The sequence below is a fragment of the Pedococcus sp. P2_F6 genome, from assembly GCF_056403675.1.
On sequence record NZ_JBFUEZ010000004.1, the window covers coordinates 400363 to 514606 of the forward strand.

At 70.8% G+C, this 114244-nt stretch carries 103 protein-coding genes and 1 pseudogene (1 of these 104 cut by a window edge); 64 read left to right on the plus strand and 40 right to left on the minus strand.

From position 1 onward, the window contains the following. Positions 1 to 122, plus strand: partial view of a glycosyltransferase family 2 protein gene (locus AC1DWP_RS13340; protein ID WP_477614957.1) — the end only. It extends 1771 nt beyond the left edge of the window; the window shows 122 of its 1893 coding nt (coding positions 1772-1893); its start codon lies off the left edge, out of view; its stop codon occupies positions 120 to 122. A 48-nt stretch (positions 123 to 170) separates the two neighbouring features. On the opposite strand, the gene AC1DWP_RS13345 is transcribed toward AC1DWP_RS13340, so the two are convergent. Further along, positions 171 to 1934: a CDP-glycerol glycerophosphotransferase family protein gene (locus AC1DWP_RS13345; RefSeq protein WP_477614958.1), complete on the minus strand. Its 1764-nt coding sequence runs from the start codon at positions 1932 to 1934 to the stop codon at positions 171 to 173. Next, positions 1931 to 3739 carry a CDP-glycerol glycerophosphotransferase family protein gene (locus AC1DWP_RS13350; RefSeq protein ID WP_477614959.1) on the minus strand — a complete coding sequence of 603 codons (1809 nt, stop codon included), beginning with the start codon at positions 3737 to 3739 and terminating at the stop codon, positions 1931 to 1933. Before AC1DWP_RS13350 ends, AC1DWP_RS13345 begins: the two co-directional genes overlap by 4 nt. A 226-nt stretch (positions 3740 to 3965) precedes the next feature. On the opposite strand from AC1DWP_RS13350, the gene AC1DWP_RS13355 reads away from it, so the two are divergent. Genes AC1DWP_RS13355 through AC1DWP_RS13375 form a run of 5 tightly spaced genes read left to right on the plus strand, consistent with a single transcriptional unit; the run spans position 3966 to position 9393 of the window. Continuing rightward, positions 3966 to 4775: an ABC transporter permease gene (locus tag AC1DWP_RS13355; RefSeq protein ID WP_477614960.1), complete on the plus strand. Its 810-nt coding sequence runs from the start codon at positions 3966 to 3968 to the stop codon at positions 4773 to 4775. Further along, on the plus strand, positions 4775 to 5524 hold the full coding sequence (locus AC1DWP_RS13360) for an ABC transporter ATP-binding protein (protein WP_477614961.1): 750 nt from the start codon (positions 4775 to 4777) through the stop codon (positions 5522 to 5524). The genes AC1DWP_RS13355 and AC1DWP_RS13360 overlap by 1 nt, the downstream gene beginning before the upstream one ends. Beyond that, the gene (locus AC1DWP_RS13365; protein WP_477614962.1) at positions 5521 to 7554 is read left to right on the plus strand and encodes a DUF5941 domain-containing protein; all 2034 of its coding nucleotides are present in this window, start codon (positions 5521 to 5523) and stop codon (positions 7552 to 7554) included. Before AC1DWP_RS13360 ends, AC1DWP_RS13365 begins: the two co-directional genes overlap by 4 nt. After that, the gene (locus AC1DWP_RS13370; protein WP_477614963.1) at positions 7551 to 8366 is read left to right on the plus strand and encodes a CDP-alcohol phosphatidyltransferase family protein; all 816 of its coding nucleotides are present in this window, start codon (positions 7551 to 7553) and stop codon (positions 8364 to 8366) included. The genes AC1DWP_RS13365 and AC1DWP_RS13370 overlap by 4 nt, the downstream gene beginning before the upstream one ends. Before the next feature lie 16 nt (positions 8367 to 8382). Then, the gene (locus tag AC1DWP_RS13375) at positions 8383 to 9393 is read left to right on the plus strand and encodes a glycosyltransferase (RefSeq protein ID WP_477614964.1); all 1011 of its coding nucleotides are present in this window, start codon (positions 8383 to 8385) and stop codon (positions 9391 to 9393) included. Here the strand turns inward: AC1DWP_RS13375 and AC1DWP_RS13380 are convergent. Continuing rightward, positions 9372 to 9764 carry a DUF2304 family protein gene (locus tag AC1DWP_RS13380; protein WP_477614965.1) on the minus strand — a complete coding sequence of 131 codons (393 nt, stop codon included), beginning with the start codon at positions 9762 to 9764 and terminating at the stop codon, positions 9372 to 9374. The two genes, AC1DWP_RS13375 and AC1DWP_RS13380, sit on opposite strands and share 22 nt — an antisense overlap. Positions 9765 to 9788: 24 nt before the next feature. Then, positions 9789 to 10460 carry a glycosyltransferase family 2 protein gene (locus tag AC1DWP_RS13385; protein WP_477614966.1) on the minus strand — a complete coding sequence of 224 codons (672 nt, stop codon included), beginning with the start codon at positions 10458 to 10460 and terminating at the stop codon, positions 9789 to 9791. A gap of 119 nt (positions 10461 to 10579) precedes the next feature. On the opposite strand from AC1DWP_RS13385, the gene AC1DWP_RS13390 reads away from it, so the two are divergent. Next, positions 10580 to 11605 carry a hypothetical protein gene (locus AC1DWP_RS13390; protein WP_477614967.1) on the plus strand — a complete coding sequence of 342 codons (1026 nt, stop codon included), beginning with the start codon at positions 10580 to 10582 and terminating at the stop codon, positions 11603 to 11605. 86 nt (positions 11606 to 11691) lie between these two features. On the opposite strand, the gene AC1DWP_RS13395 is transcribed toward AC1DWP_RS13390, so the two are convergent. Continuing rightward, positions 11692 to 13125, minus strand: coding sequence for a lipopolysaccharide biosynthesis protein (locus AC1DWP_RS13395; protein WP_477614968.1), 1434 nt, complete (start codon positions 13123 to 13125; stop codon positions 11692 to 11694). A 286-nt stretch (positions 13126 to 13411) separates the two neighbouring features. On the opposite strand from AC1DWP_RS13395, the gene AC1DWP_RS13400 reads away from it, so the two are divergent. Beyond that, positions 13412 to 16207, plus strand: a complete 2796-nt coding sequence (locus AC1DWP_RS13400; RefSeq protein ID WP_477614969.1) for an FG-GAP-like repeat-containing protein — start codon at positions 13412 to 13414, stop codon at positions 16205 to 16207. A gap of 11 nt (positions 16208 to 16218) precedes the next feature. Then, positions 16219 to 18246 (plus strand): SpoIID/LytB domain-containing protein, encoded by a 2028-nt coding sequence (locus AC1DWP_RS13405; protein ID WP_477614970.1) that lies wholly within the window; start codon positions 16219 to 16221, stop codon positions 18244 to 18246. A 61-nt stretch (positions 18247 to 18307) separates the two neighbouring features. On the opposite strand, the gene AC1DWP_RS13410 is transcribed toward AC1DWP_RS13405, so the two are convergent. The 3 genes from AC1DWP_RS13410 to AC1DWP_RS13420 form a co-directional block, all read right to left on the minus strand. Then, entirely contained in the window at positions 18308 to 20713 is a 2406-nt protein-coding gene (locus AC1DWP_RS13410) for a hypothetical protein (RefSeq protein ID WP_477614971.1), read from the minus strand. 140 nt (positions 20714 to 20853) lie between these two features. Beyond that, the gene (locus AC1DWP_RS13415; protein ID WP_477614972.1) at positions 20854 to 21492 is read right to left on the minus strand and encodes a CoA transferase subunit B; all 639 of its coding nucleotides are present in this window, start codon (positions 21490 to 21492) and stop codon (positions 20854 to 20856) included. A gap of 1 nt (position 21493) precedes the next feature. After that, positions 21494 to 22297, minus strand: coding sequence for a CoA transferase subunit A (locus tag AC1DWP_RS13420; RefSeq protein ID WP_477614973.1), 804 nt, complete (start codon positions 22295 to 22297; stop codon positions 21494 to 21496). Positions 22298 to 22622: 325 nt separating this feature from the next. On the opposite strand from AC1DWP_RS13420, the gene AC1DWP_RS13425 reads away from it, so the two are divergent. Further along, positions 22623 to 24284 (plus strand): peptidoglycan-binding domain-containing protein, encoded by a 1662-nt coding sequence (locus tag AC1DWP_RS13425; protein WP_477614974.1) that lies wholly within the window; start codon positions 22623 to 22625, stop codon positions 24282 to 24284. 6 nt (positions 24285 to 24290) lie between these two features. On the opposite strand, the gene AC1DWP_RS13430 is transcribed toward AC1DWP_RS13425, so the two are convergent. Then, on the minus strand, positions 24291 to 25025 hold the full coding sequence (locus tag AC1DWP_RS13430) for a TIGR03089 family protein (RefSeq protein WP_477614975.1): 735 nt from the start codon (positions 25023 to 25025) through the stop codon (positions 24291 to 24293). Next, complete coding sequence (locus AC1DWP_RS13435; protein WP_477614976.1) at positions 25025 to 25456, minus strand: FAD synthase family protein; 432 nt, start codon at positions 25454 to 25456, stop codon at positions 25025 to 25027. The genes AC1DWP_RS13430 and AC1DWP_RS13435 overlap by 1 nt, the downstream gene beginning before the upstream one ends. Positions 25457 to 25588: 132 nt before the next feature. Here AC1DWP_RS13435 and AC1DWP_RS13440 point away from each other — a divergent pair, with 132 nt between their 5' ends. After that, positions 25589 to 27703, plus strand: coding sequence for a hypothetical protein (locus AC1DWP_RS13440; protein WP_477614977.1), 2115 nt, complete (start codon positions 25589 to 25591; stop codon positions 27701 to 27703). A 12-nt stretch (positions 27704 to 27715) separates the two neighbouring features. Here the strand turns inward: AC1DWP_RS13440 and AC1DWP_RS13445 are convergent, their stop codons facing one another. After that, entirely contained in the window at positions 27716 to 28024 is a 309-nt protein-coding gene (locus AC1DWP_RS13445; protein WP_477614978.1) for a hypothetical protein, read from the minus strand. Positions 28025 to 28079: 55 nt separating this feature from the next. On the opposite strand from AC1DWP_RS13445, the gene AC1DWP_RS13450 reads away from it, so the two are divergent. Beyond that, positions 28080 to 29243 carry a GNAT family N-acetyltransferase gene (locus AC1DWP_RS13450; protein ID WP_477614979.1) on the plus strand — a complete coding sequence of 388 codons (1164 nt, stop codon included), beginning with the start codon at positions 28080 to 28082 and terminating at the stop codon, positions 29241 to 29243. 122 nt (positions 29244 to 29365) lie between these two features. Here the strand turns inward: AC1DWP_RS13450 and AC1DWP_RS13455 are convergent, their stop codons facing one another. After that, on the minus strand, positions 29366 to 30157 hold the full coding sequence (locus AC1DWP_RS13455; protein ID WP_477614980.1) for an inositol monophosphatase family protein: 792 nt from the start codon (positions 30155 to 30157) through the stop codon (positions 29366 to 29368). A 163-nt stretch (positions 30158 to 30320) separates the two neighbouring features. Here AC1DWP_RS13455 and AC1DWP_RS13460 point away from each other — a divergent pair, with 163 nt between their 5' ends. The 5 genes from AC1DWP_RS13460 (at position 30321) to AC1DWP_RS13480 (ending at position 36517) form a co-directional block, all read left to right on the plus strand. Beyond that, entirely contained in the window at positions 30321 to 31292 is a 972-nt protein-coding gene (locus AC1DWP_RS13460; protein ID WP_477614981.1) for a hypothetical protein, read from the plus strand. 146 nt (positions 31293 to 31438) lie between these two features. After that, positions 31439 to 32593: a glycosyltransferase family 2 protein gene (locus AC1DWP_RS13465; RefSeq protein WP_477614982.1), complete on the plus strand. Its 1155-nt coding sequence runs from the start codon at positions 31439 to 31441 to the stop codon at positions 32591 to 32593. A gap of 139 nt (positions 32594 to 32732) precedes the next feature. Continuing rightward, positions 32733 to 34661, plus strand: coding sequence for a glycosyltransferase family 4 protein (locus AC1DWP_RS13470; RefSeq protein ID WP_477614983.1), 1929 nt, complete (start codon positions 32733 to 32735; stop codon positions 34659 to 34661). An 18-nt stretch (positions 34662 to 34679) separates the two neighbouring features. Continuing rightward, a complete protein-coding gene (locus tag AC1DWP_RS13475; RefSeq protein WP_477614984.1) occupies positions 34680 to 35717 on the plus strand; it encodes a lysylphosphatidylglycerol synthase transmembrane domain-containing protein in 1038 nt (345 codons plus the stop codon). Beyond that, entirely contained in the window at positions 35714 to 36517 is an 804-nt protein-coding gene (locus AC1DWP_RS13480; RefSeq protein WP_477614985.1) for a class I SAM-dependent methyltransferase, read from the plus strand. Before AC1DWP_RS13475 ends, AC1DWP_RS13480 begins: the two co-directional genes overlap by 4 nt. A gap of 101 nt (positions 36518 to 36618) precedes the next feature. Here the strand turns inward: AC1DWP_RS13480 and AC1DWP_RS13485 are convergent, their stop codons facing one another. Continuing rightward, a complete protein-coding gene (locus tag AC1DWP_RS13485; protein WP_477614986.1) occupies positions 36619 to 37320 on the minus strand; it encodes a DUF3105 domain-containing protein in 702 nt (233 codons plus the stop codon). A gap of 89 nt (positions 37321 to 37409) precedes the next feature. On the opposite strand from AC1DWP_RS13485, the gene AC1DWP_RS13490 reads away from it, so the two are divergent. Further along, positions 37410 to 38342, plus strand: a complete 933-nt coding sequence (locus AC1DWP_RS13490; protein ID WP_477614987.1) for a DNA-3-methyladenine glycosylase family protein — start codon at positions 37410 to 37412, stop codon at positions 38340 to 38342. Between the two features lie 388 nt (positions 38343 to 38730). On the opposite strand, the gene AC1DWP_RS13495 is transcribed toward AC1DWP_RS13490, so the two are convergent. Both AC1DWP_RS13495 and cofD read right to left on the minus strand, forming a co-directional pair. Further along, entirely contained in the window at positions 38731 to 39762 is a 1032-nt protein-coding gene (locus AC1DWP_RS13495) for a coenzyme F420-0:L-glutamate ligase (RefSeq protein WP_477614988.1), read from the minus strand. A gap of 2 nt (positions 39763 to 39764) precedes the next feature. Continuing rightward, positions 39765 to 40745, minus strand: a complete 981-nt coding sequence (cofD, locus tag AC1DWP_RS13500) for a 2-phospho-L-lactate transferase (protein ID WP_477614989.1) — start codon at positions 40743 to 40745, stop codon at positions 39765 to 39767. Between the two features lie 319 nt (positions 40746 to 41064). Between cofD and AC1DWP_RS13505 the strand changes: the two genes are divergently transcribed. From AC1DWP_RS13505 to AC1DWP_RS13515, 3 genes are all read left to right on the plus strand, one after another. Further along, entirely contained in the window at positions 41065 to 41280 is a 216-nt protein-coding gene (locus tag AC1DWP_RS13505) for a WhiB family transcriptional regulator (RefSeq protein ID WP_153269213.1), read from the plus strand. A gap of 93 nt (positions 41281 to 41373) precedes the next feature. Continuing rightward, the gene (locus tag AC1DWP_RS13510) at positions 41374 to 44547 is read left to right on the plus strand and encodes a glycosyltransferase (protein ID WP_477614990.1); all 3174 of its coding nucleotides are present in this window, start codon (positions 41374 to 41376) and stop codon (positions 44545 to 44547) included. Next, positions 44544 to 46034 carry a DUF5719 family protein gene (locus AC1DWP_RS13515; RefSeq protein WP_477614991.1) on the plus strand — a complete coding sequence of 497 codons (1491 nt, stop codon included), beginning with the start codon at positions 44544 to 44546 and terminating at the stop codon, positions 46032 to 46034. Before AC1DWP_RS13510 ends, AC1DWP_RS13515 begins: the two co-directional genes overlap by 4 nt. Before the next feature lie 19 nt (positions 46035 to 46053). Here the strand turns inward: AC1DWP_RS13515 and AC1DWP_RS13520 are convergent, their stop codons facing one another. Beyond that, entirely contained in the window at positions 46054 to 46500 is a 447-nt protein-coding gene (locus AC1DWP_RS13520; protein WP_477614992.1) for a metallopeptidase family protein, read from the minus strand. Positions 46501 to 46560: 60 nt separating this feature from the next. Between AC1DWP_RS13520 and AC1DWP_RS13525 the strand changes: the two genes are divergently transcribed. The 4 genes from AC1DWP_RS13525 to AC1DWP_RS13540 are packed head-to-tail and all read left to right on the plus strand — an operon-like array spanning position 46561 to position 49849. Continuing rightward, positions 46561 to 46956, plus strand: coding sequence for a DUF3499 domain-containing protein (locus AC1DWP_RS13525; RefSeq protein ID WP_477614993.1), 396 nt, complete (start codon positions 46561 to 46563; stop codon positions 46954 to 46956). A gap of 19 nt (positions 46957 to 46975) precedes the next feature. After that, the gene (locus AC1DWP_RS13530) at positions 46976 to 48418 is read left to right on the plus strand and encodes a phosphomannomutase/phosphoglucomutase (RefSeq protein WP_477614994.1); all 1443 of its coding nucleotides are present in this window, start codon (positions 46976 to 46978) and stop codon (positions 48416 to 48418) included. Further along, positions 48418 to 48624: a Trm112 family protein gene (locus AC1DWP_RS13535; RefSeq protein WP_477614995.1), complete on the plus strand. Its 207-nt coding sequence runs from the start codon at positions 48418 to 48420 to the stop codon at positions 48622 to 48624. Before AC1DWP_RS13530 ends, AC1DWP_RS13535 begins: the two co-directional genes overlap by 1 nt. 22 nt (positions 48625 to 48646) lie before the next feature. Beyond that, on the plus strand, positions 48647 to 49849 hold the full coding sequence (locus AC1DWP_RS13540; RefSeq protein WP_477614996.1) for an SIS domain-containing protein: 1203 nt from the start codon (positions 48647 to 48649) through the stop codon (positions 49847 to 49849). Between the two features lie 28 nt (positions 49850 to 49877). Here AC1DWP_RS13540 and AC1DWP_RS13545 read toward each other — a convergent pair whose 3' ends face one another. From AC1DWP_RS13545 to AC1DWP_RS13570, 6 genes are all read right to left on the minus strand, one after another. Further along, positions 49878 to 50570 (minus strand): TetR family transcriptional regulator, encoded by a 693-nt coding sequence (locus AC1DWP_RS13545; RefSeq protein ID WP_477614997.1) that lies wholly within the window; start codon positions 50568 to 50570, stop codon positions 49878 to 49880. Beyond that, complete coding sequence (locus AC1DWP_RS13550; protein WP_477614998.1) at positions 50545 to 50961, minus strand: DCC1-like thiol-disulfide oxidoreductase family protein; 417 nt, start codon at positions 50959 to 50961, stop codon at positions 50545 to 50547. The genes AC1DWP_RS13545 and AC1DWP_RS13550 overlap by 26 nt, the downstream gene beginning before the upstream one ends. Continuing rightward, positions 50958 to 51395: a hypothetical protein gene (locus AC1DWP_RS13555; RefSeq protein WP_477614999.1), complete on the minus strand. Its 438-nt coding sequence runs from the start codon at positions 51393 to 51395 to the stop codon at positions 50958 to 50960. The genes AC1DWP_RS13550 and AC1DWP_RS13555 overlap by 4 nt, the downstream gene beginning before the upstream one ends. 5 nt (positions 51396 to 51400) lie before the next feature. Continuing rightward, positions 51401 to 51826 carry a hypothetical protein gene (locus tag AC1DWP_RS13560; RefSeq protein WP_477615000.1) on the minus strand — a complete coding sequence of 142 codons (426 nt, stop codon included), beginning with the start codon at positions 51824 to 51826 and terminating at the stop codon, positions 51401 to 51403. A 93-nt stretch (positions 51827 to 51919) separates the two neighbouring features. Continuing rightward, a complete protein-coding gene (locus tag AC1DWP_RS13565) occupies positions 51920 to 52447 on the minus strand; it encodes a YbaK/EbsC family protein (protein WP_477615001.1) in 528 nt (175 codons plus the stop codon). Positions 52448 to 52501: 54 nt separating this feature from the next. Next, on the minus strand, positions 52502 to 53437 hold the full coding sequence (locus tag AC1DWP_RS13570) for a glycosyltransferase family 2 protein (RefSeq protein ID WP_477615002.1): 936 nt from the start codon (positions 53435 to 53437) through the stop codon (positions 52502 to 52504). 138 nt (positions 53438 to 53575) lie between these two features. Here AC1DWP_RS13570 and AC1DWP_RS13575 point away from each other — a divergent pair, with 138 nt between their 5' ends. Next, complete coding sequence (locus AC1DWP_RS13575; RefSeq protein ID WP_477615003.1) at positions 53576 to 54619, plus strand: cation diffusion facilitator family transporter; 1044 nt, start codon at positions 53576 to 53578, stop codon at positions 54617 to 54619. Here the strand turns inward: AC1DWP_RS13575 and AC1DWP_RS13580 are convergent. Continuing rightward, the gene (locus AC1DWP_RS13580; protein WP_477615004.1) at positions 54616 to 54900 is read right to left on the minus strand and encodes a hypothetical protein; all 285 of its coding nucleotides are present in this window, start codon (positions 54898 to 54900) and stop codon (positions 54616 to 54618) included. The genes AC1DWP_RS13575 and AC1DWP_RS13580 overlap by 4 nt on opposite strands. Before the next feature lie 205 nt (positions 54901 to 55105). Here AC1DWP_RS13580 and ahcY point away from each other — a divergent pair, with 205 nt between their 5' ends. The 18 genes from ahcY to AC1DWP_RS13670 all read left to right on the plus strand — a co-directional run bounded on the left by ahcY (position 55106) and on the right by AC1DWP_RS13670 (position 75655). Further along, positions 55106 to 56551 carry an adenosylhomocysteinase gene (ahcY, locus tag AC1DWP_RS13585; RefSeq protein ID WP_477615005.1) on the plus strand — a complete coding sequence of 482 codons (1446 nt, stop codon included), beginning with the start codon at positions 55106 to 55108 and terminating at the stop codon, positions 56549 to 56551. 45 nt (positions 56552 to 56596) lie between these two features. Then, a complete protein-coding gene (locus tag AC1DWP_RS13590; RefSeq protein WP_477615006.1) occupies positions 56597 to 57463 on the plus strand; it encodes a class I SAM-dependent methyltransferase in 867 nt (288 codons plus the stop codon). A 137-nt stretch (positions 57464 to 57600) separates the two neighbouring features. Next, positions 57601 to 58875 (plus strand): hypothetical protein, encoded by a 1275-nt coding sequence (locus AC1DWP_RS13595; RefSeq protein WP_477615007.1) that lies wholly within the window; start codon positions 57601 to 57603, stop codon positions 58873 to 58875. Beyond that, positions 58872 to 61187 (plus strand): spermidine synthase, encoded by a 2316-nt coding sequence (locus AC1DWP_RS13600; protein ID WP_477615008.1) that lies wholly within the window; start codon positions 58872 to 58874, stop codon positions 61185 to 61187. Before AC1DWP_RS13595 ends, AC1DWP_RS13600 begins: the two co-directional genes overlap by 4 nt. Positions 61188 to 61209: 22 nt before the next feature. Next, entirely contained in the window at positions 61210 to 62628 is a 1419-nt protein-coding gene (locus tag AC1DWP_RS13605) for a hypothetical protein (RefSeq protein ID WP_477615009.1), read from the plus strand. A gap of 86 nt (positions 62629 to 62714) precedes the next feature. Beyond that, positions 62715 to 63392, plus strand: a complete 678-nt coding sequence (mtrA, locus tag AC1DWP_RS13610) for an MtrAB system response regulator MtrA (protein ID WP_477615010.1) — start codon at positions 62715 to 62717, stop codon at positions 63390 to 63392. Between the two features lie 50 nt (positions 63393 to 63442). Beyond that, complete coding sequence (gene mtrB / locus AC1DWP_RS13615) at positions 63443 to 65182, plus strand: MtrAB system histidine kinase MtrB (RefSeq protein ID WP_477615011.1); 1740 nt, start codon at positions 63443 to 63445, stop codon at positions 65180 to 65182. Next, positions 65167 to 66945, plus strand: coding sequence for an LpqB family beta-propeller domain-containing protein (locus AC1DWP_RS13620; protein WP_477615012.1), 1779 nt, complete (start codon positions 65167 to 65169; stop codon positions 66943 to 66945). The genes mtrB and AC1DWP_RS13620 overlap by 16 nt, the downstream gene beginning before the upstream one ends. Before the next feature lie 228 nt (positions 66946 to 67173). After that, positions 67174 to 67356 (plus strand): Flp family type IVb pilin, encoded by a 183-nt coding sequence (locus AC1DWP_RS13625; RefSeq protein WP_477615013.1) that lies wholly within the window; start codon positions 67174 to 67176, stop codon positions 67354 to 67356. 7 nt (positions 67357 to 67363) lie between these two features. Beyond that, a complete protein-coding gene (locus AC1DWP_RS13630) occupies positions 67364 to 67543 on the plus strand; it encodes a Flp family type IVb pilin (RefSeq protein WP_477615014.1) in 180 nt (59 codons plus the stop codon). A gap of 13 nt (positions 67544 to 67556) precedes the next feature. Further along, positions 67557 to 67712 carry a Flp family type IVb pilin gene (locus tag AC1DWP_RS13635; RefSeq protein ID WP_477615015.1) on the plus strand — a complete coding sequence of 52 codons (156 nt, stop codon included), beginning with the start codon at positions 67557 to 67559 and terminating at the stop codon, positions 67710 to 67712. Positions 67713 to 67717: 5 nt separating this feature from the next. Further along, the gene (locus AC1DWP_RS13640) at positions 67718 to 68101 is read left to right on the plus strand and encodes a TadE/TadG family type IV pilus assembly protein (RefSeq protein WP_477615307.1); all 384 of its coding nucleotides are present in this window, start codon (positions 67718 to 67720) and stop codon (positions 68099 to 68101) included. A gap of 2 nt (positions 68102 to 68103) precedes the next feature. Further along, positions 68104 to 69318 (plus strand): pilus assembly protein TadG-related protein, encoded by a 1215-nt coding sequence (locus tag AC1DWP_RS13645; protein WP_477615016.1) that lies wholly within the window; start codon positions 68104 to 68106, stop codon positions 69316 to 69318. Positions 69319 to 69400: 82 nt separating this feature from the next. Next, positions 69401 to 70201 carry a Flp pilus assembly protein CpaB gene (gene cpaB, locus AC1DWP_RS13650; RefSeq protein WP_477615017.1) on the plus strand — a complete coding sequence of 267 codons (801 nt, stop codon included), beginning with the start codon at positions 69401 to 69403 and terminating at the stop codon, positions 70199 to 70201. Continuing rightward, positions 70198 to 71394, plus strand: coding sequence for a CpaE/TadZ family protein (locus tag AC1DWP_RS13655; protein ID WP_477615018.1), 1197 nt, complete (start codon positions 70198 to 70200; stop codon positions 71392 to 71394). Before cpaB ends, AC1DWP_RS13655 begins: the two co-directional genes overlap by 4 nt. Then, positions 71391 to 72767, plus strand: coding sequence for a CpaF family protein (locus AC1DWP_RS13660; RefSeq protein ID WP_477615019.1), 1377 nt, complete (start codon positions 71391 to 71393; stop codon positions 72765 to 72767). The genes AC1DWP_RS13655 and AC1DWP_RS13660 overlap by 4 nt, the downstream gene beginning before the upstream one ends. Further along, positions 72768 to 74741, plus strand: a complete 1974-nt coding sequence (locus AC1DWP_RS13665) for a type II secretion system F family protein (protein WP_477615020.1) — start codon at positions 72768 to 72770, stop codon at positions 74739 to 74741. A 2-nt stretch (positions 74742 to 74743) separates the two neighbouring features. Continuing rightward, positions 74744 to 75655 carry a type II secretion system F family protein gene (locus tag AC1DWP_RS13670; protein WP_477615021.1) on the plus strand — a complete coding sequence of 304 codons (912 nt, stop codon included), beginning with the start codon at positions 74744 to 74746 and terminating at the stop codon, positions 75653 to 75655. 85 nt (positions 75656 to 75740) lie between these two features. Here AC1DWP_RS13670 and AC1DWP_RS13675 read toward each other — a convergent pair whose 3' ends face one another. Together AC1DWP_RS13675 and AC1DWP_RS13680 are read right to left on the minus strand one after the other, a co-directional pair. After that, complete coding sequence (locus AC1DWP_RS13675; protein WP_477615022.1) at positions 75741 to 76391, minus strand: response regulator transcription factor; 651 nt, start codon at positions 76389 to 76391, stop codon at positions 75741 to 75743. Next, positions 76388 to 78001 carry a sensor histidine kinase gene (locus tag AC1DWP_RS13680; RefSeq protein WP_477615023.1) on the minus strand — a complete coding sequence of 538 codons (1614 nt, stop codon included), beginning with the start codon at positions 77999 to 78001 and terminating at the stop codon, positions 76388 to 76390. Before AC1DWP_RS13680 ends, AC1DWP_RS13675 begins: the two co-directional genes overlap by 4 nt. 126 nt (positions 78002 to 78127) lie before the next feature. On the opposite strand from AC1DWP_RS13680, the gene AC1DWP_RS13685 reads away from it, so the two are divergent. The 8 genes from AC1DWP_RS13685 (at position 78128) to AC1DWP_RS13720 (ending at position 86128) form a co-directional block, all read left to right on the plus strand. Beyond that, positions 78128 to 78898, plus strand: a complete 771-nt coding sequence (locus AC1DWP_RS13685) for a ComF family protein (protein ID WP_477615024.1) — start codon at positions 78128 to 78130, stop codon at positions 78896 to 78898. A 280-nt stretch (positions 78899 to 79178) separates the two neighbouring features. Then, the gene (gene hpf / locus AC1DWP_RS13690) at positions 79179 to 79826 is read left to right on the plus strand and encodes a ribosome hibernation-promoting factor, HPF/YfiA family (protein WP_477615025.1); all 648 of its coding nucleotides are present in this window, start codon (positions 79179 to 79181) and stop codon (positions 79824 to 79826) included. A 100-nt stretch (positions 79827 to 79926) separates the two neighbouring features. Further along, complete coding sequence (locus tag AC1DWP_RS13695) at positions 79927 to 80607, plus strand: response regulator (RefSeq protein ID WP_477615026.1); 681 nt, start codon at positions 79927 to 79929, stop codon at positions 80605 to 80607. A 131-nt stretch (positions 80608 to 80738) separates the two neighbouring features. Then, positions 80739 to 81821, plus strand: coding sequence for a winged helix-turn-helix domain-containing protein (locus AC1DWP_RS13700; RefSeq protein WP_477615027.1), 1083 nt, complete (start codon positions 80739 to 80741; stop codon positions 81819 to 81821). Positions 81822 to 81918: 97 nt separating this feature from the next. After that, positions 81919 to 83271: an MFS transporter gene (locus AC1DWP_RS13705; protein WP_477615028.1), complete on the plus strand. Its 1353-nt coding sequence runs from the start codon at positions 81919 to 81921 to the stop codon at positions 83269 to 83271. A 179-nt stretch (positions 83272 to 83450) separates the two neighbouring features. After that, a complete protein-coding gene (locus AC1DWP_RS13710; protein WP_477615029.1) occupies positions 83451 to 84053 on the plus strand; it encodes an acyltransferase in 603 nt (200 codons plus the stop codon). Continuing rightward, complete coding sequence (locus AC1DWP_RS13715) at positions 84046 to 85134, plus strand: DegT/DnrJ/EryC1/StrS family aminotransferase (RefSeq protein ID WP_477615030.1); 1089 nt, start codon at positions 84046 to 84048, stop codon at positions 85132 to 85134. Before AC1DWP_RS13710 ends, AC1DWP_RS13715 begins: the two co-directional genes overlap by 8 nt. Position 85135: 1 nt before the next feature. Beyond that, positions 85136 to 86128 (plus strand): Gfo/Idh/MocA family protein, encoded by a 993-nt coding sequence (locus tag AC1DWP_RS13720; RefSeq protein ID WP_477615031.1) that lies wholly within the window; start codon positions 85136 to 85138, stop codon positions 86126 to 86128. Between the two features lie 85 nt (positions 86129 to 86213). On the opposite strand, the gene AC1DWP_RS13725 is transcribed toward AC1DWP_RS13720, so the two are convergent. After that, positions 86214 to 87437, minus strand: coding sequence for an endonuclease/exonuclease/phosphatase family protein (locus tag AC1DWP_RS13725; protein WP_477615032.1), 1224 nt, complete (start codon positions 87435 to 87437; stop codon positions 86214 to 86216). 166 nt (positions 87438 to 87603) lie between these two features. Between AC1DWP_RS13725 and AC1DWP_RS13730 the strand changes: the two genes are divergently transcribed. The 3 genes and pseudogenes from AC1DWP_RS13730 (at position 87604) to AC1DWP_RS13740 (ending at position 90999) form a co-directional block, all read left to right on the plus strand. Continuing rightward, the gene (locus tag AC1DWP_RS13730) at positions 87604 to 87891 is read left to right on the plus strand and encodes a GNAT family N-acetyltransferase (RefSeq protein ID WP_477615033.1); all 288 of its coding nucleotides are present in this window, start codon (positions 87604 to 87606) and stop codon (positions 87889 to 87891) included. A gap of 153 nt (positions 87892 to 88044) precedes the next feature. Further along, positions 88045 to 90532 (plus strand): annotated as a pseudogene (secA, locus tag AC1DWP_RS13735) (preprotein translocase subunit SecA); the annotation flags it as partial. A 68-nt stretch (positions 90533 to 90600) separates the two neighbouring features. Beyond that, on the plus strand, positions 90601 to 90999 hold the full coding sequence (locus AC1DWP_RS13740) for an SEC-C metal-binding domain-containing protein (RefSeq protein ID WP_477615308.1): 399 nt from the start codon (positions 90601 to 90603) through the stop codon (positions 90997 to 90999). 134 nt (positions 91000 to 91133) lie between these two features. Here the strand turns inward: AC1DWP_RS13740 and AC1DWP_RS13745 are convergent, their stop codons facing one another. Together AC1DWP_RS13745 and AC1DWP_RS13750 are read right to left on the minus strand one after the other, a co-directional pair. After that, the gene (locus AC1DWP_RS13745; protein WP_477615034.1) at positions 91134 to 91592 is read right to left on the minus strand and encodes an Rv3235 family protein; all 459 of its coding nucleotides are present in this window, start codon (positions 91590 to 91592) and stop codon (positions 91134 to 91136) included. An 89-nt stretch (positions 91593 to 91681) separates the two neighbouring features. After that, on the minus strand, positions 91682 to 92548 hold the full coding sequence (locus tag AC1DWP_RS13750) for a LysM peptidoglycan-binding domain-containing protein (protein ID WP_477615035.1): 867 nt from the start codon (positions 92546 to 92548) through the stop codon (positions 91682 to 91684). Between the two features lie 169 nt (positions 92549 to 92717). Between AC1DWP_RS13750 and AC1DWP_RS13755 the strand changes: the two genes are divergently transcribed. Beyond that, positions 92718 to 93284 (plus strand): hypothetical protein, encoded by a 567-nt coding sequence (locus AC1DWP_RS13755; protein WP_477615036.1) that lies wholly within the window; start codon positions 92718 to 92720, stop codon positions 93282 to 93284. A 57-nt stretch (positions 93285 to 93341) separates the two neighbouring features. Here the strand turns inward: AC1DWP_RS13755 and AC1DWP_RS13760 are convergent, their stop codons facing one another. Beyond that, complete coding sequence (locus AC1DWP_RS13760) at positions 93342 to 93566, minus strand: helix-turn-helix domain-containing protein (RefSeq protein ID WP_477615037.1); 225 nt, start codon at positions 93564 to 93566, stop codon at positions 93342 to 93344. A gap of 261 nt (positions 93567 to 93827) precedes the next feature. On the opposite strand from AC1DWP_RS13760, the gene AC1DWP_RS13765 reads away from it, so the two are divergent. Continuing rightward, the gene (locus AC1DWP_RS13765) at positions 93828 to 94502 is read left to right on the plus strand and encodes a hypothetical protein (RefSeq protein ID WP_477615038.1); all 675 of its coding nucleotides are present in this window, start codon (positions 93828 to 93830) and stop codon (positions 94500 to 94502) included. After that, on the plus strand, positions 94499 to 95743 hold the full coding sequence (locus AC1DWP_RS13770) for a CpaE/TadZ family protein (protein ID WP_477615039.1): 1245 nt from the start codon (positions 94499 to 94501) through the stop codon (positions 95741 to 95743). Before AC1DWP_RS13765 ends, AC1DWP_RS13770 begins: the two co-directional genes overlap by 4 nt. A 2-nt stretch (positions 95744 to 95745) precedes the next feature. Here the strand turns inward: AC1DWP_RS13770 and AC1DWP_RS13775 are convergent, their stop codons facing one another. Next, positions 95746 to 97071, minus strand: a complete 1326-nt coding sequence (locus AC1DWP_RS13775) for a hypothetical protein (RefSeq protein ID WP_477615040.1) — start codon at positions 97069 to 97071, stop codon at positions 95746 to 95748. Next, positions 97068 to 97499 carry a cupredoxin domain-containing protein gene (locus AC1DWP_RS13780; RefSeq protein ID WP_477615309.1) on the minus strand — a complete coding sequence of 144 codons (432 nt, stop codon included), beginning with the start codon at positions 97497 to 97499 and terminating at the stop codon, positions 97068 to 97070. The genes AC1DWP_RS13775 and AC1DWP_RS13780 overlap by 4 nt, the downstream gene beginning before the upstream one ends. A 49-nt stretch (positions 97500 to 97548) precedes the next feature. Between AC1DWP_RS13780 and AC1DWP_RS13785 the strand changes: the two genes are divergently transcribed. The 4 genes from AC1DWP_RS13785 to AC1DWP_RS13800 all read left to right on the plus strand — a co-directional run bounded on the left by AC1DWP_RS13785 (position 97549) and on the right by AC1DWP_RS13800 (position 101978). Then, on the plus strand, positions 97549 to 98973 hold the full coding sequence (locus AC1DWP_RS13785; protein WP_477615041.1) for a WS/DGAT/MGAT family O-acyltransferase: 1425 nt from the start codon (positions 97549 to 97551) through the stop codon (positions 98971 to 98973). Next, positions 98970 to 99989, plus strand: a complete 1020-nt coding sequence (locus AC1DWP_RS13790) for a patatin-like phospholipase family protein (protein ID WP_477615042.1) — start codon at positions 98970 to 98972, stop codon at positions 99987 to 99989. The genes AC1DWP_RS13785 and AC1DWP_RS13790 overlap by 4 nt, the downstream gene beginning before the upstream one ends. Positions 99990 to 99996: 7 nt before the next feature. After that, positions 99997 to 100419: a DUF6912 family protein gene (locus tag AC1DWP_RS13795; protein ID WP_477615043.1), complete on the plus strand. Its 423-nt coding sequence runs from the start codon at positions 99997 to 99999 to the stop codon at positions 100417 to 100419. Between the two features lie 134 nt (positions 100420 to 100553). Next, positions 100554 to 101978 (plus strand): peptide ligase PGM1-related protein, encoded by a 1425-nt coding sequence (locus AC1DWP_RS13800; protein ID WP_477615044.1) that lies wholly within the window; start codon positions 100554 to 100556, stop codon positions 101976 to 101978. 35 nt (positions 101979 to 102013) lie between these two features. On the opposite strand, the gene AC1DWP_RS13805 is transcribed toward AC1DWP_RS13800, so the two are convergent. Beyond that, complete coding sequence (locus tag AC1DWP_RS13805; protein WP_477615045.1) at positions 102014 to 102829, minus strand: alpha/beta fold hydrolase; 816 nt, start codon at positions 102827 to 102829, stop codon at positions 102014 to 102016. Between the two features lie 96 nt (positions 102830 to 102925). Here AC1DWP_RS13805 and pruA point away from each other — a divergent pair, with 96 nt between their 5' ends. Then, positions 102926 to 104554, plus strand: a complete 1629-nt coding sequence (gene pruA, locus AC1DWP_RS13810; RefSeq protein WP_477615046.1) for an L-glutamate gamma-semialdehyde dehydrogenase — start codon at positions 102926 to 102928, stop codon at positions 104552 to 104554. An 88-nt stretch (positions 104555 to 104642) separates the two neighbouring features. Here pruA and AC1DWP_RS13815 read toward each other — a convergent pair whose 3' ends face one another. From AC1DWP_RS13815 to AC1DWP_RS13845, 7 genes are all read right to left on the minus strand, one after another. After that, a complete protein-coding gene (locus AC1DWP_RS13815; RefSeq protein WP_477615047.1) occupies positions 104643 to 105134 on the minus strand; it encodes a DUF2505 domain-containing protein in 492 nt (163 codons plus the stop codon). Between the two features lie 66 nt (positions 105135 to 105200). Continuing rightward, positions 105201 to 106100, minus strand: a complete 900-nt coding sequence (locus AC1DWP_RS13820; protein WP_477615048.1) for a 5-oxoprolinase subunit C family protein — start codon at positions 106098 to 106100, stop codon at positions 105201 to 105203. Beyond that, a complete protein-coding gene (locus tag AC1DWP_RS13825) occupies positions 106097 to 106777 on the minus strand; it encodes a 5-oxoprolinase subunit B family protein (protein WP_477615049.1) in 681 nt (226 codons plus the stop codon). Before AC1DWP_RS13825 ends, AC1DWP_RS13820 begins: the two co-directional genes overlap by 4 nt. Positions 106778 to 106783: 6 nt before the next feature. Continuing rightward, positions 106784 to 107554 (minus strand): LamB/YcsF family protein, encoded by a 771-nt coding sequence (locus AC1DWP_RS13830; protein WP_477615050.1) that lies wholly within the window; start codon positions 107552 to 107554, stop codon positions 106784 to 106786. Continuing rightward, entirely contained in the window at positions 107551 to 108087 is a 537-nt protein-coding gene (locus AC1DWP_RS13835; protein ID WP_477615051.1) for a hypothetical protein, read from the minus strand. The genes AC1DWP_RS13830 and AC1DWP_RS13835 overlap by 4 nt, the downstream gene beginning before the upstream one ends. Continuing rightward, positions 108084 to 108392 (minus strand): hypothetical protein, encoded by a 309-nt coding sequence (locus tag AC1DWP_RS13840; RefSeq protein ID WP_477615052.1) that lies wholly within the window; start codon positions 108390 to 108392, stop codon positions 108084 to 108086. The genes AC1DWP_RS13835 and AC1DWP_RS13840 overlap by 4 nt, the downstream gene beginning before the upstream one ends. A gap of 98 nt (positions 108393 to 108490) precedes the next feature. Beyond that, a complete protein-coding gene (locus AC1DWP_RS13845; protein WP_170212756.1) occupies positions 108491 to 108649 on the minus strand; it encodes a DUF6131 family protein in 159 nt (52 codons plus the stop codon). Between the two features lie 209 nt (positions 108650 to 108858). Between AC1DWP_RS13845 and AC1DWP_RS13850 the strand changes: the two genes are divergently transcribed. Continuing rightward, complete coding sequence (locus tag AC1DWP_RS13850) at positions 108859 to 113793, plus strand: NAD-glutamate dehydrogenase (protein ID WP_477615053.1); 4935 nt, start codon at positions 108859 to 108861, stop codon at positions 113791 to 113793. A 33-nt stretch (positions 113794 to 113826) separates the two neighbouring features. Here AC1DWP_RS13850 and AC1DWP_RS13855 read toward each other — a convergent pair whose 3' ends face one another. Then, positions 113827 to 114243, minus strand: a complete 417-nt coding sequence (locus AC1DWP_RS13855; RefSeq protein WP_477615054.1) for a hypothetical protein — start codon at positions 114241 to 114243, stop codon at positions 113827 to 113829. Between the last annotated feature and the right edge of the window lies 1 nt (position 114244).

A 114244-nucleotide genomic window follows, 5' to 3' on the forward strand; every position in this document is an offset into this window, starting at 1 on the left:
TGCTCGAAGTGGTCGTGGTCTCGCCGCTCGGAGTCAGCACCCGCAGGGCCACCGCGGGACCGACCACGGTCGAGCGCCTGACCCGCCTGGCCGCCCGCGCCCGCCGATCTCTCAAGCGCTGACGCGGCCCTCAGCCGTTGACGCCGCCCTTCAGGCGGTGACCCGGCCCTTCAGGCGGTGACTCGGCCCCACGCGGCAACGGCGTCGTCGAAGGCTCGGTCGAAGCGCGCCACCGGGTCGCCCGTCTGGTCACCCAGCAGGTACGCCGCGGTCGTGGCGCGGACTGCGCTGAGCGAGTCGACGTCGCGGGCGTCCCGGACCTGCTCGGCGATGTCGCTGCCGTCGCCGCTGAGGATGTAGGCACCGCCGGCCGAGGGGAACTCGAGCCGGAAGCGGTCGTCCGAAGCGGTGCCGAAGCGGGTCACGACGTACGGCTTGCCCGAGGCCAGGAAGTCCGTGATGACGCTCGAGATGTCACTGACCAGCAGGTCGGCGCGGTTGAAGGCCTGGTAGAGGCCTTCCGAGCCGGTGACGACCTCGTGCGGGGCCCCGGCGGCGGTCACCAGGTCCTTGAGCGCCTCGACCTCGTCGCCGAAGGCCGGGTCGTCGGTGCCGGTGCCGGGGTGCGGCTTGAACAGCACGCGGACGCCAGGCATGGCCAGCAGCGTCTCGAGGATGACCCGGCCCTGGCTGAGGATCGAGGAGTACTCCCACTGGGCGAAGAATCCCTCACGGGTGGGCGCGTAGAGCACGGTGTACTCCCAGGTGCTGTCGCCGTCGTCGCCGTGGTGGTCCTCGGCGAGGGGCGCGGCGACTCGGCGGATCTCCGCCAGCTGCGGACGCCCGATCTCCCGCACCTGCTCGTCCCGCACGCCGACGTCGGCCACTCGATACCGGTCGCGGGCAGCGGGCCCACTCACCCACGCCTCGTCGAAGATCCTCGTGAGGACCGTGGCGCTGCCGCCCTTGTCGCTGTCGCCGTGGCCGACGAAGACGTCGACGATGCCGGGCAGACGGAGCAGGTGGTTGTTCGTGGCGACGTTCGACGGGTAGAGGGCGATGCGCACGGACGATGGCACGACTCGCTCGATGTCACCTGGGCGGCTGACCATGATGACGGGGAGCGTCTCGGTCGCCACAAGGGGCTCGTTGTAGGGCTCTCGCACGATGATCACGACCTTGCGGTCGATGCGCTCGAGGGTCGGAACCCACACGTTCGCGATGTAGCCGACGGCTTCGGGACGGCTGTAGTAGAACACCGCCTCGGGTGCGGACTCGCGCAGTGCGGCGGCGAGCAGGTCGACCGTCTTCTCGTGGGGCGTGTCCCGGCGTGCCCGCAAGGCGTCGACCAGCGCGAACGACACGAACAGCCCGCAGATCAGGACGGCCACAGATGCGGCAACCCGCGTGGCGCCGGCAGGACCCCCAGCGAGCGGGACCAGTACCCCGACCACCAGGGCCAGGGTGGCCCCTGAGATCCAGCGCTGGGCCTCCGCGAGCAGGCGCGGTGCCAGGGGTGGATGTCGGACGACACCGGGCACGTCGAAGTTGCGCCAGGTGACGGGGGACAGGCGGTGGCCGACGGCATCGGCGACCAGCACCTGCATGGCGAGCCGTGCCAGCCAGGTCACGATGAGGGTGGTCGCGACGACCACGAAGCCTCCGTCGTCGCTGCGGAGCGCTGTCACGGCAAGCCCCCCGAGGAGCAGTCCACGCAGACCGGTGCGGACGGACAGGCCGGCGCCGAACCCCTCCAGCGCCTCCGCCACGTCGTCGCGCTCGCGCACCAGCATCTCGCCCGCGAGACCGACGAGCGTGCCTGCGGCGAACAGCGCCGCGGCGACGCGGGGGAAGGCCTCGGCGACCGGCAGGGCCAGCACGAGCAGGGCGAACCCTGTCCCGAGCATGCCGATGACTGGCAGGTACTTCCTCACGCGTCCTCCTCCTGCGCCGCGGCCTGGGCAGCAGCCACCGTCCGTGCGAGGGCCTCCTCGCTGCGCTGACAGGCGCGAGTCACCTCGTCGGTGAACCGGGCAATGGGATCGCTGACGGGGTCGCCGAGGAAGTACGTGGCGAGCTCGAGACGGCGCGGGCGCAGGCTGTCCGCCCCGGCGGCGTCCTCGATCGCGGCGACCACGGAGTTCGGGTCGAGGGTGACGACCCCGCCTCCAGCAGTGCTGGGGAACTCCCGGCGGAAGTCTGCCAGCGGGATGTTCTTCGGGTTGGTGACCAGGTAGGGCTTGCGCGACGCGAGGAAGTCGGCGACGACGCTGGAGATGTCGGCGATGAGCACGTCGGCGTCGTTGAAGGCCCGGTACAGGGCATCGGGTTCGGTTCCCACGACCTCGTGCGGACCCGCGCCGGACAGTCGGCGCTCGATGTCGGCGCGGGCCGTCGCGGCGGCGTCGAGTCGGGTGCCCGTCGCGGGATGGGCCTTGAACAGCACCCGGATGTCACGGTCGGACTGCAGCAGGGCATCGACCAGGGCCACGCCCATCGGCGCGACCGACGAGTAGTTGACTCCCTCGAAGTTGCCCTCCCACGTGGGGGCGTAGAGGACGGTGAGTGGGGAGGCGCCGCGGGCACCGTCAGGGACCGCCTGGATGCTGGCCAGCTGAGGTCGCCCGACGGTGACCAGCTGCTCGGCGCGGACGCCCTCGCCGCGCTGGAGGTATCGGTCGCGCGCTGCCGCACCCGCGACCCAGATCTCGTCGAAGACCCGGTGCAGCGGGCTGTAGGTCACCGACTTGTCGCCGTCGCCGTGGTTGATGAAGACGTGCCGCAGCCCCCGCAACCGGATCATGTGGTTGTTCTTGATGACGGTCGTCGGGTAGAGCGCCACCCGCATCGACGGCAGCTGGAAGGCTTCGACGTCCTGGGCCCGGGGCAGGACGAGGACGGGTGTGCGGGTCGGCAGCAGCGCATCGAGGTGAAGGCTCTCGCGGATGAAGATGACCGTCGGTTGCTCGATGCGGTCGATGGTCTCGAGCCACACGTTGAGCTGGTAGGTCGTGTCGGGGCCGCCGCTGAAGTAGACGACCACCTCGGGCGCCAGCTCCTGCAGGGCGGCGAAGACTCCTGACCGTTCCTGGGCCGGCGTGGCGAGCCGACCGACCAGGCGACGGCGCGCCAGCGCCCGCAGCACCACGAACCCCGCTCCCCCCACCACGAGCACGAAGGCTGCCCAGACGGGCCACGCCGCCCCGAGCGTCCACGACAGCCAGAGTCCGACGACGAGCGGCACGTCCACGTGGAGCGCGAACTGGGCACCTTCCACCGGCCCCAGGCTGGGCAGCGTGGGAGGCAGGATCTCGGGGCCGCTGTCGGCGCCGCCGACGTCCAGCCCGCGCCACCACACCCGACCGCGCCGGCGCCGCCGGTTGCGCGCCCCGATGATGCGGTATGCCGTGTGGGCGCCGTGGACGACCGCCACCCCTGCCAGCGCGACGGTCACCTCGAGGGCCGAGGGGCTGCGCACCATCGCCCAGCCGAGGAGCGCTGCGCCCTCCCGGAGCAGGTGCCGGTTGACGGGTGCCATCTCGCGGTCGTTGAACCACGTCACTGCGCGTTCGTCGACGCGGTAGAACGCGGCGTCGGCCAGGTAGTTGACGACCAGCGCGACCGCGAGCACCCAGCCCCACGCGAGGACTGCCGCCAGCACCATGACGACCGCGCTCAGCACCCAGGCGAGGCTGACCTGCACGTCGGGCCTGCGCAGGGCGGAGGTCGTGCGCGTCATGGTGTCCGTTCGTCGGGGCGGCTGGGCGGCTGGGCGGCTGGGCGTAGGGGGGCGCTGGATGGTGTCCCCAGCGCTGCGCCGAGGATACCGGGGTCGCAGGCCGTCTCTTCGAGGCGGCGTGACTGAAGGGGCCGCGCGGTGTGGCGTACCCTCGGTCGTCGGATCGCACGCGAGATGATGCGAACGAATCGTGCCGGCACCCCCGCATCCACGACAGGCAGGACACATGAGGATCATCACGCGCACCCAGGCGATCCTGGCCAGGCGCAGCGTGCTGTGGACCCTTGTCATCCGCGACCTGCGTGTGCGGTACTCGCGCAGCGTCCTGGGTTACCTCTGGACCATCCTCGATCCGCTGTTGATGTCGCTGATCTACTTCCTCGTCTTCGTCTACATCTTCAAGCGCAAGGACCTCGGTCACGAGCCGTACTTCCTCTTCCTGGTCGTCGGGCTCTTGTCGTGGCAGTGGTTCTCGGGCTCGCTCACGGACACGTCGCGCTCCCTCATCCAGGAGGCGAAGCTGGTGCGGTCCACCAACCTGCCGCGCGAGATGTGGGTGCTCCGCGTGGTGCTGTCCAAGGGGATCGAGTACCTGCTGTCCTTGCCGGTGCTGCTCTTCTTCCTCGTCGTGTACATGGTCAAGGGCGACGTCCACCTCAACGGCTGGCTCGCGCTGTTCCCGGTCGGCATCGTCATCCAGGCAGTGGCGCTCATCGGCATCGGCCTGATCCTGGCTCCGGTGACCGCCCTGGTGACCGATACCCAGCGCGTCATCCGCATCGTCATCCGGATGCTCTTCTACGCCACCCCCGTGATCTATGCCAGCCGCCTGGTGCCCAAGCCGTACGACATGATCACCTGGCTCAACCCCATGACCGGAATCCTGGAGATCATGCGGGCCGGTCTGTTCGCGCACGACAAGCACCCCATCGTGTGGGAAGCCGTCGGGGTGTCCGCGGTGATGTCGGTCATCCTCCTGTTCGTCGGGGTCTCGGTCTTCGGCCGACTCGAGCGCGCCGTCCTCAAGGAGATCTGATGGTTGATCCAGTGATCTCCGTGCACGACCTCGGAATCGAGTTCTACCGGTCCCGTCGGCGGCGGATGCAGCTGCGCGAGATGCTCTTCCACGGTCGCAGCGGAGCCGCCAAGGAAACCTTCTGGGCACTGCGCAACATCAGCTTCGACATCCAGGCCGGTGAGGCAGTGGGACTCGTGGGCGGCAATGGCGGCGGCAAGAGCACGTTGCTCAAGATGATCGCCGGTGTCCTGCTCCCTGACGAGGGTTCGGTCACCGTCCGTGGTGGTGTCGCGCCCCTGATCGAGCTGACGGGTGGCTTTGTGGGCGAGCTGTCCGCCCGCGACAACATCTACCTCACCGCTGGTCTGCACGGCCTGTCCAAGTCCGACGTCGAGGCACGCTTCGACGACATCGTCGACTTCGCCGGCCCTGAGGTGCGCGATGGCCTGGACACGCCGTACCGGCACTTCTCCTCGGGCATGAAGGTGCGCCTCGGGTTCGCCGTCGTCACGACCCTGGATGAACCCATCGTGCTGGTCGACGAGGTCCTCGCGGTGGGTGACCGGGCCTTTCGCGAGAAGTGCTACCAGCGCATGGAGTCGCTGCTGGCCGACGGTCGCACGCTGTTCCTCGTCTCCCACTCGGAGGGCGACCTCAAGCGGTTCAGCACCAGGGGCCTCTACCTCAAGCGCGGCGAGCTGCTCATGGACGGGCCGATGCTCGACGTGCTCGACCGCTACAACCACGACCTGGACGCCGGGGCGTGAGCCGTACCTCGCCTCCCTCGGTCGGCGACGACGCAGCCCGCAGCGTCCACGGTTACTCGGCCGGCGCCTTGGCTGTCCTCCTCGGTCCGGGGACTGGAGAAGGTGTCGCGGAAGTCTTTGCGGCACTGGGGATCTCGGCTCTGGTTCGGGTGGCGGAGGCCACCCTGGCAGCACAGTTCGAGACGCTGGCCGATGTGCTGGGACAGGCCGACGACGGGCCCGCCGTCATCGCGGCGGCCGACCTCGAGATCTCCTGGGTCGCGTTGCTCGACCTCCTCGACAGGCCCGGAGTGCACACGGCCGCACTGGTTGCCGACCCCCTTGCGCTCGTCGAGGGCGTCGACGTCGTGACCCCCGGCCGCGTCGGCCGCGACGGCAAGCTGGTCGAGTCTGTCGGCACGTCGTCGCACATCGCGGGCAACCCCACCTCCGCGCTTCCCGGAATCGTGCGCGTCGCGGCCGCCGACCGGTCACGGGCGGCTGCGCTGCTCCGGGACGCCGCACCGTCGGCCGAGCCGAGCTGGGGCGCAGACCGGGTTGCCGCGGTCACCCTCGTGCTCGTCCGCGGCGGCCTCGCCGTGCAGGCGGGTGCGCTGGGCCCCTTCGACTGGGCGCGCACCGGCGTGCGTGCGAACGGTGCAGCGGGCGACCCGTGGCGCCAGCGGCTGCGTGGTGCGTCTCGCGGTGGCGACGGCTTCTTCTCCACGTTCGCGGTGCGGCCGCTGTCCCGGCGCCTCACCGGGGTGGGCCTCGGCATGGGCTGGACACCCAACGTCGTCACGGTCGTGTCGCTGGCCTTCGGGATCCTCGCGGCGCTCCTCGTCGCCACCGGCGCCCGGTGGGCGTGGGCCCTTGCCGCGGTCCTGCTGCTGGTGGCCCTCGTGGTCGACTGTGTGGACGGTGAGATCGCCCGGTTCACGAGGCGGTTCAGCCCGCTGGGAGCCTTCCTCGATGCCGTCGGCGACAGGGTCAAGGAGTATGCCGTGCTGGCGGCGGTCGCGTCGGTCGCGGTGCGCCAAGGGGCAGATGGCTGGCCCGTTGCCCTGGCCGCGATGGCGGTGGTCACGCTCCGACACCTCGAGGACTACGCCTACGAGGACAGGCTTCGTGGTTCGCGGCGCAGCAGCGCAGATGTCCTCCCTGTCACGTCAGCCCACGACCTTTCGCCGCAGGGGGCGCGGACGACCTTCGCCGGGCCGCCCACGGGCCGCACGCAGGCGGTGCACTGGGCGAAGAAGGTCGTGCACATGCCGATTGCCGAGCGCTACCTCCTCATCTCCCTCACGTTGCTGACCGGCCGTCCGATGCTGGTGCTGTGGACGCTGCTCATCGCGGTCGGCCTCGCCGTCGCCTGGACCCAGGGTGGACGGCTCGCCGCCGTCCTCGCGCGCCGGGACCCGACCTGGTCGCTGGCCGAGCGGGCCACGGTGAGGGGTCGCCTCGACGAGCAGCTCGACCTCGGTCCGATCGCCGTCCTCCTGGGCAGGCTGTGGCGGGCCCCTTTCGCGGTGGGAGTGCTGGGTGCCACCGTCCTGGTCGTCGCGGTGCCGCTCCTGCTCTGGGCCGACAGGGTCGGCAGTGCGGCGACTGTGGCGCTCCTGGGCGGTGCCCTCGTGGCCTGTGGCTGGCAGCCGCCGGTCCACCACCCGTTGGCCTGGCAGGCACCAGCCGCACTGTGGGCGGCCGAGGTCCTGGTCGTCGGCGTGCTCGTGCACCACACGCTGGGCGAGCAGACCGCAGCCGCCTTCGCCTACCTCGCCGCGGTGGCCTACCACCGCTACGACGTGGTCTACCGGCTGCGTGACACCGGGACCGCCCCGGCTGGCTGGCTGGCGCGGGTCGGGCTGGGTACCGATGGCCGACTGGTCGTGCTGCTCGTGGTCGCCGCGGTTGCACCCGCAGTCGTGGTTCCGATGTTGTGGGTGGCGGCCGCGGCCCTCTTCGCCACCTACGTCACCGAGTCGTTCTTCGGCTGGCGTCGCTGGATCGGTGCCCAGGAAGATCCGCTGCGTGGTGGGATCCCGACATGAGCCAGCTCGCCCACGACCCCACGGACAACCGGCCGACGATGGCCGAGCTGCGTGCCGTGGCCCAGCCTCCGGAGCACATCGCGCGCTACAACGCGGAGCACTGGTCCGGCGCCCTGTACATCCGGCACCTCTCGATCTACGCCACCAGGGCGATGCTGCCGACCGGGATCACGCCGAACGGCGTCACCTGGCTGATGATCGTGGTGGGGGTGCTGGGCGCCCTGGCCCTGCCCCTGGGCGGACTGGTCGGGCCGCTGCTCTGCGTCCTCGCGATGCAGCTGCAGATCCTGCTCGACTGCAGCGACGGCGAGGTGGCTCGATGGCGACAGCGGTTCTCCCCAGCCGGGATCTACCTGGACCGGGTCGGGCACTACCTCACGGAGGCCTCGATCCCTGTCGCCCTGGGCCTGCGCGCCGACGGCTGGTCGCTGTCCGATCCGCTCGACGTCAGTGGCTGGACCGTCCTGGGTCTGCTCGTCGCGGTCCTCGTCCTGCTGAACAAGGCCTTCACCGATCTCGTGCACGTGGCCCGTGCCAAGACCGGCCGTCCCATGCTCGAGGACGTCGCCACCACGACCCGGTCCAAGGTCTCGGGTGTGGCTGCGGTCCGTCGTGCCCTGGGATACCTGCCGATCTTCCGCGCCTTCGTCGCGGTCGAGGCCTCGCTCCTGGCCCTCGTCGCCGGCCTCGTGGACGTCACGCGGGGTGATCTGGTCGGCACTCAGGTCCTGGTGGTCGTCATGGTTCCACTGGCGATCATCACGGCCGGGGGTCATCTCCTGGGAGTCCTCACCAGCTCGCGGCTCGACTGAGGTCTGCGGTGTCGCCATGAATTCGACTGGTACGCAAGGGGTTCAGGTGCTCCAGTGGGCCCAGGAGGACGGCGAGGTCGGTGGGGTGCTCACCAGCCACCGCCAGCTCTCGCGACAGCTGACCGCTGCCGGCCATCGGGTGCGCTACGTCGACACCGGGTCGGCGGCGCGTGCCGCGGCTGCCCTCCCGCACCTGTGGCGGCGACGTGCCCTGCACCTGTTCCACATCACCAGGCTGTGGCGCGCGATCGTCCTCGGACCGCTGTTCGCCGTGCTCCCGGGACGCACCGTGCTGGTGCTCCACTCCGGTTCGGTCGGCGGTCAGCTCGATGCCATGCGCCCCTCGGAGGCGCGGCTGCTGAGGCTCGTCCTGCGCGCCTACGACGAGATCTGGGCTGTCAACGACGAGATCGGCCGACGCCTTCCGGCGTCCCTGGCCCGTCGCGTCAGGGTGGTCGCACCGTTCGCCGCGGAGCAAGTGGCCGCCGGTGAGGGCGACGCGCAGGCCCCGGCTCGCGACCCCCACCTGCTCGCCGTGGCGACCAACGCCGGGCTTGCGCACTACCGTGCCGAGCTGGCCGTCGACGCCGTGGCGCTGGTCCGTGAGGTCTGGCCCGATGCCCGCCTCCGCGTCCTGGCCTACGGTCACGACGGGCCCGAGCTGGCTGCCCTGCGCGCCCGTCTCGTCGGGCGGCCCTGGGTCGAGCTGAGCTTCGACTCCTCGCCGGACGAGGTCCACGGGGTGCTGCGCCGCACGGGGGTGTTCCTGCGCCCGACAGCCTGGGACGGAGACTCGGTCGTCGTGCGAGAGGCCCTCGCGGCCGGCGCCCGAGTCGTCGCCACGGACTCCTCGCCCCGACCAGCCGGGGTGGAGCTGAGTGGCTCGGACGTGACGGAGGTTGCCGCGGCGGTGCTGCACGGAGGTCGGGTCAGCGACGGCGCCGGGCTGGCGGCCACGACACTGCTCGACGCCGCCCAGGGGGCGATGACGCGGTTGCGCGTTCGTCAGGCTTCGTCGGTCGGCTGACCGAGCGTGCCACGACCACCCTCGGGGGGCTGCGGGAAGTCCCGTTGGGTCTCGTCCAGGGCCAGGCGTCGTGCGAGCCGGGTGTAGCGCGACTCGAACTCACGGAACCGCAGGTACGTGGTCACGGTGAAGCTGAGGAAGGCGACGACGAGCGCGTAGAGCACCATGTCCGTGCCGCGTCCGACCCCCGCCACCCGGGCGATCTTGTTCCACAGGTCGGGGAACAGGATGGAGACGACGGCGAAGGCGGCGAAGAGCAGGAGCCCCAGTCGCCGCACGGCCTGGGCGCGGGCACCGCGCGAGCGGAACAGCCGCGCGGCCACCGCCAGGACCACGAGGATCAGCACGATCTGGATCAGCACGATCTTCATGTCAGAGGCTCCTGGTCGGCAGGCTCATCGGAGAATCAGCTCGGCGAGGATGTTCACGGCGTTCCACAGGGACTGCCCCTTGGCGCGGGAGTAGTCGGTGTAGAGGATGTGCACCGGGCTCTCGGCGTACCGCACGTCGAGGGCGCCGATCTGCTGGACCAGCTCCGAGGCGTGCGCCATGCGGTTCTGGGTGATCTCGATGCGCTCGACCACGTCGCGCGACAGGACGCGCAGGCCGTTGTGGGCATCCGTGAGTCGCGTGTGCGTGGTGAGGTTGGTGTAGCCCACCGCCATGCGCAGGACGAGCTTCTTCAGGGCGCCGGCATCGGTGCGGTTGTCGAGGAACCGCGACCCGAACACGACGTCGAGCCCTTCGCCGCGGGCCTTGTCGAGCATCTCCACCACGTCGGAGGTCTGGTGCTGCCCGTCGGCGTCGAAGGTGACCACCCAGCGCATGCCCGGGACGCTGCGCGCATACTCGAAGCCCGTCTGGAGGGCCGCTCCCTGACCGAGGTTGACGGGGTGTCGCACGACGACAGCCCCGGCCGCGGCGGCCTCCTGAGCACTGTTGTCCTTGGACCCGTCGTCGACGCACACGACGTTCGGAAAGGTCTCACGGGCATGACGGACCACGTCCCCGATGACCTGCGCCTCGTTGAAGAGGGGGACCACGAGCCAGACGTCATCATTCTCCATCGCAGCACAGCGTATCGGCTCGGCTGACCACTCGATCCAACGCCACGCTGCGCTGCCGCCGGTCCGGCGCGGGTGGCTGGCTGCGTGCCCTGGGCACCGTTGCCGATAGCCTCGTCGACATGGAGTCCCAGAACCATTTCTACGGTCACAGCGCGGGCCTGGCCGCCTACCTGAACCGTGCCCGGCCGAGCCACATCAACGGGCTGGTCCAGCATGGATGGACGGCCGTGTCGCCGGTCGGATCGCACTTCAGGGACTTCCCGAACCTGCACGGTGACGGTCGCCGCAAGCTTCTGGTCTGGTCCCACTCGTCACGAGCCTGGTCGCCTTCGGACGAGACCCATGAGACGACGGCCATCGGGGCGCAGTTCGCCTACCTCGCTGCCGCTGCGGGCCCGACACCGGAGCCGCGGCAGGAGCACGACCGCGTCGTGCTCATGCCCCTGCACGGCATTCAGACCCAGCGGGTCCGCGGCGACCACGCGGGCCTGGCACGGATGTGGCGCGAGAAGGAGGGGCCCGCGACGGCCTGCCTGTATGCCGCCGACGCACAGGACCCGGAGATCGTCTCCGCCTACCGGGCTGCGGGGCACCGCATCGTGATGCTCGGGGAACGTCTCGACCCTGCCTTCCTGTGGCGGGTGTGGACCATGCTCGGCCGAGCCGATCGGGTGGTCTCGAACCGACTCTCGACCCCTGTCCTGTATGCGGCTCACCTCGGTGCCGACATCGCGATCTATGGCGACGGGCTTCGGGTCGACGGCGAGCAGACGACGACGGCCAACGAGTACCGGCGGGTCTGGCCCGAGCTCTACGGAGAGCACCTGGACCGCGCTGCCGCCAAGGCACTGTCCGAGCTCGAGCTCGGAGTCCAGCACCTGAGGTCGCCGCAGGAGCTCGAGCACATCCTGGGATGGGATGGCTCCACCGCGGTGGCCGCAGTCGAGTACTGGACCACGTCTCCGGCGCAACGAGCCATCATCAACCTGCGCAGGCGCGCGGCGCCCGCGACGCCGGTGGCCGACACCCATGAGCCCATGCGCTTCAGCGCGTGGCTGCGGGCCGCCACCAGCTACCTGCCCGGACGCATGCCGACGTCGATCCCGGCTCCGGGGGAAACGCGCGAACCGATCACCGTCGCCTGACGACCTCCGCCCGGAACGGGCGCCTTCCGCCCATGACGCCGCGTCGCGTCCTGCCACCGGCGTGGCCAGGCACGCTCGCCCGAGCGTCAGGAGGTGAACGCGCGGCGGAAGACGAGCAGGCTGAGTCCCACCGTGCCGGCGGTGAGAACGAGCCGGGCGATCATGGCCGCGCCCGTGGTCGGCAGGACGGCGCCGAGCGCGCACAGGGCGAAACCGAGCAGAGTGGGAGTCACGAGCACCCGGTAGTGCCAGCGGGTGCTCGAGACCATCCGCGCCAGCACTCCCGTGCCGAGGGCCATGAGGGAGTAAGTGACCGGCATACCCACGCCGATCCCCGACAAGCCGAAGGCCTGGGCGCCCACCCAGGCGGCCAGGGTCCCCACGACGAGGCTGAACGGCGTCACGAAGGCCAAGCCGCCGATCCGACCGGAGACGAAGACCAGGTGCACGTTGCACAGGTAGGGAACCGAGAGAACCGTTCCCGCCGCCACCACGCCCACGGCGGCCGTCAGTGCTCCGGGGTCGTAGGAGGGCGGCGCGACCATCGCGAGGAGGAACGGTGCAGCGCATGCGACGAACCCCGCGGCCAGGGCGGTCAGGAAGGCGATGTTCTGGCCGGTGTGCTCGAGGACGTCTGCCCGGTCACTCTCCTGTGCCCGGTAGACGATGGGGGCCCAGGCGTTGTTGAGCGAAGCGGAGACGATGCCGGGCGCGGAACCGATGAGCACCGCCAGCTGCAGTCGACCCGCCTGCGTACTGTCGAACACGCGTCCCGCCACCAGCACGAGTGCGCCGCTGGCCAGGAAGATCGCGACCTGGTGCGGCACCGTGGGCAGTCCGATGCGCAGGGCTCGCCGGGTGTCACCCTTCTCGTGATGCAGGTGTCCGTCGCGGACAGCGATCGCGAGCCCGACCAGGCCCGACACCACGAGGCCCAGGGCCAGCCCCGTGATGTAGGCCTCCGCCGTCCGGGCGACCAGCCGCACCAGCAGCAGGCCGAGCACGGGCCCGCCCAGGGCACTCGTGAGGGACAAGGACACGAACAGGCCAGGGCGGTCGATGACGCGCAGATAGGACTGCACGTTGACCACCGTCGCGAAGCCCGCAGAGGCGGCCAGCGCGAGCGCCAGGACGGCCGGTTCCTGCAGGGCGAAGGCGTGGTGGGCCCAGGGGGCCGCGGCGGCCCCGATCCCGCAGAGGACCGCTGAGGCGAGGGCGCCCCTGAGCAGGAGGCTTCGCGCGCCTTCGATGCCGGTGCGCTCGAGTATGCCGTGCCTCATGATTGCGGCGGCGAGGCCGAGGCCGGCGACGATCATCCCCACCTGGATGATGACCAGTGCGGTGGCGACCGCACCGTAGGCCTGAGAGCCCACGCTGCGCGTGACGGCCGGAGTGACCACGGCATTGCTCAGGATCGGGGCCGCTGCGCCGACCGTGTAGATCAGTCCCCGGCCCAGAACGCTCCGCGACGCGTCGGCGCCGGGGGAGCGGATCTCTGCCTCCCCGGCCGGCTCAGACACGGTGGGACCCCCGTGGTGAGCTGGGCGTGGAAGGGGGGTGGCTCATCAGTGCTCCGGTTCGCATGGGCGTCGAGTCGAACTGCAGCCCTGGGCAGTCCAGCGCCGGCGCCAGCAGCCTAGGCGACGTTCCACACCGCAGCCGCGTCAGGCGGACTGGGGGTTGCGGGTGGGTAACGATCTGTGGTGCCAGTGGGGAAGTTGGTGCGTTTGTGTGGCATTGCGCCTGCCTTTGGTGCACCGTGTGAGGACTGTAAATCCCCTCTGACGTCTGAGAGCCCCTGCCGTGTTGACCGCGAAGACACGCCGGACCACCGTCACGCCCGCCGCGCTCCTGGCCATCTTCTCGACCGCCGCGGCCGCGCCCCTGATGACCCCGGGCCTCACTGGCCTCGTCGACCTCGGACGCCACCCCACGCCGCACCAGGTCAGGGCCACCACGCAGGTGCACTCCCTCCGGGTGGCACCACGCAGTGCGCTGGAGCGGGCGCAGTCCGCCCCCGGTGCCCGCTCGAGCTTCGACGACCGCCGTGCCGTGCCCGGCCCTGGTGACCCTCGTGACGCCGGTAGCCCTGGAGGCGCGGGCGAGCTGGCCAGGGCCACGGCTGGCGGCCTCAGCGACCCTGCCGCAGTGCGGTCGGGTCTGGCGGTCGCCGGCGTGACCTGGCGGCCCGGCGATCTCGCGAGGGGCGACCACGTCGAGCTCCGGGTAGAGCGCGAAGGAGTGTGGGGAGCCTGGGAAGAGGTGCATGCCGAGGCGGACCACGGTCCTGACCCGGGCACGGCCGAGGCCGCACGCGGGCTCCGGGCCGGCAGCGACCCGTTCGTGGTTCAGGGCGACCAGGTGCAGGCGCGCGTGCTCAGCTCAGACGCAACCGTCCCCACGAGCCTGTCGCTGACGGTCGTCGACCCGGGCACGTCCGATGCGGACGCCGGCGTGGGAACCACGCCGGCGGGTGGGGCCGTTGCGGCGACAGCCAAGCCCACCATCTACACGCGGGCACAGTGGGGAGCCGACGAGTCGATCCGTCAGGGCAGCCCCGGGTACTCCCAGGCGCACGTCGCCTTCGTGCACCACACGGCTGGCTCCAACACCTACTCGCAGGCGCAGGTCCCGGCGATCATCCGGGGTATCTACGCCTACCACGTGAAGGGCAACGGCTGGTCCGACATCGGCTACAACTTCCTCGTCGACAAGTTCGGTCGGACGTGGGAGGGCCGCTACGGCGGGGTGGACAAGGCCGTCATCGGTGCCCACACGTTGGGGTACAACTCCTGGTCCTTCGGCACCAGCGTCATCGGGGACTACAACACCGTCGCGGTGCCCCCCGCCGTGACCACGGCACTCACGAACGTCATCGCCTGGAAGATGTCTCTCGACGGTATGCCGGCCACGGGCACCGTGTTCGCCAAGGACAAGTACTTCAACCGCATCTCCGGGCACCGCGACGCGGTCAGTACCGAGTGTCCGGGCGCCAAGCTGTATGCCCTGCTCCCCACCCTTCGCAGGAACGTTGCCGCTCGCATGGGGAGCCTTGCGACCACGAGGCTGTCGCGAGACGTCGACCGGGCGGGGCAGGCTGACCTGTTGACGCACGCGTCGGCGGTGACTGGGGCGGCACTTGGCTCGGTGACGCTGCTGACCTCGGCCACCACGAACCCGTTCACCTCCCAGCGCACCCTGGGCAGCAGCTGGAACACCGTGAGGCTCGCGACCCTGTCGCCCGACTTCACGGGAGACGGCCGGCCCGACATCGTGGCCCAGTACCCCGGGGCCGGCAACCTGCGCATCTACAGCGGCGATGGCCGTGGCGGGATCGCGAGGATGACCTCCACCGGCAGCGGCTGGAACTCCGTCCGGTCGCTCATCGCGGCAGGCGACCAGAACGGCGATGGCCACGCGGACCTCATGGCCATCAGCAGCACGGGGCAGCTGGTGCTCTACCCGGGGACCGGGAAGGGCACCTTCACTGCGCGTACGGTCGTGGCCAGTGGGTGGGGTGCCTACCGCTACGTCAGCGGCGCCGGCGACGTCACGGGTGACGGTCACCCTGACCTCCTCGCCGTGCGTGTCAGCGACGGCGCCCTCGTGCTGGCGCCGGGGGACGGTCGCGGACACCTCGGCACGCTCGAGCGGCTGGCCGCCGGGTGGGGCGGCTTGACCGCTGTCTTCGCGGCGGGCGATCTCGACGGCGACGGGCACGGCGACATCTTCGGCCGCGAGCCGAGTGGTGCGATGCGGGTGTACTACGGCGACGGGAGCAATCCCTCCGCGCGGTGGAACCGGTGGGGCAGCGGATGGAACAGCATGGCGCAGATGACCAGCGGCGTGGACTTCACCGGCGATGGCCACCCGGACCTCCTCGGTGTCGCAACCACGGTCTCCAACGGCAGCCTGCGCGTCTACCCCGGTACCGGCCTCAGGGACCTCCGCGTGGCCTCGACCTTCGAGGCCCCGACCGGAACGGACCTTGTCCAGCTGGTGGGTGACGTCAACGGCGACGGCTACGTCGACGCCGTGGTCCGGGTGGGCGACGCGCTGCAGGCGCTGCCCGGCCGAAGCGGCGGAGGGTTCGGTGCGCCGGTCATGGTCGGTGCCCGGGGGTGGGCGGCGATGCGTCAGATCGCCGCAGCGGGCGACCAGGACTACGACGGAATCCCTGACGTCCTGGTCATCACGAAAGCCGGGCTCACCCTGCGGTACTCGTTCAAGCGCGACTTCACCATGCCGCGGGTCGAGGAGCTCGAACAGGGCTGGGGGGACGTCGTGAGCCTCGCAGGAGTCGGCGCCTTCAATGCCGACGCGAACGGCGATGTCGTCGCCCTCCGCTCGGACGGCACGCTCCAGCTCTTCCGCGGTTCGGGCCCCAACCCCCTGTTCGACTTCACTGTGCTGCGGTCCGGTCAGACGGATCTGACCCAGATCCTCGGCGTGGGCGACTACAACGGGGACGGCGCAGCAGACATCATGGCGGCGGGGAGCTCCGGGCGACTGTGGCTCTATGCAGGCAGAGGCGATGGCACGCTGCATGCCGGACGGATGCCGCTCTCGGGCGGCCTTGGCGCAGGACAGGAACTGGGGTGACCATGGAAGCCATGAGGAGAGTGCTGCGCATGCCGTTGGTGGGGAGGCGTCGTGGCTGGGCGTCCGGTGCGCTCGTCGCCCTCACCGGCGCCGCGGTGCTGGCGTCCGCCGGGTCTGCCGGTGCCGAGGCCCTGCCCATCCCTCTGACGGGTCCGTCCTTGATCTCGGGCCACGGCTACGGCCACGGCCACGGCATGTCGCAGTGGGGCGCCTACGGCGCGGCCACGAAGGGTCTGACCCACCAGCAGATCCTGGCCTTCTACTACCCGGGTACCGCTCAGGTCACCACCGCTCCCGGACCGCTCCGCGCCCGCCTGAGCGGGGTGTCAACCTCCAGCCTCACCGTCGCCATGCGACCGGGTCTGAAGTTCGTCATCGGCAGCAAGGTCCTCGCCCTGGGGGGCGGTACGGCGAGCCAGCCCGTCGACCGGTGGAGACTGCTGGTCACTGCCGGTGCGCTCGACCTCCAGTGGCGCGCGGGTGGGGTGTGGAGCACGGGCAGCTCCTACAGGGGCCTGACCGGCACGCCCGGCTTCGTGAACCCGACAGCCACCACCGTTCGCGTCGAGCGGACCGACGGCACGCTGCGCGACTACCCGGACCGGGTCCAGGGGACGCTGAGCGGATCCTCGCTCGTCACGGTCAATGCGACCTCCATGGAGAGGTACCTGCGCGGCGTCGTCCCCAACGAGATGCCCGCGTCCTGGCCGGCGGCGGCGTTGCGAAGCCAGTCAGTCGCGGCCCGGACCTATGCGGCGTATGAGCAGCAGCACGCCACGAGCTCCCTCTACGACGTCTGCGACACGACGTCGTGCCAGGTCTACTTCGGCTACGCCGACTACAGCGCCAGCGGCACCCTGACCAGCACGAGGACCCATCCCAACGCGGACGCAGCCGTGAAGGCCACCACGGGAGTGATGATCGCCTACCAGCACTATGTGGCCTTCACGCAGTTCTCGGCTGCCAACGGCGGGTGGATGGCAGCGGGAAGCGTTCCCTACTTGGTTGCCAAGGCCGACCCGTACGACGGGGTGGTGGCCAACAACGCCAACTCCTGGACCGTCTCTGACACGACGCTGCGCACCGACCTGCAGAACGCCCGCCCCGCCATCGGGACCCTCCACAGCGTGGTCGTCACCCGGGACGGGCACGGGGAGTGGGGTGGCCGCATCCGCGGCGTGACCCTGGTGGGCAGCAGTGGGACGGCCACGCTGCCCTGGGACGAGCTGCGCAGCCGGCTCGGCCTCAAGTCGGAGTGGTTCACCGTGACCAATGGTGACTTCCTGCGCAGGGACACCACGGCCAACGGCAAGGCGAGCGTGTTCGGCCGCACCGCCAGCGGCACGCTCTCGCGGATGACGCTGACCGGAACCGCGCTCAGCGCGCCCACGACGATGGGGACCGGCTGGAGCACGATGAAGCTCCTCGGATTTGCTGGCGACCTCAACGGCAACGGCTCGGGCGACCTGATCGCCCGGGACGCCGCCGACCGCTTGTGGTGCTACCCGGTTCCCCAGACCGGAACCCTCGGGACCCGCACCGAGCTGACCAACGTCCCGGCGACCCTGGACCGGATCACCGGCGTCGGCGACGTGACCTCCGACGGGCGCAGCGACATCGTGGGGCTCGACCCCGCCACCGGCACGCTGTGGCTGTACGCCGGCAACGGTGCCTGCGGCGTGGCCTCGTCACGCACGAGCCTCGGGGGGAACTTCAACCCCTTCGGCATCATCGTCGGGGCGGCGGACGCGAACCGCGACGGACGGGCCGACCTCTGGGCTCGCGACGCGAGTGGTGTGCTCTGGACCTACAAGTTCGACGGTGCCGGTCGGATCACGGGTCGCACCAATGCCGGCGGCGGCTGGAACGCGATGACCGACCTCGTGGCGGTGGGCGACGTGAACGGTGGCGGCGGAGCCGACCTGCTCGCCCGCGACAACACGGGCAAGACCTGGTTGTACCCCGGCAAGGGAGACGGGACGTTCGGTGTCCGCCTGAGCGTGTCAGGCGACGTCTCCACCATGACGATCCTGCGCTGACTGTCGGCGACCGTCGGCGACAGTCGGCGGCTGTCGGCGGCGTCGGCGACAGTGCGCGGGTTCAGCCGGCGGGTTGCGCCTGCGGCGCCCGGAGGTGCACGACGGTGACTCCGCCGTGGTCGTAGACAACGGTCCCGTACTCCGCCAGGCGAGGCGAGACCGGACCCGTGGCCTCGTCGGCCAGGACCCAGCGCACCCCCCGGGACCAGGCCGCGGTGGCGAGGGCCTGACTCGGCGCCGTGATGAGGGCCTGCTCGGACCGCAGCCTTGCGGGGTCCCAGAAGGGCATCCGTGAGTACCCACCGGTTGTCTCCCAAGCGTGGGCAAGGGAGCGGTCGGCGTAGGCCCACCCGCTGACGTCGACGCGCAGACCGGTGTAGGCCGCGACCGTGAAGTCGGTGGGGTTGCAGAGCCTCGTCCTGGTGATGATCCGCCACTGCTGGGCGCACACGTGGTTGGTGGCGACCACGTCGTCAGGGTGCGCGGCAGCGTGGATGCGCTGCGCGCCCTCGATGAAGGCCGCCGTGGTCAGGCTCGCCTTTCGGGCGACGGCGCTCCTCTCCCACGTGTGCCGGCGCTCGTCCGGGGACTGGTGATGGGCGCCCGTGACCGCGAGCCAGGTCGGCACCAAGCCGCAGGCGACGAGCGCGAAGGCGAAGACCGTGGCGAGGCGCCCGAGGACCGGCTGAGGGGGGCCCGTCCGGGGAGGGCGTGCCGCGAGCACCACCACGGCGGTGATCACGGTCAGGAGGCCAGCCAGCGCCAGGATGGGGCCACCCCACGCGAGGACCTGGTCGGACACGGCTACCCCGAAGCCGAGCCGGTGTCCGCCCGGTGGCCTCGTCGAGCGCCAGACCGCGAGGGGCGAACGCAGCCCGGCCCAGTCCGTCACGGCCGCTGTCGCCGCGACGGCAGCCACGGCGGTCGCCGTCATGACGACGACCGTCTGCCGCACACCTGCCCTGGCCCAGCGGGCCAGGGCGTCGGAGAATCCTGCTGCGGACCCCGCCAGCCCCAACGGGTAGGCCCCCACGATGAAGAACACCTCGCTCTGCCCCGGGTGGCGGGTCAGGAACGTTCCCGCGAGGCCGGCGAGGACCACCCCGCTGCAGAGGATCCCGGCCGGGTCCTGAGGTCGAAGTCGGCTGAGCCACCACAGCCCGGCCAGCCGGGGCAGGAGGGGCAGCGTCGCCACGGCTGCCGCCGCCAGGGCGACGGGAAGGCTGGCCGCCACCGCGCGGTTCTGTGCGTCCCAGGTGGCGAGGTCCGGCATCATCAGGCCCACCAGGAAGGACGCGTGGACGCCGGGCTGCAGCCGCAGTCCGTAGGACCCCCCCGGGTAGACGAACACCATGGCGAAGACCCAGGTGGCTGCGGTGACGGCGGCTGCCGAGGCGCCTCGCAGCACCCACGACCTCTCGCGACGGACGAGGCCGTATGCCGCCGCTCCCGCAAGTCCGCAGATGATGACCGGAGGTACCGACGACTTCGACCCCGCGGCGACCAGGGACATCACGGTGAGGCCCCCCAGCGTTTGGACCCAGCGGCTGCCGGTCGCCCGGAAGATCTCGATCGCCAGTCCCAGACAGGCGACGCCGGCGACCCAGCTCATCGTCTGGGTCGGGCTGACCTGCCAGTAGAGCCGGAGGGGGTCCGGGGTCAGGCCCCCTCCGTCCGCGTCGTACCGGCCCGCGATGCCGGTCGGCTGGACCCAGGCGGTGGTCAGGGTGTTGCCCACCACGCCGACCAGGAGGGCGGCGATCGCTGCTGCCGAGCTGCGTCCGGCGATCTGGCGCGCGACCGAGGCCGTGATGAGGACCAGGGCGAGCATGAGGCACACGGGAAACAGCCGGGTCACCACCGTCGCCGTGTCCAAGCCCTGGCCGAGATGGGCGGACGCCGCGTGGAAGAACCAGTGGTAGCTGCTGGAAGCGCCGGCGACCATCGGGTACGACGGCGAGACGCCCCGGGTGAGCTCGCCCGTCATGGCGACCTGGAACACCGAGTCAGGTGTGTAGGCGAACCCCGGGCCGGAGGGTCGGACCGGGACCGCGGCCAGCAGCGTCGTCGCGGTCCACAGCAGCGTGACCAGCATCGACCCCACCACGACGACGCCGGCGCCAAGGCCCCAGCCCGGCGCAGGTCGCCCGAGCAGCCTCCGGCGGGTGAGGGGGAACGCGAGGACGACCGCGAGGGCTACCGCGGCCCCCCACGCCGGGTGGACCGGCCGACCGAGCGCTTGTCCTGCCAGCCATCCGAGCAGGGTGATCGCCAGACCGATGGGTGTCGACCACGCCACGTCGTCGAGGAGGGCGGCGGGTCGGTGGCGCGCCGCCCGGGCCACGGCAAGACCCGGAAGCATGACGGTCCCGACGAAGATCCCCAGCCAGCGCAGGACCGTGCCGAGGTCCACACCGGTCGCCACCTGAGCCCAGGCGAAGCCGGCGAGGGGGAGCGCCAGCCCCACTCCCAGGAGGAGACGACGAATGGGCTGCGCTCTGGCTCGGACAAACACGTCCTGAGTATCCACCGCGCCGTTGGGCGCAGCCTGAAGGACGGAGGACGACCCGCCGGACACCCCCTGGGCTGACGAGGCCGTCCCGTCGCTCACGCCAGGCCGGAGACGAAGTCGGGCTCGGTCTTCTCCCGGACCTCGTCCTCGGTGACACCGTCGGCGAGCTCGCGCAGCACGAGGCCGTCTGCCGTGACGTCGAAGACGCACAGGTCGGTGATGATCCGCTGCACGACCCCGCGACCGGTGTAGGGCAGCGAGCACTCGTCGACGATCTTGTAGGACCCGTCCTTGGCGTTGTGCTCCATCAGCACGATGACCCGCTTGGCGCCGTGGACCAGGTCCATCGCGCCGCCCATTCCCTTGACCATCTTGCCGGGGATCATCCAGTTCGCGATGTCGCCCTTGGCGGAGACCTGCATGGCGCCGAGGATGGCCGCGTCGACCTTGCCGCCGCGGATCATCCCGAAGCTCGTCGCGGAGTCGAAGAACGACGACCCGCGACGCAGGGTGACGGTCTCCTTGCCGGCGTTGATCAGGTCCGGATCCTCTTGTCCGTCAACGGGATACGCGCCGACGCCCAAGATGCCGTTCTCGGACTGGAGGACGATCTCGACGTCGTCGGGGACGTAGTTGGGGACCAAGGTCGGCAGGCCGATGCCGAGGTTGACGTAGGAGCCGTCGGACAGCTCCGCGGCCGCACGGGCGGCCATCTGCTCACGGGTCAGTGCCATCTCAGGCCTCCTGCGCGGTCGTCTGGCTGGTGTCGGTCGCGGGGCGGACGGTGCGGCGCTCGATGCGCTTGTCCCTGGCCTGGTCGGCCGTCAGCGGCAGCACCCGGTGCACGTAGATCCCGGGCAGGTGGACCTGGTCGGGGTCGAGCTCGCCCGGCTCGACCAGCTCCTCGACCTCGGCGATCGTGACCCGGCCGGCCATCGCGGCCAGCGGGTTGAAGTTGCGGGCACTCTGGTTGAAGACGAGGTTGCCGTGGCGGTCGCCCTTCCAGGCCCTGACCAGCCCGAAGTCCGCGACGATGGCACGCTCCAGGACGAACTCCTTCTCGACGCCGTCGACCTCGAACACCTTGACCTCCTTGGGAGGCGAGGCCTTCGCGACGGTGCCGTCCGCGGCATACAGCCAAGGGAGTCCGCCGTCGGCGACCTGGGTGCCGGCGCCGGTCACGGTGTAGAAGGCCGGGATGCCCGAGCCTCCCGCACGCAGCCGCTCCGCGAGCGTGCCCTGGGGCGTCAGCTCCACCTCGAGCTCGCCCGAGAGGTACTGGCGCTCGAACTCCTTGTTCTCCCCGACGTAGGAGGACACCATCCGGGCGATCCGCTTGTCCTTGAGCAGGATGCCCAGGCCCCAGTCGTCGACGCCGCAGTTGTTGGAGATGGCTTCGAGTCCGGTCACCCCCGCATCGTGGATCGCCGCGATGAGCACGCTCGGGATGCCGCACAGCCCGAACCCGCCCACCGAGAGGGAGGAGCCGTCGACGATCCCGTCGATGGCTGCGGCCGCGGTGGAGACGACTTTGTCCATGGCGTGGACTCTAGCCGGAGGGCTTCGGTCGCCCTGCGTGGTCCCTCCCCACCGTTCCGGGTATGCCGCGTGGTGCCCCCACATGGGCCGGCGCACCCGCGTGCCCGCACAGGGCGGCCCGTGCCGGCCCGTGCCGGCTGTGGCCATCAGCCGATCGGGGGAGGGGGGAACGAATTCCGTGGTTGTAGTTCTCCAGAGGCCCTTGTGACGGCTGTGCACTGGTGGGACAAATGTCCTGCCTGCTCAGGAAGTGACCCCTGGGGCTGGTGTCCAATTCGTCACCGCGGCTCGGGATCCGAGGCGCCATCCCCCTCTGGAGTGTTCCGTGTCGCGTGTCGTGCGTGCCCTTGGAGTCCTGGCCATCCCGGTGCTCACCGTGCCCGTCGGCGCGGCGACCGCGGATGCCGCGACGTCGGTGACGTCGGTGACGACGCCGAAGCCGCCGACCAAGGTGCTCCCCCCGGCGCTGGACATCGCCTCGCCGTACCAGGCGCAGCGGCTGTGCGACCCCAACGCCAAGCCCGGGGTCGTATCCTTCGCGAAGCTCATGGCGGGCCACTACAGGCTCGGCAGCGCGGACTGGGGCATCGTCCGCAACTGCAACAGCGGCCTCACCGAGCACTCCGAAGGGCGTGCCTGGGACTGGATGCTCAGCGTCAACAAGCCGAACGAGAAGGCTGTTGCCGACGCAGTGACCCAGTGGCTGTCGGCACCGGACGCCCAGGGTCGTCCGGGCGCGATGGCCCGCCGGTTCGGGATCATGTACATCATCTGGAACCACAAGATGTGGCGCGCCTACGACCCCGCCAGGGGATGGGCCACCTACACCGGACCGGTCCCGCACACCGACCACATCCATTTCTCCTTCTCCTGGGACGGCGCCTACGGCCGCACGTCGTGGTGGACGGGCAAGGCGCTGACCACGGTCGACCCCGGGCCGTCCTCGACGCCCAAGCCCACGACTCCACCCCAGCCGCCGTCGGCCGTCTACTCGGTGCTCATGCCGGGAGCGACGGGCCCCGACGTCGCCTTGGCGCAGAAGGTCATCGGGACCACACCTGACGGGGTGTTCGGGCCCAAGACGGCAGCCGCGCTGAGCGTCTGGCAGGGCAAGAACGGGGTCAAGGTGACGGGGCAGCTGGACCTGGCCACCTGGGCGAAGATGGTCGCCCTCAAGCTGATCCCGGCTCGCGGCGCAGCGACCACGCCCACCCAGCCGACCACCCCCAGCACGCCGACCACGCCGACCACCCCGACGACACCGGCGAAGCCGCCGACGTCGACGCCCGCCAGCCCGCTCGCTCCCTACGCGAAGCTCACCCTGGCGCAGGGCACCACGGGCCACGCCGTCGTGGCCCTGCAGAAGGCGCTCGGCGTCACGCCGCCCGACGGGGCGTTCGGACCGAAGACCCACGCGGCCGTCAAGGCGTTCCAGACCCGGCGCAACCTTCCGGCGACCGGCATCGTCGGCCCCACCACCTGGGCCGCGCTCATGACGACGACCGCGACGACCGCGACGGCATCGCGGAGCACCTCGTCCCCGCGCGTCGCCACCCCCTACACCGCCCTCGTCTCGACCGTCCTCAAGGCGGGCTCCCGGGGCGCGGCGGTCAAGACCCTGCAACGTGCCCTCGGCGGTCTCTCCGTCGACGGTGCCTTCGGGGCGCGCACCTCCGCTGCGGTCAAGGCCTTCCAGAAGGCCCGGCACCTGCCACAGACCGGGGTGGTGGACGTCAAGGTCTGGCAGGCACTGGAGAACCGCGACTACCCGTTGCGGGCCTACTACGGCACGGTGCTGCGGGTCGGCTCGCGTGGGGCTGCGGTCACGGCGCTGCAGAAGGCCCTGCGGATCCCCGCGGACGGAACGTTGGGCTCCAGCGACGAGGCGGCCGTCAAGGCCCTGCAGGGGCGGGCCAAGCTGGCTCGGACCGGCGTGGTGGCGACGCTGACGTGGCAGGCGCTCGAGGCGGAGCTGCGTCGCCGCTAGGGCTCCCTAGAGCTCCAGGGTGACGCCTTCCGACGCCAGCCTCCCAGCGCGACCTGACGCCGGCTCCGGGCCTCGTGAGAGCACCACCGAGCCGCCGGACGCCCAGGCCGCGAGCGCCAGCTCCAGCACTGTCCGGAGGTCGTCCGTGGAGGTGTGCACGCGGACGCCTCGGGCCCAGTCCCGTTGCGGCACAACATCTTCGTATGCCGTGTCAGTTCCCTTGTCGCTCAGCGCCACGTCGCTGGGAGCCGGCTCCTCCCACGGGCTGAACTGGTCGGCATACGTGGACAGCTCGCGTGCCTCGTCCATGGCCCCGAGAGGGACCGGTTGGCTGGCGCTCCGCGCGAGGGCGGCCAGGGTGACGAGGACGGTGGGGCCGGACCTGGCCGCGGCCACGGCGAGGTCGTCGGTCACCACCAGGTCGTTCGGGTCATCGGAGGTGTCGTCCGACGTCTCGTCGTCGAGGACGACCGTCGCGCCCACGGACCAGACGGCGAGCGCCCAGTAGAGGGAGCGCCAGTGTGGCGGCAGAGCGAGGCGCACCCGCGAGCCGGGAGCGACGTCCCACTCCTCCTGCAACGCGTTGGCGGCCTTGTTGACCCAGTTGGCGAGCACCTTGGCGCTCAGCTCGATGCGCTCACCCTGGGTGGGTCCCGGGGTGTCGTCGTAGAAGGTGACCCGCGGGCCGGCCGGGTCCGAGCCCAGCAACGCCGCGAGGACCTCCCCGGGTGTGGGCGCCATCAGGCCGTGTTGGCGATGTGCTCGATGAGCTCGGTCGTGGACACCGACGGGGTGCGCGGGAAGTAGACGACCTCGCACAGGTCCGAGACGAAGTCGAAGCGTCCCTTCCAGTCGTCTCCCATGGCGAGGACGTCGGCCCGGTGCTCGATGATGTAGTCGCGCTTCAGCTCGAGGCTCTCCTCGATGAAGACCGCGTCGACGAACTTCAGGCTGCTGATGATCTCCACCCGCTCGTCCTGGGAGAACACCGGTGCGCGACCCTTCTTGGCCTCGTTGAGCGCATCGGCAGAGACGCCCACGACCAGTCGGTCACCGAGCGAGGCGGCCCGTTTGAGGATCCGGATGTGACCGACGTGGAGGACGTCGAAGGTCCCGAAGGTGATCACGGTGCGGGGGGTGGCGTCGTCCTCGGCGCTGTCGGCAGCAGGCATGGCGGTGAGGTTATCGCGAGACCCGTGCTGGGCTCGCATCCTCGTCCACCCCTGACGACCGCAGCGGGCGCGCGCCGATGGGCCCCCACCGGTGCACAGGTTGCGGACACGGGAGCAGTAGCGTTGCCGACCGTGAGCAGCCGCGAGTCCCGCAGCTACCCGTATGCCCCAGACCCCGGCGACCTCCCGCTCCTCCGGGGCGAGGCGTGGGGCGGCTGGTTCGTCACCCGCACCGTCGTCTGGTCGGGTCTGGTGCTGGTGCTCGGATCGGTCGCTGCGGCCCTGCTCGCCCTCGGCGGGCTGTGGTCACCGGTGGTCGCCATCCCCGTTCTGCTGGTGCTGGCGGTCGCTTCGGCGCTCGCCACGTCGCTCGTGCCGGTGCGTCCGCTCCCGGTGTGGTCGGCCACCGTGCTCGTGGTGTTGTCGCTGGCCGCCATGGTCTGGGCCGGGGTCACGCACTCGGAGCAGGTGCTCCCCAGGCGCGACTCGGGCTCCTACCTCCAGTCGGCGGTCCAGCTCGCGTCCGGGCACGCGCGACCCATCGCGGTCCCGCCCGAGTCCGTCGGGGGAGCCGACGTGCTGGCCATCGACGGCATCACCCTGGCGAGTCCGGCCTTCTATGCGACCGGGACCCCCCAGGACCCCAGCATCCAGCCACAGTTCCCGATCGGGGCCTCTGCCTGGTACTCCGTCGCCTGGTGGGTCGGGGGTCCGGCCGCCCTGGCCTGGGCGCCGGCCATCCTGTTCGGCCTCACCGTGCTGGGCGTCGGCTTGCTGGCCTCGACCATCGTCGGCCCCCGGTGGGGCCCGCTCGCGGCACTGGGCACGGCGCTGCTCTTCCCGCTGGTCCATGTCGCCCGCGCGACCTACTCCGAACCGGTGGCCCTGCCCGTGCTGGCTGCCGGGCTCCTGACGATGGTGCTGGCCGCACGGAGCGCCGCTGTGCCCGACGTGGTCGTCTCGCGCCGTACGGCCCTCGTCGCCGGTGTGCTCATGGGCGGGGCGGTCCTCATCCGGGTCGACGCCCTGCGCGAGGTCGTCCTGGTCGTGCCGGTCGTGGTCCTGGCAGCCCTGCAGCGGCAGGCTCATGCCCGGGTGCTCGGCGTGGCCACAGCCGTCTCCGGGACGGTCGCCCTCGGGCTCACCTGGCTGACGTCGAGCGAGTACCTCGGCAGCATTGCCGCTTCGCTGCTTCCGCTCGTGGCACTCGGGGCTGCGGTATGCGTCCTCGGCGCTCTCCTGCTCCACGGTGCCCGACGGGGCTGGGCCATGCCCGCCCTCATCCAGGCCTGGTTGCCGCGCGTCCTGGCCGGCGGCGTCGTGGTGGTGGGACTCGTGCTGGCCAGCCGCCCGTGGTGGCAGGTCGTGCGTCAGTCCGCTGCGGACCCAGGGGCTCGCGTCGTCGCGGGGCTCCAGGCGCGTCAGGGGCTGCCCGTCGACGGAGGCCGCACCTACGCCGAGCAGACCGTCGTGTGGCTGTCATGGTGGCTCGGTCCTGCCGCGCTCGGCCTCGCGCTGGTTGCGGCAGGGGTGCTCGCGCACCGGGCCGCGTCGGCCTGGGTCGACGGCCGAGAGCTGCCGGGCTGGACAGGACCGGCCGTCGTCGGGATCGGCTCCAGCCTGCTCACCCTCTACCGGCCGGGCATCACCCCCGACCACCCGTGGGCGGACCGACGCCTCGTGATCGCCCTGCCCACGGTCGTCCTGCTCACCGTCGCCTGCGCCGCCGTGGTGTCTCGCTGGTCCACCCGCCGGCTCCCGTATGCCGTGAACGTCGCCGTGAGCATCGGCGTCGCCCTGGCCCTGCTGGTTCCCACCGGTCTCGCCACGTGGCCGCACGCGGACGAGCGGGTGGAACACGGCGAGTGGGCGGCCGTCGACCACGTGTGCGCGGCCCTGCGACCTGGCGATGTCGCCCTCATGGTCGACTCGCGGGCGGCGAACGAGTGGCCCCAGGTGCTGCGCGGCTACTGCGGCGTGGCCGCCCTGTCGACGACGTCGGCGCTGCGCAACGACCCAGCCCGCCTGGCCGCGGCCGTCGACCAGGTCCGAGGCGCCGTCGACGCCCGCGGGGGACGGCTGGTCCTCGTGGCAGCCGACTCGACCGAGGCGCTCAGCCGGCTGGGGCTGACCTCTGCCGTGGTGGCGGTCGACGCGCGGGTCGAGGAGGACGCCCGGCTGCTCGAACAACGCCCTGACTCCTTGGTGCCGCTGCCGATCCAGGTCTGGCTCGGCCGGCTCGGCTGAGCAGTATGCGCCTCAGGGGGCGAGCCGCCACGTGGTGGTCGTGCCATCCGGGCCCACCAGGCTTCCCCCTGCCAGCGCCTCCCGGATCAGCGCGCGGACCTGCTGTTCCTCAGGCTGCTCGGCATCGAACCGCACGGTGGCGACCACCACCTCGTCACCGGCCCTCGTGCTCGTCGTGTGATGGGGCCAGCGGCACGGACCATCGTGCTCCCAGTGCCCACAGAGCGCGGTGGTCACGGCCCCGCCGAGAGCGTTGACGTCGCCGCGGAGCGCGACCACACGGCATACCTCCTCGTGGTCCCAGTCGCGGTCGCTCGCCATGCGATGGAGCCTAAGACCCTGCGCCGCGCCTCGCCCGATCGCTAGCCTCGACACCGTGAGCCTCGACTTCCGCCCGCTGACCGAGTCAGACCTCGATGCGATGCAGGACGTGCGGGTCAGGGCTTTCGGACCCATGTCGGGCTCGGGCGCGCAGAGGTGGCGCGCCGTCAACGCGGAGCTGATCGCCGAAGGCCGGCAGTTCGGTGTCTTCGACGGGGGCCTGATGGCGGGCTGCGGCAAGGTGCGCGGGTTCGAACAGGTCTGGCACGGGAGGTTGGTACCCATGGCCGGGATGGCCGGGATCACCGTGCTGCCCGAGTTCCGCGGCCGCGGGGTGGGGACTCGGCTCATGCGGGGGCTGGTCGAGCAGGCGGTCACGCGGGGCGAACCCCTCTCGGCGCTGTATCCAGCCACGATCCCGGTCTACCGCCACCTCGGCTGGGAGCTGGCTGGGACGCAGAGCCGCTACGCGCTGAACGCAGCCCAGCTGCGGACCCTCGGTGGAGACACGCGGTTGCGAAAGGCAGGGACCGAGGACGTCCCTGCCCTGCGCGAGCTGTGCGCGACGGCGCTGCGACAGGGGCGTGCCAGCGGGCCGCTGCTGTGGTCCGAGAGCGAATGGCAGCGCCGGGTGACCGACCCCGAGACGTTCGTCTACCGCGCTGAGGACGGTGTGGTCGTGTACGGCTGGCACGGCACCGACCTCCTCGTCCACTTCCTGTGGGGTGCGACGCAGACCACCCTGCGCAGCCTGTGGGCCGTGGTGGGCTCCGGGTCGTCGGTGGCCAGGACGGTGCATGCCTATCTCTCGCCGGACGATCCGCTCTTCTGGCTGCTGCCCGAGGAGGCGGGTCACGAGGTGGAGCAGCACGCGTGGATGCTGCGGGTGCTCGACGTCGCACCCGCCCTGTCGGCGCGCGGCTACCCCGCCCGTGTCGAGGCGGGTCTCACGCTGGCAGTGGAGGATCCGGAAGCCGTCACGAACACGGGAGCCTGGCGCCTCACCGTCGCGGACGGCCGGGCCATGGTGGAGCACGCCCCGCAGGCCGACCGTCCGGCGCTACGAGTGACGGGCCGCGGACTGGCGGCGCTGTACGCCGGTAGGCCGCTCGCAGCCGTCACGGCTGCCGGGCTGGCCGCCGACGTCGACCCCGCGCTGGCCGAGCTGGTGGACGCCGTGTTCGCGACGTCCACGGCCTACCTGACCGACTACTTCTGAGGCCGGCTTCTGAGGCCGGCTTCTGAGGCCGGCTCCTGAGGCCGGCTCCTGAGGCCGGCCTTGAGGCCGGCTCCTGAGGCTCCCTCGCGACGGCCCGGCGAACCCGTCCTGGTCCGTTCCGGTCAGCTGCGCTTCGCGAAGGCGTCGGCGGCATGGCGTCGGACGGCGGCATACGTGCCCTTGTCCGCAGCCACGATGATTCCCGGCGTGAGAACCGTTGGTGCGTAAGGCGTTCCGTCAGTGTGACCGACGAAACCGCCGGCCTCGGTGACCATCAGCGAACCAGGTGCGTGGTCCCACGGGCTGTTGCGGGCGTAGAGGATGTAGTCGGTCGCCCCCTCCATCAGGCGGGGGTAGTCGACGCCGCAGCAGACCCACGAGCCGACCAGTGCCGGCAGCCGACCGAGCGAGTGACCGCGCAGCGGCCAGATCGAGGTGACGCCGTGCGGGGGGACGCCGTCCTCCACCGGCTCGCGGGTGACGCGTTCGCCGTTGCGGTAGACGCCGGCTCCCTTCTCGGCGACCCACGCGACCTCGTGCTCGGGCTGCAGGATCCAGGCACGCACCGTTTCGCCACGGACGACTTCGCTGACCATGACGGCGTGGTCGGGGGAGCCGTGGACGAAGTTCTTGGTGCCGTCGACCGGGTCGACCGTGAAGGCGTGCTCCGCCCCGACGTAGCGGTCGAGAGTCGTCGGGTCGGCCGAGGTGCGCTCCTCGCCGAGGACGAACGCGCCGGGGAAGGCCGCCGAGAGCTCGCGGGTGAGGATCGCCTCGGACTCGTGGTCGGCGATGGTGACGAGGTCACCGGGGTTCTTCTCCATCACCTCGCCGTCGGCCAGCGCCCGGAACCGCGGCGTGATGACCTCGGCTGCGACGGTCTTCATCAGGTCAAGCACCTGTTGGGTGTCCACGGGTCCCACCGTTCCACACCGGAGCCCCGGGTGGGCAACCGGTCCACGACTGGGATCCCGCGACTCTGAAGGATCCTCCGGACCCAGCCCCGGACGATCCTTCAGAGTCGCGGGGCTGTGGACAGCCGACCGCCCGCCACCGCCGAGCGGCCACAGTGGGCGGATGCCGATCGACTGGTCAACGCTGCGCCAGCACGCGAACCGCCAGTACGACCTGCTGACCCGTCGGCAGTGCCTGGCAGTAGGCATGACGGACGACGCGGTGCAGTGGCGCGTCACATCGGGGAGGTGGGTCCGGCTGCGCCAGGGCGTGTTCCTCACCAAGCCCGGCCGGGACGACTGGCACGTCACTGCGACTGCTGACCTGCTGCGGTGCCTGTCCGGCGCGCCAGCCGCCGATGCAGCCTTCTGTGGTCGCTCCGCCCTCTACCTCTGGGGCTTGGAGAGCAGGCCACCAACGGTCACCGAGGTGGTCGTTCCCTACGAGCGGGCCATCGCCTCGGGTCCGACTCTGCGGGTGCGCCGTTCGGTGCGTTGGGAGGATCTCGTCGACGAACGCGCATACCCGTGGCGGACAACGCTCCCTGCCACCCTCCTGGACGTGGCGGCCACAGGGACCGTCGTCGACGCGCTGTCGACCGTCGCCCGCGCGGTGCAGAAGGAGGTCGTCACGGTCGGCCAGCTCCGGGCCGAGCTGGCCATGCGTCAGGGTCATCGCCACAGCCGCGTCCTCGGTCCCGCTCTGGCTGACGTCGAGGACGGCGCCCAGAGTGGTGCCGAGGTGCTCTACGTCCGTGACGTCGAGCGCGCCCACCGTCTGCCCGTCGCTGCGCGCCAGGCACTCTCGGACGTCGGTCGTCGACGGTTCCATGACAACGCGTACGAGGACTACGGCCTGCTCGTCGAGGTCGACGGTCGGTTGGGGCACGAGCGGTGGGCGGACCGGGTGAAGGACGGACGCCGCGATCGCCAGCTGCTTTCCAGGGCGCGCGCCACCACGAGGGTCTTCTGGGCCGATGTGGCGGTCACGCCCTGTGACACCGCCGTCGACATCGGGGCGATCCTCCGGGCCCGCGGCTGGCCGGGCCGGCCGCGACCTTGCCGGCGGAACGGCTGCACGGTCCCGGTCCGCTGACCGTTGCCTGGCGGCCCGCGACTCTGAAGGACGCTCCGGACCCAGATCCGGAGAATCCTTCAGAGTCGCGGACTGGCGCACCGCCGCAGGCGGGAACAACGACGGGGAGCACGGGGGAGGTTTCCGACGGGTAGGCTCCTCGCGAGATGAGCGAGCACCCCAGCACCGGTCCAGTCGCCCCCGCCACGGAGCGCATTCCCACCGACCCCGAGCAGGCCCACAGCCCCGCCACGGAGCGCATGCCCGTCGCGCCCCAGCAGGTCAGCGCCCCCGCGACGGAGCTGGTCAGCACCGGTCAGCAGGTGGCCCCCACCACCCCGGTGGGTGACCTGCCCGTGCACCCGGCCGACGCGGCATACCTCCCGGCACGTGAGCCGGCGCCTGCCGCCCTGCCCGGCGAACCCGGCCACGGCAAGCCGTACGTCACCATCGTCCTGCCGTGCTTCAACGAGGCTGCGCACGTCCTCAAGGAGATCGACCGGATCACCGAGGCGATGAACGCCAGCGAGTTCACGTACGAAGTGCTCTGCATCGACGACGCCTCCACCGACGACACCCTCGAAGTGCTCCAGCGCGCCGGTCGCGACTACGCGAACCTCCGCGTGATGCCGTTCCGCCGCAACGGCGGCAGCGGCACCGCCCGCCGCATCGGCACCCAGCAGGCCCACGGCGAGATCGTCGTGTGGACCGACGCCGACATGACCTACGAGAACGAGCGCATCCCCGAGCTGGTCCGGATCCTGCGCGACGACGACTCCTACGACCAGGTCGTCGGCGCCCGGACCACCGAGGAGGGCACCCACAAGTGGGCCCGGATCCCGGCGAAGTGGCTGATCCGCAAGATCGCCGAGAAGCTCACCAACCAGACGATCCCCGACCTCAACAGCGGGCTGCGGGCGTTCCGGCGCGAGGTGTCCCTGCCCTACCTGCGCCTGCTGCCACCCGGATTCAGCTGCGTCACGACGATCACGCTGGCGTTCCTGAGCAACCAGCACGACATCAAGTACGTTCCGACCAGCTATGCCAAGCGCGCAGGCGTCAGCAAGTTCCACTTCGTCCGCGACGCCTACCGCTACATCCTTCAGGTGCTGCGGATGGTCATGTACTTCGACCCGCTCAAGGTGCTCATGCCGCCGGCCCTGTGGCTCATCGTCATCGGGTTGCTCAAGGGCATCGTGGACATGGTGCGGCACCCGTTCTACTTCCCGGCGAGCACCGTGCTGCTCATCGTCAGCGGCATCATGATCGGCTCGCTCGCGCTGCTGTCCGACCTCGTCGTGCGTTCCCGGACGGGCGTGTGAGCACGGCCCGGTATGCCGCGTTGCCGGCCAGCGTGACGCCACGCGAGGGCGCGCGGTCGGCCGGCGAGCCGGCACCGGGCGTCCGTCTGGCGGGACCTCTGCCGGGACGTCCGGCGGGCAGTCCTGCTGGGCGAGTCCGGTGACCCCCAGCGCCGCGCTCAGGGTCGCGGTCGTCGGGCCCACCCACCCCTACAAGGGCGGGGTCGCGTCCCACACGACGAGCCTGGCGCACGAGCTGGCCGAGGCCGGTCACGACGTCACGCTCGTGTCCTGGTCGCACCTCTACCCCTCCAAGCTGTATCCCGGTGAGCAGGCCGTCCCCGGCGGCGCCCCCGACGTCGAGCCTTTTCCCCGCACCGTCCGCGCCCTGAGCTGGGCCCGTCCCGACACGTGGGTTCGCACCGGGCGTCGGCTGCGCACCTTCGACGTCGTGGTCGTCGTGCACGTCATCCCGGCAGTCGTCCCCGCCCACCTGGCACTGCTGAGGGCGGCCGGCGTCGGTCGTCGCAACGCCCAGCGGGGCGTTGCCCATGCGGGGCCACGCACCGTCGTGATCGCCCACAACGTGCTGCCGCACGAGACGCACCTGGGCGACCGTGAGCTGATGCAACGCTTCTTCGAACGCGTGGATTCCGTTCTCGTGCACAGTGATTCGCAAGCAAGGATCGCCTACGAGCTCGGCGCGCCGCGAGTCTCGGTCACCGACCTCCCCCCGCACCTGCCCGGTGGCGCACCAGTGGAGCGAGCCTCCCACGACGGCCCGCCACGCCTGCTGGCGCTGGGGATGGTCCGCGACTACAAGGGTGTCGACCTGCTCATGGAGGCGCTCGCGGAGGTGCCCGGACCGACCCTGACCGTGGCCGGCGAGATGTGGGGCACCAGCGGCGAGCGCGTCAAGGAGCTTGCCCAGGATCCTCGGCTGCGCGACCGGGTCGAGGTCCACGGCGGCTACGTGCCGGCCGACCGGCTGGCGCCGCTGCTGGCGACCCACGACGTCCTGACGCTGACCTACCGCAGTGCCACGGCATCGCAGAACGCCCTGCTCGGCCAGCACCACGGACTGCCGATCCTGGCCTCCGACGTCGGCACGTTCGGCGGTCAGGTGCGCGACGGTGTCGACGGGTTGCTGGTGCCGCCGGGGGACAAGAAGGCGCTCGTCGAAGCCCTCCAGCGCCTCGCGGAACCCGGCTGCACGGACCGGCTGCGCGCGCAGGTCCGTCCTCCCGACCTCTCCGGGCCGTGGGCGCGGTACGTCGGGACGATCGAGGCCCTCGCCGCCGTCGAACCGGCCGCCGAGGCTGACGAGCCGGGGTCCGAGCCGGGGGCCGAGCCCACGGCCACCGGGGCGGCCGCCGTCGTCGGGCACCTGAGGCACCGGGCGGCGAGCGTCGCGCGCACCGTCATCGCCGCCTCGCGTCCCGAGGTGGAGCTCGGCCGTGGCGACCTGCCCGAATGGGTCCACGCCTCAGACATCCTCGCCGACGGCCACGATGCCGACGAGGCTAAAGCCTTCGCCCGCAGCCTCGGACTGCCCCGGTGCAGCGACGCGATCGCGGCCTGGGCAGCCCTGGGCGCTCTGGCTGCCATCGTCCGGGTCCGCGACGACGGCCGCCGCAGCGCCGTCATCGTCGACGAGTCGGGCAGCCGCTCGCCCTTGTCCAAGTGGGCCCGAGCCATCGGGTTCGTGCCCGTCGAGCTCGAGCTCACCGGTCGTCGGTCGTCGGTCGAGGTCCTCGACGTCGACACCGCGTCGCTCGACGTCATCGTGCGGTTGCACCCGGGAGGCTGCGACGCCGACGACATCGACGAAGCGATGAGCCAGGCGTCCTGGGCACTGAAGTCCGGCGGTCTGCTCTGCGTGACCCTGCCGATCGGTCACTCCGGAGCCGAGGGTGCGCTGGGCCCCGCCGACGTCCGTGCTGTCCTGGCCCGCTCCCACGACTTCGGGTTCGTGCTCGTCGGCGACCTCGACGGCGACCTCGCCGGACGCATGCGGATGGCGTCCGACACCTCCACCCGCACCGACGCGGCATACGGGTTGCTTCGTCTCACTCTGCGAAGACGCTGACATGACGGAGAGCCCACGATGACCCGATCCCGCGTGTTCACCCTGTTGCGAATCCTGTTGGCACTGCTCGTCGTCGCGGCTGTGTCGATCGCCGTGGCGCGCAACTGGCGAGCCGTGTCGGCCGACATCGACCGGATCGACGCGGGGTCCTTCGCGCTCGCAGCGCTGCTGGTCTGCCTGCCCCCGCTGCTCACTGTGCTGGGGTGGCGCATCCTGCTGGCCGACCTCGGGTCGCCGCTGCACGTCGCGCCCGCGGGCGGGGTGTTCTTCGTCGGCCAGCTCGGCAAGTACGTGCCTGGTGCCGTGTGGAGCATCGTCGCGCAGGCCGAGATCGGCGCGAGGCTGCACATCCCCCGCCGCCGCTCGGCCGTGGTGGCGTTCGTGACGGTCGCGATCGCGGCGATCTGCGGACTGATCGTCGGCGTCCCGGCCCTGCCCCTGCTCATCACCCGGGACGACTCGGCGGCGGCAACGGGCTGGATGGTGCTGCTCGCCATGCCCCTGTTGGCCGTCGTGCTGTGGCCGCGGCTGCTCAACTGGGCCATCGCGACAGTCCTGAGGATCCTGCGGCGCGAGCCCCTGGAGCGGGAGCTCTCGGGCCGCGCCGTGCTGTCGGCGACGCTGCTGTTCATCGGCGCGTGGGTGTGCTCCGGCCTGCACGTGCTCGTCCTCGCACGTGCCACGAGCACCGACTACGAGAGCGGCCAGCTGGTGCTCGCGACCTTGTCGGGCTTCGCGCTGGCATCGTCACTGGCGATGTTCAGCGTCATCCTGCCCGCCGGCGTGGGCGTCCGCGAGGGAGTGATGGTGCTCATCCTCGCGCCGGTCACCTCGACCTCAGCGGCGACGGCGGTCGTGGTGATCTCGCGGTTCCTCACGGTGGCGGCCGACGTCCTCTTCGCCCTGCTCGGCTGGGCCTACGCGCGATCGCACCACCTGTTGACCTCCGCCCAGGAACGCGAACACGACCACATCGTCGTCGACCCCGCCGTGGACGTTGCCGCCGACGGTGCACCCGAGGAGCAGGCGCCCGGCCCGAGGCAGGCCCGGTCATGAGCGGCGAGGCCACCGGACGCGAGGAGCAGCTCGCCTACTCCGAGCTCATGGACGCCATGCTCGACGAGCGGAAGCGGCGGCAGAAGGCCCAGAAGATCCTGGCTGTCGTCCGGCACGCCCTGGGCCGCGACGACCTGGCCGGGCTGCGTGCCCTCGACGTCGGCTGCTCGGCGGGTTTCATCGCCGACGAGCTCGCCCTGGCAGGCGCGCACACCACCGGCGTCGACATCGACGAGCCCGGGCTGGTGGCCGCCCGTGAGCGCTTCGGCGAGCGGGTCGAGTTCAGCCTCGCCCGTGGTGAGGCCCTGCCCTTCGAGGACGGCTCGATGGACGTCGTGGTGTTCAACCACATCTACGAGCACGTCGTCGACCCCGAGTCGGTCGTCGCCGACATCCACCGCGTGCTCAGTCCCACCGGCGTCCTCTACCTCGGCATCGGGCACCGTCACCAGGTGGTCGAGCCGCACTACAAGCTGCCGTTCCTGTCGTGGCTGCCGCAGGGCGCCGCCGACCGCTACATGCGGCTCACCCGGCGGGGCGAGCACTACTACGAGCACTACTACTCCCGAGCAGGGCTGCGCCGGCTGTTCGGCGCCTTCGACGTGTGGGACTACACCCTGCCGGTGCTGGCCGACAGCCGTGCCTTCGCGGGCACGGACCAGATACCGCAGTGGGTGTCGCGCGTTCCCGCGCCGCTGCTCGAGAGGGCAGCGCCGATGGCCCCGACCTACATCTGGGCCGCCTTCAAGGACGCCTCACCCTCGGGCCCGGCGCTGCGCGTCAGCCCCGTCCACCTCTGACGGTTCTCTCCAACCCGCGCCACCCGACGCCGGTACGCCGCCCACTGAGGCCAGTGGGCGGCATACCGAGGTGGTGGGTGGGCTTGCGGCCTGCTGGGCCGTTACTGCGCGCCCGGCTCCTGGGTGTCGTCCTTGGGGAACTTCTTGACGAAGTCGACGACGACCTGGCCGGAGATGTCCCCGCAGAGCTGGCGGTGACCGGCGTCCTTGGCCCAGTGGACGAGGGCGTACGGCTTGTCAGCGGGGAAGGCGCCACGGCTGGCGTCCCACTCGACGACCTTGAACTTGCCGCTCGAGTCGGTCAGCTTGTTGCCCTGGTCGGCGATGTCCTTGAGGAGGGTGGTGTCCTTCACCTTGGCGCCGTCGTACCAGAGGATGGTGTAGCCGTGCTCGAGGTTGTGGACCAGGGTCTCGAGGACGGGGCGGTCGGTCGCGGTGTAGAAGTCGCGGCCGCTGACGTCGGGGCTGACGAAGTGCGGGCCGTTGCTCGGCGGTATGGTGGCGTACTTCACCGAGGTCTCGTCGGGCTTCTGCGTGCCCGGACCGACGTGCTCACCCGAACCGGCGTTCGCGTCGGTCGTGACCGGGTCGCACTTGGCGGCGGCAACCGAGGCTCCCAGGTTGGGCAGCTGCTTCGCCTTGGCGTCGTTGATCGCGTAGAGGACGACCCCCGTGAGACCCGCGAGCAGGACGAGGCAGCCGACGACGATGCCGGCGACGACCTTGCGTTCCTTCGCCTTCTGCTGGTTCTGGATCTCGGCCAGTCGGGCCTTGCGGTCCTGGCTCACGCGCTTGTTTGCCACGGGTTCCTCGGGTGGTTCGGGGTCGGGACCCGCAGAGTCTACGTGGCCCGCCTGCGGACCCTGTCACCCCTACGCGCAAGACTGACGGCATGTCCCCGACGGCCGAGACGACCCGTGTCTGGCGGCCCGGGCGCCCGACGTCGGTCGGCCTGATCGTCTCGGCATTCCGTCGTGGTGGCGCCGATCCGACGTTCCAGCCCGACCGCGGTGAGGGCTGGTGGCTCGGCCTTCCCACGCCCTCGGGGACCGCGACGCTGCGGCTGGTTCAGCGCGGCGACGTCGGTGAGGTCGTCGCGACGGCGTGGGGCGACGGCGCCCAGTGGGCCCTCGACCAGGTGCCTGCGCTCCTCGGTGGGGATGACGACGACAGCGACTTCGTGGCGCACCACCCGCAGGTGGCCACTGCGTGGAAGAGGTATGCCGCGTGGCACGTGCCGCGCTCCGGGCTGGTGATGCACGCGTTGGTGCCGGCGGCGATCGAGCAGAAGGTCACCGGGCAGGAGGCCTTCGGGGGCTACCGCAGGCTCGTCCACCGGTTCGGCTCCCGCGCGCCCGGGCCGGGGGAGGAGCGGCGGCTGTGGGTGGCGCCGACGGCCCAGGAGTGGGCGGGCATCCCGTCCTGGGAGTGGCTGGGCGCTTCGGTCGACGGCGCCCGGTCCGCGACGGTGGTGCGGGCGGCGCGGGTGGCCGGCCGGTTGGAGGAGAGTGCCTCGTTGCCCCTGGCTGAGGCCCGCCGACGACTTCGCTCGGTGCCGGGCGTGGGGGTGTGGACCGCTGCCGAGGTGGCCCAGCGGGCGCTCGGCGACCCCGACGCCGTGAGCTTCGGCGACTACCACGTGGCCAAGGACCTCACCTGGGCCCTGCTCGGAGAGGTCCGCGACGACGAGGTGCTGGCCGAGCTGCTCGAGCCCTACCGCGGCCACCGCTACCGGGTGCAGCACCTCCTCGAGCTGTCCGGGGCCAGCCGGCCCCGGCGTGGCCCGCGGATGGCGCCGCGAACCCATCTGCCCACCCGTCGCTGACCCCTCCGCCCCGGGACACCTCCGCGCCGGGACACCTCCGCGCCCGGACTTGTTGCTCGCTCGTGGTCACCGGACCCCCGAATCGACCGCTCTGTGACCACCAGCCGGCAACACGTCGCAGCGGGCCGGGACTTGGTGCTCGCTTGTTGTCACCGGACCCCCGAATCGACCGCTCTGTGACCATCAGCCGGCAACACGTCGCAGCGGGCCGGGACTTGTTGCTCGCTCGTGGTCACCGGACCCCGAATCGACCGCTCTGTGACCACCGGCCGGCAACACGTCGCAGCGGGCCGGGACTTGGTGCTCGCTTGTTGTCACCGGACCCCGAATCGACCGCTCTGTGACCTCCAGCCGGCAACAGTCCCAGCGGGCCGGACTTGTGGCTCGGTCAGCGGGGATGCACCTCGAGGCGAACGTCCAGCCCGCTCACCTCGTCGGGCACGTCGGTGGCCAGCCCCTCCCCCCAGAGCGCGACCTGCAGGCGGCTCACCGCCACCCCCAGCTGGTATGCCGTCGGCGCACTGACGTGGACCACCTCACCCCCGACGTCCACGCCGGCCTCGGGCGCTCCGCGCAGGGCGACGGCCACCGCCCGCCGCAGTCGGGACGCCACGTCCTCGGGTCCGATCGCGGCGATGCCGTCCTCGATGGCCTCCGGGCTGCCCGGGGCCGTGCCGAGGGCAGCCCGGATCGACTCGGCGCGCCCGTGGTCGAACCAGTCCTCCCGGCCGACGCGGACCAGTGCGCGCGCCCCCGCCCCCCGCCCGTCGATCGCCAGGTCGGAGCCGCGGACCACCGCGGCGGGGATCGAGTCCGCCTTGCCCTTGACGAGGTCGGCTGCGGCGGCGAGCTCGTCGCCGACGGCCCTCGCCGTGACGGCCAGCGGTTTGCCGTCGGCGTCGACAGCCCCCCGGAGGTCATCGACGACGGAGACTCCGGCTGCCCCCAGGGCGAAGTCCGTCTGTCCGAACCGCCAGGGCCGCCCCGCCGTGTCGCTCAGGATCACTCCGACGCGCCGCAGCCCTGTCGCCGCGAGGAGGGCCACCCGCAGGTGCTCGGCCTCCGCATCGGGGTCGGCGGGGAGGAGCAGCACGTCGTCGCGACTCCCGGTGTTGGAGGCGTCCACCCCGGCCGCTGCCATGATCGGACCGGCCGTCGACTGCACGATGCGGGTGATCCGGTCGTCCGACATGCGCTCCGCCACCACCCTCACCGTCTGGCTGATCACGGCGGCACTCCTGTCGGCCGAATCAGCCCACAGACCAAGGGATTTGGAGACGATCTTGCTCGAGACGACGAGGACGTCGCCGTCCGCCAGCGAGATGCCCGCAGAGGCCGCTGCGTCGAGCAGGAGCGTGACCAGGACGTCGCCCGCCGCCACCTCCGGCATCCCCGTCAAGGGGATGAGTGACACCGACACGGTCAGGCGCCCTTGAGCTCGAGCTCGAGCGCGAGCTCCAGGGCGGCGCCGGCGATGTCGGCCGCGGCATCGGCATCCGACATGAGCAGCGGCCGACTGCGAACCGTCGCTCGGGGCAGGCGCACGGACGCCTCGTCCTCGGCGGACACCAGCCACCCGTCGAGGAAGTCCTCGTAGAGCCCGGCGACGGCAGCTGCTGTCGACTCCACCCCGATGGCCCGGAGGCACGCGTCCGCGTGCCCGCGCACCGGCATACCGCCGATGAGCGGTGAGACGCCGACGACGGGAGCGGCGCTGCCACGCAACGCATCTCGCACGCCGGGCACGCCCAGGATGATGCCGATCGAGACCACCGGGTTGCTCGGGGGGAGGAGCACCACATCGGCGGTCCGGATGGCGTCGAGGACACCCGGTGCTGCGGTCGCGCGGTCCATGCCCACCGCCTGGAACCGCTGCGCCGGGATCGAGGCCTGGTGACGAACCCACCACTCCTGGAAGTGGATCGCGCGCTGACCCTCCTCGTCCTCGACGACGACGTGCGTCTCCACGGGGGAGTCGCTCATCGGCAGCAGGGTGATCCGCTGGTCGGGCAGGCCCCAGCGGGCCGCCAGGCGTGCGGTCACCTCGGTGAGGGACACCCCCTGGCCGAGCCACTGCGAACGGATGACGTGGGTCCCGAAGTCGAGGTCGCCGAGGGCGAACCACTGCGGCACGGCGCCGTATGCCGCCAGCTCACCCTGGACCCGGTGGCTCTCGTCGGCCCGGCCCCAGCCCTGGCCCTCGTGGATGCCGCCGCCGAGGGTGTAGAGCAGGGTGTCGAGGTCGGGGCAGACCCGCAGCCCGAACAGGCTGATGTCGTCACCGGTGTTGCCGATGATGGTCAGCTCGGTGTCCGAGAGGCCGGGGGAGCGGTCCAGGTGGGCGCGAAGGCCACGCAGGAAGCGGGCACCTCCGACGCCGCCGGCCAGTGCCGTGATGCGCATGCTCCGCAGTCTTGCAGCCCGTCCACAGCCCCCGCAGCGGGGGCGCCGTGGGGGTGCCGTCGGGGCCGTTCGGGGGCGCCGTCGGGGCGACGCCTGTGCCGGGAGTCTTCTAGCGCACCTCTAGCGTCCTGTGAAGCGGCGTTATCAAGGTTCATCCGATCGGGCAAATATCAGACTTCCGCTTGACGAACCACGTATGACACGCGTGTAATTCCATTGTTGTGACCAAGCAAGGTCACACGCAGCGGCGAACCGGGTCGAGGAGGAAGCCGTGCAGGAACTTCAGTTGGTCACCTTCGAAGGTGGCGAAGAGGTGGAGATGTCATGGCAGGAGCGCTCGCTCTGTGCCCAGACCGATCCCGAGGCGTTCTTCCCTGAGAAGGGCGGGTCGACGCGTGAGGCCAAGAAGGTCTGCGTCGGCTGCGAGGTGCGGGCCGAGTGCCTGGAGTACGCCCTCGCCCACGACGAGCGGTTCGGCATCTGGGGTGGGCTGTCCGAGCGGGAGCGCCGCAAGCTCAAGAAGCGTGCGGTCTAGTCGCCCCAGCGGCGACTCCGTGACCAGCGCATGACGCTTGCCCCGCCCCATGGCCTGACAGACCCCGCAGGATCACCTGCGGGGGTCGCGACGGTGACGGCGGTTCTGGTGCTCCGCGGCCCGACCTCCGCGCTCGCGGAGACCCTCGACTCCCTCGCGCGCCAGACGCGCAGCCCCGAACGCCTCGTCGTCGTCGACCTCGGGAGGGACGAGCGCGACGGCAACGCCGTCGAGACCGTGCGCGCCCACCGCGGCGTGGCCGAAGCCATCGACGCGATCACCTTCGTCACCGTCCCCGGCGCAACCTCCCTCGCGTATGCCGTGCGGTCGGCCCTCGCACTGACCGACCGGGCCGCGACGGCCGACGGCGCGTCCTCGCCCGACGTGGCCCCCGACGTGACCCCCGGCGCGTCCGGCGTGACCCACGTCTGGGTGCTCACCTCAGACAGTGCCGCGGCCCCCATGACGCTGGCGCGACTGCTCGATGCCGTGCGACGCAGCCCGTCGGTCGGTGCAGCCGGCCCCAAGCTGCTCGACTGGACGCGTCCCGGCGCCCTGCGATCGGTCGGCCTGCAGCTGACCCGCAGCGGCCGGGTGATCCCCTCACCGGCCCCGGGTGAGCCCGACCAGGGCCAGTACGACCGCCGCACCGACGTCCTGGCCGTCCCGGCGACCGGCATGCTCGTGGAGCGCGGAATGCTCGACGAGCTCGGCGGGCCCGAGCGCGCCCTCGGGGACTTCGGCGCCGACGTGGACTTCTCGTGGCGTGCCCAGCAGTCCGGCCGCCGCGTCGTCGTCGTGCCCCGCGCCACCGTGCGCACCGGTGCCCGGGCGGAGCCGGACGACGCCGCCCTCGGCGACTCGACACCGCGGATGCGTCGCCAGGCCCGGCGGGTGGCGCTGGCCAGGTGCGCCTGGTGGGCCCTGCCGCTGCTGGCGGCCTGGATCGTCCTGACGAGCGCCCTTGCCGCCCTCGCGCTGCTGCTGGCCAAACGACCCCGCGCCGCATGGGCCGAGTTCTCCGACATCGGTGCGGTGCTGACCCCCGGACGAGTGCTCGGGGCCCGGTGGCGCTCGCGTGGCACCCGACAGGTCCGCCGACGCGACCTGCAGGGCCTGTTCGTCCCCTCGCGCACGGTGCTGCGGCACACGACCGACCTCATCCACGACGAGGTCGCGCTCGAGCCGGGGCCGGGCGACACCGGCCGCGCCGACGCCGTCGAGTCCGGCCCGGTCGCGGACGAGGCCCAGGACCTCAACATCCTGGGTGCGACGTGGGCGTCCCACGCCGCCCGGAACCCCGGTCTGCTGGCGACCCTGGTCATGACCGTCGTCGCCGCCCTGGCCAGCCGGCACCTCGGAGGCAGCTTCGTCGACCGGCTGGACAACGGTGTGACCGGCGGCGAGACCTTCGGGGTCAGAGCCGACGCGGGCACCCTGTGGCACGCCTGGTTCGACGGCTGGCACGGCGCGGGGCTCGGCAGTGCCGGCGAGCAGGGTCCGCACCTCGTGATCCTGTCGGGCCTGTCGTGGCTGGTGGCCCACCTCCCGCTGCTCAGTGCACCCGCGTCGCCTGTCGGCGCCGTGACAACCCTGCTGGTGACCTTCGCCCTCCCGATGGCGACCCTCACGGCATACCTCGGCGCCCGGGTCGTCACGCACTCACGCTGGCCGCGTGCCATCGCCGCCCTGGCCTGGTCCACCAGCGCGGTCCTGGCCACGGCGGTGGGCTCTGGTCGGCTGGGCGGCATCGTCGCCGCGATCCTCCTCCCGCTGGTGGCCGGGGGCATCGCGCTGGCCGGTCGCCGCACCGGCACCGCGACGGTCACTGCCGCAACCGTCCTTGCCGCCACCGCCCTCGGAGCCTTCGCGCCTGCCCTCCTCGTGCTGGTGCTCGTCGCCGGCCTGGGCGTCGCGCTCGTCGGTCACGGCTGGGCCCGGGTGCGGGGCCTGGCCATCGTCCTCGGCCCGGTCCTGCTCCTGGGGTCCTGGCTGCCTGCGCTTCTCGACCGTCCGGCGTTGCTCTTCACCGGTCCCGGCCTGTCGGTCTGGGGGACGACCCAGGCGCAGCCCTGGCAGATTGCGCTCCTGCACCCCGGTGGCCCCGGGTCCTACCCAGTGCTGCTCTCGGCGCCGCTGGTCCTCGCCGGGCTGCTCGGCCTGCTGCGTGCCGGCCGGCGTGGTCGCGCCGCGAGCGCCCTCGGGGTCGTGGCCCTTCTCGGCCTCGCCTACGCCGTCGTGGCACCCCGGATCCAGCTCGGCGTCGTGCCGCAGGGCCTGCCCGACGCCGGGGCGCCGGTGACGGCGTGGTCGGGTGTCGGCCTGCTCGTCCTCGCCCTGGCGCTGGTGGCCGCAGCCCTGCTCGGCGCCGACGGCCTTGCCGTCAGCCGGGCGCGCGGCGGGTGGCAGGCGCTGGCTCGCTGGCCCGTGGCTGGCGCGCTGATCGGAGCCGTGCTGGTCAGCTCCGGATGGCTCACCGTCCGCACCGTCGGCGACGGGCTGCGGGCCTGGCAGGACCCTCGTCCAGCCGTTGCCATCGACCAGGCCGAGAGCGGTCTCGGCAACCGGATGCTGCTGCTGCGGCCCGATGGCGACGCCCTGACCTACGAGCTGCTCGGCCGCGAGGTCGGGGAGACCTCCCGGATACTGCCCCCGCTGACGACCGACCGACCCACCGCTGAGGCACTCGCCGCCTCGGTGAGTGCGCTGTTCGAACAGGGAGCCGCGCCCGGCGCGCTCACCCCCGCAGTCGACCTGGCAGACCAGGCGGTCGGGTTCATCGGCCTGAGTGCCGAGCCCACCGACCCCCGGATCCGCGCCCTCGACGCCACGGCCGGGCTGAGTCGGCTCGGCGAGCACGATGGCGTGCTGTTCTGGCGGGTCCTGCCCGGAGGCGGAGGGGCGGCCGACGACGCCGTCGCACCCTCCCGCGCCCGTCTGCTGAGCCGCACATCGGAGCAGGCCATCCCCGTCTCGGGTCCCCACTCGCTGCTCGAGGTGAAATCCGTTGTGCCGCAAGGGACTTCGCTCGTCCTGTCCGAGCCGGGCCAGTGGGTCAGGCACGCGCGGGTCGCCGTCGACGGTCACGTGCTCGCGCCCAACGGCGACGCAGCGTCGTACTCCCTGCCGGCGGGGCCGGCCACGATCTCGGTGGACGTGCTCCCGACCAACGCCATCTGGCGCTACGCCCAGGGCGTCCTGCTCCTGGTGGTCGTCTTCCTCGCCGTGCCCTTGGGCAACCGCTCCTCGAGGCGGAGGCGCCCGTGAACCTCTCCGTCAGCGGCATCGTCCGCACCTCGCTCGTGGCTGCCGCAGGCGTCGGGATCGTCACCGCAGCCATGCACAGCCAGGGGGCCTTCGCCGTCGCGTCGACCCGTGTCGTGGACACCGCCACCACCTCGGCCACCAACCCGGTGCGCAGCTCTTCGCTGGTGTGCCCGGGTCCGGAGCTCAAGGGCGTCAAGGGAGTCGACGACGTCGACGTCGGCGTGCGGGTTGCCGCGGCTGCGGCCCCCGTCCGGGCCCTGACCGGCACCGCGCCCGCCACGGCCCCCGGTCGGCTGAGCCTCAGCCGTATGCCGCGGGGCGACCTCGGCACGCCCGTGACCGTCCGCGGTTCCAGCGTGATGGGCGACCAGGGCCGTGCGGAAGGGGTGCTGGTGTCGGGCACCGAGTCCATGGCTGCCGGTGTCGCCGCGGCACAGGGCTGGCTGGTGCCCTCGGGCGACCAGCGGTCGCTGGGCTCGGCCCCGTGCGGGCCGCCCGGTGCCGAGTTCTGGATCATGGCCGGCGGGGGGGCCCCCGGTCGGCAGGAACGACTCCTCCTGACCAACCCCGGCGGCAACGCCGTCGCCGTCGACGTCACCCTCTACGGCGCCAAGGGGGCGGTCTCGTCCCCGAACGGCAAGGGCATCGTCGTCCCGGCGCACGGACGCACGGCCTTCCTCCTCGACTCGATCAACAGCGAGCTGGCCAACCCCGTCGTGCACGTCGTCGCCGATGGTGGTGTGGTCGGGGCGGTCGTCAACGACCTGTGGCTGGACGGCACCCGCGCGGGTGGGTCCGACGACTCCGTGCCCACTGCGGCGCCGTCGCGCGACCAGGTGATCCCGGCGGTCGCGGTGGGGGGCCAGTCGGTCCTGCGCGTCGCGGTGCCAGGGACGGGCGAGGCCGTCGTCCAGGCCAGGGTGCTCACCGCCCAGGGACCGCGGGCCCTGCCCGCCGGCGGGGTGACCCGGATCGACGGTGGTGCAGTCCGTGACATCGACATCTCGGCGCTGCCGACCGGCACCGTGGGGCTCCAGGTGCGAGCCGACGTGCCCGTCGTGGCCGCGGCCGTGGTCATGCGGAGCGCCCCGGGCAAGCCGGGGGACTTTGCGTGGACGTCCTCCACGCCGCCGATCTCGGGCGTCGCCGGGATGCCTCTCGTCGACCCGGCCGGCGCGCCCGGCCCCATGCAGCGGTTCCTGTCGTTGACGTCGTCCGGTGACACCGCCGGCGTCGAGGTGGTGACCGTCGACGCCAAGGGGGTGGAGACGTCCCGTCGTCCGAACCTCGGTGTCGACGCGTCAGGGGCTCTCGACCTCACCGGTGCCACCTCCGTGTGGGTGCACCGCGTGTCGGGCAAGGGGCAGGTCCGGGCAGGCGTGGTCACCTGGGTGAACGACAGCCAGGGGACGCTCCTGACGACGACCCCTTTGCACGACGCTGCCCTGCGCACCACGACCGTGGGCCTGCGAGAGGTGACCCGGTAGCTCGGGGCTCGACGCAGGGTCAGGACCCGTCGTCGTAGCGTGGGTCGAGGTCGCCCGGCGGCAGGTTGAACAACGCAGCGACCTGCTCCACCACCACGTCCTGCACGATGGCCGTGAGCTCGCGCTGGTTGTCTGCGCGGCTCTCGATCGGGCGGCGGTAGATGACGATCCGCGCCGGGGTCCTGCCGTGCGGAGGGAAGGCCCGAGCCAGCGGCGCCCCCTCACGCTCCCACGGGGCCGGGTCGGTCGGAGGAACGTCCTCGACCGCGAACTCGACGTCCTGGAAGCGGGCGCCGAGCCGCGTCTCCAGGCGAGCAGCACTGTCGAGGACCAGGTCGTCGAACTGCTGCCGGCGGGTGGCCATGGCGGGGACGGCCGGCCAGGCCAGCGGACCCCTCACCCCTCGGCCTCGACGGTCCCGTCGCGCCGCCCGGGAGCGCCCTGCCTGCGGGCCGGTCGAAGTCACCAGACCAGCCTACGGCGTGCCGACCCGGGGGCCCGGCCTTGCTGGCATAGAGTCCGCGTCGTGAGTCTGTCCAGGAGGTGCTCCCGCACCGCGTGCTCGAAGCCTGCCATCGCGACGCTCACCTACGTCTACGGCGACCAGACCGCTGTGGTCGGCCCCCTGGCGACGTATGCCGAACCGCACACCTACGACCTGTGCGCGACCCATGCCGAGGGACTGACCGCCCCCCGGGGCTGGGAGATCGTGCGCCTCTCCGGGGAGTACGTCGAGCCGGAGCCCTCGCACGACGACCTGCTGGCGCTGGCCAACGCCGTGCGCGAGGCAGGCCGGCCCCGGCTGGGCGAGGCCCCCGGTCCGGCACAGGCGCAGACCAGGCGCCACCCAGCCGACGAGGACGCCTCCGGCGCCGTCGAGACGGGTCGCCGCGGGCACCTGCGCGTCCTGCGCGACAACTGACACCGCTAGGGTTTCGGGCGTGCCCAAGCCTGTCCTCTCCGACTTCGTCAAGGCCTACGACGTCCGGGGCCTCGTCCCCGACCAGCTCAACGTCGATGTGGCGTGGGCCCTCGGCGCCGCCTTCGCCCGGACCGTGGTCGGGCCGGAGGGAGCTCCCGGAGTCGTCATCGGCCACGACATGCGCCCTTCGTCGCCCGAGCTGTCCCGGGCCTTCGCCGCAGGCGTCACCGCCCACGGCCTCGACGCCACACTGATCGGGCTGTGCAGCACCGACGGTCTCTACTACGCCAGTGGCGCCCTGGACCTCCCCGGCGCCATGTTCACCGCGTCGCACAACCCGGCCCAGTACAACGGCATCAAGCTGTGTCGCTCGGGAGCGCGCCCCGTGGGTCAGGACTCGGGTCTCTCCGACGTCAGCGCCCTGGCCCAGCAGCTGCTCGACGCGGGGGTCAGTGCGGGGCCTCCGGCCACGAGGTCTGGACACGTCGTCGAGCGTGACGTCCTGGGTGACTACGCGGCCTTCCTGCGCGGCCTGGTCGACCTCTCCGGTGGTCGGCCACTGCGCGTGGTCGTCGACGCCGGCAACGGCATGGGCGGCCACACGGTGCCTGCCGTCCTCGGCACGGGCACCGGCTTGCCCGCGCTGCCGCTGGAGGTCATCCCCCTCTACTTCGAGCTGGACGGCACCTTCCCCAACCACGAGGCCAACCCACTCGAGCCCGAGAACCTGCGTGACCTCCAGGCTGCTGTGGTCGAGCACGGCGCCGACCTCGGCCTGGCGTTCGACGGCGATGCCGACCGCTGCTTCGTCATCGACGAGCGTGGCGAACCGGTGAGCCCCAGTGCCGTCACGGCCCTGGTGGCCACCCGTGAGATCGCCAAGCAGGTCGCAGGAGGCGTCGCCGCGGCTGACGTCGCCGTCGTCTACAACGTCATCTCCTCGGCCGCGGTCCCCGAGATCATCGCCGAGCAGGGCGCTCGCGGGGTGCGGACCAGGGTCGGCCACTCGTTCATCAAGGCCGAAATGGCCCGCGAGGACGCGGTCTTCGGCGGCGAGCACAGTGCGCACTACTACTTCCGGGAATTCTGGTTCGCCGACACCGGCATGCTCGCCGCGATGCACGTGCTCGCTGCCCTGGGCGAGCAGGGTGAGCCACTGAGCCGGCTCACCGCGGCATACAGCCGGTATGCCGCGTCCGGCGAGATCAACTCGACGGTCACGGACGCTGCGGCCGCGACCGCGACCGTGCGTCAGTGGGCTGCCGAGCGCGGCGCTGAGTTCGACGAGCTGGACGGACTGACGGCGACCCACGCAGGGACGAGCGATGCGCCGATGTGGTGGCTCAACCTGCGCGCCTCCAACACCGAACCCCTCCTCCGGCTCAACGTCGAGGCGGCTGACCAAGACACGATGACCCAGGTGCGGGACGATGTCCTCGCACTGGTGAGAGGAGAACGCTGATGTCGCAAGGACAAGGGCAGGACGTCCGGATCGAGCCGTGGCTGCGGGAGATCCTGAGGTGCCCGGCCTGCCGTTCCGAGCTCGCCGACGCCACCGTCGAGGGCAAGCCCGAGCTTCACTGCACCAGCACGGCCTGCGGCCTGCAGTACCGCATCGACGACGGTGTGCCGGTGCTGCTCGTCGACGAAGCCCGCAAGCCGGTCTGACGGACGGCGGGGAGGCGCGACGATGGCACAGTTCTTCGACGAGTCGCGCATCGACAGCGACGAGGCGCTGGCCACCCTCGACTCCCGCCAGACCCTGCGGGGGCTGGCGACGGCCGGTGCCCAGGTGCGCGAGGCGATCGAGCTGTCCGCCGAGGGCGGGATCGAGCGCGTGGCCGGTGGCGAGCGGCCGCGGTCGGTCCTCGTCGCCTCGCTCGGCGGGTCGGCCGTCGTCTGCGACGTGCTCGAGCTGCTTGCCGAGCCGGGCTCGCCGGTCCCGGTCAGCGTGCGGCGCAACCTGCCGTTGCCCGGCTGGGTGGGTCCGCTCGACCTCGTCATCGCCGTCTCGCTGTCAGGACGCGCTCCGGGCCCGCTTGCGCTCGCCGCCGAGGCGGCTCGTCGAGGCGCTGCCCTGCTCACCGTCGGGGCCATCGACTCGCCGCTCGCGGACGTCGCAGCCCAGGCACGGGGTGTCCACATCGGCATCGGCCGCGGTCGCACCACGTCCCGCACCTCCCTCTGGTCGCTGCTCGCCCCGGTGCTGCTGGGCGCAGGGCACCTGGGCATCGTTGACGTCGACGCCCGGGTGCTGACCGAGGCCGCCGACCGCCTCGACGAGATCGCGGAGTCCTGCCGTCCCTCGTCGGAGTCGTTCGTCAACCCGGCCAAGGTGCTGGCCGCCGATCTCGCCGAGGGCGTCCCGGTGGTCCTCGGCGACGGTCCCCTGAACGGCGTGGCCGCGGGGCGGGCCACCTCGATGCTCGCGCGCACCGCGCGGGTGCCGGCCACGTCCGGTGAGCTCCCCGACGACGCGGCCCAGGTCGTCGCCTGCTTCGACGGCCCGTTCACCGCCGCGTACTCCGGCGGGGCCGCGTCTCGCCCGGGCGCACAGGCCTCCGGGGTGGTCGACGACATCTTCACCGATCCGTTCCTCGACGGCCCGGCCGCACCACGGTTGTCGTTGCTGATGCTCAGGGACGTCCTGCCCGACCCGATGACGCGAGAGGCCGACGAGGCGCGGGCGCTGGCCGAAGCCCTGACCTCGGCGGCTCGTGAGGTGGGGGTCAGGGTCAGCGAGGTGACGGCGCAGCCGGGGCACGCCCTGACCCGCCTGGCGGGTCAGATCGCGACCACAGACTTCGCCGCGACCTACCTGGCCCTGGGGCTGGGCCTGGATCCTGCGGTGTCGCCGCACGTGGCGGACCTGCGAGGCCGAGCCGGCGGCTGACCCGAGTGGCCTGGCGGGCCGGGTGCCCTCAGGGCCGTACGGAGCGGATCAGCTCGACGACGTCGCCGACGACTCCCCGCATGCCGGGCAGCCGGCTGAGCCTGACCAGCTTGTCGACCAGGGGCACCACCTGACGCACCAGGGCCCGCGTGCGCTGCTGGCCGTCGCTGGAGTCGTGCACCCAGAACAGCACGACCCCCATCTGCAGCAGCCAAAGCAGCTCGGGCAGCTCGGCGCGGATGGGGGCGGGCACCTTCAGGTCGGAGCCGTCGACGACTTTCCGGAACAGGTCGATGCTGGCCTCCCGCGCCCCCTTCGACTCGCTGCTGAACGGGGAGAGGGGGCTGGTCGGCTCGGCTGCGACCTTGAAGAACTTCCCCGCGAAGCCGTGGAAGGACTCCGCCACGTCGACCCAGGTGGTGAGCACGGCGCGCAGCCGGTCTGCGAACTTCTCACTCGCAGCAAGGGCCTCGTGCGCCGCCGCGGCGTGCTCGACCTGGATGTGGTCGTAGAAGGCCTGGACCAGGTGCTCCTTGGACGCGAAGTAGTAGTAGGCGTTGCCGATGCTGACGCCGGCCCGGTCCGCGACGGCCCGCATGGTCGTCTTGTCGTAGCCCCGCTCGAGGAAGAGCTCCTGGGCGGCCGCTGCGATGGCGGTGCGGGTCTGCTCACCACGGTCGGACCGGTTGGCGGGGTCAGACCGGTTGGCAGAGTCCGTCACAGTCGTCAGCGTAGCCATTGTCCTCCACCGCCTCGGGCACGAGCGTGGTGGTGAGGGAGGCGCGGAGCCCGGCCGCGGCATACGCCATCGCCTTGGCCACGGGCAGTCCGAGCGGGGTGGACAGGCGGATGGCGAGGTCGCGGTGCTCCACCGTTGTCCAGAGGCAGGCGACCCAGGCGTGGGCGCCGGTCCAGACCTCCCCGCCGTCACCGACCACCGTGATCTCGCGGACCGTGGCTGCGTGGTCGAGGTGGGGCAGGAGCGCGCGGGCCTGTGCGGAACCGGCCGGCAGGGCGGTCACCGCCACGAGGTGGGGTTGCCCGACCAGCCACGTGCGAAACCGTGAGCACATCGGGCAGCCGGCGTCGTAGAGGACGACGAGGCGCTTCACCGCGCCGCCTCAGTGCGGTCGATGCCGTCGAGGTGGTCGGGGCGCTGGTTCGGGGCTGCGAGGGCGGCGAGGGCGGCCACCCCGAGGCCCGCCACGGCAGGGGCGAGGAACACGCCGATGCTGAGCAGGCTGAGGACGGTCAGGACACCGAGCAGGGCCACGACCACGACAGCGGCGACCGTGGCCGCCCGACCGCCCGGCCCGAGCAGCAACGTCCCGACGACCAGGCAGGCGCCCAGCGGGATGCTCGCCACCACCAGTCCCCACCACCCGTTGACTTCGACGAGGGTGGCCGTGGTGGAGGTGGCGCCCGGCACGCCGTCCGCGTCCGCTCCGGCTGTGTCACCGGAGTAGACGGGGACCGTGAGCGCCGCCACGACCAGCGCGAGGCTCCACAGGGTGGCGCCGGCGAGCGCGATCCGGACCGTCCTCACGACCCTCACCCCATCGGAGCCGGGAAGGGCTGGGTCCAGCCCTGCGGCGGGACCGGGGGAGTGGCCATTGCGTCGAGGCGACCGCGGCGGCGGATCTTGTTGAAGACGTACACGTTGGTGAGGTGCACGAAGCCGAGCATCAGCAGCACGACGCCCAGCTTGACGCTCAGTGTCTCGACGATGGCGCGGGCGTCCGCGAGGGTGTCGCCGATGCGCAGGTAGAGCGCGACGATACCGAGGTTGAGCAGGTAGAAGCCGACGACGAGCAGCTTGTTCACCGCCTCGGCCAGCTCGTCGTTGCCGTCGAAGACGTCGACCAGGAAGACCCGGCCGTTCCGCGACAGGGTCGACCCGACCCAGATGGTGAGGGGGACGGCGATGACCAGGTACAGCACATAGGCGATGACTGCGTTGTCCACTGCGTTGTCCACGAGGGCTCCTTCGTGACGGACGTTCTTTGAACGTGTTCAAGTTGATGGACCCGACAGTAGCAGGGAAGGTTGAACATGTTCAAGTGACGACTGTCAGAGCGACAGGCGGAGCACCTCGGCCGAGGGCAGCGCAGCCAGCTCAGCGGCTGGGACGAGCAGCTTGCTGCCGCGGATGCCACTGCCGATGACGACGTCCCCGGCCGCGACGACCGCCTCGTCGACCAGCACGGGCCAGGCCGCAGGCAGCCCGACCGGCGTGATCCCGCCGAACTCCATGCCCGTCAGTGCGACCGCCTGCTCCATGGGGGCGAAGCTGATCTTGCGGACGTCGAGGTGCCGGCGCACGGCGCCGTTGATGTCGGCGCGCATCGACGCGAGCACCATCACGGCGACGTACCGCACCTCGCCACCGCGCTTGCCCGCGACCACGACGCAGTTGGCCGAGCTCTCCATGGCCACGTCGTAGGCCGCGCAGAACGCCGCCGTGTCGGCGAGCTCGGCGTCGATCGGCGCGACCCGCGCCGAGGGTGTGCCGGCGATCGCCTGCGCCACCGGAGCGGCCAACAGCTCGGTATGCCGCGTGGCCGGCTCCCAGGTCAGGTTTCCTTCGGCGCTGCTCACCCGTCGAGGTTAGCGAGCCAGCGCCGGATCAGCGCCTGCACCGCGTCCCGCGGGTCATCGCGGCTGGGACTCCTGGATGTCGAGGACCATGGCGTGGATCAGCATGTGGAAGCCGCTGAGCAGGGGAGCGACCGCCAACACGACCGTGCCGGCGCTGGCCGTCGCCGGGCCGAGGGTGTGGGCGACGGTCCACGCACCGACCACCAGGCCGAACGCGGTGAGGGCGAGACCGCCGAAGAGCATGAGGGCGACCGCGGAGAAGGACTGCAGGACGTACTTCCACCAGATCCGGGTCCAGAAGCCCTTGGCGAGGTGGGACAGGGCCCGCGGCGCCTGGGTGCGCAGGTTGATCCCGGAGACCTCGTCGCCGTACCGCGCCGGGATGGCCACGTCGACAGCGGGGACCCGCAGGATGTTGAGGTGGATCAGCAGGTCGTTCTCGAACTCGTAGCGGCGCGAGATGCGGGTCAGGTCGAGCCGCTGGAGAGCCTCCCGGCTGATCGCGGTGTAGCCGTTCAGCGGGTCGAAGAGGTTCCAGTACCCCGAGGCGGCCTTGGTGAGGAAGGACAGCGTCAGGTTGCCGGCGATGCGGTGCTTGGGCATCCCGTCGAAGGAGCCCCTGCCGTAGAACCTGTTGCCCTTGGTGAACTGGGCCTGGCCGGCGGCTATCGGGTCCAGCAGGGCGGGCAGGTAGTCAGGGTCCATCTGTGAGTCTCCCGCCATGACCACGGAGACGTCGGCGTCGAGGGCCAGGGCGGTCTGGTGCCCGGTGATGATGGCACCCCCCACGCCCTGGTTCTCGAGGAGGGTGAGCACGTCGGTGCGCGAGTCGCCCACCGCCTTGGCCGCCTCGGCGGTGCCGTCGGTGCTCGCGTCGTCCACGACGATGATGTGGTCGACGAGGGCGGGCATGGTGGACACGGTGCGACCGATCAGGCGCTCCTCGTTGTGCGCGGGCACCACGACCGCAACCCTCAGTCCCTTGTACATGGCTTCCTCTCGCGCGGAGTACAGAGCAAATGTCGAGAAAGCGGTCGCCCCACCACAAGAGGTCGGGGGGCGTGCTGTCCGTTCGCGGGGCAGGGTCGTCCGAACGGGGGAGGCTGCCGCACCGATACGCTGTCGGCCATGTCGACCGAGGGTGGGACCAAAGCCGTCGTGGCCGCACTGCTGGCCAACCTGGGGATCGCGATCACGAAGTTCATCGCGTTCTTCCTGACCGGCTTCAGCTCGATGCTGGCCGAAGCGATCCACTCGTTGGCCGACTCCGGAAACCAGCTGCTGCTGTTGACCGGTGGTAAGCGGGCCAAGCGCGCCGCGACACCCGAGCACCCCTTCGGGTACGGCCGAGAGCGCTACGTCTACGCCTTCATCGTCTCGATCGTGCTGTTCAGCATCGGTGGCCTCTTCGCGCTCTACGAGGCGTACCACAAGTGGCACGAGACCCACGACCTGCACGACTTCGACCCCTTCAGCGACGAGCACGGTGGCAGCGCCCAGTGGTGGTGGGTGCCCGTGGTCGTGCTCGCGGTCGCGATCGTCCTCGAGTCGTTCTCGTTCCGCACCGCGATCCTGGAGTCCAACAAGGTCCGTGGGCGCCGCAAGTGGCTCGAGTTCGTCCGTGGCGCCAAGGCCCCCGAGCTGCCCGTCATCCTGTTGGAGGACCTCGCGGCACTGTTCGGCCTCGTCTTCGCCTTCCTCGGGGTGGGGCTCATGCTGCTCACCAGGAACCCGCTGTTCGACGTCATCGGCACGGGCCTGATCGGCCTTCTCCTCGTGGCGGTCGCGATCTTCCTCGCCATCGAGATGAAGTCCTTGCTGCTCGGCGAGTCGGCCTCGCCCGAACACATCGGACGGATCGTGCAGGCGATCGAGTCCGTCGAGGGCATCGACCGCGTCATCCACCAGCGCACCCTGCACATCGGACCCGACGAGGTCGTCGTCGCCGCCAAGGTCGCGGTCCCGGCGGGCACGACGGCACGGGACATCGCGGATGCGATCAACTCAGCGGAGGCCAGGGCCCGTGAGGCCGCTCCCGACCTCACCCTGCTGATGTACCTCGAGCCGGACATCGACACCGGCACCGAGGAGCGCCCGCAGTGGCAGCACAGCGATGCCACCCTCACCGACGCCGCCGACGACCCGCTGCCGTCGAGCGGCGACGGTCACTAGGACTGTTCGGCGTCCGCCTCGGGTGCCGGGGTGTCGTCTGCCGTCGCGTCAGCCGTCGTGTCGTCAGCCGTCGCGTCGTCGCTGTCGAGGTCGCTCCCGTCCAGGCTGTTGGCGACTGGCTGCCCGTCGGGCTCGACCTGGTAGTCGCCCTTGACCTCGTCCCAGGCCTCGATCTTCTCCTGGTCGAGCTCGAGCTCCACGGTCGTGGGCTCGTCGCTCGTGGGGGCCTCGACCTCCGCGTCGGCGATCTCGCCGGGGACCCCGCTGCTGGGCTCGCTCATGGTGCTCCGTTCGTGGTGGGTAACTCCCTTCCTAGTGCCGCAGGCGGCCGGGCGCACCCTGAGCACCGCGCTGGGGCTGGCCACGCGGCATACCTCCGGTAGAGTGGGTCCCCGCCGGCGTGGGTGATAACCCGCTCCAACGATGTGTGCCCAGATGGGCTGCGCCGGGTCCGCAAACCATCAAGTCATCTCCAGGAGTACTTCCATGCCTTTTGACTACAAGGTTGCCGACCTGAGCCTCGCCGAGGCCGGCCGTCACCAGATCCGCCTGGCCGAGCACGAGATGCCCGGTCTGATGTCCCTGCGCGAGGAGTTCGGGGCGGCCCAGCCGCTCCAGGGCGCCCGCATCGCCGGTTCGCTGCACATGACCGTGCAGACCGCCGTCCTCATCGAGACGCTGACCGCGCTCGGTGCCGAGGTCCGCTGGGCCTCGTGCAACATCTACTCCACCCAGGACGAGGCGGCCGCCGCGGTCGTCGTCGGGCCCCACGGTTCCCCCGAGGACCCCCAGGGTGTCCCCGTCTTCGCCTGGAAGGGCGAGACCCTCGAGGAGTACTGGGACTGCACCGAGCAGATCCTCACCTGGCCCGGTGACAGCACGGGCTCCACCGGCGCCAACATGATCCTCGACGACGGTGGCGACGCCACGATGCTCGTGCACAACGGCCGTGCCTGGGAGACCGCCGGTCAGGTGCCGCCCACCGACGAGTCGGACTCCGAGGAGGTCGGGGTCTTCAAGGAGCTCGTCCGCAAGACCCTCAAGGCCGACCCGACCAAGTGGACCACGGTCTCCGAGCAGATCAAGGGAGTCACCGAGGAGACCACCACCGGTGTCCACCGCCTCTACGAGCTGGCCGCCACCGGTGACCTGCTCTTCCCGGCGATCAACGTCAACGACTCGGTCACCAAGTCCAAGTTCGACAACAAGTACGGCTGCCGCCACTCGGTCCTCGACGGCCTCAACCGCGCCACTGACGTCCTCATCGGCGGCAAGGTCGCCGTCGTCGCCGGCTTCGGCGACGTGGGCAAGGGCTGCGCCGCTGCCCTGGCCGGCCAGGGCGCACGCGTCATCGTCACCGAGATCGACCCGATCTGCGCGCTGCAGGCCGCGATGGAGGGTTACCAGGTGGCCCGCCTCGACGACGTCGTGGACATCGCCGACATCTTCGTCACCACCACCGGCAACTTCAACATCATCACCGCCGAGCACATGACGAAGATGAAGAACAAGGCGATCGTGTCCAACATCGGTCACTTCGACAACGAGATCGACATGGCCGGCCTGGCCAAGGTCGCCGTCACCAAGACCGAGATCAAGCCGCAGGTCCACGAGTGGACGTTCGAGGGCGGTAACTCGATCATCGTGCTGTCCGAGGGTCGCCTGATGAACCTGGGCAACGCCACCGGCCACCCGAGCTTCGTCATGTCGAACTCCTTCGCGAACCAGACGATCGCCCAGATCGAGCTGTTCACCAAGAACGACGACTACGACAAGCAGGTCTACGTGCTGCCCAAGCACCTCGACGAGAAGGTTGCCCGCCTCCACCTCGACGCCCTCGGCGTGCAGCTCACCGAGCTGACCAAGGAGCAGGCCGCCTACATCGGTGTCGACGTGGCCGGCCCCTACAAGCCGGAGCACTACCGCTACTGAGGCTGCGCCCCACCGGCGGTTCGGCCCCGCCACGCACCATCCCGTATGCCGCCCGCTCACCTCGAGCGGGCGGCATACGTCGTGTGCGGTGCGTTGGCCCTGGTGCTCGGCACCGAACTGGTACCTTCCCAACGTTCCCGGGCGAGAGGTGTGGACGTGGCGATTGCGCGTGAGCGGGCGTTGCTGATCAGGAACTTCCTGGACAACTGGGTTCCCCCGGTCCTGCGTGACAGCCGGGTCCTGATGTGGCCGCTCCTCCGTGTCGCCTTCGGGAACCGGTACCGCACGTTCGCGGACTTCAAGCAGGACGGCTTCTCGATGTCGCCTGCCGAGTTCGTCGACGTCTACGCCCGCACGTCGGACCTGCAGCAGGTCCAGGGATGCACCGACCTCAACGGCAAGTCGGTCGAAGCCATCCTGCGCAGCGTGGTGGGTGAGTCCGTGCTCGATGCCGGATGTGGGCGCGGCTACCTGGTGGAGAGGCTGGCCAGCATTGCGCCGAAGGTGGTCGGCTGCGACATCGTGCTGGATGGCGAGCTGCCCAAGGACGCCCAGATCTCCTACCACGAGGGATCAGTCGAGCAGCTGCCCTTCGAGGACCAGGCGTTCGACACGGTGGTGTCCACCCACACGCTCGAACACGTGCAGCGGATCGACCTGGCCCTGGCTGAGCTGCGCCGGGTGACCCGCCGCAGGCTCATCGTCGTGGTCCCCCGTGAGAGGCCCTACCGGTACTCGTTCAACCTGCACCTGCACTTCTTCCCGTACCCCTGGAACTGGCAGGCCGTCGCTGGGGCTCCTGCCGGGGCGACCCTCACGGACGTGGGCGGTGACTGGTTCTACGTCGAGGACGTCCAGAACGTCCAGGACGGTCACGCCCCGGCGCTGGCGCCGTCGCAGGCGCCGGCCTAGTCGCGACAGTCCTGTGGGTCCAATGGCCAGGCGATGATGACTGAACGGATGAGCCGCCCAGCCGCGGAGCGGCGCGCCCACGTCAAAACGGACATACTGCGTCGGTCACTGTCTGCCGCTCCCGAGGACACCCCACCATGACCGCCGTCAGCGAGGCTCGCGCCACGACAGCCCCGTCGGTCAGGGCGTGGAGGGGTGCGAGCTTCTCGTGGTACTGGCCGCTGGGTGTCTTCCTCCTGACGCGCGTTGCTGCGTTCGTGTTCATCGCCGTGGCCTCGAAGTCCCAGATCGCAGTGGGCTTCGACACCTTTCCGGACATCGTCCGCAACGGGTTCCCCCCGTACTTCGTCTATCAGGAGCTCCCGGCCGACCCGGGCTACCTCGGCGTCGTGACGAACTGGGACGGACAGTGGTTCCAGGCGATCGCCACGGACGGCTACCAGGTCCCCACGGGCAGCGAGTCCGCCACCGAACGCTTCACCACGATGTGGACCTGGGCCTTCCCGCCCGGGTTCCCGATGGTCGTGCGCGCCGTCATGGCAGTCACGGGCTTGTCGTTCGCGTGGTCGATGACTGTCGTCAACGTCGTCGCGGGTGCCCTGGCGATGCTCGTGTGGTTCCGCGTGCTGGACCGCGCGGGTGGCCGCGCCCTGGCGACCGCCGGGACCCTGTTGGCCTGCACCTTCGTCACCGCCCCGTTGTTCCAGGCTGCCTACAGCGAGGCGCTGGGGATGCTGTTCCTCGGTCTGGCTCTCTGGGCGATCCAGCACCAGCGGTACCTGCTGGCGATAGCGCCGGTCTCCGCTCTGGCGATGACGCGCCTGATCACCCCCGTCCTGGCCGTGGTCGTGGCCGTCCAGATCGCCGAACGCGTCCGCCGCGAGGGGTTCGGTGCCCTCCGGGGTCGGCGTGCGGTCGCGCCTGCGCTGCTGTGTGCGGTCGCCGTCGGCAGCACCTTCCTGTGGTCAGCCATCGCCTCGGTCGTGCTCGGTCACAACGAGGGATTCCAGCGCACGTCGATGCTGGCCGGTGAGTATCGCTTCGGATGGTTCGCGTCCGCCTTCAAGGCCGCCGGCGCCACGGGGCTGGTCCTCGTGCTCCTGATAGCCGGCCTCCTCGTGTTGAGCACCCTGAGCAAGCTGGGCTCAGGCTGGAGCCTGGAGCTGCGCACCTGGGCGATCGCCTATCCGTTGTTCCTGCTCACGTTCACCCCCATGCACACCGGGATCCTGCGCTACCTCCTGCTGGCCCCCACCCTGGGCCTGCTCGTGGTCGGGAGTCCCGGACCGAATGGTCTGAGCCGCGCGCGGTGGTGCGCAGTGGGGCTGGCGGCTGCGGCCGGCCTCGTGTGTCAGTACTACTGGGTCGGCGCTTCGCTGGCCGTGACGAGCACGACGCCCTTGATGCCATGAAGGTGCCGCAACTCGACGCTGTGAAGACATCCCGACCGGTCGTGCGGCGGACCGGTCGGCGGGCCGGTCGACCTGCCGGTGGACCCGCCGGTCGACCCCGGGAGATCGTGCTCGTCTGCGTCTTCACCCTCACCGCGTTCGCAGGCGCCGCGCTCCTGTTCGTGGTCCAGCCGATGGTGGCGCGGTTGGTCCTGCCGTCCTTCGGTGGATCGGCCACCGTGTGGAGCACGAGCAGCCTGTTCTTCCAGGTGCTCCTCCTGCTCGGCTACTCCTACTCCCACGCCACGACCCGGCGCCTCGGACCGGCCTGGCAGCCCCCGGTGCACGTCCTCGTGCTGCTGGCCCCCCTCGCGGTACTGCCGATCGCCCTCCCTCCAGATGCCGCGCCGAGCGCCACCGCGTCGCCGGTGCTCTGGCTCCTGAGGGTCCTCCTGGCCACGATCGGGCTGCCCTTCCTCGTCATCTCCACCGCCGGGCCGCTCCTGCAGCGGTGGTACTCGTGGACCGGCGGGCCGCGCGCTGACGACCCGTACTTCCTGTTCGCCGCCGGCAACCTCGGCAGCTTCGGGGGGCTGCTGGCCTACCCGTTCATCGTGGAACCACACCTCTCGCTGGCTCAGCAGCGGACGTGGTGGTCGTGGGGGTTCGTGGGGTTCGTCGTGCTGACGGCAACGTGCGCCGGCCTCACCCGCCTGTCGGTCAGCCGCGGTCGCGTCGGTCCCGCAGGGTCGCCGCCCGCTGAGGCCGCTCCCCGGCCCGAAGGCCCCAGGGCTCGACTACGACGCGAGGGGCAATGGGCACTCTGGGCCTTCCTGCCCTCCGCGATGATGTTGGCCGTCACGGCCCACGTGAGCACCGACATCGCCCCCATCCCGCTGCTCTGGGTGGTACCACTCGCGATCTACCTCGCCACCTTCGTCATCGCGTTCGGCCGCACCTCACGCCACGTTCCGGCGGCTGTGGTTCGGCTGGCGGTGGCGAGCACGGTCCTCGCCGCGGCGGCCGCGATGATGCAGGCTCGCACCCCCATCCTGCTCGGTGTCGTGCTCAACATGGTGATGTTGGCGCTGGTGGCGTTCGTCGCCCACGCGCGACTTGCGGCAGACCGTCCGGCGGTGGGTGACCTCACGCACTTCTACCTGGTGGTGGCGGGAGGCGGAGCGCTGGGTGGACTGCTCAACGGCATGCTCGCGCCCCTGGTCTTCGACCGCGTCCTCGAGTACCCGATCGTCGCGGCACTGGTGCCCCTCCTGCTCATCGGCAAGGCTGTTCCCCCGTCTCGTGCCGACCAGTCGGCGTCCGTGGCGGACTCAACGCCGGCGTCAGCGTCAGCGGCGGGGTGGGCGTTGCGCAGGGCCGGTGTCGTGCTCGGCGCCCTGGTCGGTGCGGCGGCCCTCGGCCTGGTGATCAGTCGGTGGGCAGACTCCATGGCGCTCGCCCTGGTGGGACTGGCCCTGGCTGCCCTGGCGGGGTGGCTGCTGTCGACGCGGAGGATGGTCGTGGCCGTCGTCCTGCTGCTCACGTTCGTGGGGGTCGAGGTGAAGCTGGACCAGGGATCCCTGGACCATCGGCGCACCTTCTTCGGCAGCTACCGCGTGTCCGAGAGCGAGGGCCAGCACGAGTTCGCCCACGGCACCACCGTCCACGGCACGCAGTGGCTCGGCGGTCAGCGCGGCGAGCCGACCACCTACTACGCGCGCACCGGCCCGCTGGGCGACGTGTTCGCGACCCCGGGGATCGCCGACGTCGGGGCGGTGGGCCTGGGGGTGGGCACGTTGGCGGCCTATGGAGCGCAGGGGCAGCGCTTCACCTTCATCGAGATCGACCCTGCCGTCGTCGCCATCGCCCGCGACCCGCGGATGTTCACCTACCTCTCGGACTCGGCCGCACACGTCGACGTGGTGGTGGGCGACGGCCGCCTCGAAGTGGCCAAGCTGGCGCCCCGTTCGCTGGACCTCCTCGTGCTCGATGCCTTCAGCTCCGACGCCATCCCGGTGCACCTGCTGACGGAGGAGGCGATGCGCGTCTACGCGAACAGCCTGCGGCCAGGAGGACTGCTCGTCGTCCACATCAGCAACAGGGTCTTCGACCTCGCGCCCGTCCTGACCGGCAGCGCCGCGTCGCTCGGGTGGGCCGCTCGGGTGGCCACCAAGGGCGACGGCCCCGGAGCCACCCGGAGCACGTGGGTGGTCATGTCGTCCGACGAGAACCGGCTCGCTCCGTTTGCCGCGAGCCGGGGATGGGAGCCGCTCACCGGGCGGAGGGTGGACTGGACCGATGACTACTCCTCGACCCTCTCGGTCCTCAAGTGACGCCTCTGCCAGTGTTGGGCCCGTGAGCACCCTTCGACCTCTGGCCCGGGACTCGGCCAGCGCCCTGGGCTGGTCGTGGCGCACCTTCGCCGCGCTGTCGGCGGTCACGGCATTCTCCGCGTGGCAGGCCATCGTGGGGGCCGACGCGTTCTGGGTCGTCGCGCTCGGGAGGCACATCGTCGACACGGGCAGCATCCCGCACCACATCCCCTTCGCTGCGGCCCCCTCCGCGGGATGGCACAACGTGCCGGTCCTGGCCGAGCTGCTCTTCGCCGCCGCCACCGGTGCCGGCGATCGTGGACTGCTCGCCCTGCAGGGAGCCATGGGCTTTGCGGCCCTGCTCCTGCTCGCCGTGACTGCGCTGCGTCGTGGGGCGCGGGACGCGAGAGTCGCAGGCGTGATGCTCCTGGTGGCAACCATGTCCCTCCAGGCGCTGGTGGTCGTGCGGCTGCAGATGCTCTCCCTCGTGCCCTTTGCCGTGCTCATGGTGATCCTCACACGGCAGGCGCAGCGGCCGACGCGCAGCATCTGGCTGCTCCCGGTGCTGGTGGCAGTCTGGGCGAACCTGCACGGCGCGGTGCTCGTCGGCGTTGCGGTCGCGGGCTGCCACCTCCTGGTCAGCCGCCTCCACCGGCGCCCGGCAGAGACCATCGCCGTGGGCGTCACCACGCTCGGCGCCCTGTTCCTCACCCCCGCAGGGCTCGGCACGTTCCACTACTACGTCGGCGTCTTCTCCAACGAGGCCGCCAAGCGGGGCTCCGAGCTGTGGTCCGCTCCGGATCCGCGGCGCCCCTTCGATGCCCTGCTGCTCGGTGCCGGTTTGGTGGTGCTGGTCCTGTTCCTGAGGTCGCGACGGGCCGCGTGGGAGTACGTCGTCGCGGGCCTGCTCGTGATCGCGACGCTGATCGCCGCGCGCAACGGCGTCTGGCTCGCCCTGGGGCTCTTCCTCCTCGTGACGGGCACCTCCGACGCTGAGCGGTCGACCCTGGGCGACGAGTCGCCCCGGGTCGACCTGCGGCGCCCCCGCCCTGTGCCCTGGCTGATCTGGTCGCTCCTCGCGGTGGCCGTGTGGACGGCGGCTCTCGCGACCAAGGAAGCGGTGCCCGGCTACGTGCCCGGCCCGGTGGTGTCGGCCGTGCGCGACCTGGCCGGTGACGACGGTGTGGTGTTGGCCACCGAACCGGGAGTCGAGCAGCTGGCGGCCGACGGGCTCACTGTCTGGGTCAGCGACCCGATCGATGCCTTCGCCCCCGCGGACCAGGCCGTCTACCTGGACTTCCTCGCCGGCGACCCCGCCGGTCGACGGGCGTGGGACTCGGCCGATGTCGTGGCCGTCGAGAAGGGTCGCCCAGCGATGGCGCTGGTGGAGGCCGACCCGACGTGGCGCACGGCCCGGGTCATCGGTGACTGGCACCTGTTCGTCCGCGAAAGTCCGCGGTGAGGCTCGTGGCTCGGACACCTCCCGCGTTGCGTGTGTGATGATTCGGGGGAAATCATTGCTGACTGCTGGAAAGAGGGTTGACGCAGGTGAAGGGTCGCGTGCTCATCGTCGATGACGATCTGGCGCTGGCGGAGATGCTCGGCATCGTCCTGCGCAACGAGGGACTCGAGGTGTCCCACGTGGCCGACGGGGCCGGGGCCCTGGGGGCCTTCCGTGACAGCCGACCCGACCTGGTCCTGCTCGACGTGATGCTGCCCGGTCTGGACGGCATGGAGGTCTGCCGCCGGATCCGGGCCGAGTCGGGGGTCCCCATCGTCATGCTCACGGCGCGCACCGACACCGTCGACGTGGTCGTGGGGCTGGAGTCCGGCGCCGACGACTACGTCGTCAAACCGTTCAAGCCGCAGGAGCTCATCGCGCGCATCAGGGCGCGGCTGCGTCGCGGCGACGAACCGGAGCCCGAGCGGCTCGAGATCGGCGACCTCGTCATCGACGTGGCAGGCCACTCGGTCAAGCGGGACGTCACTGCGTTGTCCCTCACGCCGCTCGAGTTCGACCTCCTCGTCGCCCTGGCCCGCAAGCCGTGGCAGGTCTTCACCCGCGAGGTGCTCCTCGAGCAGGTGTGGGGCTACCGCCACGCAGGCGACACCAGGCTGGTCAACGTCCACGTGCAGCGGCTGCGCTCCAAGATCGAGCACGACCCCGAGCACCCCGAGATCGTCGTGACGGTGCGCGGCGTCGGCTACAAGGCCGGCCCGAACTAGCCATGTCCGAGTCGGCCCGTCCGAGGCCTGGTCGGACGCCGACACCGCGGTTGTCCGACCACCGCGCCCAAGGGCTGCGCGCTGTCCGCGCCATCCTGGGGCGAGCTCGACGCCGGCTGACGGTCTGGGTGCGGTTGCTGGCGCACCTGTGGCGGGCGTCCCTGCAGTTCCGGGTGGTGACCTCCACGATGCTGCTGGGCTTCGCAGTGGTCCTGCTCCTCGGCTCCTACCTCTTCTCGTCCATCTCCGACGGTCTCGAGCAGGACCGGATCGAGTCGGCCAAGCTCGAGGCCTCCCGGCTGACGACCGAGGTGCAGGGGAGCTTCGACAACAGCGACCGCACGAGCAGCGAGGGTGACCTCAACCTGCTGGCGCGGCAGGCCGTCCAGAGCGCTGCCTCTCCGGGGGGCGACAACGAGCGCTACCTCGTGATGACCCGCAGCCTCGACAACACGTCGAACACGTCGGTGCAGACGCTCTCCAGTGGACGGGTGGGGCTCCCGGTGGTCCCGATCTCGCTGCGCGAGGCGGTGCGCGCCGACCCACGTCGCCAACAGGTGATGCTGATCGGCATCACGGACCCCAAGAGCGGCGGGGACGTCCCGGCCGTCATCGTGGGCTCACAGGTCGAGGTGCCCCTCGCGGGGAAGTACGACCTCTACGCCGTGTTCCCGATGCAGCGCGAACAGGCGACCCTCGACCTCATCACCCGCACGTTCCTCATCGGTGGACTGGCCCTGGTCTTCCTCGTCGGCGTCATCGCCTGGGTCGTCACCAGGCAGGTCGTCAGCCCGGTCCGCCGTGCCGCCGTGGTCGCCGAGCGGCTGTCGTCGGGGCGGCTCAACGAACGCATGCGAGCGCGCGGTGAGGACGACCTGGCCCGCCTGGCGAAGTCCTTCAACGAGATGGCCGACAGCCTGCAGACCCAGATCCGCCAGCTGGAAGGCCTCTCCCGGGTTCAGCAGCGGTTCGTCTCGGACGTCTCGCACGAGCTGCGCACGCCCCTGACCACCATCCGGATGGCCGCCGACCTGATCCACGACTCCCGCAGGGGGTTCGACCCCGCGGTCTCCCGCTCGGCCGAGCTGCTGCACAACGAGCTCGACCGGTTCGAGGAGCTGCTGGCGGACCTGCTCGAGATCAGCCGGTTCGACGCGGGAGCGGCGGCCCTCGACTCCGAGGTCACCGACCTGCGGGCAACGGTCTCGCGGGCGGTGCAGTCGGCCCAGCCCATCGCCGACCGCTGGGGCAGCGCCGTCACCGTGACCTCGAACGGGCGGTGCGACGCCGAGGTCGACGCCCGTCGCGTCGAACGCATCCTGCGCAACCTGGTGGTCAACGCCCTCGAGCACGGGGAGGGTCGCCCCGTGGAGATCGCCATCGCCGTCAACGAGAGCGCGGCTGCCGTCACCGTGCGCGACCACGGCGTCGGCCTGCGCCCCGGTGAGGGTGCGCTGGTCTTCAACCGGTTCTGGCGTGCCGACCCGGCCCGCGCCCGCACCACCGGAGGGACCGGCCTTGGCCTGGCCATCTCGCTGGAGGACGCCCGGCTCCACGACGGCTGGCTCCAGGCATGGGGCGAACCGGGGGAGGGGTCCTGCTTCCGGCTCACCCTGCCCCGGCACGCCGACCGGCCGATCGTCGAGGCGCCACTGCCGCTGCGGCCGAGCGACGTGCCCGAGCCGCCGGCTGCGGCCGCGCGGCCGGCCGGCGTCCCCACGCAGGATGGCGCGTCGCCCCCCGTGGCGAGCACGCGGCATACCCCCACCGCGCCGTGGAGTCCCCGATGAGGCGCCGGTATGCCGCGAGCCTGGCCGTGTGTGGTGTGTTCGCCGTCGGCGCGTGCGGGGGGCTGTCCACCAGCTCGACCATCCAGCCCGGGCTCGAGGTCGGCTCGGTGCAGGAGAACGAGGTGCGGGTGGAGGTCAACCCGGTGGCGCCGGGGTCCTCGCCGCAGCAGGTGGTGCAGGGGTTCATCAGGGCCGCCGCAGCCAGTGACGACGGATACCAGGCGGCGCGGTCCTACCTCGGGTCCGGGCCCCAGGGCTCCTGGCGGCCGGACTCCTCCGTCGTCGTCTTCGGCTCCGACTCCGAGCTGACCTACACGCCGTCCTCCGACAACACCGTCACGGCTGTCGCCAACGCCATCGCGCGGATCGACGGTTCGGGTCGCTATCAGGAGCTGCCCCCGAGCTCGCGCGTGCAGGTCACCTTCGGACTGTCCCGATCGAGTGGGGAGTGGCGGATCAGCACGATGCCGGACAACTTCGGCACCTGGCTGAGCCGAGCCGACCTCGACCGGTTGTACGACCCGTTCCGCATCTACTACGTGTCCGCCGGCGACCACCGACTGGTGCCGGACGTCCGCTGGCTGCCGCTCGGCACCGGGCTGGCGACCAGGCTGGCCAGGTCGCTGCTCACCGGGGTGCCGAGCTACCTCAGGGGAGCAGTCAGGACCGACATCCCCTCAGGGACGCAGCTGGCGGTCGATGCGGTCACCATCGACTCGGGGACGGCGAAAGTCGACCTCGCGGCCACCCGGCTGGGCAACGACCCCGGCCAACGCCAGAACCTCGGCGCCCAGTTCCTCGCAACAGTCACCCAGGCGCCCGGCGTCGAACGCGTCGCGCTGAGGCTCGAGGGCGCCGACCTGCAGATGCCCAATGGCGAGAGCACGGTCGACTCGCTGTCGGCTCTGGGCTTCCCCACCCCGTCCGACCCGGTCGTCAAGCCCCTCCTACGCGTGGGGACGGCGTTGGTCCCCGTGGATCCCGATGACGTGGGCGACTCGGTCGAGCGGACCCCGCCGCCCGAGACGGCAACGCTGCCCGCGGTGCAACCGGGGTGGGCCTATCTGGCCATGTCCCGCAACGGTCAGGAGGTCGCGGCCGTCGGAGGCGACCGCGCCCAGCTGGCGCGGTGGCGTGGCAACAGCCAGGTGCAGCTCGTCTCGCCCGGCACGCGGCTGACCCGGCCGACCTACGACCGTGAGGACGTGCTCTGGGTCGCGGGTCGAAGCAACGGCACGACCAAGGTCTGGGCCATCAATGCCGCTGCCGACCCGGCGGACGCATCCAAGGCACTGCCCCGGGTCGTGGCTGTCGACTGGCTCGCAGACCGGTCGGTGGTGAGCCTGCGGCTCTCGCCCGACGGGCAGCGCCTCGCGGTCATCACCACCAAGGGGGACGGCACGGACCCACGCGTGGACGTGGCCGGAGTCGTGCGGCAACCGAACGGGCTGCCGGCCTCTCTGGCGGAGCCGCTCCGACTGGCGCCGACGCTGACCTTGGCCCGCGACCTCGTGTGGGTGGACGACGCCACGCTGGCGGTCCTGGGCCGGCTGACGCCCTCGCAGGTGGTCCGGCCATGGCTGGTCCCCCTGGGTGGAGCGATAGCCGCAGGGCCGGATATCGCTGGGGCACAGTCGATTACGACGGTCAACGGGGAGCGTGGACTGGTCGTGACAACCGACAAGCACCAGGTGCTCATCCGCGCCGGCAGCAGGTGGCAGCGGGTCGGCGAGGGCACCGACCTGGTGGTCGCCGCGAGGTGACCCAGGTTGCCGCGAGCTCGGTGACGCGCCGCGACGATCCATTCGCATAGCGCGCCACCCCCGGGGTGCCATCCACCGTTCGGACGATGCAGCCGTCGACCATCAGCCAGCGGCGTTGGACCCCAACAGCCGATGTGGCGCAGGCCCCGCAAACGGCAGTCTCTACCTCGGCGCAGTACCGCAGTGGTCTGAGCCGCGGGATACACAGCCTTTGAAAGGGATATCACAATGCTCAAGACCATCGCGAAGTTCCAGACCAGCGTCTTCCACGCCCGCACCTCTGAGCGTGGCGCGACCGCTGTTGAGTACGGCCTGCTCGTGGCCCTCATCGCCGCCGTCATCGTGGCCGTGGTTGCCACCCTCGGTGGCAAGATCAACAGCGCGTTCACGACTGTCAACACCGCAGTCTGACGTCGAAGTGGCCCGACCGCATCCGCTCCACACCACCATCTTCCACGCCCGCACGTCTGAGCGTGGTGCCACGGCCGTCGAGTACGGCCTCCTGGTCGCCTTGATCGCGGCCGTCATCGTCGCTGTCGTCGCCACCCTCGGTGGCAAGATCAACGACGCGTTCACAACCGTCAACACCGCAGTCTGAGGAAGTCGACGTGATGAGGATCAGCCGTCAGCATTTCGTGGAGCGTGGCGCAACCGCCGTCGAGTACGGCTTGCTGATGGCCCTCATTGCCGCCGTCATCGTGGCAACCGTCGCCCTGACCGGCGACAAGGTGTTGGCCCTGTTCACCTCGGTCAACTGGTGGTTGTGACAACCATGCACAACGTCAAGCGAGGTCGAGAGCGGGGAGCGGCTGCGGTGGAAATGGCCATCGTGCTCCCCGTCCTCATCGCGCTCGTTTTCGGAATCATCGACTTCTCCCGCATCTTCAGCGGCATCATCGCCGCGCAGCAGGGTGCCCGCGAGGGTGTGCGGCTCGCCGCCCTCGCCCCGAACTACACGAGTGCCCAGGCCAAGTCCCGGGCCGAGCTCGCTGGGGCCAACCCGATGGCCGGCAACATGACCGCCGTCGTCACGATGTGTCCCAATGCCAACGACTACGCGGCAGTAGCCGTGACGTTCCACTTCAGCGGCATCTTGTGGCAGGGCGGCGCAGGCAAGGACTACACCGAGACGGCCCAGATGAGATGCGGAGGCTGAGGATGCGACACACCCCACGCTGGTTGAGTGCGCGCCGCGAACGCGGCGCCGTCGCCATCATCGTCGTCGTCCTGTTCGGGACCGGTGTCCTGCTCGGCTGTGCCGCCCTGACGGTCGACCTCGGTCACATGAAGAGCGAGCGGCAACAGCTCCAGAACGGCGCAGATGCAGTGGCACTTTCGGTGGCCATCGACTGTGCCAAGCTGGCCAGCTGCCTCGCCGGTGACGCCACCAAGCGCCAGAACCTGGCCAACGGCAACGCCATGGACGGCACGACCTCGATCTCCCGTGCTGACGGCAACCCGGCCATCTGCGGCACAGCAACGGGCCTGCCCACCTGTCCCGCGCTGACGACGTCGCTCACCGACTGCGTCGCTCCCGCCACCATGCCCGCGAAGTGGGTGCGTGCCTACACCCGCACCCGTGAGGTCGGCGGTGGCACGATCCTGCCCTACTCCTTCGCCAAGGCGCTGAGTGGCCAGTCGAGCGGTGTCGAGGTGCAGGCCTGCTCCCAGGTGGGATTCACGGCAGGGTACGACCCGCTGAAGGTCATCCCCATCATCCAGTCGCTCTGTGCCTGGCAGGCCGCGACGAGCGGCGGCACGTCGTTCCCTCCGTTGCCGCCGTACACCCCGGCCGCCAGCCTGGGCGCCAACCCACTGCCCAAGATCCCGAGCGTCGTCGACTCCGCCCAGGTGGCCACGATCCAGATCATGACCGACCCCACAGCCGGCTCAGCGAACTGCGGCAAGTCCGGGCCGGGCCAGTACACCCCCGGTAACTTCGGGTGGCTCGACCAGGCGGGCGACTCGAACAGCACGTGTGTCGCGGAGGGTCTGAACGGAGTCATCGGAGGGACTGGCGGCGTGTCCTCCAGCCAGGGGTGCGCTGACATCCTGCCCCTCAAGGTGGGTTCGATCGTCTACATCCCGATCGCCCAGTCGAGCTCGGGTACCGGCCAGGGCACCACGTACACGCTCGCGGGCATCGCCGGCTTCTACCTGGCCGGCGTGGACTTCGAGGGCAACGCGGCCAACAAGCTCTTCAACGGCTACGACCCGGTCATCACGGACTCGAGCGGCAACGTCACGGTCGGCTGCACCAAGGACAGCCAGGGCTGCCTGTGGGGCTGGTACGTTGCGCCCCTTCTCCCTGGCGGCACTCCGGACCCGTCCGGTGGCAACGCCGGCCCCAAGACGATCAGCCTCCTCGGCTGACCACACCACGCCTCCCCGGCTGGACACCCCACGCCTTCTCGGCTGAACACCCAACGATCGAAACGAAAGACAGGCCCTCATCATGGGACGCAGGTTCCTCGCCATCATCGTCGCCGCAGTCGTGGCCCTCGTCGGGGTCGTCTCCGTCATGCTGTACGTGCGTGGCGCCGACGCCAGGGCGGTCTCGGCCCAGCAGCCAACGCTGGTCTACTACGCCAAGAAGGTCGTTCCTGCGGGCACGACGTTGAAGGACGCCAACCGCGAGGGACTGATCGAGCAGACCACCGTGGCTGCCAAGGGCGCGCCGGCAGGAGCCCTCAGCCAGGTGACCGACGCGAACAGCCCGTTGATCGCCCTCAGCGACATCCAGGCCGGTGAGTTCATCACCTCCGCCCGCTTCGGTGTGACCCCCGTGGGCGAGAAGGCCATCGAGGTGCCGGCCGGGAAGGTGGCCGTCTCCGTCGAGCTCAGCGACCCGGCTCGCGTCGGCACGTTCGTCACGCCCGGCACCCACATCGCCATCTTCACCTCCTACAAGATCAAGGCGATCGGCGACGACTCCAAGTCCAAGGCCCTCAACGAGGCCGACGTCCAGGGAACCAGCCTGCTGCTCCCCGATGTCCTCGTCATCGGCATGGGGCAGACGGCCCTCAACCCGGGCAACGCCAAGCAGGACTCGGCAACCGACAAGGGCACCGCAGAGTCGACGGCCCCGAGCTTCCTCGTCACCGTGGGTGTGACGCCGGCCGAGGCGGCCAGGCTGATCCACGGGATCAACAACGGCAACCTCTACGCCGCCCTCCGCGGCAGCGACCTCAAGATGGACGGCCTCAAGATCGTCACCGACCTCAACCTCTTCGACCTCTCCGGCGCCCTGCGATGACGATCCTCTGGGACACCGACCCCACGGCGCCGGACCGGCTCGGCTTTGCCGTCGGCGGGAACCTGGTCCGCGTCGAGAACGCTGCCGCCGTCAACCGCGCCATGCTGGACCACCCCGATGACCGCCTGATCGTCATCGGCCCAGAGGTCGACATGCCGGCTGCCTGCGACCTCGCCGAGCAGTGCCGGGTCGAGCGTCCGGACCTCGGGGTGATCCTGCTCCGTCGCCGGGTGGACGTGACGGTTCTCGCCCAGGCGCTGCGCGCCGGCGTCCGGGAGGTCCTCGCAGCTGACGACCTCACCGGCCTTGCCGATGCAGCCCGGCGCAGTCGGGACTTGTCGCAGAAGGTCACGGGCTACAGCACCGACGCAACCCGCGAGGGTCGGATCATCACCGTCTTCTCGGCCAAGGGTGGGGTCGGCAAGACCACCTTCTCGACCAACCTCGGCGCCTACCTCGCGTCCACGGGGGCCAAGGTGCTCGTGGTGGATCTCGACCTTGCCTTCGGCGACGTCGGGATCAGCCTCCAGATGCTCCCGCAGAACTCCATCTCCGACCTGATCAGCATGGCCGGCCACCTGGACGAGGCGGGCCTGAGGTCGATCGTGACGCACCACGAGTCCGGCCTCGATGCCGCGTGCGCGCCGGCCGAGCCCAGCGACGCCGACAGGGTGCCCGGCACCCTGATCGCCGAGGCGCTGCGCGTCGCGCGTCGCGCCTACGACTACGTCGTGATCGACACGCCACCGGCCTTCACCGAGCACGTCCTGGCCGCGTTCGACAACAGCGACCTGCTGGTGCTGATCGCGACCCTGGACATCCCGGCGGTCAAGAACCTGCGCCTCACCCTCGACACGCTCGACCTCCTGGGCAACCCGAAGGACTCGCGACTGGTCGTGCTCAACCGCTCGGACGCCAAGGTCGGCCTGCGGGCGGAAGACGTCGTCACCGCCATCAAGCAGGAGATTGCCGTGAGCGTGCCCAGCAGCACCGCGGTGCCGGCGTCGGTCAACCGTGGCGTGGCCATCGTCCTCGACGACCCCAAGCACCCCGTCAGCGTCGCGTTCCGCCACCTGGCCGACGAGTACCTGCGCCAGCGGGACGGAGCCGGCGTGCTGTCGGACGAAGGCGGCGCCGGGCAGCCCAAGCGCCGCAACGAGCGCTGGTCCCTTTCACGTGGAGGTAAGCGATGAGCCTCGCCGACCGGCTGGAGAGTGTCCGTCGCGGCCAGCAGCAGCAGAGCGCCGCGGCTTCGCACAACGCACCGGCAGCCCACGGCGAGAAGCTCCGCATCGCTGACCCGTTCGCAGCAGTCAAGGCCAGCGTGCACCAGGCCCTGCTCGACTCCCTGGGGCCCCAGCTCTACGACCCGCACCTGGACCAGAGCGAGCTCGAGAGCAAGGTCCGCCACACCCTGCAGGAGGTGATGGACTCCGAGGAGACCCCGCTCTCGCTGGCAGACCGCACCCGCATCGCGCAGGAGGTGGCCGACGAGATCCTGGGTCACGGTCCCCTGGAGCCACTGCTCCGCGACAGCGAGATCACCGAGATCATGGTCAACGGACCTGACCGGATCTACGTCGAGCGGGCTGGCAAGCTCTACCCCGTCGAGGCCCACTTCAGCAGCGAGGCGCACCTGCGCCGCACGATCGACAAGATCGTCGCTCGCGTCGGCCGACGCGTGGACGAGGCCAGCCCACTGGTCGACGCCCGACTGCCTGACGGCTCCCGTGTCAACGCCGTGATCTCGCCGATCGCCATCGACGGCGCGATGCTGACGATCCGAAAGTTCTCCACGGACCCGTTCACGGACAAGGACCTGATCGCGTTCGGGACGTTCACCCCTCGGGTGCGCGACTTCCTGATCGCCTGCGTCAAGGGTCGCCGGAACATCGTGATCTCGGGAGGTACCGGCTCGGGCAAGACGACGCTGCTCAACGTGATCTCCTCGTTCATCCCCGACGACGAGCGGATCATCACGATCGAGGACGCCGCCGAGCTGCAGCTGAAGCAGGACCACGTCCTGCGGCTGGAGGCGCGACCGTCCAACGTCGAGGGTCGCGGCGAGATCGCCATCCGCGAGCTCGTCAAGAACTCCCTGCGTATGCGTCCTGACCGCATCGTCGTCGGTGAGGTCCGTGACGGCGCCGCGCTGGACATGCTCCAGGCCATGAACACCGGTCACGATGGTTCCATCACGACCGTTCACGCCAACACCCCGCGCGACAGCCTCTCCCGACTGGAGACCATGGTGCTCATGGCGGGCGTCGACCTGCCGGTGCGTGCCATCCGCGAGCAGGTTGCCGGCGCCGTGGACCTGATCATCCAGCAGGCTCGTATGAAGGACGGATCCCGCCGGATCGTCGCCATCACCGAGGTTGCCGGCATGGAGACCGACGTCATCACCATGCAGGACCTGTTCACCTTCGACTACAGCGCGGGACGGGACGAACAGGGCCGGTTCCGGGGCTCGCTGGTCAGCACCGGACTCCGTCCCAAGTTCACCCAGGACCTCGTGGACCAGGGCATCACCCTGGCGGCGGACATCTTCGTGAGGGGCATGTAGGTGCGCATCAACATCCGTCCGACGGTGACGTTGGGCATCGCGGCGGTGGCCCTCGTGGGCCTGACCGTCACGGCGACGTCCGCCGGTGCGGCCCAGGACAACCCGGCGTCGGTCAGCTCGACCAAGGTCACCGGAATGACGGTCTCCGGGGTGCTCACCGTGCGTGGCGCCAAGGGCACCGGCTCGATCGAGGCCGCGAGTCTCAAGGCCACGCTCGCGGGACGTGAGGTGCCGATCACCGTGGTGCCGGTCGCCGCCACCAAGCGGGCGACGATGCTGGTCGTCGACACCAGCGGGTCCATGGGTGAGACCGGGATGGAGACCGTTCGTTCGGCGGTGAGTGCCTTCCTCGCCGAGGCGCCCAAGGATGTCGCCGTCGGGCTGGTGTCGTTCGCCGGCACCGCAGGTGTCGACGTCGCGCCGACCCTCAACCGCGCGACGGTCCAGAAGTCCGTCAATGCCCTCCGCTCACGCGGCGAGACGACGCTCTACGACGCCGTGGCGATCGCGGCCCGCGCCATGGGGCCCTACGCCGACCGCAGCATCATCCTGCTCAGTGATGGTGGCGACACCGCCAGCTCCAAGGCGACCAAGGCGTCCGCGACGGCAGCCCTGCGGGCCAGCGGAGTGCGCGCCGAAGTCGTCGGCTTCAAGACGGGGGAGAGCGACAACACCGTCCTCGCCGGTTTCGCGTCCGCAGGTGGCGGAACGGTGGCCGCCGCGGGCAATGCCGCGGCGGTGCGTGCTGCCTTCGACGCTGCCGCGAAGGCGCTGGACTCCCAGGTGAACTTCACCGTGGACGGCAAGGGCATCGCCAGCGCGAAGCAGGACCTCGTCCTGACCGGAGTCGCCGACGGCAAGCCCTTCACAGCCAACGCTGCCCTCGACTTCGGGGCACCTGCACCGGTCGTGCAGCAGACCCCCACCTCCGATGCCGCTCCTGCCGCTCAGGCCGCTGCCCCGAAGTTCTCCGGTCCCGGTGGCCTCTCGCCGCTGCTGATGGCGGGGTTGGTCGCGATCTTCGTCGGCATCATCGGCCTGGCGATGGCGTTCGTCATGAGGACCCCGACCGGCGGTCGGCGCAGCCGGGTCGCCGGCATCGAGCAGTACGTCGCGGGGCCGACCGTCATGTCCGCCACCGCCGCCAAGGCGTCCCCCAGTGCACTGTCCGAGGGTCTGGTGAGCCTGGGCGAGCGCGTCATGGAGGGTCGTGACTCGACCACGAAGACCATGTCGCTGATCACCCGCGCAGACCTGCCGCTGAGGGCAGGGGAGTGGTGGGTCCTGCGGCTGGTCGCCCTGGTGGTGGCCATCAGTGGCTCGGTGATCCTCTTCCGTGGGGGCACCATCGCGACCATCCTGGCGATCGTCCTCGGCTTCGTCGTGGGGTACTTCCTGCCGGCTTTCGTGTTGCGCTTCCTGGCCAAGCGTCGGGCGAAGAAGTTCGAGAACCAGCTCCCCGACCTGCTGATGCTGGCAGCGAGCAGCCTGGGCACCGGGTTCTCCCTGGCCCAGGCGGTCGATGCCATCGCCAAGGACGCCTCCGAGCCGTCGGCCAAGGAGTTCTCCAGGGCGCTCGCGGAGACGCGCATCGGCTCGGAGATCAGCGACGCGCTCGAGCGGGTGGGCGAGCGGATGGACAGCGAGAACATGCGCTGGACCGCCCTGGCCATCAACATCCAGCGTCAGGTCGGCGGAAACCTCGCCGAGACGCTCAGGACGACGGCCAAGACCCTCAGGGAGCGCGAAGAGCTCAAGCGGCACGTCCGGGCGCTGTCGGCGGAAGGCCGCTTGTCGGCATACATCCTGATCGGTCTTCCCATCGGCCTCTTCTTCTACATGCTCAAGGTCAACTACCTGTACGTGTCCCTGCTCTGGACGAAGCCGATGGGCTGGGCCATGTCGGCAGTGGGGCTGACCGCCATGGCGATCGGCGTCATCTGGATGAAAAAAGTCGTGGACGTGGAGGTCTGAGGATGCTGCTCATCATTGGAGTTGGAGCCGTCTTCATGGCCCTCATGACCCTGGTGCTCGCCTTTTCCCTGGGGAGCGGCCAGACCACCGGTGTCGCGCGATCGCTCGCCATCATCGAACGTCAGCTCGACCCGCACGAGGTGGCCCGCGAGGAGCTGCCTGCCATGGAGCGGCTGGCGCTGCCCATGCTGGCCCAGACGCGCCGGCTGGCTCAGCGACTGTCTCCGTCGGGCACGACCGACCGGATCCACCGTCGCCTCGACCTCGCAGGCAACCCCCCAGCGTGGACCCCCGAGCGCATCATGGGCGCCAAGGGGCTCGGGCTCTTCATCGGCGCGCTGCTCGGCCTGGCCATCGGACACCTGACCCTGCGAGGCCTCGGGTTCGCCGCAGGTGGCGGCGCCTTCATGTTCTTCCTCCCCGACATCCTGGTCTACAACATGGGCTTGAAGCGCCAGAACGAGCTGCGGATGGGCCTGGCCAACGCGCTGGACATGCTCACGGTGTGCGTCGAAGCGGGTCAAGGCTTCGACGCGGCCCTGCTCCAGGTCGCTCGCTCGGCCGAGGGTCCGGTCGCCGGCGAGTTCGCCCGCGTCCTGTCCGAGATCCAGATCGGCAAGTCACGTGGCGATGCGTTCAGCTCCCTTGCCCAACGCACGTCGGTGCCGGAGGTGAAGACCTTCATCACGTCGCTCGTGCAGGCCGACCGGTTGGGTCTGCCGATCGCCTCGGTGTTGCGCGAGCAGTCGGTGCAGATGCGCCTGATCCGACGTCAGCTGGCCGAGGAGAAGGCCCAGAAGGTGCCCGTCAAGATCCTCTTCCCCATGCTCTTCTGCATCTTCCCGGCCCTCATGATCGTGGTCATCGGCCCCGGCATCATGCGCATGATGGACGCGTTCGCCGGGAAGTTCTGAGGCAGGCGCTCGCCTTCCGACACGCCAACAGGCGGCATTGCTGAGACTGCTCAGCGGTGCCGCCTGTCGTGTGAGGTGACTCGGCTCAGCGGCCGCCGCGGCCGATCGACTCGGACTTGACCAGTCCCAGGCGCAGGGCCGACATCACGGCCGAGGCACGGTTGTGGGCGCCCAGCTTCTCGTAGACCTTCGACACGTGCGTCTTGACCGTCGACTCGCTCATGTAGAGCTTCTTGGCCACGGCGGCGATCGAGTCGCCGGCGACCAGCCGGTCCAGCACCTCGGCCTCGCGGGGCGTCAGCCGCGGCTTGTCACTGGAGTCGCGACGACGCAGGGCTTCGGCCAGGCCGGTCGCCATGAAGGCGTCCGGTGCCACGGCGGCGCGACGGACTGCGGCGATGACCTCGTCCGACGGGGCGGACTTCAGGACCAGGGCCGACGCACCGAGGTCGAGGGCCTCGAGCAGCGTCTCGTCGTCGTTGTGCATCGTCAGGACGACGATGCCCAGTCGTGGGGACGCCTCGCGCGCCGCCCTGGCCATGACCAGGCCGGAGCCGTCGGGCATGGACACGTCCACGACGAGGACGTGGATCAGGCTCTGGGCCAGCACGGTGCGGCCTTCGGCGATGCCACCGGCCTGCCCGACCACGGACAGGTCCGGCTCGCTGTCGATCATCCTGCAGACGGCTTCGCGGACCAGGGTGTGGTCATCGATCACCACGACGTTGATGGTCATGAGGGCTGGGGGATCCTTTCGTTGGACAGCGTGGCGGAAGGGGCTGCGCCGCGGGCCCGCATGCGCATGCGGAGGGAGACTCCGTCTCCCGCATAGGGCTCGACGGAGATCTCGCCACCCAGGCCGTTGAGGGGGTGGTCGGCGAAGTCGCGTTCGGTCAGTGAGGTCGTGCCGTCGTGCGACATCCAGAGCTCCACCCTGGGTGCCGCGACGTTGAGGCGCACCTCGACGGTCTGCGCGTTGAGGGAGTGCCGGGCATCGGCCAGCATCCGCAGGAAGAGTCGGTAGATGAGCACCTCGGTGTGCGCTGGCAGGCGGAAACCGGTCTCGCTCAGGTGCATTCGCGTCGTGACTCCTGACGACGAGCCGAAGTTCTGGAGTCGGGCACCGATCATCGCGCCCAGTCCGGTGTCGGGACGCACCGCGATCCGCAGGTCGCCGATGTGCAGTCGCAGGTCGGCCAGCACGCGGGACACATCGACTCGGAGCGCGTCCAGCTCCTCGGCCAGGGGCGACCCCTGGGCGCGCGCGTTGCGACGCACCGCGTCGATGCCGAAGCCGAGCGCCACCATCTCCTGGGCGATCCCGTCGTGCATCTCGCGCGCGAGGCGCTCGCGCTCCTCCAGGCCGGCGCGCTCGCGCAACCCGGCGAACAGCACGGAGAGGTCGATGTTGGCCGCGTGCCGGCTGGCAACCGCGCCCGCCGCGGCGAGGTCCTCCTCCGTGAAGGGCGTGACCAGGGGCCGGTCCGCGACCATCAGCCCGAGCCGGTGGCCGTCGCCGTCGTGGAGCGGGACGACGATGACCGAGCGGGCCACCAGGTCGTCCTTCCACTGCGCGAGGGTGGGCACGCCCTGGTGCCACGCCGGTGCGAGGACCGAGTCCCGTTCCATCGGGTCGGGCCAGGGGGTGCGGTCCGCCCCACGGATCGCGAGCGGCACGGCGGGGTCGTCGCCGTAGCCCACCAGGATGGCGCTGCGTGCCGCGCGCATCTGGTTGCTGAGGTCCTGGAGGGCCATCTCGGCCGAACCGGGGGCGTCGAAGCCGGTGTCGAGGGTGTCGGCGAGCTCGTGCAGGCGCCGCAGCAGCAGGCTGGCCTCAGCCGCGACGTTCGGGTCGACGGGTAGCGCCACGCCCTCCATCCGGTGCGACCAGGCTCCCAGCAGCCCGAAGACGAGGGCGACCATGGCAGCGAGCAGGATGGCCTGGCCCTCGGCCAGGTCCAGCCGGGCCAGCCACCACGCGGTCGCGAGGCCGGAGGCCAGGCCGACGGCCGAGATCTCCAGGGCGCCCCGCCGACCCAGTCGCAGCCCAGCGTGGAACGCGGGGACGAGGATCAGGATCTTCGACCAGGGCCCGGTGTAACCCATCGCGAGCCCGGCCACCACGGCACCAGCGACGAGCAGCCCGGTCATCTGGATGCGGCGGGTGGCAGTGTCCTTGGGACTGAGCACAGGCAGGGCCGAGGCCGCGAGGTCGAGCGTGACGGTCAGGAGGATCCAGGGAAGGCCTCCGAGGATGTCGTTGCTGACCGACGCGAACATGGCAGCCACGAGCGCGATGCCGATGCGAATCCGGGTGGAGACGGCGAGATGGGGCAACCACCGCATACCCGCCTCCCGTCTCGCGTCCCCGGCACCCAGCAGTTGTCCACAGGCCAAGGCCCAGACTAGTCGTGTCCACAGGCTTCTGCCTCCGAATCGACGCCAACACACCGCGCCGCCACGATGGGGGACATGGCGCCGCCCACCCCTGTGCCTGGGGCGATGAGGGCCCTCACGGACCTGGCCCTGCCGGTCAGCTGCGCGGCCTGCGGCCAGCCTGACGACGCTGTATGCCGCGGGTGCCTGGAAGCGCTCGAGCGGAGCCTCTGGTTCGGGGGCCCGCGACAGGTCCATCCGGACCCCTGCCCCTCCGGCTTCCCGCCTGTCTCAGCGAGTGGTCCGTACGGTGGGCCGCTCGCCGCAGTCGTGACGGCCTACAAGGACGACGGTCGGCGCGACTGCGGGCTGTTGCTCGGGGAGCTCCTCGGCCGGGCCCTCGATGCCGCTGTCAGCGCCTGCCGGTCAGGGGTCGAGGTCCTGGTGCGCCACAACGGTCCACTCCTGGTCGTGCCCGTCCCCTCGTCCCGGACCTCCGTACGCGCTCGGGGCGACGCGCCACTGGTGTCCGTGGCCGCCCACGCGGTCAGTGGCTTCGCCGCCGACGAGGCCGTCGTGGCCCCGGCGCTGCGACTCCGGCGCCGGGTCGCCGACCAGGCCGGGCTCGGCGCGCGCGAGAGGGCGGTCAACCTCGAGCGCTCCATGGCCGTGCGGCGGCACTGGGCGCAGGTGGTCGAGGGTGCCGTGTGCGTCGTGGTCGACGACGTGCTCACCACGGGAGCGACGCTTGTCGAGGCGGCCCGGGCGCTGCGCTCGGCCGGCGCGGCGACGGTCGTCGCCGCGACGATCTGTGCCACCCAGCGGCGGAACCCGACGCCCAGCCAGCGCACCACCAACTCCCGGTAAAGGCTCAGCCAATCCCTGTGTCGCAATCGCCCGGCGTGGTCTAAGTTCGACGTATGGCCCCCCTGGCCCCCGTGCACGTCACGCAAACAGGGCGCCTCGGACGCGGTCCGACGGGCGCCCTCTGGCAGGGAGCGGAGCCCGCACCGCCGACGTCCGAGTCCCCGACGTGGGCGACCACCGGGTTGCTTCCCCTCGTGTCGTCAGAGCGTGGGTGGTGCCGCGGCTGAACCCGGGCCACGCCGCCCGATTCGAACTCCCGCCGAAAACCATGGAGGACACCGTGGAGATTGTCGTCACCGGACGCCACATGCAGGTCTCAGACCGATTCCGTGACCACCTCGACGAAAAGCTGGCCAAGATCCCACAGCTCGCGCCGCGCGTGCAGCGCGTCGACGTGATCGTGAGCCACGAGTCGAACAAGCGCCAGGCCAAGGCCTGCGAACGGGTCGAGATCACCTGTCACGTGAAGGGCCCGATCGTGCGGGCCGAGGCATGTCTTGACGACAAGTACGCAGCGCTCGACGTGGCGCTGGACAAGCTGATGGAACGGCTGAGGCGGGCCCAGGACCGCAAGCGCGTGCACCGCGGGAGGCACGCGCCCGAGTCGGTGTCCGCCGCCACGGCGCGGATCCAGGAGCCGGCGCAGGGCGGGGGCGAGGACCACGTCCACGAGGTCGGTGGTGAAGGGGACCCCTTCGGCGCCCAGGGCAACTCGCCCGTGGAGATCCGCGAGAAGATCCACGCGACCGTGCCGATGGCACTGGACCAGGCGGTCCGCGAGATGGAGCTCGTCGGGCACGACTTCTACCTCTACCACGACGAGGAGACCGACCAGCCGAGCGTCGTTTACCGCCGCAGGGGTTGGTCCTACGGCGTCATCCACCTCGACGTCACCGACGACGAGGGTGTCGCCCGCAAGGTTTCCTGATTCCCACGCTCGACGACGCCGGGCGAGCCCTCGCGGCTTTCGCCCGGCGTCGTGGCACCGTCATGACAGTATGTGGCTCGTGACGAATGGGAATGGTGGTGTGACGAGCGGGGCGGACCCGATCAGGGTCGTCATCGCCGATGACCACGTCCTCTACCGCCGTGGCCTGCAGATGGTCGTCTCGCAGGACCACGACATCGAGATCGTCGGCGAGGCCGGCGACGGCAAGGAAGCGGTGGACCGCACCGTCGAGCTGCTGCCCGACGTCGTCCTCATGGACGTCCGGATGCCGCACACCTCGGGCATCCAGGCCTGCCAGACCATCAAGGCGCTCGTGCCGTCGACCAAGATCATCATGCTGACGATGTCCGACGAGGAGTCCGACCTCTACGAAGCGGTCAAGGCAGGAGCCAACGGCTACCTCCTGAAGGACGTCCCGGGCGAGGAGATCGCCGACGGCGTGCGCGCGGTCTACAACGGCGACTCGCTCATCTCGCCCTCGATGGCCTCCAAGCTGCTCGCAGAGTTCGCCCAGATGAGCAAGCGCCAGGGGGAACGACCCACCGGGGTAGGGGCGCCCCGGCTCACCGACCGCGAGCTCGAGGTCCTGCGGCTCGTGGCGCGGGGGATGGCCAACAAGGAGATCGCGCACCAGCTGTTCATCTCCGAGAACACCGTGAAGAACCACGTGCGCAACATCCTCGAGAAGCTCCAGCTCCACTCGCGCATGGAGGCGGCCATGTATGCCGTCCGCGAGAACCTCCTCGAACCCGGCGAGTGACCAGCGGCGCACGTGCTGTGACGACACCTCCGTCCCTGCGGCTGACGCGCGCCCAGGCGCGCCGGATCGCCTTGGCAGCACAGGGATTCACCGACCCCAGGCCCGCCCCGGGGGCGGCCACGATGCGTCACGTGCAGAAGGTCATCGACCGGGTGCAGATCGTCCAGATCGACAGCGTCAACGTCCTCACGCGCAGCCAGTACCTGCCCTTCTTCTCGCGGCTGGGTCCCTATGACACCGCGCTCCTCGACCGGGCGCGCGACCGGTCGCCCCGACGGCTCGTCGAGTACTGGGCCCACGAGGCCAGCCTCATCCCGCCCGCGACGTGGCCGTTGCTCGACTTCCGCATGCAGCGCGCGCTGCACGACGCGTGGGGTGGCATGCAGCGGGTGGCCCGGGAGCACCCCGAGCTGGTCGCGGCCGTGCTCGCCGAGGTCACGGCTCGCGGACCGCTCACCTCACGCCAGCTGGAGGCAGCCCTCGAGCACGACCTGCCGCGCCAGCGCGACGAGTGGGGCTGGAACTGGTCGTTGGTCAAGAGCGCCCTCGAGCACCTCTTCTGGGCGGGACAGGTCAGCTCCGCGGGCCGGACCAGCCAGTTCGAGCGACGGTATGCCGCCGTGGACCGCGTGCTGCCCGGCCACCTCGCCGCAGCGGCCGCGGACCCGGCAGGCCGACCGCCGCACGACGTCGCCTTCAAGGAGCTGATGCTGATCGCCGCCCGCGCCCACGGCGTCGGCACCGAACAGTGCCTGAGGGACTACTTCCGGCTCAAGCCGCACCAGTCCCGCCCGGCTCTGGACGCGCTCGTCGCGGAGGGGACGCTGGTCCCGGCGACCATCGAGGGGTGGAAGCGACCGGCCTACCTGCACGTGGAGGCGCGCCGCCCCCGCACGGTGAGTGCCCAGGCGTTGCTCAGCCCGTTCGACTCGCTGATCTGGCAGCGCGATCGCACGGCGGCGATCTTCGGGATGGACTTCCGCCTCGAGATCTACGTGCCGGCGCCGATGCGAGTGCACGGCTACTACGTGCTGCCGTTCCTGTTCGGCGACGAGCTCGTCGCGCGGTGCGACCTGAAGGCAGACCGCGCCGCCGGAGTGCTGCGGCTGCAGGCGGTGCACTGGGAGCCGGGGGCGCCGCCGGAGGCGCGTCCCGCCCTCGACGACGAGCTCGCCCTGATGGCCGGCTGGCTCGGGCTGGCCGGGGTCGCCTGACGCGGGGCTCTTGCCCGAGCCGACGCTGGCGGGATCCGGCGGACGGTTGTCCGGAAAGCGGTGTCCACGGGAACGTTCTGGCAGATATCCTGCGACGGTGACGATTCCTGCCGCGACTGAGGCCACGACAACACCCCGACGTCCGCAGGTGCACCGCGCCTGGTGGGTGGCCGCCGTGATCCTGGGAGCCCTCGTGGCCGCGGCAGGGTTCCGATCCTCGACCGGCGCTCTCCTCGAGCCCCTCGAGTCCGAGTTCGGATGGTCGCGCGCCACCACCTCGGGGGCGGTCACCGCGAACCTGGTGATCTACGGCCTCACCGCCCCCTTCGCGGCGGCGCTCATGGAGCGGTTCGGCCTGCGCCGGGTCGTCAGCCTCGCGCTGGTCCTGGTCGCAGTCGGCAGCGGTCTCACGACGGTGATGACCGCGCCGTGGCAGCTGTGGCTGCTGTGGGGTGTCTTCGTCGGGGTCGGTGCCGGTGCGATGGCGCTGGTCCTCGGTGCCGTCGTGGCGAACCGGTGGTTCGTCGAGTCGCGGCGGGGGCTGGTGACCGGCATCTTCTCCGCGGCGGGGGCAGCCGGACAGCTGGTCTTCCTACCGGGCATCGCGGCGCTCGCAGCCGGTCCCGGCTGGCGGTATGCCGCGCTCGTGGTCACCGGCGCCGCGCTCCTCCTCGTGCCCTTGGTGGTGTTCGTCGTCCGTGACAGGCCTGCCGACCTCGGCCTGCGCCCGGTCGGCGCGCAGCCGGGCGACGTGCTCGACGAGCCGGCCACGCGGCATACCGGGGCGCAGGTCGGACCGGCGGCCCTCGCCATCCGCACCCTGAGGGCCAGCGTGCGGTCACGGACCTTCTGGATCCTGTTCGGCACCTTCTGGATCTGTGGCTGGTCGACCAACGGTCTGATCGGCACCCACTTCATCCCCGCCGCCCACGACCACGGCATGCCACAGACGACGGCTGCCAGCCTGCTCGCCCTCGTCGGGGTCTTCGACCTGGTCGGCACCATCGCGTCCGGCTGGCTCACGGACAAGGTCGACCCGCGGCTGCTGCTGTGCGGCTACTACGGCTTCCGGGGGCTGGCACTGCTGTTCGTCCCCGCCCTGCTGGGTCCGGACATCCACCCCAACCTGTTCATCTTCATCGTCTTCTACGGCCTCGACTGGGTGGCCACGGTCCCGCCGACGATCGCCTTGTGCCGCAGGCACTTCGGCGTCGCGCGCTCGGGCGTCGTGTTCGGCTGGGTCTTCGCCGCACACATGGTCGGGGCCGGCGTCGCGGCGAGCTACGCCGGCTGGGTGCGGCAGAGCACCGGCGACTACTTCACGGCCTGGCTCACGGCCGGCGGCCTCTGCCTGTTCGCGGCACTGGCCTGCCTGGCCATCGGGAAGTCGCCGGAGCGCGGCTCGTGGAGCTCCGAGGGTGAGGACGCCGAGGTCGCCGCCATCGCCTGACCGGGCCGACGCTGCGCGCGCAGCGGCCCCGGTCGGGGTGAGCCGGACGAGTCAACCGAAGGTAGGAGCCGGGTCCGCATCCTCCGCGCGACCTCCTCAGCCTTGCTACCGTGCCGCGGGAAGCCTCCGCCTCCGGATGGCCCATGGTCTCGAAATCGGCTGCAGTGGAAGGGGCAAGGATGACCACCCGGATCGCCGATTCCGCCGATGTGGCCGACACGGCTCGCATCGGTGACTCGACCTCGGTCTGGGACCTCGCCCAAGTGCGCGAGGGTGCGACGCTGGGCAGCGGTTGCATCATCGGTCGAGGGGCCTACATCGGACCTGGGGTCAGCCTGGGCTCGAACTGCAAGGTGCAGAACTTCGCGTTGGTCTACGAGCCGGCTGTCCTGGAGGACGGCGTCTTCATCGGGCCGGCGGCCACCTTGACCAACGACCGGTATCCGCGGGCCGTCAACCCGGATGGTTCCATCAAGGTGGCTGCTGACTGGCAGCCGGTCGGGGTGCTCTGCCGAACCGGCGCCTCCGTCGGTGCGGGGGCCGTCTGCGTCGCCCCCCTCGTCGTGGGGCGGTGGGCGGTCGTGGCGGCCGGCGCCGTGGTGACGCGGGACGTGCCCGACTTCGCGCTCGTCGCCGGGACCCCCGCTCAGCGCGTGCGCTGGGTGGGACGTGGAGGCGTTCCGCTGGTGGAGGAGGGCGGTGGCGAGTGGGTCTGTCCGCAGACCGGTGAACGCTTCACCGAGTCCGAGGGGATGCTGAGGGAGCGTCAGCCTGATGAATGAGTTCATCCCCGTGGCCCGGCCGGCCATCGGCGACGAAGAGTGTGAGGCAGTCGAGCGGGTCATGCGCAGTGGGATGCTCGCCCAAGGCCCTGAGGTGGCAGCGTTCGAACGCGAGTTCTCCGAGCACTTCCAGCTCCACCGGGCCTGTGTCGCGGTCAACTCGGGCACGTCCGGGCTGCACCTCGGACTGCTGGCAGCCGGGGTCACCGCAGGAGACGAGGTGATCGTCCCGTCCTTCACGTTCGCCGCCACTGCCAATGCCGTCGCCCTCACCGGTGCGACCCCCGTCTTCGCGGACATCCGACCGGACGACTTCTGTCTGGATCCCGAGGCCGTCGAGCACCTCATCACCGCGCGGACCAAGGGCATCATGCCCGTCCACCTCTACGGCCACCCCGCGCCGATGGCCGAACTGCTGGAGGTTGCCGATCGCCATGGTGTGTCGATCTTCGAGGACGCCGCCCAAGCTCACGGCGCGTCCCTCCACGGACGGCCGGTCGGGGCGTTCGGCGAGATGGCCGTGTTCTCCCTCTACCCGACGAAGAACATGACGTCCGGCGAGGGAGGCATGGTCTCGGTTGCCTCACCGACCGTGGAGCGCCGGCTGCGCCTCTATCGAAACCAGGGAATGGAAATGCCCTACCGCAACGAGATCGTGGGGTTCAACGCCCGGATGACCGACATCCATGCGGCCATCGGGCGCGTGCAGCTGCGGAAGGTCGCGGCGTGGACCGAGCAGCGACAACATCATGCGTCGTACCTCACGGAGCACCTGGAAGGTGTGGTCACCCCGGGCCGCGCTTCGGGGGCGGTGCACGTCTACCACCAGTACACCGTCCGTATTCCTGAGGACCGCGATGGGTTCGCGGCGGCCCTGCGTGAGGAGTACGCAGTCGGGAGTGGCGCCTTCTATCCTGTGCCGACCCATCGCCTTGCACCTTTTCGCGGCGGATCGGATCTTCCCCACACGGACGCCGCGGCGCGCGAGTGCCTGTCCCTGCCGGTGCACCCCGCGCTCTCACCGGACGACCTGGAGCGGATCGTCACAGGCGTCAATACCCTGGCCAGGGCGGGCGCCTGACATGGCCGACCTGCGCGCAGGGCTCATCGGGCTCGGGATGATGGGCCGCCACCACGCCCGCGTGCTCCGGAGCCTTGACGGCGTCGAGCTGGTCGCGGTCCTGGACCACGGCGGAGACCAGTACTCGGCCGCCGGCGACCTGTCGGTCCTCACGGACATCGAACGCCTGCTGACCGAACGCCTGGACTACTGCGTCGTCGCGGTGCCCACGTCCTTCCACGAGGAGATCGGCGTGAGGCTTGCGGCTGCCGGCGTGCACGCACTCATCGAGAAGCCGCTCGCCGAGGACGTGCCGTCTGCCACGCGCATCGCCGCGGCCTTCAGGGAGGCTGGTCTGATCGGTGCAGTCGGGCACATCGAGCGCTACAACCCGGCCCTGCAGCAGGCGCGGGCCAGGCTCGAGGCCGGAGAGCTCGGAGACGTCTACCAGATCGCCACCCGGCGCCAGGGGCCGTTTCCCACGCGCATCGTGGACGTGGGGGTGGTGCAGGACCTGGGCAGCCACGACATCGACCTGACCGCCTGGGTGACGCAGCGCGAGTACGTCTCGGTGTCGGCGCGCACCGCGCACCAGAGCGGCGGCCAGCACGAGGACCTCGTGGCCGTGCTCGCCCAGCTGTCGGACGGCACGGTCGCGAACCACCTGGTGAACTGGCTGTCACCCCTCAAGGAACGGGTCACGATCATCACCGGCGAGCGAGGGACCTTCGTCGCGGACACCCTCGCCGCCGACCTCACGTTCTACGCCAACGGAGAGAACCCGCAGGTGTCGTGGGATGCGATTGCCAACTTCCGCGGCGTTTCCGAGGGTGACGTGATCCGCTACGCCATCGCCAAGCCCGAGCCCCTCCGGGTCGAGCACGAGAGCTTCCGCGATGCGGTGCTCGGCAAGAGCCACAACATCGTGACCCTGGACGAGGGCGTCAACACGGTGCGCGTTGCCGCGGCCTGCCTCGAGTCCGCCGAGACGAAGACCACCGTCCACCTCACCTGACGCGCCGCGAGAGGGTGGCAAACCGATCCTTCCCTGGCGGGAGGCGACGGATTGCCACCCTCTCGACGTGAGCCGGCTGGAGCCGTCAGTGCAGCCCGCGCAGCCGCAGGACGACACCGGCGTGGTCGGAGGGCCACAGGCCGGTGGCCGCGTCTCGGTCGCGCACCTCGTTGCCCGTGACGGTGCCGCGGTCCACCGCCGAGCCACCAGTCGCGGTCCGGGCGAACACCATGTCGATCCGGTGGTCGAAGCCGGCCGCGGTCGCGTCGGTGACACCCTCGGACAGTCCCGAGGTGCAGCCGTCGTCCCGGGCGTCCACGGGGCAGCTGCCCGGCCGCCAGCGCAGCCACTCGTCGGTGAACCCGTTGGCCACGACGAAGTCGTACGGGCCCGAGTGGGGCGTGCCGAGCGGATCGGTGCGCTTGACGCTGTGGTCGAGCGGGTCGGAGTTGCAGTCGCAGACCACCACGGTCGGCTTGTTCGAGGGCGCGGCCGGACCGGCCAGAAGCTCGTGGGCCTGCCCCAACGCGATGTCGGAGCTGGCCGACTCGAGGTGGGTGTTGACGACGCGCACCACGGTCGACCCCGACCGCACGTCTGCCCAGTTGTAGCCGCGGATGAACACGAACGGCACTCCGCCGACGCTGACCGAGAGGCGGGTGACGTACTGCCCACCTCCGCTGGCCTGCACGGTCAGGCCGGGGTCGACCCGCACGAGCATCGCGTCACGCATGGTCAGCCGGACGTCGCGTGCGTTGGTCATCGTGCCGTTGAACGGGCTGCCCCTGAACGCGGGGCCCTCCACGTCGGACTCCTGCTGCACGTTGGCCACGCGGTACTGCGCGCCCGTCGCCGCGAGGTCGCTGGTGAACGTCGCCAGGAAGTCGTAGTCGGGGTTGCTCGCGTTCGCGGTGCCGATGGCCCCGAGCTCCAGGGGTCCGCTGCGCCACAGGGCCACCTCCTGCAGGCCCACCACGTCCGGGCGCTGCGAGGCGATCTCGGCGGCCAACAGCTTGCTGCGCACGGGGAAGCTGGTCTGGTCGACCACGGCGCGCAGCTCGTCGTTGGAGTTGCCGAAGGCCACCAGGGCTGCGGCCCCCGTCTTGCCTGCCGTGGCCACCAGGGGCCGGTTGATGTCCCCACCGAGGTAGAGGTTCCGTGTCATCACGGTCAACGGCCGGCCCGGGGCCGCATCCGGGGGAGCGGCCACGGCCGGGGTCGCCACGAAGGCTGCGAGCGCGCTCGCGAGCGCTGCCGTTGCCGCCCAGGCGACAGCCCGGAGAGCGGGACGGGACGGGTGGATGGACATCGTTGGCCTCCCTGCGTCAGGTGTGTGGGCTCATGCTGGTCACTGGCCCACGCCGCGGCAAGGGTCCAATGGCGTAGTTCCGCCGACGGGAGCGCGCCACCAGCCCGGTCATGCAGCCGGCGGGACCACTCACGACCAGCGTTGACAGTCGTGCTTGGCTGGGGCCATGACGGACGCCGTGATCACGGACAACCCCTCCAAGCACCGCTACGAAGCCCACATCGACGGCGTGCTCGCGGGCTTTGCGGCCTACCGGTTCAAGCGCGACCACATCGTCTTCACCCACACCGAGGTGGACGACGCGTTCGCCGGGGAGGGCGTCGGCGCGGCGCTGGCGAAGGGAGCGCTCGACGACGTCCGCGCCAGGGCGGAGCACGACGTCGTGGCGCTCTGCCCGTTCATCTCCGCCTGGATCGCCCGCCACCCCGACTACCAGGACCTCGTGGCGCCCTAGCGGGCCGGTCGGAACCGCGGAGGGGCCCGGCACGTTCGGCCCTGGGGAGCGTTCCCCAGCCCGCGCGTCCACGTCGTCGCGTCGACTCGACTAGCCTAGGTCGGGCCGTTGCCACCCGGATGTCCACGGCTGCGAAACTTCAGGAGATATTGCGTGTCCAAGATCGTCGAAAAGCTGCTGCGTGCCGGTGAGGGCCGCATCCTCAAGAAGCTCCACGGGATCGCCGCCCAGGTGAACTCGATCGAGGAGGACTTCGCCGCCCTCACCGATGCCGAGCTGCGGGCGGAGACCGACGTCTTCCGCAAGCGCCTCGCCGATGGCGAGACGCTCGACGACCTGCTGCCCGAGGCCTTCGCCGCGGTCCGTGAGGCGTCCAAGCGCACCCTCGGCAAGCGCCACTTCGACGTGCAGCTGATGGGTGGCGCCGCGCTCCACCTCGGCAACGTCGCGGAGATGAAGACCGGTGAGGGCAAGACCCTGGTCGCCACCCTGCCGTCCTACCTCAACGCCCTCGAGGGCAAGGGCGTGCACGTCGTCACGGTCAACGACTACCTCGCCGAGTACCAGTCCGAGCTGATGGGCCGCGTGCACCGCATGCTGGGGCTGGAGACCGGCGTCATCCTCGCGTCGATGACGCCGGAGGAGCGTCGCGTCGAGTACGCCAAGGACATCACCTACGGCACCAACAACGAGTTCGGCTTCGACTACCTGCGCGACAACATGGCCTGGTCGGTCGACGAGCTCGTGCAGCGCGGCCACAACTTCGCGATCGTCGACGAGGTCGACTCGATCCTCATCGACGAGGCCCGCACGCCGCTCATCATCAGCGGCCCGGCCGACGCGGCGACCAAGTGGTACACGGAGTTCTCCAAGATCGCCCAGCGGCTGACCCGTGGCGAGCTCGAGTCCGGCGAGGGCGACTACGAGGTCGACGAGAAGAAGAAGACCGTCGGGGTCCTCGAGGCCGGCATCGCCAAGGTCGAGGACTACCTCGGCATCGACAACCTCTACGAGTCCGTCAACACCCCGCTCATCGGCTACCTCAACAACGCCATCAAGGCCAAGGAGCTGTTCAAGCGGGACAAGGACTACGTCAACATGAACGGCGAGATCCTCATCGTCGACGAGCACACCGGCCGCATGCTCGCCGGGCGTCGCTACAACGAGGGGATGCACCAGGCGATCGAGGCGAAGGAGGGCGTCGAGATCCAGAACGAGAACCAGACGCTCGCCACGATCACCCTGCAGAACTACTTCCGCATGTACGACACGCTCTCGGGCATGACCGGCACCGCCCAGACCGAGGCCGCCGAGCTCAACTCGATCTACAAGCTGGGTGTCGTCCCGATCCCGACCAACCGCCCGATGGTCCGCAAGGACCAGGCCGACCTCGTCTACCGCACCGAGGAGGCCAAGTTCTCGGCCGTCGTGGGCGACATCGCCGAGCGGTATGCCGAGGGGCAGCCGGTGCTCGTGGGTACCGTCTCGGTCGAGAAGAGCGAGTACCTCTCCGATCAGCTGCGCCGCAAGGGCGTCCCCCACGAGGTGCTCAACGCCAAGCAGCACGAGCGCGAGGCCGCCATCGTGGCCCAGGCCGGCCGCAAGGGCGCCGTCACCGTCGCCACCAACATGGCCGGTCGAGGCACCGACATCATGCTCGGCGGCAACCCCGAGTTCATGGCGGTCGCCACCCTCAAGCAGCAGGGGCTCGACCCGGTCGAGACGCCGGAGGAGTACGAAGCCGCCTGGGACGAGGCACTGGCCAGGGCCGAGGAGGCCGTCAAGGCCGAGCACGACGAGGTCACCGGCCTCGGTGGGCTCTACGTCCTCGGCACCGAGCGTCACGAGTCGCGTCGCATCGACAACCAGCTCCGTGGTCGCTCCGGCCGCCAGGGCGACCCCGGCGAGTCGCGGTTCTACCTGTCCCTGCAGGACGACCTCATGCGCCTGTTCAACGCCGCCATGGTCGACCGGTTCATGACCACGGCCAAGATGGAGGACGACGTCCCGATCGAGTCCAAGATGGTCAGCCGCTCGATCCAGAGCGCGCAGGGCCAGGTCGAGGGCCGCAACTTCGAGATCCGCAAGAACGTCCTCAAGTACGACGACGTCCTCAACCGCCAGCGCACGGTCATCTACGACGAGCGGCGCCGCGTGCTCGAGGGCGAGGACCTGCACGAGCAGATCCGCCACTTCATCAACGACGTGGTCGGTGGGTACGTCGACGCCGAGACGGCCGAAGGTTTCGCCGACGACTGGGACCTCGACCGCCTGTGGACCGCGCTCAAGACCCTCTACCCGGTGTCGGTGACGCCACAGGACGTCATCGAGGCGGCGGACGGCTCGCTGACCCCCGACAGCCTGCGCGAGGTCATCACCTCCGACGCCCACCACGCCTACGACGAGCGCGAGGCGCAGCTCGGCGAGGAGGTCATGCGTGAGGTGGAGCGACGAGTCGTCCTGTCCGTGCTCGACCGCAAGTGGCGCGAGCACCTCTACGAGATGGACTACCTCCAGGAGGGCATCGGCCTGAGGGCGATGGCCCAGCGCGACCCGCTGGTCGAGTACCAGCGCGAGGGCTTCCAGCTGTTCGAGGCGATGAACGAGTCGATCAAGGAGGAGTCGGTCGGCTACCTGTTCAACGTGCAGGTCGACGTGGACCAGCCGCAGGCCGAGGCGCCGGCGGTCCAGCCGGTCAGCGTCTCCGAGATGCTGGCGGGTTCGGGGCTGTCCTCGGCTGCGCCGCAGGACGACACGGCCCCGCCCGCCACGACGGCTGCCGGCACCCGCGCCAGTGCCTCGTCCGACGGTGCCTCGTCCGATGGGGAAACCGCGGACAGCGTGGAGCGCGTGGGCTCAACCGTCGGTGCGGTCGACCATGCGGTCGACAAGCACCCGACGTTCCGGGCCAAGGGCCTCGAGCAGCCTGAGCGTCGCCCGCAACAGCTGCAGTACTCCGCGCCCAGCGAGACCGGTGACGTCGAGCACCGAGCGGTGGGCTCGGCCGGCGACACGCTCACGGCGGAGCAGCTCAAGGGTGTCTCCCGCAACGGCCCGTGCCCCTGCGGTTCGGGCAAGAAGTTCAAGATGTGCCACGGGAAGTCCTGACGCGACGCTGATCGCGAGGCCCGGCACCTCTGGCCACCGAGATCGGGTGTCGGGCTCGCGGTCGCTCGGGAAGCGGACGATCGGGAAGCGGACGATCGGGAAGCGGACGATCGGCCAGAAGTCGATGGTGCGCGTCAGCCGACCTGGAGGGCCTCGACCCGCCACCGACCGTCGAGGCCGACGAGCCGGAACGCCAGCGCACGCACCCGGCCGCCGTCCACCACGACGGCGCTCGCCTCGGCCACCCCGTCCGCCGGCTCGCAGACCCTCACTCCGCGCACGACGGTGCGTCGCGTCGACGTGGTCCCGCGCCGAGCCGAGACGGCGGCGCGCCGGGCCACTGCGGCATACACCTCGGGGGTCGTCCAGCGGAGCACCTGTGGTGCGGGGCGGGCCCCGGCCATGACTTCCACGAGCCCTTGGGCGATGTGGCCGGCCCACTCACGGGGATCGGGCAGGTCGTCACGGCGGGTGGGTCGCTCCCCGAAGAGCTGGTCGTCGGTCAGGCTGTCGAAGTCGATCGCCAGGGCGTCCTGGACGTAGCTGGGCGACCCCAGGTCGTCGGGCAGCCACGACTCGGTCTCCGACAGCACTGGCGGTCGGGTGCGCGGCGCCGGCACGATGCGCAGGGGCGTGAGTCGCCCGACAGGTGGTCGACCTGCCGATGTGCTGGTCGCCCCGGTCATCGCCCGGCTCCGGACTGCTCGCTGGCTGAGGCTGCGGCCGGGTTCGGGGGCCGCAGGATCTGGCCGGGCAGGATCAGGTCGGGGTCGTCGCCGATCACCGTGCGGTTGGCGTGGTGCCAAGCCGGCCACGCGTCCGCGACCTCCGCGTCAGAGGCGTCCGGCCCGAGCTGGCGGCGGACGATGTCCCACAACGTGTCGCCCCGGTGGACGACGACTTCAGCCGCCGGGTGCGAGTCCACGCTTCCCGTCACCAGGCTCGAGGCGGGTTGGGGTCGCTGGAGGGGCCGAGAGGGAGTCCACCCCGGGGCCGGAGCGGGAGAGGTGGCCACGGCTCGAGCCGGAGCCGGATGTGCCGGAGATGGTGCCGCTGCCGCGGACGGGGTCGGTGCCGCTGCTGGTGCCTGGGTCGGAGCCGGGGCCGGGGACGGGGTGGTCGAATGAGCTGAGGAGGTGGCCGTGAAGGCGGGGGCCAGGGTGGCCCGGGCTGCGTGCGGTGCAGTCGAGCCATCAGCGATGGCGGCCACCGGCGTCAGGGAGGCTCCCACGACAGCGCCCACGACTGCGGCGGCGAGCCGTCGGGAGACCGCCGGAGCCCAGGCGGCGGCGCACCGGTCGGCTGCGTCGCCGAGCTTGCCCGGCAGGTGCGCCAGCACCGCGGCACCAGTGCTGACGGCGAGCCAGGCGCCAAGCACTGTCGCTGCGGTCAGGACCACGAGCGTCAGTGCCTCGGGGAGGCTGGTGGGCCCCGGTGCGACGACGACCCGCCACTGCGCGCCGACGGCGAGGCACAGCAGGACGTCGACGAAACCGAGCACCCCCAGTGCTGTCATCGTGCCCAGTGCGATGCGGATGCCGCGGCTCATGATCCCCCCCGGGAGTGCGTTTACATGCGTTTGCTTACGTTGAACCATATCGACGTGCACTTGCAGATGGCAAGGGGGTGCCGCGCTAGAGTCGGTCGGCACCCGGGTCTCGCCTTCGGGCGAGTCCCAGGGGAACAGCGGCGAGAACAGGCACGAGGGGGGACACACGATGCGTTGGGACGCCCTGTTCGCGGATCTGGCTGCCCAGTGGGAGGCAGAGTCCAGGCGAGAGCTGGACGCCGAGGTGGCCGACCGGACCAGGCGCGAGCGCGCCTCGGTGGGCCTCTACGAGCGGCTGGCAGCGGCGGGCGCCGACCCGGTGACGGTGTCGCTGCGCAGCGGCGCCGTCGCGCGGGGTCGCGTCAGCGATGTGGGCGACGGGTGGCTCCTGCTCGCGGCCGAGGCGAGCGTGCCACAGGCGGGGCCGTCCCCTGGTCCGGCGCTCATCCCGTTCGCGGCAGTGACGGCTGTGGCCGGGCTGTCGGCGCGCGTCGCAGGGACTGCCACTGGGCGCAGGTTCGGGTTGGGTTACGCCCTGCGGGGGCTGAGCCGGGACCGTTCGGTCGTGCTCCTGACAGACCTCACGGGCGCCGTCGTCGCCGGAACGATCGACGCGGTCGGCCTGGACGTGCTCGAGCTGAGCGAACACGCCGCGGACCTGCCGAGGCGTGCCGAGAACGTCACGGGGCGCCGACTCGTCCCCTTCTCCGCCGTGGTCCTGCTGCGCCCTGCGTAGGCCTGACCTCCACGACCCCCATCCCCCCGGACGGCGGCCTGCGCAGGGCGCAACGACTCAGTCCTGACCCTGTCCGAAGGGGTGCGCCGCGACGAAGGTCTTCGTCTCGCTGTACATCCGCTGGATGTACCCCTCGAGCTCGGCGACCTCGACGCGCCACTGACCGCGGCCGCCGACCTTGATGGCCGGCAGTTCGCCGGATCGGACCAGGGCGTAGGCCTGGGCGGATGAGATATCGAGCACTTCCGAGACCTCAGCCAGCTGAATGAAGCGCTTAGCCACGTCAATCCCCTCTACTTTCCGCCAGCCGACTTGACTGGATGCAGACGTTCTCTTGACCGAATTTTTACCATGTTCTTGTGGCTGCGTCTGGTCGATGAGCAGATTCTGGCATCTATAGCCGTTTGGGGGAGTTGGCCTGCCGACCATGTGGATGACCCGCGAACCTGTGGATTCACCCGGCGCTGGACCACCTCGTGCGTCATGATGTCCCGGCGGGTGCGGCCGACGTGGCTGGAAAAGGCTGATCGAGGGGACATCGCCATGACCGACCTGCCCATGCCGACGGCTGCAAGGCTCCAGAAACCGCGCTGGCGAGACACCCGGCTCGTGGTGGGCCTGCTGCTGGTGCTCGCGTCGGCGGCCCTCGGCTCGTTCGTGGTCGCCCATGCCGACGACCGCACTGCCGTGTATGCCGCGCGCGGGCCGCTGGTGCCCGGGCAGCACCTGGGTGAGGACAACCTCACCCGGGTCGACGTGCGGCTGGGTTCCGAGCTGTCGCGCTACCTGCAGGCCACGGCGGAGCCGGCGCCCGACCGGTACGTGCTGCGTGAGGTCGGCGCCGGCGAGCTCGTTCCCGCCGCGGCGGTGGGGGGCAGGGACCAGGTCGGCGTCCAGCCGCTGACCCTCTCGGTCGACGGCGGCGCTGCGGCGGCGCTGCGTGTCGGCTCCCGGGTCGACGTCTACGTCAACCCGGTCGATGCGGGCGCGGCCCCGGGGGGCAAGGCCTTCGCCGGGCCCGCGCTGGCCCTCGAAGGCGTGTCGGTCTCGAGCCTGCCCAAGACGAGTGGGGGCCTGGGAGGCGGCGCATCCGGCGATCGTCCCATCCAGGTGATGGCTCCCACTGCGCAGATCAAGGAGCTCATCGCAGCGGTCGACCTCGGCGCGCGCATCACGGTCGTCCCCGTCGCGGGGACGTCGCTGCGGGTCGACCAGTGACCCGTTCGGTCATCGCGGCGCTCAACGGCGCGTGGGAGTCCGAGCTGGTGACGGCCCTCGAAGCCACTGCCGGCTACACGATGGCAAGACGCTGCGCCGACCTGCCCGACCTGCTGGCCGCGGCGGCTGCCGGGTTCGGCCAGGTCGCGCTCGTGTCGGCCGACCTGCGTGCCCTCGACCGGCCGGCGCTGCACGAGCTCGCCAGCCATGGTGTCGACGTGGCAGGGGTTGTCGCCCCCGGCGACGACCAGGGGGAGCGACGGCTCCGCCAGCTCGGTCTGACCGTGGTGCTCAGGGCCGACCAGGCCAGTCACGAGATCGACGACGTCCTCGACTCCCTCGACCTCCCGGGCGCACTCGATGCCGGTGAGGTTGTCTCGGTGGTCCTCGGGGACGACCCGGAGGCGGCCGGGCCGATCGTGGCGGCCAAGGTCATCGCCGTCTGGGGACCCACGGGCGCCCCGGGTCGCAGCACTGTCGCGCTCAACCTCGCGGCGGAGCTGGCTCGTAGCGCGTCCACCCTCCTCGTCGACTGCGACACCTACGGCTCGTCGGTCGCGCAGTCCCTCGGCCTCCTCGACGAAGCTCCTGGGGTGGCGGCCGCCGCGCGAGCGGCTGACCAGGGCGCCCTCGACCTCGCAGCACTGGCTCGTATCGCTCCCGAGGTGTTTCCTGGCCTGCGGGTGCTGACCGGCATACCCCGCGCCGAGCGCTGGACCGAGCTGCGCGCGCCGTCGGTGGCGCACGTGCTCACCGTCGCACGCCAGCTGGGCCAGTTCGTCGTGATCGACTGCGGCTTTGCGATCGAGGACGACGAAGAGCTCTCCTACGACACCCTCGCCCCCCGACGCAACGCCGCCACCCTCACCGCTCTCGGGTGTGCCGACGAGCTCCTCGTGGTCGGTTCGGCGGATCCGGTGGGCCTGCAACGACTGGTCCGGGCCGTCCAGGACCTCGCGGCCGTGCCTTCGCCGCCCCCGCGAGTGGTCGTCAACAGGGTGCGTGCCTCGGCAGTCGGCACCCGACCCGAGCGGCGGATCGCCGAGGCCCTCGGCCGGTTCGCCGGCATGGACGGCCTCACCTACCTGCCCTGGGACCAGGACAGCCTCGACGGAGCCATGTTCGCCGGGGCGTCGCTGGCCGAGTTCGCCCCCCAGAGCGAGCTGCGCCACGCGATCGCGTCGCTGACCACCGCGTATGCCGGGTCCGCACCCGAGCGCCGGCGCCGCCGGCGCCGCTGACCTCAGGAGCTGAACAGCAGGGTGAGACCCCCGACGGTGTAGCCGACCATCAGCACGAGGAGGGGTACCTGGCCCAGCACGGCGGCCCGGCGGGGAAACAACGAGACGGCCCGCTCGTGGGCGGCGACGACGCCCAGCACGTGGCCGGTGATGATGGCGACGACCTGGATGCCGGCCACGAGCCCGGGCGCGATCAGCGACGCCGACGGGGTCACGCCTGCAGTTCCGAGCCAGTTCGCGCCGGTCCCCAAGGGGTCTGACATCTTGGCGAGGCCGTTGGTGCCCTCCCAGACCCACAGCGACCAGTAGTGCGCGACGAGGTACCCGGCCGCGATCGGGATGAGCGAAGGCGCGAAGGCCGAGGCCACCCCGCGCACGCTGACTCCGGCGAGCCGCGCGGAGAGGACGGCCGCGGCATACAGGGTGGCGGCGACGACGAGGCTGAACGCGACCAGCGCACCGGTCTCCCACACCCTGGCCGGGAGGCTGGAGGACTGGACGAAGGTGTACCAGCGGGTCTCTCCCGAGAAGCCGTCGTAGGCAGTCGTCCCGAGCATCACCGAGCAGACCGCCAGCAGTCCCGGTGCGGCGCCGAGCTCGAGCGGGCCGTGCAACGGGGTGCGCAGCACCCATCGACGGTCGGCCCGCCGCCCGAGCGGGCTGAGGGTTCCGTAGAGAGAGGACCACGCGGTGAACGGGTCGCCGCGACGCAGGTAGGGAGCGCCGAACGCCATCGCCAGCACCAGGCTGAGGACGAGGTAGCCGAGGATCGCCACCCGCAGCACGGGAAGGTCCGCGTTGTTCGGTGCGATCAGCTCCAGCCAGGCGAAGGCGAGCAGTCCCGTTGCCGCAGGCCAGTACCCGAGCCGGTACTCGGCGAGCGCGAAGTCCGGCTCGATCCGCAACAGGGCCAGGATCCCACGGTGCAGCCAGCGCACGGGGTTGACGAGGCGCCAGACGCCGCCGAAGACCATCGAGATGAAGGCCAGCCCCACCCACAGCCAGACGTAGACGACCGACGGCACCGGGTTGTTCGCGTTGTCCTTGCCCAGGCTGAGTGCCAGGAGCGTCCAGCCGGTGATCGTCAGGGACGCGATGACGAACAGTCCGCGCACCGCCGCGCTGTCGAGGGCCAAGGCGAGCATCATCGGCAGCAGTCGGCCGTCCTCGGGCCGCAGCCTGGGCTGTTTCCACAGGGCGCCGAGCGCCACGAACGACACGACGAGCGCCAGACCCGCGCCGATCAGCAGGAGGGTGAACGGCAGCGGAAGGTCCTCGCGGGACCCGACCCCGTGGGCCGGCAGCGCGGCGAGTGCTGCCAGGGTCACTTGACGGCGATCTTAAGCAGGCGCAGCTCGGGGTGGTGGGTCTCGACGTCGTAGACGCCTGGCTGGGCTCCGGTGACGGTCACGGAGAGCGGCTTCCCGGCGACCAGGTCCTTCTCGATCTCGAACCCGTGGAGGTGCAGCTGGTCGGCGTGGTCGCTGGTCACGGTCAGCGTGAGCGACTCGCCGACGCCGAGGTCGACCGTGGTCGGGGGTGGCGACACCTTGTTGCCCGTCACCGTGATGTCGATCGTGCGAGCGGCGGTGCTCGATTCGCTGGACGTGCTCGAGGACGACGAGCTCGACGACGAGCTCGACGACGAGCTGCTCGTCGTGCCCACGACCGGGTCGTCGCCGGCCCCACCGCAGGCGGTGAGGGATGCGGCGAGGGCGAGCCCGGCGGCATACGAAATGGGCCGGCGCAGAGTCATCTTCGTCACGAACCTGAGTCTAAACAGCGCCATCTGACACGATGAGCGGGTGCCTGACCGCCTGAACTCCCTCGACGCGTCGTTCCTCTACCTCGAGGAGGCGACCACGCCGATGCACGTGGGTTCGGTCATGGTGTTCGACCCGCCGAGCGACGGGTTCGACTACGACCGGCTCGTGCAGCTCATCTCGACGCGGATCGCGTTCGTGCCGCGCTACCGCCAGCGGATCCGCCAGGTCCCCGGGCGGCTCGCCAACCCGGTGTGGGTCGACGACGAGAACTTCGACGTGACCTACCACGTGCGCCGCTCAGCGCTCCCGAAGCCGGGCAACGACGAGCAGCTCCAGGAGTTCGTCGCCCGGATCCAGCCGCGGGCCCTCGACCGCAGCAGGCCGCTCTGGGAGGTCTACCTCGTCGAGGGGCTGGACGAGGGCCGCTTCGCCATCGTCACCAAGTCGCACCAGGCCCTCGTCGACGGCATCAACGCGGTGGACATCGCGCACGTCATCGTCGACGGCGACCCGGCGGCCGAGGGGCTGGTCACCGACACCTGGCGCCCGTCGCGTGAGCCCAGCGACATCGAGCTGCTCACCGGCGCCCTCGTCGATGCGGTGCGTCGTCCGAGCGAGGTCGTCGAGAACATCCGCGGCGGCATCGTCGACGTCAAGGCCGTGGGCACTCGCGCCCTTACTGCCGCAGGCGATGTCGTGGCGACGCTGGCTCGCACCGCCGCCAGGCCGGCGCCGCACTCACCGCTCAACGCCTCCGTGGGCGAGGCGCGTCGCTACGTGATGATCGGCACCGACCTCGAGGACTACCGCAAGGTTCGCAGTCGGCTGGCGCGCGGCAACTACGCCGACGACGTCGCCATCAACGACGTGGTGCTCGCGACCATCTCGGGCGCCTTCCGCACCTGGCTGCTGACCCGGGGCGAGTCCGTCCACTCGGGCACGACGGTCCGGGCGATGGTGCCGGTCAGCGTCTACGACGCGGACGCACGACACCTCGGCAGCCGCCTCACGGCCTGCTTCGTCGACCTTCCCGTGGGCGAGCCGGGTCCGTCCATGCGGCTGCACCAGATCGCGTTCGCGATGCGTCAGCAGATGGAGGGCGGCCAGGCGGTCGGTGCCGAATCGCTTGCAGGACTGGCAGGATTCGCGCCCCCAACCCTCCACTCGCTCGGCGCACGCCTTGGCTCCGCCATGTCGCGACGCCTGTTCAACGTCGTCATCACCAACGTCCCCGGACCCCAGCACACCTTGTATGCCGGTGACGCGCGGATGTTGTCCACCTATCCCGTGATGCCGCTCGCCAAGGGTCAGGCGCTGTCGATCGGGCTGACGTCCTATGACGGCGGGGTCTACTACGGCCTCAACGCCGACCGCGACTCGATGCCCGACATCGACGTGCTCGGGCAGAGCATCGTCGACTCCCTCGGTGAGCTGCTCGACAGCCACCGGTCCAAGGCGCGATGACCAGCTCCCGCCCAGGCGCCGCGCGTTCCGGCAGCAAGGGTCCGCGCCGAGGTCTGGTGCTCGGTGGCGGTGGCGTGCTCGGTGCCGCCTGGATGGTCGGGGCGCTCAAGGCGCTCGAGGACGAGCTCGGCGTCGACGCCCGCGAGTTCGACGAGTTCGTGGGCACGTCGGCCGGTTCGGTGCTTGCCGGTCTCCTCGCCTCCGGTGTCTCGGTCTCGGACCTGCTCGTGCACCAGCTCGAGGGTGCCATCGGCCTGGGCCCCTTGGCGGGATACTCCTGGGACTACGAGAAGGACACCGGTGGGGACCGTCCCGGCCTGCCCAAGGTGGGGTTCGGATCGCGAGAGCTGTTGCGGCGCAACGCCCTCAACCTGCGGCACCTGCCGCCCACGGCGGTCCTGTCGGCCATCCTTCCCGAGGGTCGCGGCAGCATCGAGGCGGTCGGCGCCCTCGTCGGCCACGTCGTGCCGCGCGGATGGCCCAAGCGGTCCGGACTCACGGTCGTCGCCCTCGACTTCGACACGGGGGAGCGGGTGGCGTTCGGTCGGGCGGGTTCTCCGGTGGTGGACCTCTCGGCAGCGGTGATGGCGTCGTGCGCCATCCCTGGCTGGTACCAGCCGGTGCGGATCGGAGAGCACCGGTACATCGACGGCGGTGCCTGGTCGTCCACCAACCTCGACCTGATGACCGGCCTCGGGCTGGACGAGGTCTACGTCCTCGCGCCGCAGGTCAGCTTCGTCCGCGACGCGCCGACCCACTGGCGCACGCGGGTGGAGCGCCAGTGGCGCAACCGGGTGACCCTGCGGGTGCTGCGCGAGCTGGCCAAGGTCCACGGCGACGGTGCCGAGGTGACGGTGCTCGGTCCCGGCGAGGAGGACCTCGAGGCGTTCGGCTCCAACCTGATGGACGTCAGCCGCCGCCCCAGGGTCATCGCCACGTCCCTGCGCACCTCCGCCGTCGCGCTGCACGACCCTGCCCCCCTGCCCGACCGGTCCGCCTTCGAAGATGTTGGATGAGAGAACAATGACGCAGACCCGGATCTACGTGCCGCTCCTCCCCGACGCCTTGCGTCGGCTCGCCGCCGAGCGGCAGATCGGGCCCGCGCCGGTCGCCGCCTTCGGCGTCACCGAACGCGTCGAACGTGCCGACCCGACCGGCCTGGAGGAGGAGTGGGAGTATGCCGCGCTGACCGAGGCCGTCGAGGCCGCGGCCGGGCTCCAGGGCACCAGTGTCGCCAAGCGGGTGGTGGCCGCCGCCGACGTCGACCCGGGGTCGGTGTCGACCGACGGTGCTCGAGAGGGCCTGGGGGCGGTGACCGTGTCGACCCCGGTGCCGCTGTCGCGGATCGTGTCCTTCCACCTCGACGAGACTGCTGGCGACCAGGGCATGGAGGACCTCCTCTGGTACGACGCCACCGAGCTCGACGAGGTGCTTCGCCTCCTCTGACGGGGTCGGCACGGCTGGGCGGATACGGAAAACGCTGGTTCCACGGGCCGTCCGACCACCCCGATGCTCGTGGCAGGGAGTCGGGAGGCGATGTTTTGGGCGACGCGGAGCGCCAGTCCAGGCTGTCCGAAGCCATGGCCGCAAACCTCGCAGGCTCGACGATCCCGCACGTCGTCGTGATCCTCCCCGCCTTCAGCCTGGCCGACAGCCTCCTGGCGCACTACGCAACCCGCCTCGGCGCCTACGAGCACCGCTACCTGCTCACCGCCCTGATGATCCCCAGGATTCCCGGCTGCGAGCTGGTGTTCGTGACCTGTCAGGCCCCGGAGCCCGAGGTCCTCGAGTACTACGACCGCCTCGGGTCGCCTGACCGCCCGGGGGGCATGCTCGAGCGGCTGCACGTCGTCACCGTCAACGACCACACTGCGCGCGGCGTGTCGGCCAAGCTGCTCGACCGGCCGGACGTCATGCAGCAGCTGCGCCGGCTGACCGAGGACCGACTCACCGTGATCGAGCCCTGGAACGTCACCGACACCGAGCTCGAGGTGGCGCGGGCGATCGGGGCGCCGATCAACGGCACCGATCCAGGGCTGTGGCCGCTGGGCTTCAAGAGTGCCGGGCGCAGGCTCTTCCACGAGGTCGGCGTGCCCACGCCGGCCGGCATCGAGGACGTCCACGACGTGGCAGGCGTTGCCCGGGCGGTCGCGGAGATCCGCCGGACCAGACCCGAGCTCTCGTCCGTGGTCGTCAAGCACGACAACAGCGGAGCAGGTGACGGCAACGTCGTGGTCGCCGTCCGTGACGCGTCCGGCCACGCCATCGAACCCGCCGATCTCGTCGTCGCGCTCGAGCAGTCCCTCCCGCCGTGGTACCTCGCCGACCTCGACGCCGGTGCAGTGGTCGAGGAGCTGCTGGTGGGTCGTCGCGTGCAGAGCCCCAGCGCCCAGGTGGACGTCCTGCCGGACGGCTCCGTGCGCGTGGTGTCGACCCACGAGCAGATTCTCGGTGGCGACAACGGTCAGGTCTACTCGGGCTGCCGCTTCCCGGCGGACCCCGCCTACGCCGCGCGGCTCGGCGAGTACGCCGTGGCCGTGGGTAGGTGGCTGGCCGACCGGGGAGCCCGTGGTCGGCTCGGCATCGACTTCCTCGCGGTGCGGCGCCGGGGCCAGTGGGACGTGCATGCGCTGGAGGTCAACCTGCGCAAGGGCGGCACCACACACCCGTTCGCCGCCCTGCGCCACCTGGCGCCGGGGACCTACGACGCCGCGACCGGGACCTACGACCTGCACGATGGGACCGGCCGGCGATGCTACCGCTCCTCGGACGGGTTCATGGACCCGTCGTGGACCAGCCTCAGGCCGAGACAGGTCATCGACGCGGTCGCCGCTGCGGGCCTGGAGTTCGACCCGGTCCGACGAGTCGGTGTCGTCCTGCACATGCTCAGCTGCCTGCGCGTCGACGGCAGGCTGGGGGTGACAGCCATCGCCGCCGATCCCGGCGAGGTCGAGCGCCTCTATGGGGCGACCGAGCAGGTCGTGTCGTCCCTCGTGAAAGCCTGACGCGTCCTCCGAACAACGGGGGATCGGGCCGACGCTCAGAACTGGTCGGCGAGCCAGGGGTCGACCAGCGCGTGGAAGGCCTCGGGCACATCCCGGCGGACGCAGTGGTCGGCGTCCAGCACCTCGATCCGCACGTGCGGGTTGCCGATCGCCTTCGCACGCAGTCTGATCGGCTCAGGCAGCAACGTCGAACGCTCGCCGATGACGACCAATGTCGGCACCTCGATCGCAGCGACGAACTCCTCCCACGGCCGCGTGAAGGAGGCGACTCCGAGGCCCAGGAAGTCGAGGTCGACCTCGGTCTTGGCCTGCGCCCACGGGGCGAACTCCTCCTCGGGCCAGGTGGGGTTGTCCTCCCGACCCTGGGCGAGCTGGCCCTGGGGGTCGTCGACGAAGGCCCGACAGTCTGCGATCCGCTCGGCGACGACAGACGGGCCCTGCACCCGGAGCTCGGGGTCGCGCCAGGCGGGCTCCTCGAGGACTGCGGCCCGCACGAGGTCGGGGCGGCGAGCGGTCAGGGCTGTCGCGATACCGCCACCCATCGAGTGCGCCACGAGGGCCACGGGACCACTGGCCGAGGCGAGGTGCTCCAGCGTCGCGAGCGCGGCGGCATACATGTGCTCGATCGGGTCCTCGGAGGCGCGCTGCTCCGGCGTGAAGCGTGGGGAGCGGCCGTGGCCGAGCAGGTCCAGCCCGACGACGCGGTAGCTGGGTGACCAGCGGCGCACGGCATCGGGCCAGCAGTCGGCGGAGTCGCCCAGCCCGTGCAGCAGCACGATCGTCGGGGTGGCTGGGTCGGCGGATCCGGACCAGCGGTAGGCGAGGTCGGCGGCGTCGAGGGCGGGCGGCATACGTGACACCATAGGTGGGCGCTGCGCTGCCCCAGAGAGCTGTTTGGACTGCAGCCGCGCCCGAGCCACCGAAGCGACCCCGAGGAGCCTGCCCACATGGATGCCGTCACCCAGGTGCCCGTCCCCGTCAACGAAACCGTCCTGGACTACGCGCCGGGCAGCCCCGAGCGCGCCTCGCTCGAGGTCGCCCTCGCAGAGCTGGGCAGCGCGAGCATCGACCTGCCGCACACCATCGCCGGCAAGCGGGTCATGGGGGCGGGCAAGAAGATCGAGGTGCGGCAGCCGCACGCCCGGCGCAAGGTCCTCGGCACGATGCGCAACGCCACGGTCGGCGACGCCCAGTCGGCGGTCGACGCGGCGAAGGCGGCGGCCCCCGGGTGGCGCGCCCTGTCCTTCGACGACCGGGCGGCGATCCTGCTCAAGGCCGCCGAGCTGCTGTCCGGACCGTGGCGGGCCCACCTCAATGCCGCGACGATGCTCGGACAGTCCAAGACGGCCTACCAGGCGGAGATCGACGCGGCCTGCGAGCTCATCGACTTCTGGCGGATCAACGTGCACTTCGCGCGCCAGATCCTCGCCGAGCAGCCTCCGCTGAACTCCAAGGGCATCTGGAACCGCACCGACCACCGGCCGCTCGAGGGCTTCGTCTACGCGATCACGCCGTTCAACTTCACGGCCATCGCGGGCAACCTCCCCACCGCACCGGCCCTCATGGGCAACACCGTCGTGTGGAAGCCGAGCCCGACCCAGCAGTTCGCCGCCAACCTGACGATGGCGCTGCTCGAGGCAGCGGGCATGCCGCCCGGGGTCATCAACATGGTCACCGGCGACGGCCTCAACGTCTCGAAGGTCGCGCTGGCGGACCGTGATCTCGCCGGCATCCACTTCACCGGTTCGACCCCGACGTTCCAGCACCTGTGGCAGGAGGTCGGCGCCAACCTGCCGAACTACCGCACCTACCCGCGCCTGGTGGGCGAGACCGGAGGCAAGGACTTCATCCTCGCGCACCCGTCGGCCGACCCGGATGTGTTGCGGACAGCCATGATTCGCGGTTCGTTCGAGTACCAGGGCCAGAAGTGCTCGGCCGCCTCACGTGCCTATGTGCCCCGGTCGCTGTGGAAGAAGATCAAGGCAGACCTGGTGTCGATCACCAATGGCCTGACCCAGGGCGACGTCACTGACCTGTCCAACTTCATGGGTGCGGTCATCGACGAGCGGGCCTTCGCCAAGCACAGCGCCGCGATCGACCGGGCCCACGCGACTCCCGGCGTGGACGTCGTCGCCGGTGGCACCTACGACGACAGCGAGGGCTGGTTCGTCCGCCCGACCGTCCTGGAGATCGACGACCCCACCGACGAGTCGTTCCGGACCGAGTACTTCGGCCCGATCCTGTCGGTGCACGTCTACCCGGACCGCCAGTACGACAAGGTGCTCGACCAGATGGAGAGCTTCGCGCCGTTCGGCCTGACTGGCTCGATCATCGCCCAGGACCGCATGGTCATCGCCGACGCCACGCACCGGTTGCGCTTCGCCGCGGGCAACTTCTACGTCAACGACAAGCCAACGGGTGCCGTCGTCGGGCAGCAGCCGTTCGGTGGCGGACGCGCGTCGGGCACCAACGACAAGGCCGGCGCGGCCCAGAACCTCCTGCGGTGGACGAGCGCGCGCTCGATCAAGGAGACCTTCAACCCGCCCACGCAGCACGCCTACCCGCACATGGGCTGAGGACTCGCCAACACACGGAAGGGCTTGGAACCGTTGTGGTTCCAAGCCCTTCCGTATGCCGCGCGCGGACACGCGGCGTTCCTCACCGCTAGCGGGCGAGCCATTCCTGCGCGGTCGTCGCCTCGATGTCGATGGCCTCCTCGATCGGCGGGGCGGCAGCCTTCTCGATCTTGCCGCCGATGAGCGGGACCTTGGCCTTGAGCTCGGCCTCGAGCTGCTCGACCGTGCCCGCCCCTCCAGGAGCGATCGCCAGCGTCCCCGTGAGGGCGATCGGGGCCCCGGCAACGGCCATGGCGACGGTGCCGCGGCGGCTCCCGTCGGGCCCTGCCGGGCCCCAGTCCTGGGTCTCGGTGACCTTGAGGGTCTCGCCCACCATCGACTTGGCGAAGTCGGGCAAGCCGTCGCTCGGCAGGATGCGCATGGTCGTGATGACGGTGTGGTCCCCGACGGTCTCGACGCCTGCGGAGTGCTTGATGGCTGCCGTGGCGGCGCACTTCGCCTCCTGGAACTTCACGTCCGACAGGACCGCGAACACCTCCTCCGGGCTGGCGGCGTACTCGATCGACTTGGCGATCTTCATGCGTCTTCTCCTGTCGCGGGTCTGTGCCCGCCGTGCGGCGGACGTCGCGTCGTCAGCGTAGCCACGTCATCGTGAGGACCGCGACGACACCAGCCGCAGACGCACGGGCTGACCGGGGACGAGCTGGGCGGCTGCGTCGGCGGAGCGGGACGTGAGGACTCCGACGACGGGGTAGCCACCGGTGACCGGGTGGTCGGCGAGGAACAGAACTGGATGCCCGTCGGCCGGCAGCTGCACGGCTCCGCGGACGACGCCTTCGCTGGGCAGCTCTCGGCCCTCGAACCCGGCCGCACGGCTGAGGGTGGGGCCGTCCAGACGCACCCCGACGCGGTCACTCGCGGCGTCCACGAGCCAGGCGGGTTCGGTGAGCGCGGCGAGGTCGCCGAGCCAGTCGCTCCGGGGTCCCGGTGCCAGGTCGAGCGTCGCGGTGCCGGCAGAGGGCACGACCACGGGGGCGACGTCGACGAGGGGTTCGCCCGCAGTGAACCCGACCGGGAGCAGGTCGCCCTCCCGAAGTGGGGCCGGGCCGATGTGGGAAAGCGTGTCGTACGAACGGGATCCGAGGACCGATGACACTGTGATGCCGCCCCGGACGCTGACATAGCTGCGAACGCCAGCGGTCGGGGGCCCGACCGTCAGGACCGAGCCGTCGCGCACCAGGAACGGCGCGGCATACCCGACGGGGGTCCCGTCGACGGTGGCCGGGCCCGGCGCACCGGTGAGGACCATGGTGACGCTGCCGTGCGCCCGCAGGGTGAGCCCGCCGTGGTGGCACTCCAGCGCGGCGCGGTCAGTGGGTTGGCCGAGGAGCCGCGCGCCGAGCGTGAAGGCGCCCAGGTCGGCCGCGCCCGACGGGCCCACGCCGAGCGATGCCAGGCCCGGCCGGCCCAGGTCCTCGACGAGGGTGAGCGGCCCCGGCGTCACCACCTCGAGGCGGGCGTATGCCGGGTGCCCGCCTTCCGTCACCGGTCGCCTCCGGCGTCGACGAACCTGACGAGCAGCCCAGGTCGCAGCAGCGCCGGGGGTTCGCGGTCGAGGTCCCACAGCACCTCGTCGGTGTGGCCGATCAGCTGCCACCCACCGGGGGAGGACCGTGGATAGACCCCGCTGAACTCGCCGGCCAGTCCGACCGCGCCGGCCGGGACCCGGGGCCGAGGGGTGGCTCGCCGCGGGACGTCCAGCCGCGGGTCGCCGTCGACGAGGTAGGCGAAGCCGGGGGCGAACCCGGCGAAGCCCACCCGCCAGGGCCGACCGGTGTGGGCGCTCACGACCTCGTCGGGCGTCAGGCCGGTGAGCCGGGCCACGTCGTCGAGGTCGGGCCCGTCGTAGTGCACCGGGATCTCGACGACGTCGCTGTCGTCGGCGTCGGTCAGCACCGACTCCGACGGCAGCTTCGGGTCCCCGGTCCGCGCCGGGAGGCGGTCCGCTCCGGCCAGGAGGCGGTCGACCTCGGGGCGCACGCCGGCGAGGTCACGGGCCGAGGCCGTGACGAGCAGGAGGGTCCGTGCCCCGACCACGGCGTCGAGCAGACCGGGTGGCCGTTCCCGGACCCACAGGTGGTGGTGCAGTGCGAGCACCTCGTCGAGGGAGTCGAGCTCGACGAGGACCGCGTGCTCGCCGCTCGGCAGCACCCGCCCGTTCACGACGTCCTAGCCGGCGACCGCGACGAACGGCGCCAGCCTCACACCGGCGGCCTCGAGACCGGCGCGGACCGCGGTGGCCATGGACACCGCTCCGGGGCTGTCGCCGTGGACGCAGAGCGAGGCTGCGTCGATCCGCAGCGGCGCTCCATCGGCGGCCTCGACCTCGCCGGTGACGACCAGGCGCACCGCCCGCGCCGCGACCGTGTCGGGGTCGTGCAGCACGGCTCCGTCGCGGCTGCGCGGGACGAGGCTGCCATCGGACAGGTAGGCGCGGTCGGCGAAGGCCTCGGTGACGGTCGGCAGCCCGGCGGCGTAGGCCAGGCCGAGCAGCACCGAGCCGGGCAGCCCCAGAAGCGGCAGCGACGCATCGACCCTGCGCACGGCCTCGACCACGGCGGCGGCCTGGGCCTCGTGGTGGACGAGGGCGTTGTAGAGCGCCCCGTGGGGTTTGACGTAGCGCACGACGGTGCCGGCGGCCAGGCAGATGCCCTGCAGCGCACCGATCTGGTAGATCACGTCGGCCATGAGGTCAGCGGGATCGACGTCGATGAACCGGCGACCGAACCCGGCGAGATCCCGATAGCCCACCTGCGCCCCGATGACCACGCCGCGTCCGGCGGCCTGTTCACAGACCCGGAGCAGCCCGCGAGGGTCACCGGCGTGGAAGCCGCACGCGACGTTGGCACTCGTGACCACGTCGAGCATCGCCTCGTCGTCGCCGAGGGTCCACCGCCCGAACGACTCCCCGAGGTCTGCGTTGAGGTCGATCGTCGTCATCGGCGCAGCGCTTCGGCGTGGGCGGCGAGCACGCCGTGCGACTCGCGCAGGGTCGTGGCAAGCCGTTGGCGGCGCTGCCCGACCATGGCGGCGACCGCGTCGAGCTGGGCCTGCAGCTGCTCGCGCTGGGCCTCCTGGCGGGCACTCGTCGTGCCGTCCGCGAGACCGCTGACGCCCCAGGCGGGGACGAGCTCACCGTCGGCGACGCGCAGTCCTGCTGCCTCGGCGCGGTCGATGAGCAGGCGGCGTTGGGCGATGGCTTCGGCGAGGTCGCTGGCATGGGCCTGGAGGGCCGAGCCGATCCCGTCGGCCTCGCGGGCCGCCGCCGCCGCGGCGGCGTCGAGTAGGTCGACGCGACGTCGGGCCGGCACGAGCGCCGCTCGCGGGCGGGCGCCCTCACCAGCCTCGAAGGAGTCCTGGTCGAAGGCGTCGTGGGCCGCTCGGCCCGCGGTGCGCAGCCGCGTGGCCAGCCGCCGCAGGGTGCCGCCGAGCTGGGAGCACGACGCCGGGTCGCCGATGACCGTGCTCGTCACCGGGACACCTCACCGAAGGTGCGGGTCGACGTGCGTGACCCGTCGGCGTCGGACCCCGAGCCACCCACGTTCAGCGCCGCGACCCGCAACACGTCGGCCAGGTCGGATGCCGTCGCGTCGATCTCTCGCAGCAGGTCGGCTGCCTGCTCCACCCAGGCGTCGAGAGCCGACTGCGTCTCACGGTGGCCCACCTCGGGGAACTGCGCGAGAAGCTCCTCCGCACCCTGTCCTGCGCACTCGCGCAACGGCCCCAGGGCCGCGCCGAGGGAGCGGAGACGGTCGGGATCGGCCGGAGCGGGCGGCATACCCATCACTGTAGTGAAGGCATGGCAACGGCCCCCGGAGATACCCACATGCTTGGAAGTGGGCACTCCGGGGGCCGTTCGTCACGAACTGAGTCCGATCAGTACCAGTGCTTCCGGCCACCGATGGCCCGACCGGTGCCACCCAGGACGGCCAGCACCAGCCCGACCACGATGAGGATGGCGCCAATGGTCACGAGGACCTTGAGGCTGGCGACCAAGAGGCCGAGAATCAGCAAGACGATGCCGAGGATGATCACGTGGAGCTCCTTCTGTTCGTGTTATGCAAACACCCCACCTCACCATAGATTCCGAAAAAACACACCTTGACCTGCGCAAACAAGCGGTGCGAGAGGCTGGTGGGGCGGGGTGTGCCGCGTGCGTGCGACGAGCGCTAGTCTCGGTTGCGGCGCACATCGTGGTGCGGCCACGTGCATGACGATCCACCGTGCATGACGAACCACCGAGCATGACGATCCACGTGAGGGTGAAGTCGACAGCCATGTCCGTGTCGTTGGAGCAGTCCCGTCAGCAACTCCTGCACACCGCCGCAGAACGCGCGGACCACGGGGGTGGTGAGGCGGTCGAGCAGTTCCTGCGCACCTACTACCGACACGTGGCCACCGAGGACCTGCTGGCGCGGGCGCCCGAGGACTTGCTGGGTGCGGCGATGGCGCACCGGGAGCTGGCCCAGGACCGCCCGGTCGGCACCGCCAAGGTCGAGGTGTTCAACCCCGAGGTCGAGGAGCAGGGCTGGGCCAGCGGCCACACGGTCGTGCAGATCGTCACCGACGACATGCCCTTCCTCGTCGACTCGGTGAGCGCCGAGCTCCAGCGGATGGAGCGCTCGGTGCACTTGGTCGTGCACCCGACGATGCGGGTGCGCCGGAACGCCACGGGTGAGCTCGAGGAGCTCGTGCTGGGTGACGCAGACGCCGCGTCAACCGCGGGGTCCTACGGCTCGGGCGACGGCGGTTTCGGGTTGGTCCGCGAGTCGTGGATGCACCTGGAGATCGACCGCGACAGCGACCCGGCACAGCGCGCCGAGGTCGCCGAGGGGCTGCGCCGCGTGCTGGGCAACGTCCGCGAGGCGGTCGAGGACTGGCCCAAGATGAAGGCCACCTGCTCGCAGGTGGCCAAGGACCTGGTGGACTCCCCGCCGACCGGCATCCCCGACGACGAGGTCGAGCAGGCCCACGGGCTCCTCGAGTGGCTCGCCGACAACCACTTCACCTTCCTCGGCTACCGCGAGTACGCCCTGGAGCGCGGCTCCGACGGCGACCGGCTCGAGGCCGTCCAGGGCACCGGGCTCGGGCTGCTGCGCTACGACCGCCCGGGCGACGGCGTGCTGCTGAGCGAGCAGGCCAGCGTCGTGGCGCGGGCCCGTGAGCTGCTCATCATCACCAAGGCGAACTCGCGGGCGACCGTGCACCGCAACACCTACCTCGACTACGTGAGCGTCAAGCAGTTCGACGTCTCGGGTGAGGTGACGGGGGAGAAGCGCTTCCTCGGCCTGTTCACCTCCAGCGCCTACACCGAGTCGGTGACCCGTGTGCCGGTGTTGCGCGACAAGGTCTCCGCGATCTTCCAGCGCACCGGGTTCCTCCCCGACTCGCACTCGGGCAAGGACCTCCTCGAGGTGCTCGAGAACTACCCGCGCGACGAGCTGTTCCAGGCCGACGAGGAGGCGCTCTACGACAACGCGACCTCGGTGCTGCACCTGCAGGAGCGCCGCAAGACCAAGCTCTTCCTGCGTCGCGACCGGTTCGGCAGGTTCGTGTCCTGCCTCGTCTACATCCCGCGCGACCGCTACAACACCGCGGTGCGACTCAAGATGGAATCCATTCTGCGGCAAGCCTTTCCGGGTGCCACGGTGGACTTCACCACCCGGGTCTCCGAGTCCGTGCTGGCGCGGCTGCACTTCGTCGTCCGCGTACCGGCGGGCGAGTCGATCCCGCCGATCGACGAGGCTGTGCTCGAGCGCCAGCTCGTCGACGCGACCCGCACGTGGGACGAGGACCTCAGCGAGGCCGCCCGCACCGAGCACGGCGAGGAGGCGGCTGCGCGCCTGACGGGTCTCTATGGCCGCGCCTTCCCCGAGGCCTACAAGGAGGACTTCACCTCCCGCATCGGAGTGGCCGACATCCGGCACATGGACGCGCTCGAGGGCGACGACTCCACCGGGCTCAACATGTACCAGGAGCCCGGCGCCCCGGCCAACGAGCGTCGCTTCAAGCTCTACCGCCGCAGCCCCCTGTCGCTGACCCAGGTGCTGCCGATGTTCACCCACATGGGGGTCGAGGTCGTCGACGAGCGGCCCTACGAGATCTCGCGCGGCGACGGCGTGAACCTCTGGGTCTACGACTTCGGCCTGCGGGTCCGCAACGACAAGGTGTGGTCCGGTGACGGAGGTCGCGACCGGTTGCGCGAGCTGTTCCAGGACGCGGTCGGCGCGGTGTGGCGCGGCCAGGCGGAGTCCGACGGGTTCAACGCGCTCGTCCTCGGGGCCGGGCTGACCTGGCGCCAGGTCGTCATCCTGCGCACCGTCGCCAAGTACCTCCGCCAGACGGGCTCGACCTTCTCGCAGGACTACGTCGAGTCCGCGCTCGCGTCCAACCTCAAGCTCGCGGGCAAGCTCGTGGCCCTCTTCGAGGCCCGTTTCGACCCGAGCCGGTATGCCGGTGAGGCAGGTCCCGAGCGCGAGGCTGCGCAGAGCGCGTTGTGCGACCAGATCACCAAGGACCTCGACGACGTCAAGAGCCTTGACCACGACCGGATCATCCGCGCGTTCCTCGGCGTGATCACGGCGACGCTGCGCACGAACTTCTACCAGGCCGACGCGTCGGGCGCGGACAAGACCTACGTCTCGATCAAGCTCAACCCCAAGAAGGTCCCCGACCTGCCGGCTCCGAGGCCGCAGTTCGAGATCTTCGTCTACTCGCCGCGCGTCGAGGGTGTGCACCTGCGGTTCGGGCCGGTTGCCCGGGGCGGGCTGCGCTGGTCGGACCGCCGGGAGGACTTCCGCACCGAGGTGCTCGGGCTGGTCAAGGCCCAGATGGTCAAGAACGCCGTCATCGTGCCGACCGGGTCCAAGGGCGGTTTCTACGCCAAGCAGCTGCCCGACCCCACGGTCGACCGGGACGCCTGGCTGGCCGAGGGGATCGGGTCCTACAAGGTCTTCATCTCAGGGCTGCTCGACCTCACCGACAACCGCGACGGGTCGCAGATCGTGCCCCCTGCCTCGGTGGTGCGGCACGACCCCGACGACTCCTACCTCGTGGTCGCCGCCGACAAGGGCACGGCGACCTTCTCGGACATCGCCAACGGCGTGGCGCAGTCCTACGGCTTCTGGCTCGACGACGGGTTCGCGTCGGGCGGGTCCGCCGGCTACGACCACAAGGCAATGGGCATCACGGCCCGCGGGGCCTGGGAGTCGGTCAAACGGCACTTCCGCGAGATGGGCCATGACACCCAGACCAAGGACTTCACGGCCGTCGGGATCGGCGACATGTCGGGCGACGTCTTCGGCAACGGCATGCTGCTCTCCGAGCACATCAGGCTGGTCGCTGCCTTCGACCACCGTCACATCTTCATCGACCCCGATCCCGTCGCGGCGACGAGCTTCCCGGAACGCCAGCGGCTGTTCGACCTGCCCCGCTCGTCCTGGGCCGACTACGACACGTCGCTGATCTCCGCGGGCGGAGGGGTGTTCGACCGGTCCCTCAAGTCGATCGCCATCACCTCGGAGATGACCGCGGCGCTGGGCCTGCCCAAGGACGCCACGTCGATGACCCCGGCCGCGCTGATGAAGGCGATCCTCCAGTCGCCGGTCGACCTGTTGTGGAACGGCGGCATCGGCACCTACGTCAAGGCCGCCAGCGAGGTCAACGCCGACATCGGCGACCGCGCCAACGACCCGATCCGCGTCGACGGTGGGCAGCTGCGCTGCAAGGTCGTCGGCGAGGGCGGCAACCTCGGCCTCAGCCAGCTCGGCAGGATCGAGGCGGCCCTGCACGGTGTGCGGGTGAACACCGACGCGATCGACAACTCGGCAGGCGTCGACACCTCGGACCACGAGGTCAACATCAAGATCCTGCTGACCGCACTCGTCAAGGCTGGCGACATGACGCTCAAGCAGCGCAACACGCTGCTCGCGTCGATGACCGACGACGTCGCCCACCAGGTGCTGCGCGACAACTACGAGCAGAACGTGCTGCTCGGCAACGCCCGTGCCCAGGAGCACCCCATGCTCCCGGTCCACCAGCGGCTGATCCACTGGCTGGAGGAGCGCGGCGACCTCGACCGTGCCCTGGAGTTCCTGCCGACCGACACCGAGATCGACCGCCGGTTCGCCGACGGCCTGGGCCTGAAGTCGCCGGAGTTCTCGGTGCTCGTGGCCTACGCGAAGCTGGCTCTCAAGGAGGACCTGCTCCCCTCGGAGCTGCCCGACGACCCCTGGTTCCAGGCGACCCTGACCGAGTACTTCCCCGCCGCCCTGCGAGAGCAGTTCGCCGGCGAGCTCGCCGAGCACCCGCTGCGGCGCGAGATCATCACCAACTCGGTGGTCAACTCGATGGTCAACCGGGGTGGCATCACGTTCGCCTTCCGTGCCATGGAGGAGACCGGCGCGACGCCGGAGCAGATCGCCCGGGCCTTCGTGGTCTGCCGCGAGATCTTCGACCTGCCGGGCTTCGTGCACGAGGTCGAGGCCCTCGACAACGTCGTGTCCACCGATGTGCAGAGCCAGCTGTACCTCGAGTTCCGGCGGCTGATCGACCGGTCGATGCGCTGGTTCCTCACCTCGCGGCCCTCGCGCCTCGACGTCGCCAACGAGGTGGCCCGGTTCGGCGAGGTGGTCGGCCAGTTCGCCCCGCAGATCCACGACCTGCTCAAGGGTGCCGAGCTCAAGCGCTTGCAGCGCAACGCCTCGAGCCTGGAGAAGCTCGGTGTGCCTGAGGCCCTGGCGCTCAAGTCCGCGAGCCTGCTCGACCAGTTCTCGCTGCTCGACATCGTCGACATCGCCACCGACACGGGGGAGGCGCCGACCGACGTGGCACCCCTCTACTTCGTCCTGTCCGAGAGGTTCGGCATCGACGCGATGCTCACCCGCGTCACCAACCTGCCGCGTGACGACCGGTGGGACGCGCTCGCGCGCGGCGCCCTGCGCGACGACCTGTATGCCGTGCTGGAGAGCCTGGTGCGCTCCGTGATCGACGCGTCGACGTCGGGCGCGACACCGGTGGAGCGCTACGAGCAGTGGGCCAAGGCCAACGCGGAGAGCCTGGCCCGCGCCAAGACTGCTCTGTCAGGCATCGAACGGCTCGACAAGCCCAACATCGCCGCGCTCTCGGTCGCCCTGCGCACGCTGCGCTCGGTGATCCGCTCCGGGGCAGCCAGCTCCTGACGGCTTTGCCGAACCGACAGCCCTGCCCGGGTCCTAGGGGCTCAGGGCGCTGACGACCTGCCCGACGACGACCACCGCCACGCACAGGGCGGCGAAGCCGAGCACCACCCACAGGCACCCCATGCCGGGACGGGGCTGCTTGGTGAACCCGATGTTGCCCCTCGCGAACTGGTGCAGGGGCGAGGCGTACCAGACCTCGACGACCTGACCGGGGGCCACGGTCGTGTCGAGGGACGCCTGGCCGTAGGTCCGCATCCACTGGGCCTGCATGTCGAGGTGGTTGGGCCCGGCGTAGACGGGCAGGTCCTGGGTGCCGTAGCGAGTGGGCACGGGGTATCCGTTGATGCGGAGCGTGGGCGTGAGGGCGTTGCTGGTCATCACGTTGCCCTGGATCGTCAGCCGGATGGTGCCCAGCGACGCGGCCGGCGGAACGGGAGGCTGGTCGGTCATG

Bases quoted from the DNA above. Each gene is read 5' to 3' on its own strand.
- AC1DWP_RS13350 (WP_477614959.1), bottom strand. From the start codon at position 3,739: ATGACGCGCACGACCTCCGCCCTGCGCAGGCCCGACGTGCAGGTCAGC.
- AC1DWP_RS13355 (WP_477614960.1), top strand. From the start codon at position 3,966: ATGAGGATCATCACGCGCACCCAGGCGATCCTGGCCAGGCGCAGCGTG.
- AC1DWP_RS13360 (WP_477614961.1), top strand. From the start codon at position 4,775: ATGGTTGATCCAGTGATCTCCGTGCACGACCTCGGAATCGAGTTCTAC.
- AC1DWP_RS13370 (WP_477614963.1), top strand. From the start codon at position 7,551: ATGAGCCAGCTCGCCCACGACCCCACGGACAACCGGCCGACGATGGCC.
- AC1DWP_RS13375 (WP_477614964.1), top strand. From the start codon at position 8,383: ATGAATTCGACTGGTACGCAAGGGGTTCAGGTGCTCCAGTGGGCCCAG.
- AC1DWP_RS13380 (WP_477614965.1), bottom strand. From the start codon at position 9,764: ATGAAGATCGTGCTGATCCAGATCGTGCTGATCCTCGTGGTCCTGGCG.
- AC1DWP_RS13385 (WP_477614966.1), bottom strand. From the start codon at position 10,460: ATGGAGAATGATGACGTCTGGCTCGTGGTCCCCCTCTTCAACGAGGCG.
- AC1DWP_RS13390 (WP_477614967.1), top strand. From the start codon at position 10,580: ATGGAGTCCCAGAACCATTTCTACGGTCACAGCGCGGGCCTGGCCGCC.
- AC1DWP_RS13405 (WP_477614970.1), top strand. From the start codon at position 16,219: ATGAGGAGAGTGCTGCGCATGCCGTTGGTGGGGAGGCGTCGTGGCTGG.
- AC1DWP_RS13415 (WP_477614972.1), bottom strand. From the start codon at position 21,492: ATGGCACTGACCCGTGAGCAGATGGCCGCCCGTGCGGCCGCGGAGCTG.
- AC1DWP_RS13420 (WP_477614973.1), bottom strand. From the start codon at position 22,297: ATGGACAAAGTCGTCTCCACCGCGGCCGCAGCCATCGACGGGATCGTC.
- AC1DWP_RS13430 (WP_477614975.1), bottom strand. From the start codon at position 25,025: ATGGCGCCCACACCCGGGGAGGTCCTCGCGGCGTTGCTGGGCTCGGAC.
- AC1DWP_RS13435 (WP_477614976.1), bottom strand. From the start codon at position 25,456: ATGCCTGCTGCCGACAGCGCCGAGGACGACGCCACCCCCCGCACCGTG.
- AC1DWP_RS13445 (WP_477614978.1), bottom strand. From the start codon at position 28,024: ATGGCGAGCGACCGCGACTGGGACCACGAGGAGGTATGCCGTGTGGTC.
- AC1DWP_RS13460 (WP_477614981.1), top strand. From the start codon at position 30,321: ATGCCGATCGACTGGTCAACGCTGCGCCAGCACGCGAACCGCCAGTAC.
- AC1DWP_RS13465 (WP_477614982.1), top strand. From the start codon at position 31,439: ATGAGCGAGCACCCCAGCACCGGTCCAGTCGCCCCCGCCACGGAGCGC.
- AC1DWP_RS13475 (WP_477614984.1), top strand. From the start codon at position 34,680: ATGACCCGATCCCGCGTGTTCACCCTGTTGCGAATCCTGTTGGCACTG.
- AC1DWP_RS13480 (WP_477614985.1), top strand. From the start codon at position 35,714: ATGAGCGGCGAGGCCACCGGACGCGAGGAGCAGCTCGCCTACTCCGAG.
- AC1DWP_RS13490 (WP_477614987.1), top strand. From the start codon at position 37,410: ATGTCCCCGACGGCCGAGACGACCCGTGTCTGGCGGCCCGGGCGCCCG.
- cofD (WP_477614989.1), bottom strand. From the start codon at position 40,745: ATGCGCATCACGGCACTGGCCGGCGGCGTCGGAGGTGCCCGCTTCCTG.
- AC1DWP_RS13505 (WP_153269213.1), top strand. From the start codon at position 41,065: ATGTCATGGCAGGAGCGCTCGCTCTGTGCCCAGACCGATCCCGAGGCG.
- AC1DWP_RS13535 (WP_477614995.1), top strand. From the start codon at position 48,418: ATGTCGCAAGGACAAGGGCAGGACGTCCGGATCGAGCCGTGGCTGCGG.
- AC1DWP_RS13540 (WP_477614996.1), top strand. From the start codon at position 48,647: ATGGCACAGTTCTTCGACGAGTCGCGCATCGACAGCGACGAGGCGCTG.
- AC1DWP_RS13570 (WP_477615002.1), bottom strand. From the start codon at position 53,437: ATGTACAAGGGACTGAGGGTTGCGGTCGTGGTGCCCGCGCACAACGAG.
- AC1DWP_RS13575 (WP_477615003.1), top strand. From the start codon at position 53,576: ATGTCGACCGAGGGTGGGACCAAAGCCGTCGTGGCCGCACTGCTGGCC.
- AC1DWP_RS13580 (WP_477615004.1), bottom strand. From the start codon at position 54,900: ATGAGCGAGCCCAGCAGCGGGGTCCCCGGCGAGATCGCCGACGCGGAG.
- ahcY (WP_477615005.1), top strand. From the start codon at position 55,106: ATGCCTTTTGACTACAAGGTTGCCGACCTGAGCCTCGCCGAGGCCGGC.
- AC1DWP_RS13590 (WP_477615006.1), top strand. From the start codon at position 56,597: ATGCCGCCCGCTCACCTCGAGCGGGCGGCATACGTCGTGTGCGGTGCG.
- AC1DWP_RS13595 (WP_477615007.1), top strand. From the start codon at position 57,601: ATGACCGCCGTCAGCGAGGCTCGCGCCACGACAGCCCCGTCGGTCAGG.
- AC1DWP_RS13600 (WP_477615008.1), top strand. From the start codon at position 58,872: ATGAAGGTGCCGCAACTCGACGCTGTGAAGACATCCCGACCGGTCGTG.
- AC1DWP_RS13625 (WP_477615013.1), top strand. From the start codon at position 67,174: ATGCTCAAGACCATCGCGAAGTTCCAGACCAGCGTCTTCCACGCCCGC.
- AC1DWP_RS13635 (WP_477615015.1), top strand. From the start codon at position 67,557: ATGAGGATCAGCCGTCAGCATTTCGTGGAGCGTGGCGCAACCGCCGTC.
- AC1DWP_RS13640 (WP_477615307.1), top strand. From the start codon at position 67,718: ATGCACAACGTCAAGCGAGGTCGAGAGCGGGGAGCGGCTGCGGTGGAA.
- AC1DWP_RS13645 (WP_477615016.1), top strand. From the start codon at position 68,104: ATGCGACACACCCCACGCTGGTTGAGTGCGCGCCGCGAACGCGGCGCC.
- cpaB (WP_477615017.1), top strand. From the start codon at position 69,401: ATGGGACGCAGGTTCCTCGCCATCATCGTCGCCGCAGTCGTGGCCCTC.
- AC1DWP_RS13655 (WP_477615018.1), top strand. From the start codon at position 70,198: ATGACGATCCTCTGGGACACCGACCCCACGGCGCCGGACCGGCTCGGC.
- AC1DWP_RS13660 (WP_477615019.1), top strand. From the start codon at position 71,391: ATGAGCCTCGCCGACCGGCTGGAGAGTGTCCGTCGCGGCCAGCAGCAG.
- AC1DWP_RS13670 (WP_477615021.1), top strand. From the start codon at position 74,744: ATGCTGCTCATCATTGGAGTTGGAGCCGTCTTCATGGCCCTCATGACC.
- AC1DWP_RS13675 (WP_477615022.1), bottom strand. From the start codon at position 76,391: ATGACCATCAACGTCGTGGTGATCGATGACCACACCCTGGTCCGCGAA.
- AC1DWP_RS13680 (WP_477615023.1), bottom strand. From the start codon at position 78,001: ATGCGGTGGTTGCCCCATCTCGCCGTCTCCACCCGGATTCGCATCGGC.
- AC1DWP_RS13685 (WP_477615024.1), top strand. From the start codon at position 78,128: ATGGCGCCGCCCACCCCTGTGCCTGGGGCGATGAGGGCCCTCACGGAC.
- AC1DWP_RS13710 (WP_477615029.1), top strand. From the start codon at position 83,451: ATGACCACCCGGATCGCCGATTCCGCCGATGTGGCCGACACGGCTCGC.
- AC1DWP_RS13715 (WP_477615030.1), top strand. From the start codon at position 84,046: ATGAATGAGTTCATCCCCGTGGCCCGGCCGGCCATCGGCGACGAAGAG.
- AC1DWP_RS13720 (WP_477615031.1), top strand. From the start codon at position 85,136: ATGGCCGACCTGCGCGCAGGGCTCATCGGGCTCGGGATGATGGGCCGC.
- AC1DWP_RS13725 (WP_477615032.1), bottom strand. From the start codon at position 87,437: ATGTCCATCCACCCGTCCCGTCCCGCTCTCCGGGCTGTCGCCTGGGCG.
- AC1DWP_RS13730 (WP_477615033.1), top strand. From the start codon at position 87,604: ATGACGGACGCCGTGATCACGGACAACCCCTCCAAGCACCGCTACGAA.
- AC1DWP_RS13740 (WP_477615308.1), top strand. From the start codon at position 90,601: ATGCTGGCGGGTTCGGGGCTGTCCTCGGCTGCGCCGCAGGACGACACG.
- AC1DWP_RS13750 (WP_477615035.1), bottom strand. From the start codon at position 92,548: ATGAGCCGCGGCATCCGCATCGCACTGGGCACGATGACAGCACTGGGG.
- AC1DWP_RS13755 (WP_477615036.1), top strand. From the start codon at position 92,718: ATGCGTTGGGACGCCCTGTTCGCGGATCTGGCTGCCCAGTGGGAGGCA.
- AC1DWP_RS13765 (WP_477615038.1), top strand. From the start codon at position 93,828: ATGACCGACCTGCCCATGCCGACGGCTGCAAGGCTCCAGAAACCGCGC.
- AC1DWP_RS13780 (WP_477615309.1), bottom strand. From the start codon at position 97,499: ATGACTCTGCGCCGGCCCATTTCGTATGCCGCCGGGCTCGCCCTCGCC.
- AC1DWP_RS13790 (WP_477615042.1), top strand. From the start codon at position 98,970: ATGACCAGCTCCCGCCCAGGCGCCGCGCGTTCCGGCAGCAAGGGTCCG.
- AC1DWP_RS13795 (WP_477615043.1), top strand. From the start codon at position 99,997: ATGACGCAGACCCGGATCTACGTGCCGCTCCTCCCCGACGCCTTGCGT.
- AC1DWP_RS13800 (WP_477615044.1), top strand. From the start codon at position 100,554: ATGGCCGCAAACCTCGCAGGCTCGACGATCCCGCACGTCGTCGTGATC.
- AC1DWP_RS13805 (WP_477615045.1), bottom strand. From the start codon at position 102,829: ATGCCGCCCGCCCTCGACGCCGCCGACCTCGCCTACCGCTGGTCCGGA.
- pruA (WP_477615046.1), top strand. From the start codon at position 102,926: ATGGATGCCGTCACCCAGGTGCCCGTCCCCGTCAACGAAACCGTCCTG.
- AC1DWP_RS13815 (WP_477615047.1), bottom strand. From the start codon at position 105,134: ATGAAGATCGCCAAGTCGATCGAGTACGCCGCCAGCCCGGAGGAGGTG.
- AC1DWP_RS13830 (WP_477615050.1), bottom strand. From the start codon at position 107,554: ATGACGACGATCGACCTCAACGCAGACCTCGGGGAGTCGTTCGGGCGG.
- AC1DWP_RS13840 (WP_477615052.1), bottom strand. From the start codon at position 108,392: ATGCCGCCCGCTCCGGCCGATCCCGACCGTCTCCGCTCCCTCGGCGCG.
- AC1DWP_RS13850 (WP_477615053.1), top strand. From the start codon at position 108,859: ATGACGATCCACGTGAGGGTGAAGTCGACAGCCATGTCCGTGTCGTTG.
- AC1DWP_RS13855 (WP_477615054.1), bottom strand. From the start codon at position 114,243: ATGACCGACCAGCCTCCCGTTCCGCCGGCCGCGTCGCTGGGCACCATC.